The sequence below is a fragment of the Tardiphaga sp. P4_G1 genome (assembly GCF_056401215.1).
The window spans coordinates 1-113,109 of record NZ_JBFUJU010000010.1; the positions used below are offsets into that span (position 1 = coordinate 1).

Sequence of the window (113,109 nt, forward strand, 5' to 3'; positions counted from 1 at the left end):
TCACAACGTATTGACGAGGTCCCACCATACTAAATCGACCAAACCGAAGTTCAGCCAATCTGCTGTCCGCGCTTCACAGCGCTAACAACGATGGTGTTAACCTTTGTTCAAAACGTGTACCGCCGAAGTCTTTCGTCCGGCCCCGCCTCAGGAAGCCGAAGCTTCCATCGAACGAGACCCGCAAGGACTCCGCCGTCCACGTTTCTCTTTCTTCAATTTAACTTGTCAAACAGCCCGACGCAGATGCGTCAATCTCCCCAGGAGGGAGAAAATCTTGTCACTCAACCACCCGACAACAGATCAGCAGCCGACACCTATCGGCTACTGAAGCACTCTTCGCGGTGATGAGCTTCCGAGACACGAACAACCGCCCGGGCTGGTAGGCCCCGGCGCCGCTGCGCTCAGTGGCCGGGTTATAGGCCCCCTCACCCGAAACTGTCAACGCCATTCGTCAGAAAATCGTCACGTGCTGTGGAGGAGGCCTCAGGGCCCAAAAAGCGTAGGTTTTACAGGGGTGACGCCGTACAAGAGCCACATTCCTCCGACGTTCTGAGCATGCCTTGTGCAAAGATTCTGCGTCGCCCCTGAAACTTTTTAGGGGTGGTCGAACCGGATCTGGGCCCAACGGTCTCTCGAAAGAACGAGCTGCGTCATCGCAGTGCGCTTTTGGGCCAAAGAGAACACAGCGAAAGAGTTTGCAGCATTGACGTTCGTCCATTCGGCCAGCATTTTGGCGCCCACTGTTCGACCGTCGATGCGATGTGCTTGGGGAAGACTCTTCGCATGATGCTGGGAATTCGGGGGATGTCGGCTTGAATCACGGACTGTCACGCGGTGGCGCCTATAATCGTGAGACCGGGATGATTGATCTCGGCCACGAGCCGCCGCTATCCGTTGATGGCTCCGAAGCCGCAGTCATCGATCGTCGCCGCGTCTCGGTACAGTGGTTCAGTGGTACTATCCTCACAGGTCTCTGCGGCGCGGCTCTGATCGGCGGCGCCGTTTTTGCGTCGCTTGACGGCGAGATGACCTTTGCCAAGGTACCGGAGCGTGTCGAAGGCGCGCTACGCGGCGCCTTCAGTGCCACCGACAAACAAGCAAGCCTGCATAAGAGTGACCGCCTGCCGCCGCCGAGCGACTCTTCCGCCGCGCGCCAGGTACTCAAAGTCTCCACCGTCACCCGCGTCGGCAATCGCGACGTCATGCGCGTGCGGCCCTTCATCCGGATTTCGGGCAATCTGGCGATGGCGACCAGCGATCTCAGCGCCAAGATCCCGCCCTTCAATGCACAGCGCCTACTGACCGATGTCGGCAGCCCCGCTCCGAACAGCGACGACGCCGCGGTCAATCCGAATGCCGTCGAGCCCGATGCCGAGGTCTCCTTCGTCACCCGCGATCTCGGTCAGGTACTGCCGAAAGCCAAGATCGGCGCCAGCGTTGCTATTGATGAAGTCTTGATGCGCGTGCGCGACGCCTCCAACTGGCGCGGCAATACTGGCGTTCGCTACACGACGGTCGCCAGCGCCACCGGCGATATCGGCGGACAGCCCGACATGAAGATGGCCTATGCCGCCGAAGGCACCACAGCCGATCCTTATGCGGGCTTCGAAACCCGTATCGTGCCGGAAAACGTCACGCTGCTGGCCAAGACCAAGGATCAGGCGACCGGCGGCAACCCGAATGGCGAGCGTATCCATATCGTCAAGAAGGGCGACACCATCCTGACCATCCTGCGCGACCAAGGCGCTATGCCCGAGGAAGCCAAGGCCATTGCCACTACGCTGGGTGCCCGTGGCCGCGACGGCGGACTGAAGGAAGGTCAGAAAGTTCGCATCCTGATGTCGCCGGCCGGACCGGGCCAGCGTTTGCAGCCGTATCGCGTGATCGTCGCCAACGACTCCACCATCGAAGCTGTCGCCGCCCTCTCCGATCTCGGCAAATACGTCGCCGTCGATGTCTCCAGCATGAACACCGTCGCCGAAGCGCCAAGCGCATCGGACGATGACGAGGAGGATGACGGCACCGGCGTGCGGCTCTATCAGAGCATTTACGAGACGGCACTGCGCAACAAGGTCCCGGCCACCGTCATCGAGGACATGATCCGGATCTACTCCTACGACGTGGATTTCCAGCGCAAAGTACAGCCCGGCGACTCGTTCGACGTGTTCTTTGCCGGCGAAGACGAAGGCGCCACCATCACCGAAAAGACCGAAGTGTTGTTTGCTTCGCTTACGGTGGGCGGGGAAACCAAAAAATACTATCGCTTCCTGACCACCGACGACTCGGTCGTCGACTACTATGACGAAACCGGCAAAAGCGCGAAGAAGTTCCTGGTCCGCAAACCCGTCAATAACGCCATCATGCGTTCGGGCTTCGGCGGACGCCGCCACCCGATCCTCGGCTACACCAAGATGCATACCGGCGTGGACTGGTCGACGCCCTACGGCACTCCGATTTTCGCATCCGGCAACGGCGTGATCGAAAAAGCAGCCTGGGAAGGCGGCTACGGCAAATATATCCGCATCAAGCACAACAACGGCTACGAGACCGCCTACGGCCATATGTCGGCCTTTGCCAAGGGCATGGAGCCCGGCAAGCGCGTGCGGCAGGGTCAGGTCATCGGCTTCGTCGGCTCCACCGGCATGTCCACCGGCGCCCATGTTCACTACGAAATTCTGGTCAACGGCCGCTTCGTCGATCCGATGCGCGTGAAACTGCCGCGTGGCCGCTCGCTAGAAGGTCCGATGATGGCCGGCTTCGAGAAGGAACGTGACCGGATCGACGGTCAGATGACCATGCGTGGCCCGGGCGCCCGCGTGTCCGACGCAGGCGTGACCGGCGCGGTGCCACCGGCACGGCCGACGACGAGCCGCTAAATTCGTATTTTTCGTCTTGTTCTGCGCGTCAGACCAACGCCGCGTGGGCTAGGGGACGCTCGGGACAGTGGCAAAAGGGCCGCCGAGGTCCGACGATCAATCCGCAGCGAGCTCTGCGGATCCGATCAGGTGAACGCCAGGCGCGCCGATCACGGCCGCCTCGATCAATGCGTCGGCGATCTTGTCGGCGGGGCTGATCCGATAACTGCGCGGCAGAACCGGACCCAGCACACCGAGCACCGCCGCCGCGACGTGCTCGCCCAGCCGGAATTCGTCGCGATCACCGCCGATAAGGCCCGGCCGCACAATCGTCAAAGACTGAAAGCCGATCGCCTTCAGCGCTTCCTCCACTTCGCCTTTGGTACGCGGATAAAGCAGCTTTGAGCGCGCATTGGCACCCACCGACGAATTGAGTGCGAAACGGCTAGCGCCGTGCTTGCGCGCCAGTCGCGCGACTGCGAGCGGGTAATCATGATCCACAACGCGAAACGCTTGATCCGAGCCCGCCTTGGCGCGCGTTGTGCCGAGTGCACAGATCACACCATCGACATCCCACCAGTCGGCCTCGGCTGGTAACCGGCCGAAATCGACCAGCGGGTTGTCGAGCTTCGCATGTGCCTCGAGCGGCCGACGCGTCGGCGCAACGATGCGCGTGATCCGACTGTCGGCGAGCGCTTTGGCGATGACATGGTGGCCGACAAGGCCGGTGGCGCCGACCACGAGGATGCGGGTCATGATCTTCTCCGACGTGGAAACGGCCTGAACCGCGAGATTCAGGCCGTTTCGTTGCGTTTAAACCCGTGCCGTCAGTTCAGCTGCCGCTTCGGCACCGGCGCCTCGAACTCGGCGATCTCCGCGGTCCGGGCCGGCTTGCCGTTGAAGGTCAGGACGTTGCCGGCGGCGCTTATGTCGACATGGTCACCGTCCTTGACGTCGCCGGCGAGGATCATCTCGGCCAGCGGATCCTGCACGTTGCGCTGGATCACACGCTTGAGGGGACGGGCGCCGTAGGCGGGATCCCAGCCCTTGTCGGCGAGCCAGTCACGGGCTTCGTCCTCCAGCACCAGCGTGATCTTGCGATCTTCCAGCAGCTTGGTGAGCCGCGCGAACTGGATCTCGACGATCCGGCCCATTTCGCTCTTCTGCAAGCGGTGGAACAGGATGATCTCATCGACGCGATTCAGGAATTCCGGCCGGAAATGGGCGCGGACATTGCCCATCACCAGGTCGCGTACCGCGGACGTATCCTCGCCCTCGGGCTGATTGACCAGGAATTCGGAGCCGAGATTCGACGTCATAATGATCAGCGTATTGCGGAAATCGACAGTGCGGCCCTGACCATCGGTCAGGCGGCCATCGTCGAGCACCTGAAGCAGCACGTTGAACACATCCGGATGCGCCTTCTCGACTTCGTCGAACAGCACGACCTGATAGGGCCGCCGCCGCACAGCTTCGGTCAGCGCGCCGCCCTCATCATAGCCGACATAACCCGGCGGCGCGCCGATCAGACGCGAGACCGAGTGCTTCTCCATATATTCGGACATGTCGAGACGCACCATCGCGGTGTCATCGTCAAACAGATACGACGCCAACGCCTTGGTCAGCTCGGTCTTGCCGACGCCGGTGGGGCCGAGGAACATGAACGAGCCGATCGGCCGATTGGGATCCTGCAGACCGGCACGCGAACGACGGACGGCAGTTGCCACCGCACGCACGGCTTCGGCCTGGCCGACGACGCGCTCGCCGAGGCTCAGCTCCATCCGCAGCAGCTTGTCCTTCTCGCCTTCGAGCATCTTGTCGACCGGCACGCCGGTCCAGCGCGAGACCACCTGCGCGATGTGATTGGCGGTGACCGCCTCTTCCATCATCTCGGAATTCTCGTTGGCTTCGATATCGGCCAGCCGCTTTTCAAGGTCGGGAATCCGGCCATAGGCCAGCTCACCGGCGCGTTGATATTCGCCGCGGCGCTGTGCTTCGGCCAGTTCGAGGCGCAAGCCGTCGAGCTCGCTCTTGAGCTTCTGCGCATTCGACAACTTGTTCTTCTCGGCCGACCAGCGCTGGGTGAGCGCTGCCGATTTCTCTTCGAGCTCGGCGAGTTCCTTCTTGAGTGTTTCGAGCCTGCTCTTCGAGCCTGCATCGGTTTCCTTGCCAAGCGCCTCCTGCTCGATCTTGAGCCGGATGATCTCGCGGTCCATCGAATCGAGTTCTTCGGGCTTGGAGTCGACCTGCATCTTCAACCGTGCCGAAGCCTCGTCCATCAGGTCGATGGCTTTATCCGGCAGGAAGCGATCGGTGATGTAGCGGTTCGACAGCGTCACGGCGGCGACCAGCGCGGAGTCCGTGATGCGGACGCCGTGATGCTGTTCGTATTTGTCCTTGAGGCCGCGCAGGATCGAGACGGTGTCTTCCACAGTCGGCTCAGCCACGAAGATCGGCTGGAAACGCCGCGCCAGCGCCGCGTCCTTCTCCACATGCTTGCGATATTCGTCGAGCGTGGTGGCGCCGATGCAATGCAATTCGCCGCGGGCGAGCGCAGGCTTCAGCAGGTTGGACGCATCCATTGCGCCATCGCCCTTGCCGGCGCCGATGAGCTGATGCATCTCGTCGATGAACAGGATGATGCCGCCTTCTGCCGAGGTGACCTCGCCCAGCACGGCCTTCAGCCGCTCCTCGAACTCGCCGCGATATTTGGCACCGGCGATGAGTGCACCGAGATCGAGCGACAGCAGGCTCTTGTCCTTCAGGCTCTCCGGCACGTCGCCATTGAGAATGCGCAGCGCGAGACCTTCGACGATGGCGGTCTTGCCGACGCCGGGTTCGCCGATCAGCACGGGATTGTTCTTGGTTCGCCGCGACAATACCTGAATCGTGCGGCGGATTTCCTCGTCGCGGCCGATCACCGGGTCGAGTTTGCCATCGCGCGCGGCCTGGGTCAGGTCACGGGCATATTTCTTCAACGCGTCATAGGCGTTTTCGGCCGTGGCGGAATCCGCCGTGCGGCCCTTGCGCAGCGCATTGATCGCCGCGTTGAGATTTTGCGGCGTGACGCCGCCCTTGTTCAGCAGACTGCCGGCTTCGGAGTCCTTGTCGAGCGCCAGCGCAAGCAGCAGCCGCTCCACGGTGACGAAACTGTCGCCAGCCTTTTCGGCGGCCTTTTCGGCGGCATCGAAAGCGCGCGCGGTCGCCGGCGCCAGATAGACCTGCCCGGCCCCTGCGCCCGAGACCTTGGGCATCTTGCCCAGCTCGGTTTCCGTCGCCTTCAGGATGGCGCGGGAGTTGCCGCCGGCACGATCGATCAGGCCGCCGGCCAGACCTTCGCTGTCGTCCAGCAGAACTTTCAGAATGTGCAGCGGCGAGAATTGCTGATGGCCCTCGCGCACGGCCAGTGACTGCGCCGACTGGATGAAGCCGCGCACCCGTTCGGTGTATTTCTCAATATTCATCGTGTGTTGTCCCTCGGCCTGCCCTGTCCGCCTCGAAAGCACGGATGGGGCATCTTCATTGGGTATCCGCAGGCCGCATTGATGGTGGTCAACCGGCTGCGGTCGTCGCTGGCGTCAAAACCAGCTTGATGCAAATGTGGGCAGCCAGTTCCCGAAACGGAAGGGGTCCGCATAAAATTCCAATCGGCCAGGCGATGGCGCCGCGGGCCCAAATCTCTTAAGACCGGAACCATGCCAGAACAGTCTTACGCCAGCGTTGCCAGCATCTACCGCTATCCCGTGAAGGGCCTGACGCCCGAGCCTCTGGAAGAAGTCACGCTGAAGCCCGGCCAGACCCTGCCGGCCGACCGGCGCTATGCCATCGAGAACGGCCCGATCGGGTTCGACCCGGCAGCACCGCAATATTTTCCCAAGACCCAGTTTCTGATGCTGATGCGCAACGAGCGCCTGGCGGCGCTCCGCAGCCACTACGACGACGCCAGCCATACACTGACGATCCGGCAGGATAATGTGGAGGCAGCGCGAGCCGATCTGCAGACGGCCGAAGGACGTGCGGAAATCGAAGCGTTCTTTGCTGCAAATTTTGCCGATGAACTGCGCGGACCACCCAGGGTGCTGTTCGCGGACGGCCATAGCTTTTCGGACGTGCCGCGCAAGGTGGTGTCGATCATCAACCTCGCCAGCGTCAAAGATCTCGAAAAGGCCGTCGGGCAGCCGGTGCATCCGCTACGCTTTCGCGGCAACCTGCATGTAGCGGGCTGGCCGGCCTGGCATGAATTCGAGTTGATCGACCGGACGCTCGCCATCGGCAGCACCCGGCTCAAGGTGGTGAAGCGCATCGTCCGCTGTGCAGCGACCAATGTCGATCCGGATACGGCCGCGCGGGATCTGACGATTCCGAAAACGCTGCTGCAGACCTACGGTCACGCCGATTGCGGAATTTACGCTGAGGTCATCACCGGCGGCATGATCACCGCCGGCGATAAGATAGTCGTCGAAGAATAGACGAACTCAGCTCGTCGGCATCACGTAGGCGTAAACCCGGCCACGCGAATACACCGATTCGGCGACGCGGTTGCCGTGATTGCCGGAGACGATGATCGGATTGCCCTTGGCATCGACGCCCGAGACGACGCCGACATGACCGCCGCGACGCCCGCGCGACATCACGGCGATGGCGCCGACCTGCGGACCTGAGATGCGCTGGCCATAGCTCGAGAACGAGCGCGCCATATCCGAACCCGTGCCCTGATGGCCGGTGCGCTTCAATACGAGGTTCATGAACGCTGCGCACCACAAACGACCGCGCGCCGTCGGATTGCCGCGGCCGATGAAGCTGCGCGCTGCATCGACGATGCCCGAACCGCCGAAGCCGCCGGAAGGCTGGTTCATGCTTGCATTGGCGTTATTGAAATTTGTGGAGTCGCCGAACGAAGGCGCCTGCTGTTCGACTCGGGCACTGCGCCGTGCATACCGCGCGCGATGCCGGACGTGATGACGCGTGCTGTGTGTGTACTTGCCGACGTGGTGCGAATGACGCGAAGCGCCGTGATGAGGACGTGCCGACGCGGGAGAGACTGACGCGAGAACTGCCGCCGAACACACCGCAAGAGCCGAGATGCGAAGTGCACGGCGATACGCAAAGAACTGAACCATACCGAATTTTTCCTCTTAACACCCCCGAACCCCATCGGCCCAAATACGCGGGCCAACAATCGGGACGGGCGTGGTAACGAAGTTGGTATGGCGATAACAAGACCTAGAACGGTTCAAGTGACGATTTTTTAACGGCGACATCGGAGTGAATCGCTTCAACTTCAACGGACGCCATACGTATAGACATAGCAGCCACCCATTCGACAGAATGCGCGCTTATATTACCTATTCGAATTAGCTTTTACGCACATCTTTGGCGTGTATCGCAGGCCGACACACGGCGTGAAAAGCCGCATAGAATGCGGTACTTCTGTTTCCATCAGGCAGAAATCTACACGCGATCAGGGTTGCGCCGATTTACTCGCGCGGCTCAGCAGGAAAACGCCCTGCTCCCCGAACATGTTCCAGAACCACCACGGCGCATTGAGGCGCAGCGGACGGCCATAGAGATCGAGCGCAACGGCGCGCTCCATCTTCACGTTGATCTCGTCGCACAGCTGCACGAAGTCCTTGATGGTGCAGAAGTGAATATTCGGCGTGTCGTACCACGTCGCCGGCAGATTCTCCGTACGCGGCATGCGGCCACCGACAAGCAACTGCACACGCATCTTCCAGAAGCCGAAATTCGGAAACGACACGATCGCGCTGCGACCTATGCGCAGCAGATTTTCCAGCACCACCCGCGKCTGCCGCGTCGCCTGCAGCGTCTGTGACAGGATCACGTAGTCGAACGCATCGTCGGGATAGTTGATCAAGTCCGTATCGGCGTCGCCCTGCACCACGGCAAGACCCTTGCCGACGCAGCGGTTGACGCCTTCGCGCGACAATTCGATGCCACGGCCATCAATGCCGCGGCTTTCCAGCAATTGTAGCAGATCGCCATCGCCGCAGCCCACGTCGAGCACCTTCGAGCCCGGCCTGATCATCTCCGCGACCAGGAGGTGATCGCCACGATAATCCTGCGTGCCGCGCGGCGCCGGCGTCGCCACCGCAGAATTCAGCGGCAAGGCTTGTTGTGGAAACGCCATCTCTATGTCCCCGTAACAGGCAGGCCGCGCACGGAGGCTGCGGAGTTCAGAAATGCACCGGCGATATCGAGGAACTCGGGCACGTCGAGCAGGAAGGCATCATGACCCTTGTCGGTTTCGATCTCCGCAAAGGACACGCGGACGCCGCCGGCATTCAGCGCGTGCACGACGTCGCGCGATTCTGCCGTCGGGAACAGCCAGTCTGATGTGAACGACATCAGACAGAAACGCGTCTGCGTATCGCGAAACGCTTCCGCAAGCTTGCCGTTGTGGTCGGCTGCGATATCGAAATAGTCCATCGCACGCGTCAGATAGAGATAGGAGTTGGCATCGAAGCGCTCGACGAAGGACGAGCCCTGATAGCGCAGATAGCTCTCGACCTGAAAATCCGCATCGAAGGAGAATGTCGGCAACTCCCTGTCCTGCATGCGGCGGCCGAACTTGCGGTGCAGAGCGGCATCCGACAGATAGGTGATATGCGCGGCCATCCGCGCGACGCCGAGGCCGCGATGCGGATGTGTGCCTTCCTCGAAATAACGCCCGCCGCGCCAATCGGGATCGGCCATCACGGCCTGACGGCCCAACTCGTGGAAGGCGATGTTCTGCGCCGAATGCCGCGTGCTGCAGGCAACCGCCAGCGCGGAGAACACGCGCTCCGGATAGGCCGCGGTCCATTGCAGCGTCTGCATACCGCCCATGGAGCCGCCGACGACGCAAAACAACTGACCGATACCGAGACTGTCGATCAGCATCGCCTGCGCACGCACCATGTCGGGAATGGTGATGACCGGAAAATCCAGTCCCCAGATCTTGCCAGTGGCGGGATTGGTCGAGGCCGGACCGGTCGAGCCCATGCAGCCGCCGAGCACGTTCGAACAGATGATGAAGTAGCGTTCGGTATCGAGTGCCTTGCCGGGGCCGACCAGCGTCTGCCACCAGCCGGGCTTGCCGGTGATCGGATTGATATTGGCGACGTGCTGGTCGCCGGTCAAAGCGTGGCAGACCAGGATGGCATTGGATTTGTCGGCGTTGAGCGTTCCGTAGGTCTGATAGGCAATCTGGAACGGGGTGAGGTCGACGCCGCAATCAAGCCGCAGCGGCTGATCCATGCCAAAACCCGCGACCAGCGAGGTCGGATGATCGGCTTCATGTCCACGCTCATCGGGGCGGACAACCGGACTCTTCACCAGTTCGACATTTACCATCTTGATACCGGCCTCCTCAGGAGGTTCTCAAACCAAAACCGGAATCAGGCCATAAAAAACCCGGCCTGAACAAATAGCTCGGCCGGGATCAAACTGTCCCCGGCCTGTTTAGCGAGTTGTTTAACGTGGCTGCAAGCCGGCCGGCTCAAATGACCACGGAAGAGACCAGAAACTAGTCCCACACCCGCCTGCCGTCAATATGGGCATACCCCGGTCAAATTGCCCAACTGCCCTGCGGCCAAATCTTCCATGTTTTCTTTGCTTTCCGGCACCGTCTTACCTAATCAATGGCCGTGCCCGCCGGCTCCCCGGAGCCGGCCCGGCAAGCTCGACGGGACCTATCACGCCTCCCGTCCCGAAGGTTTTGAACATGTCGAAATTACCGCCCGCCCCGCCCTCGCTGGATGAACTGCGCAAAGAGATCGACAGCATCGACGCGCAGGTTCACGCCCTGTTGATGCAGCGCGGCGACATCATCGACCGGCTGATTTCGGTGAAGCAGACCCAGGAGGTCGGCTCCGCCTTCCGGCCGGCGCGCGAGGCCGACATGATGCGCCGTCTGGTGCAGCGCCATCGCGGCATCCTGCCGATCGACACCGTCGAGAGCATCTGGCGGGTAATCATCTCGACTTTCACTTACGTTCAGGCGCCGTTCTCGGTGCATGCGGATCTGTCGCTCGGCGAGAGCGCGATGCGGGATTCCGCACGCTTTCATTTCGGCTTCACGGTGCCTTACGTCGCGCATTTCAGCGCCGCCGCAGCGGTCGAGGCCGTGGCCAAGTCCAAGGGCGATCTCGCGCTGGTCTCGGCGACGTCCAGCCGCACGCCGTGGTGGATCCCGCTGGAAGCCCTGGGCGCGCCGAAGATCATCGCACGCCTGCCGTTCATTGAACGCGCCGACCATCCGGCCGCATTGCCGGTGTTCGTGGTGTCACGCGTTGCCGACAGCGCTATGGTGACCGAGGTCGAGATGTGGAGCGTGCGGGTGTCCGGCTGGAATGCCGAGACCGCGCGCGCGCTATCGCCGCTGGCCGAAATCGTCGCCGTGCCGGATACCGCCTTTGACGGCGCGGCGCTGCTGATCTCGATCACGAGAGCCTCGAGCCTCGACAAGATCAAGTCGGCGCTGATCGAAGCCGGCGCCTCGGTGCGTTCCACGGCTCTCGTCGGCAGCCACGCAACCCGCTATACCGTGGCCGCCAACGACGCACCGCGTTCGTAAGCCAATCTGACGTTCTGGAGTTGAAGATGTCCCGTCCCGTGCCGAAGCCCGGCATTCTCGATATCGCGCCCTACACCCCTGGCAAGAGCCCGGTGGTGGAGCCCGGCCGCAAGACCTACAAGCTGTCGGCCAACGAGACCCCGTTCGGTCCGTCGGCGCGCGCCAAGGACGCCTTCGCCACCGCTGTCGCGCATCTCGAGGATTATCCGGAAGGCACCTCGAAGGTGCTGCGCGAGGCGCTCGGCCGCCGCTTCGGCCTCGATCCTGCGCAGATCATCTGTGGCGCCGGCTCCGACGAAATTCTGAACCTGATTGCGCATGTCTATCTCGGCCCCGGCGACGAGGCGATTTCAACCGCACACGGCTTCCTGGTCTACCCGATCGCTACCCAGGCGAACGGCGCCACCAATGTGGTCGCTCCGGAAACCAACTTCACCTGCAATGTCGATGCGATCCTGAACTGCGTGACCCCGCGCACCAAGCTGGTGTGGCTGGCCAATCCGAACAATCCGACCGGCACCTATCTGCCGTCCTCCGAGATCAAGCGCCTGCGCGYCGGCCTGCCGGAGCACGTGCTGCTGGTGCTCGACGCCGCATACTGGGACTACGTGACCAAGGGCGACTACGACAACGGCCTGGAGCTGGCGAAGACCACCGAGAATACCGTCGCCACCTACACCTTCTCGAAGGTGCACGGCCTGGCCGCCCTGCGGATCGGCTGGATGTTCGGCCCGGCGCACATCGTCGATGCGATGAACCGGATTCGTGGGCCGTTCAACGTCTCGGCGCCGGCGATGATGGCAGCAGTGGGGGCGATCGAGGACACCGGCCATGTCGAGATGTCGCGCACATACACCGCCAAGTGGATCGGCATCCTGACCGAGGAAATCACCAAGCTCGGCATCGAGGTGACGCCGAGCGTGGCCAATTTCCTGCTGATGCATTTTCCGGCGACCGGCAAGACCGCAGCGGATGCCGATGCGTTCCTGACCAGGCGCGGGCTGGTGCTGCGCGCCGTGACCAATTACGGCCTGCCGAACTCGCTGCGCATGACCATCGGCACCGAGGAAGCCAACAGGCTGGTGATCGAGACGCTGCGTGAATTCATGGCATCGAATTCGGGGCAATGACGTGAGCGCCACGCCGCCCTTCAAACGTATCGCGCTGATCGGCCTCGGCCTGATCGGCTCGTCGCTAGCGCGCGGCATTCAGCAGCTCGGCCTTGCCGGTGAACTGGTTGCCACCGACAATTCGGCGGTGGTGCGTGCACGCGCCGTGGAAATCAAGCTCGCCGACCGCATCGCCGACGATAATGCCAGCGCGGTCAAGGATGCCGATCTGGTCATCGCCTGCGTACCCGTCGGTGTGGCGGGCGACGTGGCGAAAAGCATCGCGGCGCATCTTTCGCCCGGCGCGATCGTGTCCGACGTCGGTTCGGTGAAAGCCTCCGTACTGCACGCGATGTCGGAATATCTGCCGGACAATATCCACTTCATTCCCGCGCATCCGGTCGCCGGCACGGAAAACTCCGGTCCGGATTCCGGCTTCGCAGAATTGTTCAGCAATCGCTGGTGCATTCTGACGCCGCCCGAGGGCGCGGATCCCACGGCCGTCGAGAAGCTCACCGGCTTCTGGGCTGCGCTCGGCGCCAATGTCGAGATCATGCAGGCCGCGCATCACGATCTGGTGCTCGCGGTCACCAGCCATCTGCCGCATCTGATCGCTTATACAATCGTAGGCACGGCCGACGAGCTCGAAGACGTCACGAGGTCGGAAGTGCTGAAGTTCTCCGCGGGCGGTTTCCGCGATTTCACCCGTATCGCAGCATCAGACCCGACCATGTGGCGCGACGTGTTCCTCGCCAACAAGGACGCGGTGCTGGAAATGCTCGGCACCTTCCAGGAAGACCTGTCGAAGCTGACACGTGCGATCCGCCGCGACGATGGCGATGCGCTGTTCGAGCACTTCACCCGCACCCGCGCGATCCGCCGCGGCATCGTGAGTATCGGTCAGGATGAAGCGGCACCGGACTTCGGGCGCAAGCATCAGGCGCTGACGAAGAAGGATTGATCGCAGGACCAACAGCCGTCATTGCGAGCGAAGCGAAGCAATCCAGCCTTACTTGCTTTGCAGCTTCTGGATTGCCGCGTCGCTTCGCTCCTCGCAATGACGTGGAGAGGCCGGCGAACCTCACGCCCTAAAACAACGGCGGGATCTGCGCCACGCGCAGCGGCCCGAGGAACACCGCGCCATCGACAAATTTCAGCGGGAACGACCGCGCCGCTTTGCCTTCCAAGACAGCCGCGGTCCCGATCGAATTGACGCCCGCAGCAAGGCCGCTGCCGGCATTCTTGCGCACGACATTGCCGAGACCGGGGATCGCGCGATCCAGCGCACCGAGGATGTTGTTGACGTCCTGCGATTTCACGCCGGGCGCAATGCGATCCAGCGCCTCCTGAGGCACGCCCATCTCCAGCAACTTGTCGATCCCGAGGGCGGCGATAGCCTTGTCCAGCCCCGCCACGGTCATCTGCAATTCGCCGTCGAGATTGCCCGCGGCGGTCAGACCGAGCGAGCCCGTTGCCAGCGAGATGATCTCGCCCTGCTGGACGCGCGACTGCACGATCTCGACGCGTCCACCTGCAGCCTGAAGCTCGCGGAAACGCTGCGGCCAGGGCTTGGGCGAGACATCCTTGAGTCCGCTGAGCAATGCGCGGATATCGGCATCGAACGGCGCCGCGAGGATCGGATGAACATCGGCAATGCTGCCGCTCCTGATCTGCAGGGCCGTCTCGATCACCGGCTTGTCCGGCGTCGAATTCGCTGCCGTGCGGCCATGCAATTCGACCTGTTTGGCACGTGCGGTCGGCGCCTGCACCGAGCCGGCGAAGCGGTCGAGCGACACATCGTCGAACACGATGTCGGCGCTGTCAGGCGTACCGGGCAGACCGGTGATGCTGCTGCGCGCCGAGCCCCAATTCATTACCATCGCCGGCTGACCGCGATCGGACAGGACGGCCGGCGCGGTGAATTCGGCGACCAGGAGCCGCGGCGTATAGATCTGCGCAACCACGACGATCTCGCCGAGCTTCGCGGTGATCGGCACCTGCGTCGCATTCTGGGTGGCCGTTTGCGAGGTCAGCGAAACGCTGACACCGCTGCAGCGGACTTCGAGCCGGAACGGGAAGCCGGAGACCGAACGGTTGGCGCACTCATAGACGCGCCCAGCCGCGGCCTCTCGGGCGCGCCAGATATCGACGTTTTCGTCGACCTTGGACGCGGCATAGAACCAGAAGCCGCTCCACGCCGCCGCAAGGACGACGATGATGACGGGCAGGATGAAAATCGGCCAGAGGCGGCGCTGGGTGGGCTGTGCATATTCGGACATGGCGGGACGTAGATCGCATGATTTTGTCAAATCGGCGATCCCTTTCATGGGGTTATCCTGTCGTCGCAGGGCCACATTGCAGGAAATCAAGATCGCCCGGGCCCAAGGTTTCTGCTAGGTCGGCATCATGACCGCGAAAATCACCGCCCAGCCCGATTCCGACAGCGATCTCTGGGTGTTCGGCTATGGCTCGCTGATGTGGCGGCCGGGCTTCGAGTTCATCGAACAGGTCCCGGCCAGGCTGATCGGCGAACATCGGGCGCTCTGCGTCTATTCCTTTGACCATCGCGGCACGCCGGAAAAGCCCGGCCTCGTGCTCGGCCTGGATCGCGGCGGCGCCTGCCGTGGCATTGCCTTTCGCGTGGCGGCCAAGCTGCGCCATGACACCATCGCCTATCTCAGGGAGCGCGAGCAGACCACCCATGTCTATCGCGAGGTGATGCGCTCCGTCTGGCTCGATGACGTCGAGCGTACCCGCGTCAGCGCGCTGGCCTATGTGGTCGACCGCGGCCATGTGCAGTACGCGGGGCGACTAAGCCTCAGCGAACAATTGCACTTCGTGCGACAGGGCCACGGGCGTTCCGGACTCAACCGCGATTACGTGCTCTCGACCGTGAAGGCCATTGAGGCCGAAGGTTTTCGCGACGCGCAGCTCCATCAGCTCGCGGCGATGCTGCACGAGTGACCAAGCGCTAGCTCTCTTTCACCGCCACATTCGGCACGCGCCCGAAGATCGTCGCCTGCTCCGTGCGCGCCTCCGCAACGATACGATCGGTGGCGGCTTCAATCGACGTGCTGATCGCCGCGATGAATTCCTTGCGTGGCAGGCCGGGCGGCAGAGGATCGAGAAACTCCACCACCAGCGTTCCGGGATAGCGCAGGAAGGTGCGGCGCGGCCAGAACAGGCCGGAATTCAGCGCCACCGGCAGACACGGCGCGCCGGATTTGGCGTAGATCTGCGCGACACCGGGTTTGTAATCCGGTGGTGCCTCGACAGGCCGACGCGTGCCTTCGGGAAAGATAATGAGCTGACGGCCGAGCTGGATTTCTTCGGTGGCGCGCTTGGCCATATCGATGAGCGAACGCGCACCGCCATCGCGATCGACGCCGATCATCTTCGACTTCTTCAGGTACCAGCCAAAGAACGGAATCTGCCCGAGCTCGCGCTTGTAGATGAACAGCGGCCGGTCAAAGAACGGCATCAGCGCGAAGGTCTCCCACATCGATTGATGTTTCGAGGCGACCACTAGCGGCCCCCCCGGAATTTTCTCGAGACCGCGATAATCGACCCTGGTGTTGCAGACGATACGCATGAGCCAGATGCTGCTGGTCGCCCACGCTTTCGCGATCGCCATGAAGGCGCGGGGCGGCATCACGAAGGTTGGAATCGCCACCAGGATCCAGAACACCAGCAGCACATAGAACAGCACGTTGTAGATCAATGAACGCACGAATATCGAAGTCATGGTGTTCCGATCAGCTCAATTGCAGTTCAATTCGCAGACGCCGTGGCCGGCCGGCGCTGCGGCGCGTCGCTCTGCTGGTCGCTGCCGGAATCCGGCATCAGATCAATGCCGATATTCGCCAGCCGCACCCGCGCTTCGGCCGCGAGATATTTGACATATTCCGATAGCAGCAACCGCAGCGTCGGGCCACTGGTCCACCACGGCTCGTCACGCCATTTGTCGCCAATCACCGAGAACGGGATCAGCTCGATATCCGGCATCTCATGTGACATTTCGACGATCGCGCGCGGCATGTGATAATTCGAGGTCACCACGATCAGCGACTTGAAGCCGCGCTCATGGACCCAGCGTTTGGTCTCCACCGCGTTGCTGCGGGTGTTGACGGCGGAGCGATCGAGATCGACGCAACAATCCAGCAGTCGCTGGCTGTCCGGCAGCGTGCGCGAGATATTGGCGGCACCGTTGGTGGGATGCACGCCGGAGATCAGCAACCGTTTGCCGAAACCATTGGCGAGCAGTTCGAGCGCATCCGCAACGCGCGACGAACCGCCGGTCAGGACCACGATGCCGTCGGCATTCGCCGACGGCTTCAGCTCGCCGCTGCGCAGTTGCGCGAGGAACGCGACAAAGCCGATGGCGCCGACCATGAAGGACAGTGCAAATGCGACCACAAGTGCCGCACGGATGACGCGCCGCCGCGGTGGCGCGGCAACGGGCATCTCCGTGGTGTTCTGGTCGTCGAGCAAGATCATCGGTCTGGCGTTTGGTCCTTTGGCAGCAATCTTAGGTATTTTTCGGCGCCTTGGCGATGCCATCGCCTGTGCCTGACGCGTTACTCGATGTCGTTCAGCGTCGAGAACAATGTGCGGCGCGATGCCCAGGCGGTAATTCCTGCTATCAACAGCGCCTGCCCTGCCACCGCGAGATAGCCTGACGACCGCAGCGAGAACGTCCCCAGCAACGCGGCGAACTGATCGCCCACCGGCGTGCCGGAAAACCAGCTCGCGATCGACTCCGAAAACCCGAACATCAGCATCGCGGCACCGCCGCCAATGATACCGCCCTGCAGGCCAAGCCGCAGGAAGTGGCGGAAGAAGCGATTGGCGATGTAGCGGTCGCCCGCGCCGACGAAATGCAGCACCTCGACGATCGGCCGGTTCGCCGCCATCGCGCCGCGCGTCGCAAAGGATACAGAGATAATGGTGGCGATAATAACGAGCGCAAGGATGCCGAGCCCGGCCAGCACCGTTGCCGATGTCATCGAGCGCATCCGCTCCACCCAGGCGCGATGATCGTCAACGCTGGCCGAGGGCACGGCCTGCGTCACCCGTTTGCGCAAGCCGATAATGTCCAGCACCGTCCCCGGCGCGACACGTGCAATGATAACGCGCGGCACCGGCAGCTCGTCGAGCGACAGTCCCGTGCCGAGCCACGGCTCCAGCAACTGCGCCGATTGCTCCCGGCTATAGGGCTGCACCTCGACAATCCCCGGCTGGCCGCGAATGGCGTCGGTCACCGCCTGCGTATCGCGGTCGAGATCGCGGCCGCCCTGCGGCTTCACCTGGATGGTGATTTCGCTGGCGACTTCCGATTGCCACTCCGACGCCGAGGCGCTGATCAGTAGCACTGCGCCTGTGGTGATGGAGGCGAGGAAGGTCATGATGGCGACGACGGCGACCAGCGCGCGGCCGGCGATCGAGCCGCGCGGCACGATCGGGGATGCGTTGCGCGCCTTCGCCGGGACCTGCGGGCGATCGGTGCCGAGGTCCATCAGCGGGCCGTGTTCTTCGCCGATTCTACTCATAGATATGCAGCCGACCTTGATGCAGCACCATGCGCCGCGCGTCGTATTGATCCATCAATGTAATATCGTGGGTCGCGATAATCACCGCGGTACCCGACTTGTTGAGCTCGATGAACAGCCGCAGCAGACGCCGGCCCAGCGTCGGATCGACGTTGCCCGTCGGCTCGTCCGCCAGCAGCAGCATGGGCCGCGCGATCACCGCGCGCGCAATGGCGGCGCGCTGCTTCTCGCCGCCCGACAGGATCGGCGGCAGTGCATCCATGCGATCGCCGAGGCCGACCCATTTCAGGAGATCGATGACCTCGCGCCGATAGCTGGACTCCTCACGCCCCATCACCCGGAACGGCAATGCGACGTTCTCATAGGTCGTCATATGGTCGAGCAGACGAAAATCCTGCAGCACGATACCGATGCGCTTGCGCAAGTCGGCGATCTCGTCCTTGCCGAGCAGCGAGATGTCCTGGCCGAACAGATTGACCAACCCGCGGGTCGGCCGCAGCGACAGGAACAGGAGACGCAGCAGCGAGGTCTTGCCGGCGCCGGAGGGACCGGTCAGGAACTGGAACGAATGCGCAGGGATCTGGAAATTGAGGTCGCGCAGAATCTCCGGGCCAAGCCCGTAGCGCAAACCAACATTTTCGAACCGGACCACATTCAGCTCCGTTCGATGGGTTCAAAAAGCCTCAAAAAGACGGTCAATTGCTTGTGCGGCCGTTATGGTTTCCGATTCGTTAACGGTCGTCTTGTAGCCTGCCGGCCATGTCATCGGCTATCGGCTCCATGCATATCGTTTGCCCCAATTGCACGACGTCCTACGCCGTGAACCCGGCCACGTTCGGCGATGCCGGACGGACGGTGCGCTGCGCCCGCTGCAAGGAAGTCTGGCTGGCGCGGCCGGAGGACCTCTCCCGCGCCGAAGCCCGTGTTCCCGCCATGGCGGCGAAGGCCAGCGAGCCCGATCCGAACGAGGACATGAGCGCCTGGGGCGTGACCGAGGACGACGACGCCTCGGCGCCGAACGTTCCGGTGGTCGAAAGCCCCTCGATTTCAGCCGACTGGCCGGTCGATGCCAATGATCGTACCGAAGAGGCCGACTGGGCCACGCTGGCGCAGCACGACGCGGTGGCCGCGATGCGGGCCACCCCGCCGTCGCGCTTCGCAGCGCTCCGCCGTTTCGTGCCGTCGCTGCCGCGGTTGTTCGTCATGCCACGTCACAGCCTGCCGATCGCTACCGCCGCCATGGCGTCGCTATTGCTCGCACTGGTGATCTGGCGCGTCGACCTGGTCAAGCTGATGCCGCAGACCGCGACTTTCTATCAGGCGGTCGGCCTCGACGTGAATATACGGGGGCTTGCCTTCAAGGACGTCAAGGTCACCACCGAGACCGTCGATGGCAAGTCGGTCTTGCTCATCGAAGGCCTGATCGTGTCCGAAACCCGCACGCCCACAGCATTGCCGCGCCTGCGTTTCGTGGTGCGCGACGAGAAGGGGACTGAAATATATGGCTGGAACGCCGTGCTCGAACAGCCCGGCCTCAATCCCGGCGACAAGACATGGTTTCGATCGCGGCTGGCCTCGCCGCCGGCCGAGGGCCGCAGTATCGATGTGCGCTTCTTCACCAAGCGCGACGTCGCCGGCGCGTAAGTCTGAGGAGTTGTCGTGGCGCGTATCCTGATTGCAGATGACGAAGAATCGATGCGGCTGCTGGTCGGCCGCGCCATCGCCATGGATGGCCATGAGATCGTCACGGCCGAAGACGGCGCCGAGGCGCTGGAGATTCTCACCGAGCAAAGCGGCGCTTTCGACCTGCTGCTGACCGACATCAAGATGCCTGTCATGGACGGCATCGCGCTGGCGCTGGCCGTCGCGCGCGATTTTCCCGAACTGACAATCCTGCTGATGACCGGTTACGCCGACCAGCGCGAACGCGCGACGGGACTGAATGCAATCGTGCATGATGTGGTGACGAAGCCGTTTTCGGTGGCGGATATCCGCACTGCGGTGGCGGATGCGCTGGCGGTAAAGAACAAGGGATAGAGGGCTCTTTCTCATCCCTCCCCCAAGCGGCGAAGCCGCGCAGCGGGGAGGGTGGCTGGCCGAAGGCCAGACGGGTGGGGTCGTGCCACAAACGCCGCTCTCACTTGCTGAAGCACCCCACCCCGGCCTATCGGCCAACCCTCCCCGCTGCGCTTCGCTTGGGGGAGGGAAACCACTGGCACCGGCGCTTCCTAACTCCGCCCTCAATAATCCTTCAGCAGCCGCTCGATATAATCCAGCTCGAGCTGCGGCCGCGTCGTGTCGCCGAGGCGACGACGCAACTCTTCCAGGATTCTCCGCACGCGCTGCACATCGATCTCGCCGGGAATCTTCACCGTGAGGTCGTCGCCAAGTTCGCGGCCACGCAGCGGACGCCCGAGCGGATCGCTTTGCCGGCCACCGCTCTGCTGGCGGCCGGGATTGTTGCCGGGGCCGTCGTTCTGGCCTTCGCCCTCGCCCTGCTGCATGGCCTGCGCGAGCTTCTGGGCGCCCTTGCGGAGCGCATCGAGCGCCTTGCCCTGCGAACCCACCGCGCCATCGGCATTGCCCTCACCGAGTTGGCCGCCGGCATCGCCCATGGCGCTGTCGGCATCGCCGAGACCATCACCGTCGCCGTCGCCATCAGCGTCCGCCTGGTCGTCGCCGCCTTGACCTTGGCCCTGCCCTTGCTGACCCTGCTGGCCTTTTTGCCCCTGCTGTCCTTTTTGGCCCTTCTGACCCTGGCCCATGCCCTGCTTGGCGAGCTGGTCCTGCAGCTGCTTGAGGCGATCGCGCAGGTTCTGCTGATCCTGCTGCAGATCGCCCATACCCTGCTCGCCCTGCTTGCCGCGGCGGCGCTCGTTGCGCTGGTCCTGGCCCTGCTTGAAGGTCTTGTCGCGAAGCTGCTGCTGCTTGCGGATCATGTCCCCAAGCTCGTTCATCGCCTGATCCATCTCGCTGTCACCGGACTGGCCGGGCTGCGCCATCTGCAGGTTTTCCAGCATCTGCTGCATCTGTTCGAGCAACTGCTTGGCGGCGTCCTTGTCGCCGGAGCGCGACAGCCGCTCCATGCGCTCGATCATATTGTTGAGGTCCTGCTGCCGCATCACCTTGGTGTTCTTGTCGAGCGGACGCGCCAGTTGCTGCGGGTTCTGCTTCATCTGCTCGGCGAGCTGCTTCAGGAAATTGTCCAGCGCCGCACGCAGGTTCTCGGTGAGCTTCTTGATCTCCTCGTCACTGGCGCCGCGCTCCAGTGCCTGCTTCAGCGCGTCCTGTGCCGCCTTCAGCGCCTTGTCGACATCGGTGATGTCGCCGTCCTCGATGGTGACGGCGAGCGCCCACAGGCTGGCGACGACTTCTTTCAGGGCTGCGTCGGTGCGGGCGCGTTCGATCTGGGTGGCAACACTGCGCAGCCCGAGATACTGACCGGCTTCCGGCGTGAAAGCTTCCGGCGCGATCATCAGGGCCTGCAGCGCGAAGGAGACCTGGCCGCGCTGATTGGCGTCGAGTGCCAGGATACGGCGCTGTTCGATCAGCGCGCGCGGCAACGGCTTGGTGAACAGCCGCTCCGGCAGCCGCATGTTGAACGGCTCGCTCTTGCCCTCGTTGCCCGACTCGTCCTTGGCCGTCAGCGTCAGCGTGACATCGGCGCCGGCATAGGGATCCTCGCTGAGATCCTTAACGGTCTGGCCGACACCGTTGCGTGTGCGCGCATTTGGCAGCACCAGCGCAAATGACGGCGCATCGAACAGCGGCCGCGGCTTGGCGGCTTCCTTGATGCCATCCTTGGTCTCGGCGGGACGCGCCGCGAATAGCGCATGGGCTTCGGTAACGCCGTAGTCGTCCTCGAGCTTGTAGGACATCTGCAGCGAACCGCGCGCCTGACGCTCCGGGTCCTTCGCGAGCGCGATGGTCGGCGGACGATCACCCGTTGCCGTGAACTTCCACTGCGGCTGGCCGGACGGCGCACGGACATGTGCTGTCCCGTCAGACGTGATGGTGAAATGCTTTTCGTTGGTGCCCTTCGGGGCTTCCGCCGTCGGCGCCACGTCAGCGACACCGCCGGTGAGAACGACATCAAGCGCACCACCGCTAGAGCGCACGATCAGCGTCGAGCCCGACGGCACCGGCAATGCAGCGGCATCGGCCGTGGACGCGTCCTTGTTGGCGGCGGACAGGATGATCGGCGGCTTGCCGGTGTAAGGCGGCGGCGTGATCCAGGCGTCGACGCGCACATTCGCCGGCGCCAGCACGCCGTTCCAGTCGAACGCCGCCATGATCCGCGCGCCGCGCTCACCGCTGGCGGCAAACCAGGTGGCGAACAACAGCACGATCACGATGGCGCGCAGCGCCCAGGGGTCATGGATCGCGAGGCGCGGCGACGGCAGGCCAGCGCGGATTTTCTTGAGCGAGGCCAGCGTACGCTCGCGCTGAACCAGCCACAGCGCCCGGGCCATCGGGTCCTGCGACGACAGCGTGTCGGTCAGCGCCGTTGCGGGACGATGCGCAATGCCGGTGCCGCGATCGAGGCGCGACAAGCCCTCTTCACGGGATGGCCAGCGAAACTTCAGGAGAGGAACCAGCGTCGCCAGCGCGGTAATGACGAACAACGCAAGACCGATGGCGCGCGCCGTGAAGGGAAGCGTCAGCCACAGACCAGCCCAGGACGCCACCAGAAACAAACCGACGACGCTGAGCAGCCGGGCCAGATGCGGCCATCCCCGCTCCCAGGCAATCGCCACCCGGGCCCGCTGCAGCGCCTGCGCGAGCTGAAGCTGTGCCGCCGCCTGACGATCGGCATGTACGTCGCGTTGGGGGTCTGGTCGGTCGGGGGGCGCAGCGCTCAACGACGATCTCCGATGTTACCGCACGACACACTAGCACGGCGGCGGCAATGAGGCATGGCACGGGGGCCATCCGTACACATGCAAAGCCTGAGCCTAAGTCGATTCGGAGCGATTGGGGTCACGAAGGCGTGAGGGGTCTTTGTAAGGGAACGCCGGCCGTGCGCACCCTCGCCCCGCTCTTGCGGGGAGAGGGTGGGGTGAGGGGCTCTTCGAGATTCGCCTACCTGCGCTTGAGCTTGATAGAGAGGCCTGTGCCCCGCCCCTCACCCGCCGCGAAGGCGCGGCGACCTCTCCCCGCGCAGAGCGGGGAGAGGTAAAATCACCGCCTCACAGCCAGGGCGCGGCCTTGTCCATGGCGATCAACTGCTCGACTTCGATCCGCGGGCGGACCACCGCATACTGATCGTCCTTCACCAGCACTTCCGGGACCAGCGCGCGGGTGTTGTAGGTTCCCGCCTGCACGGCGCCATAGGCACCGGCGGTCATGATCGCGAGCAAATCGCCGGACTTCAGCTCCGGCAGCTTGCGGTCCAGCGCCAGATAATCACCGGTTTCACAGACCGGGCCAACCACATCGACAGCCGTCAGCTTCGCGCCGGGCGCGGGCGCCGCCACCGGCAGGATCTCGTGATAGGCCTCGTACAAAGTCGGCCGGATCAGATCGTTCATGGCAGCGTCGATGATGACGAAGGTCTTGCCGTCGCCATGCTTCACATGGATGACGCGCGCGACGAGAATGCCGGCATTGCCAACAATCATGCGGCCGGGCTCGAACATCAGCGTGCAGCCGAGATTGTGCGTCACGCGCTTGACCATGGCCGCATAGGCCATCGGCTCCGGCGGCGCGGCGCGGTCCTCGTAATAGGGAATGCCGAGACCGCCGCCGAAATCGACATGCGAAATCGTGTGACCGTCGTTGCGCAGCACGGTGACGAAATCGGCCAGGATGCGAAATGCCTGCTCCATCGGGGCGAGATCGGTGATCTGGCTGCCGATATGCATGTCGACGCCGGTGACCTCAATCCCCGGCAGCTTCGCAGCGCGGGCATAGACCTCGCGTGCCTTGCTGATGGGGATGCCGAACTTGTTTTCGGACTTGCCGGTGGAGATCTTGGCATGCGTGCCGGAATCCACGTCCGGATTCACGCGGATCGAAATCCGTGCCGTACGGCCGGTCTCGCTGGCGATCTCCGACAGCAATGCGAGTTCAGGCTCCGACTCGATATTGAGGCAGAGAATGTCTTCGTCGAGCGCCAGCCGCAGTTCATCCGCCGTCTTGCCGACGCCGGAAAACACGATCTTCTTCGGCGGAATGCCGGCGGCGAGCGCGCGCTTCAATTCGCCGCCCGAGACAACATCGGCGCCGGCGCCGAGCTTCGCCAGCGTACGCAGCACCGACTGGTTGGAATTCGCCTTCATGGCGTAACAGACGAGGGCCTTGGTATCGGCAAAGGCCTCGGTAAAGACGCGGTAGTGCCGCTCCAGCGTCGCGGTCGAATAGCAATAGAATGGCGTGCCGACGGCATCCGCCATTTCGGCAATATCAACGCCTTCGGCGTGCAGCACGCCGTTGCGATAGTCGAAATGGCGCATGGCGAGTTAGTCCAGGATCGGATCGAGCAGGAACGGCTTCTTGCGACCACGGGTCGCCGCCGGCGGGCCCTCATCAACACCGTTCGAGGGCGCGAACACGTCCCTGCCCTTGTTGGCAGCCGACTGTGCATCGGGATCCGATGCCGGAGCGCCGGTGCCCATCGGCTGCGCGGACGCCTGTGGCGGCAGATCGAGGCCGCCTTTACGGCCGCAGCCAGCCAGCGCCAAAGCAGAAACGGTCAGAACGAGAATGGCCCATCGCGCGGACGCAGGGCGGGTCGGACGAGTCACAGCTAAATCCCCAAATGCGGGCGCACCATACAAAGATTGCCGCGCTCTGGCGAGACCCCGAAATCCATTGAATTTTCGCACGCCAAGCCCGATCAGCCCAATTTCCGCTCTTTTTCCAGTCGCTTGAGCCAGGCCTTCGCCTGCGACGTCACATTCTTCGGCGCCGTGCCGCCATAGCTGACCCGGCTCTTCACCGACGATTCCACCGACAGCACCTTCATCACTTCTGCCGTGATCTTCGGTTCCACCGCCTGCATTTCCTTCAGGTCGAGCTCGTGCAACGCCACGCCCTTCTTGGTGGCGACGCCGACGATCCGGCCGGTGACGTGATGCGCCTCGCGGAACGGCATTTTCAGCGTCCGTACCAGCCAGTCCGCCAGATCGGTGGCGGTGGCATAGCCCTCGCCGGCAGCAAGCTTCATGCGCTCCTCATTGGGCACGAGATCGCGGACCATGCCGGCAATCGCGCGGATCGCCAGCGATAGCGCCGAATAGGCTTCCATCGCGCCCGCTTTGTCCTCCTGCATGTCCTTCTGATAGGCCAGCGGCAGGCCCTTCATGACAATCAACAATCCGGTGAGCGAGCCGATCACGCGGCCGGTCTTGGCGCGGACCAGTTCGGCCGCATCCGGATTGCGCTTCTGCGGCATGATCGAGGAGCCGGTGGTGAACTTGTCCGAAAGCCTGACGAGACCGACCAGCGGCGAGGTCCAGATCACGATCTCCTCGGCGAAGCGCGACAGATGCACGGCGGCGATGGAGGCCGCCGACAGTGTCTCCAGCACAAAGTCGCGATCCGACACCGCATCGAGCGAATTCGCCATCGGGCGATCGAAGCCCAGCGCCTTGGCTGTGGCATGGCGATCGATCGGGAATGAGGTACCGGCCAGCGCAGCGGCGCCGAGCGGGCTTTCATTGAGGCGCTTGCGCGCATCGGCGAAGCGGCCGCGATCGCGCGACACCATTTCCACATAGGCCAGCAGATGATGACCGAAGGTCACCGGCTGCGCGGTCTGCAGATGGGTGAAGCCAGGCATGACCGTGCCGGCATGCTCCAGCGCGCGATCGACCAGTGCCCCTTGCAGTGACGCGAAGGCCGCGTCGATCTCGTCGATCGTATCGCGCACGAACAAGCGGAAATCGGTCGCCACCTGATCATTGCGCGAACGCGCGGTATGCAGGCGGCCGGAGGCCGGACCGATCAGCTCGCCGAGCCGGCTCTCCACATTCATGTGAATGTCTTCGAGCGCACGCTTGAATGTGAACGCCCCCTTGGTGATCTCTGACAGGATCGTGTCTAGACCGCCTGCGATATTTTTCGCATCTTTCGCGGTGATAATCCCTTGCTTGGCAAGCATCGCAGCATGGGCCTTGGACGCGGTAATGTCCTGGGCATAGAGGTGGCGATCGACGTCGATGGAGACATTGATTTCCTCCATGATGGCGTCGGGGCTTTCATCGAACAGCCCGCCCCACATCTTGTTGCTCACATTGGAGCCCTTACCGTCATTGCTGGACTTGCCGTTGCCCTTGCGCGAAGCCATGAATTGTCACTCATCTTTAACCGCAGCCGACGGATCGTCCGTCGCCAACCGTTGCATAGCCCTAACTGAGACCGAATGACAAACCCTATGCCCGACCAGCCTGCCCCCCGTCCGGCCAAACGCCGCCTGATCGTGCTTGGCGCGGTGCTCGTGGGCGCCGTGATCGGCTTTGCCGCGGTATCCAATATGGATCGGCTGCGGCAACAGGCTGCGCCGGGCGATCCAACCTGTGCACCGGCCATAGCGCTGTCGAAGAAGATCGAGCCGCTGGCGCGCGGCGAAGTCGCCGGCCTGACCATGGCCAGGACGCCGCTGAAACTGCCGGACCTCGCTTTCAGGGATGCCGATGGCCAGGAGAAGAAGCTGTCCGACTGGCGCGGCCGGACGGTGCTGGTGAACCTGTGGGCCACCTGGTGCGTGCCCTGCCGCAAGGAAATGCCGGCGCTGAACAACCTCGAGACCAAGCTCGGCGGCCCGGATTTCCAGGTCGTGGCAATCAATATCGACACCCGCGACGCCGAGAAGCCGAAGGCTTTCCTGAAAGACGGCGGCCTCAACCGGCTGGATTATTTCACCGACACCTCAGCCAAGGTGTTCCAGGACCTCAAGGGCATCGGCCGTGCACTGGGTATGCCGACCTCGGTGCTGATCGACGGCAAGGGCTGCGAGATCGCGACCATCGCCGGCCCCGCCGAATGGGACAGCGAAGATGCCATCAAGCTGCTGAAAGCGGCGGTGAAGCCCGCCGCGGCCAGTTTCTGAAGACCACGGCACTGCGACATACGGCCGCCCGCGCGGATCGCAAAATTCTCCAGAATGCTGTCGGATGAACGCAATTGCGTTCGTCTTGAAAACAACCGGGCCACGCGCGCCCGGCGCCGACACATGACAGCAGGGAGAAACGACCAATGGCCTATATCGACGGATTCCTCGTTCCGGTGCCGAAGAAGAAGCTGAAAGCCTATGCCGCCATCGCGCGCAAGGCCGGCAAAATCTGGCGCGAATACGGCGCACTCGACTATCAGGAATGTGTCGCCGATGACGTCAGCGTCGGCAAATGGACATCGTTCCCGCGCAGCGTGAAACTGAAACCCGACGAGACCGTTGTGTTTTCCTATATCATCTACAAGACGCGCAAAGAGCGCGACCGCATCAACGCCAAAGTGATGAAGGATCCGCGCCTCGCCAAGATGATGGATCCGAAGGCGATGCCGTTCGATGCCAAGCGCATGATCTATGGTGGCTTCAAGACGCTGGTTTCAGTCTGACGCAACAACGGAGGACGCCATGACGCCGCACGGTCATTTCAACTGGAATGAATTCGTGACGCGCGATCCCGAGCGCGCGAAAGCCTTCTATCAGGAGACCATCGGCTGGACCTATCAGGCCAAGAAGCTGGCGGGCGGCGGCATCTACTGGATCGCAATGATGGACAATGTGCCGGTCGGCGGCATCTTCCACGCGGAAGGCCCGGGCTACGAGAATGTACCCGATGGCTGGATGCCGTATCTCGCGGTCGACGATGTCGATGCGCGTGTGAAGAAAGCCGTCGCGACCGGCGCGACGCTGATGCGGCCGGTATTCGACATTCCCGATGTCGGCCGGCTCGCAATCCTGCTGCAGCCCGGCGGTGCCGGGATCGGCTGGATCACACCGGTCGCGTAAGAGAAGCCGGGAGGCAGCAGGCTGCTGCCTCCCTTCGCGCTTCAGGCCGGCACTTCGCCGCCGCTGCGCGACAGCAACACGAGCAGCGCGCCCGCCAGTGTCGCCGCTGCGAGATAACCAACGGCACCGAACGGGCCAAAACCGTCGACAAGAATGCCGCCAACGACGGCGCCAACCGTGATCGCGACCTGGAATGCCGAGACGAGCAGGCCGCCCGCAGATTCGGCTTCGTCAGATGCGACCCGCACCATCCATGTCTGGAAGCCAACCGGCAGCACACCGAACGCAAAACCCCAGAGGCCAACTGCGATGCCCGCGACAAGGCCCGAAGCGCCAAAGACAAACAGCACCAGCGCGAGCACGGCGATCGCCGCAGATCCCGTGACGATCGCAAGTTTCGCACTACGGGCGACAAGCACCCCGCCCGCGAAATTGCCGAAGAAACCGCCAACGCCATAAGCCAGCAGGACGAGCGAGATCGCAGTGACCGGAAGCTGCGGCACTTGTTCGAGGAAATGCCGGACGTAAGTGAAGCCGGCGAAGTGGCCCGAGATACTGACGGCGATTGCGATCATCACAAGCCGGACACTGGGCCGACGCATCAGCACGAACAGCGTGCGCACATCCGGTGATGTGAGCGGCGGCAAGCGCGGCAGCGTCAGCACCTGAAAGACGAGCACGACGGCGCCGACAGCGGCCGCCAGCAAGAACACGTTCCGCCAGCCCCACAGATCTCCAAGATATGCACCGATGGGCGCAGCGCTGACGGTGGCGATCGAAACGCCACTGAAAATCAGCGAGATCGCGCGCGGCAGCGCCTCCGCCGGAACAAGCCGCATCGCGGTGGCCGTTGCCATTGCCCAAAAGCCGCTGAGACTGATGCCGAGCAGCACGCGGGCAAGCAACAGGATCGGCAGGTTGCTTGCGGTAGCTGACAGCAGATTGGACACGATCAGCAGCACTGTGAGCGACCACAGGACGACGCGACGATCCATGGCGCGTGTCACAATGGCTGTCGCAAGTCCGGCGATGATCCCGACAAGGGAGGTCGCCGTCACCACCTGCCCGGCAGCGCCAACCGAGACCCCGAGATCCGTGGCGATCGGCGTGAGCAGGCTCGCGGGCAGGAATTCAGCCGTGACCTGGCTGAACGCGCCAAGCATCAAGGAGACAACAGCCGCCCAGGCTGCGTTCGTCCGCTCATTGGTTATTGGAGAAACATCGGCATCAAGTGCGGCAGTGGCGGAATCAGTCATGGCAGTCTCCAGCAGGGACCCCGGAGATGGAGGTGACCTCCTGGAGTTTCCATGCTAGAAAACCCGCAATGCTTGATCATTCGTCCACAACTGTCGCCACTCACCCCCTGACCGAAATGCTCCGGGGCTTGAAGATTGAGGGCGTCGATTACGTCCGCTGCCGCATGACCGAGCCATGGGGGCTGGTATTCCCGGCACGGCCGAAGGCACAATTCCACTTCGTCGCCGAACGCGGCTGCTGGCTGCGAACTCTGGATAACGCGTGGGTCCGCCTTGAACCAGGTGATGCGGTCTTGCTGCCGCGCGGCGCGGAACATGCGCTGGCGAGCTCGCCCGATGCCTTCCCGGCACCGGTCGAGAATTGCCAGTTCGAACCGGTTTGCTGCGGCATCCTCGACACCTGCAGCGGCGGCAACAGCAATGGCGAAGAGACCGTGCTGTTCGGTGCCGGCATGACCTTCAACCTCGACAGCCAGCATCCGTTACTTCTGATGATGCCTGAGCTGATGCAGATGCACGAACTTGCCACCGACGAGCCCGCCATCCCGCATCTGCTTGAGGCCATGACGTCCGAACTGGCGCTGGATCGCGTCGGTGCCGGCGGCATGCTGACGCGGCTGGCCGACGTTGTCGCCGCTGCACTGATCCGCAACTGGGTGGAGAAGGGCTGCGGCTCTGCCGGCTGGGTCGCGGCAGCGCGCGATCCCGGTATCGGCCGGGTTCTCGCTGCGATCCATCGCGACCCGACCAGGGATTGGACCGTCGAGGCGCTGGCCAACGTCATGCATGCGTCACGCTCGGCATTTGCGTTGCGCTTCGCCAATGTCGTCGGCCAGACACCGGCCCGTTACGTCGCGCAATTGCGGATGCAGGAAGCAAAGCAGTGGCTCACTCGCGACCGCTTGAAGATCGCGGTCGTCGCACGTCGGCTTGGCTATGAATCGGAAGCCGCGTTCAGCCGCGCCTTCAAGCGCATCATTGGCGCGCCACCGAGCCATTTTCGCGCGACACTGACTGCTGCTTCCAAAGAGCAGTAGCCAGGTTCGACAGCGCCTTAGGCGGCGATATCGACGTTGCCGCCGACGCCCGCGCCGAGATTGGCCTGCGAGGCCTGCTGCGCGCCACCGAGCAGCGTGAGCACAGTGTTCTTTTCCATGTCGGCATTCGACTTCATGATCGAGGTCGAAATCTGCTGCTGCGTTCCCGCTGCCTTCATGGCAAGCGCGCTGGCAACCAAAGCCATATCCATCAGAAACACTCCGTAACGTCGTACCGCCGGTATAGCGATGCGGGGTTAACGAATGTTGACCTCGTGCAACAATCAGCCAGCATTCGCCCGAAATGCTGCGCCCAGTGTGCGCAGCGCGCCGCGCGCCCTCGCATCGGTGAGGCTGGAATGCAGCATCGTCTCGGCATCCTGCAATTTCGGCAGACCGAGGCGCGGACCGAGATCGATGCTGCCAGCGGGAGCAACACGGCGGACCAGCGCACCAACGGCGAGACCGGCGGAGATCGCCGCGCCGATGGTCGCAACACCGCCGCCAACGAAGGCTTCAGTCCACGGAATGCCAGCCCCATCGAGCGCCGCAATCGCCGCCGAACGGACCGTACATGGCGCGGACTGCGCCGCGAGTCGCAGCGGCTCACCGGGCGCGTGCCGAAAATCCAGTGTGCCCATCCAGCCAAATGGTTCTTCCATCAAGACCTCGCCGTCACCACGTCGCCTGTCGACCCGCAACACGATCGCCGCGTCGAGATCGCCAGCGTCATAGGCTGACAGCAGGACCCGCGATGACTCGATCCGCAATTCGATCACCAGGGACGGATCGGTCGCGCTCATACGTTTCAACACGTCGGCAAGATCGGCGCCGACGAGATGATGGCTGATCCCCACCACGAGACGCCGCCGCTCCGCAGCGAATGAGCCCATCGCCGACTGATGCGCCGCGACGAGATTTCGCGCGGAGGCCAGAAAAGCCGCTCCCTCCGACGACAGGCGCACCAGCCGCGGCGTTCGCTCCAGCAGGCGCTTGCCCAGCCCGCTTTCCAGCCGCTTGATCTTCAGGCTGATCGCCGACTGCGTGCTTCCCATCGCCTCGGCGGCGCGGGTGAAGCTGGTGAGATCGGCCACCAGCACGAAGGCCTGCACGGCCTCGATATCGAGCGCTTTCATCGGCCAATCATTTCAATCTGACATCATTGAAATATTATTTCATACGATTTTCCAATGATCAATATGGGATTAGGTTTGTTGGATCGGATTTGAACGACAGGAGACCACCATGCCGCTGGTTCGCATTTCACTGAAGAAGGGCAAGCCCGCCGCCTATCGGGAGGCGATCGCCGAAGGCGTCTATCAGGCGCTGCGCGAGACCTTCAACGTCCCGGAGGGCGACCGTTTCGTCACCATCTCGGAGCACGAGGATGGCACTTTCATCTATGATCCGAATTATCTCGGCATTCGCCGGACCGATGACCTCGTCATCATCCAGCTCACGGTCAGCAACACCCGCCCGCGTGAGCAGAAGCAGGCGCTCTACAAACGGATCGTCGAGAAGCTGACTGACAGACCGGGCCTGCGGCCCGAAGACGTCTTCATCAACCTCGTCGAGGTGCTGCCGGAGAACTGGTCGTTCGGCCATGGCGTGGCGCAGTACGTGACATGATTACGCAGCGCGAGACATTGATGGCGCATCTGTGCGGAGTCGGGATGGGCATGGCGATGATCGTCGGGATGGTGCCGGCGACGGTGAGCCTGATGCGGATGTTGATTTAACTAGGCCGCGAGGCCAACCACACACACCGTCGTCCTCGCGGGCAGCGCGAAGCAAGCTTCGCTGGATGACCCGCGGATCCATCCTTCTTCCTTGCATGCGTAAAGGTGGATTGCCGGGTCAAGCCCGGCAATGACAGCGTTCTATCTTAAAAAAGACGAGCGCTTCGCCTTAGCGCGTCGGGATCGGCTTCTCGCCGCGATAGTCGTAGAAACCGCGCTGGGTCTTGCGACCGAGCCAGCCGGCTTCGACATATTTCACCAGCAGCGGGCACGGTCGATACTTGGAGTCGGCAAGGCCTTCATGCAGCACCTGCATGATCGACAGACACGTATCGAGGCCAATGAAATCGGCGAGTTCGAGCGGCCCCATCGGGTGATGCGCACCGAGCTTCATCGCCGCATCGATGGCTTCGACATTGCCGACGCCTTCATACAGCGTGTAGATCGCCTCGTTGATCATCGGCAAAAGAATACGATTGACGATGAAGGCCGGGAAATCTTCCGAGACGGCGATCTGCTTGCCGAGCCTCGTGACGAAGTCCTTGGACGCATCGAAGGTCGCGTCATCGGTGGCAATGCCGCGGATCAGTTCGACCAGCTCCATCAACGGCACCGGATTCATGAAGTGAATGCCGATGAATTTTTCGGGACGGTCGGTCGACGCGGCGAGGCGCGTGATCGAGATCGACGATGTGTTGGAGGCGATGATTGCCTCCGGCTTCAACACGGCGCAGAGATCGTGGAAGATCTTGCGCTTGATCTCTTCCTTCTCGACGGCGGATTCGATCACGAGATCGCAATCGGCAAGGCCGTCCATCGTGTCCGACGAGGTGATGCGATCCAGCGCGGCCTTGCGTGCATCCTCGGTGATGACCTTCTTCGACACCTGACGCGACAGGTTGCCGTTGATCGTCGCCATGGCAGACTTCAGGCGGTCGGCAGAGACATCGTTCAGCACAACTTCGAGGCCGCCCAATGCAGCCACATGCGCAATGCCATTGCCCATCTGGCCCGAGCCGATCACGCCGACTTTCTTGATCATAACCGCCATCTTGCTTGTCATCTCTGGGAACACGCCGCCCGCGCATGCCGCGTTCGGAAAGCTATCTTTACATAAAATATCGGCCGGAGTCAGTCACTCCGGCCGATGTCGTTAATTGAGGCGCAAAGCCCTAATTCAGCAAGGCCTTATTTGCCAAATCCTTGCCTGCCGGGCCTCTACTTGCCGAGTGCTTCGGTCAGCTCCGGCACGGCCTGGTAGAGGTCGGCGACCAGGCCGTAATCGGCGACCTGGAAGATCGGCGCGTCTTCGTCCTTGTTGATCGCGACGATCACCTTGGAGTCCTTCATACCGGCGAGATGCTGGATCGCGCCGGAAATGCCGATGGCGATATACAGCTCCGGAGCCACGACCTTGCCGGTCTGGCCGACCTGCCAGTCGTTCGGGGCATAACCGGCATCCACCGCGGCGCGCGAGGCGCCGACACCGGCGCCGAGCTTGTCGGCAAGCGGCTCGATGTATTTGGTGAAGTTCTCGCGGCTCTGCATGGCGCGGCCACCGGAGACGATGATCTTCGCCGAGGTCAGTTCCGGACGATCGCTCTTGGCCATGTCCTCGCCGACGAAGGTCGACAGACCGGGATTCTCGGCCGTCTTGGCGTCTTCCACCGCCGCGCTGCCGCCTTCACCGGCTGCACCGAAGGTCGAGGTACGCACCGTAATGACCTTCTTGGCGTCCTTGGACTTCACGGTCTGGATCGCGTTACCGGCGTAGATCGGACGCTCATAGGTGTCGGGCGCAATCACCTTGGTGATTTCCGACACCTGCATCACGTCGAGCAGGGCGGCGACGCGCGGCATCACGTTCTTCGAGCGCGTGGTCGCAGCGGCGATCAGCACGTCATAGGCAGGGGCCAGCGACACGATCAGCGCGGCCAGCGGCTCGGCGAGATCATGGGCATAAGAGGCGTCGTCGGCGAGCAGCACCTTGGTGACGCCCTGCAGCTTGGCGGCAGCTTCCGCAGCCGGCTTCGCATTCTGGCCGGCAACGAGGATATGTACCTCGCCGCCGATCTGGGTCGCGGCGGTGAGCGCCTTGTTGGTGGAATCCTTCAGGGTGGCGTTGTCGTGATCGGCAAGCAGCAATGTCGGCATTAGAGCACCCCGGCTTCAGTCTTGAGTTTCGATACCAGTTCGGCGACGTCCTTGACCTTGACGCCGGCCTTGCGGCCGCCCGGTTCGCTGGTCTTGATGATCTCGAGACGCGGAGAAATATCGACGCCGTAACCATCGGCGGTCTTCTCGTCGATCGGCTTCTTCTTCGCCTTCATGATGTTCGGCAGCGATGCGTAACGCGGCTCGTTCAGACGAAGATCGGTGGTAACGATCGCCGGTCCCTTGAGCTTGACGGTCTGCAGACCGCCGTCGACTTCACGGGTCACGGTGACGTCGTCGCCTTCAACAACCAGCTTGTTGGCGAAGGTCGCCTGCGGCCAGCCGAGCAGCGCGGCCAGCATCTGGCCGGTCTGGTTGGCGTCGTCGTCGATCGCCTGCTTGCCGAGGATCACCAGGCCGGGCTTTTCCTCATCGGCGACAGCCCTGAGGATCTTCGCCACGGCGAGCGGCTCGACGGTGCCTTCAACCTTGACGAGGATGCCACGGTCCGCGCCCATCGCGAGGCCGGTGCGGAGGGTTTCGGACGCCTGTGCGGGACCGATCGAGACCACGACCACCTCGGTTGCCTTGCCGGCCTCTTTCAGGCGCAGGGCTTCCTCGACAGCGATTTCGTCGAACGGATTCATCGACATCTTGACGTTGGACAGTTCGACGCCCGATCCGTCGCTCTTGACGCGAACCTTGACGTTGTAATCGACCACCCGTTTGACCGCGACCAGAACCTTCATCGATCCTCTTTCGTGTGAGTTTTATTGTTTCAGAGCTTGCTCGGAAGCTTGGGCGCGGAACCTAAAGCCCCTGCCACACGGGGTCAACGCGCCAGACCCTAAAATCGAGTATCTCTAGGCCAGCCGATTTAGCCGAAATTACCGGTTCTGGCCGGGCACCCAGAGCACATCGCCGGCGCCATTGTCGTTCTGCGAGCGGCTGGCGACGAAGAGGAAGTCCGACAGCCGGTTCATATACTGGATACCAGCGTCCGAGACCGGCTCATCGGGCTGGGCGGCGAGTTCCACTATGATCCGTTCCGCACGACGGCAGATTGTCCGGGCTACATGAAGGTGAGCGGCGGCTGGAGTTCCGCCAGGCAAAACAAACGAGGTCAGATCAGTCAGCGGCGCGTTGAGCATGTCAATATCGTTCTCCAACCGCTCGACCTGACTCGCCAGCAGGCGCAGCCGCTCGGCCTTGCCCTCGCGCTGCGGAACCGCGAGATCGGCCCCGAGATCGAACAGATCGTTCTGGATCAGCCCGAGCATCGCATCTAGGGACCGCGCATGGGCGAGATGCAGTCGCACCACGCCGATCGCGGCATTGGTCTCATCCACGGTTCCATAGGCGCTGACGCGGAGATCGTATTTCGGTCGACGTTCGCCGGTGCCGAGGGCCGTCGTGCCGTCATCGCCGGTGCGGGTGTAGATGCGGTTGAGAACGACCATCGAATTGATCCAGCGCCAGTTAAGGAATTTGCGTCAGCGGCCCATCGCCCAGACGGTGGCCATAGTGAGGATAATGGCGACGAATTGCAGCACCACGCGCCACCGCATCAGCTTCTGCGAGCGATCAGGCGAGCCGCCGCGCATCATGTTGAACAGGCCAAGCAGCAGGACCAGCGCAACGGCGCCGACCGCGATGGGGAGGATAATATTGCTGAGCGTTGACGTCATATCAGCTACATAACACTGCGCCACAGGCTGCGCTATCGCCGACCGTCAAAATGGCACAGCGGTCACGCGCGCGCCGCAATGCAACGATCTGGCTTTTTCGCGTTAGATATCAGAAGCTAACATGAGGGCCGGTGATTTGCCGGGCCGATCCCGGACCAGGTGGCACGTGGGGCAGATACGCACCGTCTACGATGTTGTGATGGACGCCTTCTATACGTTTCTTGCCGATGACGGCTGGGCGATCGCCAGCCATATCGCCCTCTCCACCCTGATGGCGCTGTTTCCGTTCCTGATCGTGCTGGCCTCGCTGGCCGGCTTTTTCGGCTCCAAGAATCTCGCCGATCAGGCCGTCGGCCTGCTGCTGGAGGTCTGGCCCGATCAGGTGGCGGGCGCCCTGTCCTCGCAGATCCACGACGTGCTGACCACTACCCGCGGCGATGCGCTGACCATCGGTCTCGTGCTCGCAGTGTATTTCGCCTCCAACGGCGTCGAGAGCCTGCGCGTCGCGCTGAACCGCGCATACTCGGTGATCGAGCTGCGGCGCTGGTACTGGCTGCGGCTGGAGTCGATCGGCTACACGCTGGTCGCCGCCGTCACCGCGCTGGCCATGGCGTTCCTGATCGTGCTCGGCCCGCTGATGCTGGAAATCGTGAGGCGCTATGTCCCGCTGATGGTGGAGAACAACGAGCGGCTGCTGACGGTGGCGCGTTACGGCATCACCATCGTCGCCATGGTGATCGCATTATTCATCCTGCATGTGTGGCTGCCGGCAGGCCGCCGCACCTTCAGTCAGATCCTGCCGGGCATCATCTTCACGATGCTGGCGTCGCTGGCCTCGGGTATCGGTTTCGGTCTTTATCTGGCGCGCTTCGCCAACAACTACGTGACGATGTATGCCGGCCTGGCGTCGGTGATCATCGCGCTGGTGTTTCTGTACTTTATTGCGGCGATCTTCGTGTTCGGCGGCGAACTCAATGCCGCCATCATCAAGTCGCGGTTGCCCCACGGCGTCTCGCTTCAAGCAGCGCAGTCGCTAGCGCCCGCGGAGACACCGGTTTGATCAGGAACGCGTCGGCGCCCGCCTGACGCGATGCGGCTTCATCTTCACTGCGACCGGACACGCCAATGATCGCGACGTGGCCATGCGGCGCCCTCAGCGCACGAATCTGCCGGATCGCCTCGACGCCATCGATACCCGGCAGCACCATGTCCATGAGCACCGCATCGAACGTGCCCTGCGCAACGCGCTCCGCCGCTGCTTCGCCACGACCGATGAACTCGGCCTGATGGCCGAGTTCGGTGAGAATGGCATTGAGCACGACACGACCGAACGGATTGTCCTCGACGCTCAAGACCCGCAGCGCCTGTCCCGGCGCAACAGAAGCATCATCGTCGCTCGACATGATGGCGATCGGACCATTCGTCTTGTCGAGGCCGACCGTCAGCGTGAACACTGTCCCACCACCGCGGCTCTGCGCCACAGTGATGTCGCCACCCATGGCGCGAGCGAGTTGTTTGACTGACGACAGGCCAAGGCCCGCACCGCCAAAACGCGACGCGATCGAGACATTGGCCTGCGAGAACGGTTTGAACAGCCGCTTGATCTCGGCCAGCGTGAGGCCGATGCCACTATCGGAGACGGTGAAGGATACGCCGACCTTGCCCGCCATGCGCACAGGCGAGACCTTCAGCGCCACATTGCCCTGCTCGGTAAATTTCACCGCATTGTCGATCAGATTTTCCAGCGCCGCGCGCAGCCGCACGGGATCGCCGATCACGAACACCGGCAGTCTGTCGGAGATCACGACCCGCGACAGCAGTCCCTTGGCAGCCGCGCGGCCCGCGAGCGAGTCGCCAATGTTGCGGGCAAGCGCGCGCAGATCGAAAAAATCCTGCCGCAGTTCGAATCTGGATTTGCTGCTGCGCGCGGCATCGACGAACAATGTCGCGAGACCCGCCAGATGTTCGGCGCCAGCCTTGATCGTCTCGACCCAGCGCCGCTCACGCTCGTCGAGATCGGAGGTGGCCAGCAGATCGCTGACCGCAAGAATGCCGGTCAACGGCGTGCGCACCTCATGGGCGAACACCGCCAGCGCGGTTTCCACCATCGTATCGGCACGCGGGGACCTGCGCTTGGCGCGCGGCTTCGATGCACGCTTCTTTGCCGCACGCTTCTTGGCCACGCGTTTTTTCAGCGTTTGCTTGGTGCGCGTCCGCATCTTGCGCGGAGAGCGCGATGTCAGCGCCATATGTTGCCCACCCGTCCCGGCGGCACCATGCCACGGCGAGGCGCGCGGAGTCACGCCGCGGCCCTGGTCCAGCTTGCGAATTTCTTGCGGCGCGCTTGCGGCTAACTTGCGGCAGACGGGTCAGGCAGCCCGACCATGCGGCGGATATCCGCTGGTGTAGTGCCCCCGGCTCGCAACTCACGCAGGCTGGTTGAGCCGGTCGATTTGGACAGTTTGGCGCCGGTGCCATCGCGCACCAGCGGGTGGTGCCGATAGACCGGTTGCGGCAGGCCGAGCAGTTGCTGCAGCAACCGGTGCACACTGGTCGACCAGAACAGATCCTGGCCGCGCACCACATGGGTCACCCCCTGCAGCGCATCATCGAGGACAACCGAGAGATGATAGCTGGTCGGTGTTTCCTTGCGGGCCAGGATCACATCGCCCCAGGCTTCCGGCTGCGCAGCAACGATACCCGTCTCGCCGCCCGGACCCGCCCCCCGCTCGGTCCATGTGAGCGGACCGCTGGCCGCAATGGCTCTGGCCATATCGAGCCGCAGCGCCATCGGGGCATCTGCCTGTTTGAGTTCGGCGACGGCCTGCGGCGACAACGATCTGGCAATGCCTGGATAGAGAGGCGCACCATCGGGATCGCGCGGCCATGAGCCTTTCGCTTCTTCGGCCGCGATCATGCGCGCGATCTCGGTGCGGCTCTCGAAGCTCGGATAGAGCAATCCCATGGCGGCGAGCCGCTCGGTCGCGGCGCGGTAGTCGGCAAAATGCTGCGACTGTCGCCGTACCGGCATCTCCCAGGCGATACCGAGCCAGGCGAGATCCTCGTAGATCGCCGCCTCGAATTCCGGCCGGCAGCGCGTGACATCGATATCCTCGATCCGCAGCAGCAACCGGCCACCGGCCTCGCGCGCCAGATCGAAATTCAGCAGCGCCGAAGCGGCGTGGCCGAGATGCAGATAACCATTGGGGCTGGGCGCGAAGCGAAAAACAGGAGCCATCGCAGGTTTCATTAAATGAGGTCGCGCGCAAAAGCACGCGTCAGCCAGTCCATGAACACGCGCACCCGCGGCGAGAGCTGGCGGTTGCGCGGATAGAGCAACGACACCGGCGACGGCGTCGGCGGATGTTGCGGCAATACCTCCACCAGCGTGCCACCGGCGAGTTCGCTCTTGACCCGATAACGCGGCACCTGCACCAGACCGAATCCGAGTTTCGCCATCGCCGCGTAGTTATCGGCACTGTTCACCGTGATCGCAACCGGCAACGTGACATAACGCAACGCGCCGTCGTCCTGAAATTCAAGCGGCAGCACCGCGCCCGTCGCCGACGAGTGATAGCCGACCATGCGATGACCTTTGAGCGCATCAATGGACAAAGGCACGCCGGTGCGCGCGAGATAGGACGGCGCGGCGCAGGTGACTTCGTCCATCATGGTCAGCCGCCGCGCCACCATATCGCTGTCGCGAAGCTCGCCGACACGTACCACGCAGTCGATGCCTTCACGGATCAGGTCGACCAACCGATCGCCCTCGCTGAGATAGAGCTGGATATCAGGATATTCGGCGAGAAAGTCCGGCAGATGCGGCAGCACGAAATTGCGCGCCAGCGTGCCATTCATATCCACCCGCAACGGCCCTTTCGGCTTGGCGCCGCAGAACGCGCTTTCGGCGTCTTCGAGATCGGCGATCAGCGTCAGGCAGCGCCGGTGATAGGCCTCGCCGTCCAGCGTCGGCCGCACCAGCCGCGTGGTGCGCTCAAGCAGCCGCACGCCGAGCCGCGCCTCGATCTGCTTGACGGCATCGGTCACGGTCGAACGCGGCAGGCCGAGATCCGCCGCCGCCGCCGTAAAGCTGCGCCGCTCCACCACCCGGGTGAACACCCGCATCGTCTCGAAACGGTCCATCTATTTGTTCGTTAAATCCGAATTGTGATGCCAGATAATGCATCATTATCCGGAAAATGGAATGGCCTAGATTTCTCCTATCAGAGCGGCACCGCTGCTCACCACACCGAGGAGAACGAAAATGGCAAACGGAACCAATAAGGTAGCTATTATCACCGGCGCCTCACGCGGCATTGGCGCCGCCATCGCGGAGCGGCTGGGCCGCGACGGCTTCACGGTCATCGTCAATTATTCCGGCAATGCCGCGCCGGCCGAGGCGGTCGCACAAAAGATCGAAGCCGCGGGCGGCCGCGCGCTGACCGCCAAGGCCGATGTCAGCGATCCCGCCGCTGTGCGCGGGATGTTCGATGCAGCGGAGACCGCCTTTGGCGGCATCGACGTGCTGATCAACAATGCCGGCATCATGAAGCTCGCGAAATTCGCCGACGCCGACGATGCGTCGTTCGACCAGCAGATCGCGGTCAATCTGAAAGGCACGTTCAACACCATGCGCGAGGCGGCGAAGCGGCTGCGCGACGGCGGTCGGGTCGTGAACTTCTCGACGGGCGTCGTCGGCACCAAGCTCGAGAGCTACGGCGTCTATGCCGCCACCAAAGCTGCGGTCGAAACCATGACGGGCATCATGGCCAAAGAGATGCGTGGCCGCTCGATTACTGTGAACGCCATCGCACCTGGCCCGACCGCAACCGACCTGTTCCTCAATGGCAAGTCGCCCGAACTGATCGAGCGTTTCGCCAAGGCGACACCAATGGAGCGTCTCGGCACCCCCGAAGACATCGCCAATGCCGTTGCTTTCCTGGTCGGCCCTGAAGGCGGCTGGATCAACGCCCAGGTGCTGCGCGCCAATGGCGGGCTTGTGTGAGATCGGAGCGACTGCCGCGCGTCATTTCTTCTTCCAGGCGCGGTAGTCGCTTTCTACCAGATCCGACATGGTCTTGGCGGCTTTTCCGAGCCATCCCAGAGGGCGCTTCCTGAGATCGGCGCGCAGCGCTTTTGCGCCGATCTTGCCTGCAGCATGAATGGCAGCGAGATCCTGCCCCATCGCGTTCAATAGCTGTGTGGTCAGCTTGGCCAGCTCGGCGCCCGGACTCTTGCCGAGTTCAATCTTGCGGGAATCCGGCGCCAGCCGGCGGATCACGAACTTGCCGTCTGTGGCCAGAAACGGATCCGGCGCGCGATAGCGTCCAAATGCCAGAGCGTGAAGATGCGAGACTCTGGATTTTGACCCATGCGCCCAAAGCCAGGCCGAAGGGACGAGCGCCTTTGCCTCCCTCAGGCAGAAACCACCTTCAGCAGTGGCGACGGCCACGTATCGTGGCCGGCCGAGGCCGCCGGTGCCCGCGACGCGGCTGCCAAATCTCTCGATCGTTGCGCCCTTCAGCGACTTTTTCAGTGCCCGGACGACCTTTGCAGGCGGCTTGGCGGTCGGATACTTCTTCACCTCGTTCCAGAACTTCGCCGGCTTCTTGCGCGCGCGAACGGCATAGGGCCGCATCCAGAATTCGCGTTGATCCAGTAGTGCCGGATGGGGATCGGCCAGACCCTTGCGGTAGCCGGCGAGAATGGCACGCGAGATCGCCGCTCTCCCAAGCCTCATGCCCGGCGCAAGCAGCGCGCTGGTCGCAAGCCGAACGAGATCGAACAGATACGGCATCTTCGCCGCCTCATCGAAATCGTTGATGCCCCATACGAGACGCCCTTCGGCATCGCGCCAGGTGCCGTAATTTTCGAGATGCACGTCTCCAACGCAGAGGACATGCGGCGCGTCACACAAAGCCGGGCAGAGTTCTTCGATCTTCCTTGCCCACCGAAAATACGTGCCGCGCAAAAAGACGAAGGAATCCTCACACATCAGCCTGTGCTTGAGCCTGAGGTCCTTTTCCACGACGTCGCACTGGCCGCGCAGCCAATCCTCATACGCACTGTTATCTTCGCGGAACGACATCTGGGCCTCGCGGTCGCTCAGAGGACAATCAAAAGATGTATTTAATAGAGAATGCACCATAAGACGGTGCAACGAAACCGGCTACGGCAAAATTCGCAGCGCCGAACGCAAAACGCCGGGTATCAGAGACACCCGGCGTTTTGAATTCTCGGTCGAAGATGCGTCTCAGGACTCGGCGCGGCCACCCTGGATCACGACGACGCGACTGCCGATCTTCACGCGGTTATAGAGATCGACGACATCCTGGTTCATCAGTCGGATGCAGCCGCTTGAGACGGCATGGCCGATGGTCTCGGGCTCGGTGGTGCCGTGAATACGGAACATGGTGTCGCGGTCGCCCTGGTAGAGATACATCGCACGCGGCCCGAGCGGATTATCGATGCCGCCCTCCATGCCGCCCGCCATCTTGCGGTAGCGCGCGGGTTCGCGGTTCATCATGTTTTCCGTCGGGCTCCAGTGCGGCCACTCGGCCTTGCGCTTGATCACCGCAGCGCCGGCGAAAGCGAGGCCGGCCTTGCCGACGCCGATGCCATAGCGCATCGCCTTGCCGTCGCCTTCGACGAGATAGAGATGCCGTGCGGCCGTATCGACCACGATGGTGCCTGCGGGCTCCTTGGTGCGGTAGGCGACGCGCTGACGCAGCATCGCCGAATCGATTCCGGAGACGTCGATGGCCGGGAGCGTGTGCCCGCCGTCATTCAACTCGGCATAGCTGGCGGACGGACCGCCAAAGCCGGTGGACGACATCATCCCCCCGCTGCTTGCACATCCTGCCAACACAGCGGGCAATATCAAAAGCGCCAGAAGGCGCAGCCCGCGTGATCCACCAAAACCTGTCATTCCCAACCCTTGCTGCAACGCGTCCAACCCGGACGACCCGCACCTCATACAGGGCTGAGCGATCAAATCAGGCTCAACAGCGTGTCATTTGGCTCATGGAACAGCTCTGGACTGCACTTTGCGCGCCGCTGTGGTGATCGCGCCACAGCCGCGCTGGCTCACGAATAACCTCAGGTTGATCGATCGCCCTTGAGGGTCGGCGAGCGCGCAGCACGGGCTTTCCCACGAAACCGCAGCAGCGATGGCCGCCCATGCGGGCCGAAGCGCTCCACCATGGGTCTCCCCGGCCTTGTTGAGACCGGCGACATTGAGGACCACGCCATGACGACAAGATCCAGCACGATGTCGTCCCGCAACTATCAATGCGCGGACGACCGCTACAAATGCCACGCGCATGACGGGATCGATATCATGCCCATTGGAAGGACGACGTGTTCGATGAAGTCCACGCGCCTTATAATGCGAAGCACTTGCAGCTGGATTTCACGGCTTGCATCGTTGTGATCGGCATATTAGAGCACACAGCCGCGTGAGACTTCGCGTTACCCCAACGAGATTTTCAGATGACAAGCGTTCGCAGTCTTGCGCAAGGCAGCATTGCCGTTGGCCTGCTGGTCCTCGGTATGAAATACGCCGCCTATCATCTGACCGGCAGCGTCGCACTGCTGTCCGATGCGATTGAAAGTATCGTCAATGTCGTGACGGCGATCGTCGTCTTGCTCGCAACCACGCTGAGCGCGAAACCGGCAGACGACGATCATCCCTACGGGCATCATAAGGCTGAATATTTCTCGGCCGTGCTCGAAGGCGTGCTGATCGTGCTCGCCGCGATCCTGATCCTGCGCGAAGCCTATCAAAGCTATCTGGTGCCGCGCCTTGTCGAAGCACCCTGGGTTGGGCTGCTACTCAACGCAGCGGCGAGCGTCATCAATGCAGGTTGGGCATGGGTACTGATCCGGCAAGGTCGCATCCATCGCTCGCCGGCTCTCGCAGCGGACGGCCGCCATTTATTGTCCGACGTGTATTCTTCAATCGGTGTTCTCGGCGGCGTCGGAGTAGCGGCACTGTCGGGCATCGCCATTCTCGATCCGATCCTTGCGGCGCTCGTCGCGCTCAACATCCTGTGGGCCGGTTGGGGCCTGATGAAGGAGTCGCTCAGCGGATTGATGGATGAGGCCATCCCGCCAGCCATGCTCGCGAGCATCAAGCAGACCATATCGGCCCATGCCGACGGCGCCATCGAGGCGCACGACCTGCGCACCCGCCGCGCCGGCAGCATGACCTTTATCGATTTCCATCTGGTGGTGGCAGGATCGACCACCGTGAGCGCCGCGCACGACATTTGCGACAAGCTCGAGACCGCGATCCGCCAGGAGATCGGCGAGGCTCTGATCACCATCCATGTCGAACCCGACGACAAGGCCAAGCATTCCGGCATCGTCGTTCTCTAGATTTCGGGTAACTTCGCTCCACGAACGGCTTTGACAGGTTCCGCCCCCGTGTTAATCGGGAGGGGAGGATCGCTCCCGTGACACATGTTTCGCGCAAACGCTGGTTTGGGGCCGTGGCATCTTTGGCCGCTGCCTATGCGCTTGTGCTCAATGTCGTACTGTCCAGCCTGCTACTGGCGGCGATCTCGCCGACCGCGCAGGCCGCAGGCTTCGAGCTCTGCCTCACCCATCCCGACCTTGCCGCCTCCCCTGACGACACCGGCAAGACGTCAGGCGCTCCTGCGGTGCATTGCCCGATCTGCGTCGGCACCCATGCGCCGGGTGCCCCGCCGGCCTCCGCGACTTTCCTCGTCTCGCGCATCGCCATCGCGATCGCTCCCGTTGCCTCCCTCGACGATCGCATCGTTGCGACCGCAGCAACCTCCGACCACCGGGCCCGCGCGCCACCGCGCCTGAGCTGACGTTCCACGCCGTCAGACGCCGCGCATCAGCGCGCGCGTTGCTCAGTTCAATCCCGGTGGAGTTTTCCCCATGCTATCCGTTTCCATGCGGCTGCGCAGCGTCCTGCTCGCATCCGCGGCCGCGCTCGTTCCAGGTGCGGTGTCGGCCCAATCGGCCTCCTCGACATCGCTTCCAGCGGTCACCGTCGATGCGCCCGCACAGCAGCGCGCCACTGCCGCGCGCAAGCCACGCAACGCCGCGCCAAGCGCCCGCACGGCCCGCAGCACCCCTGCGGCCACACCAGCTCGCGTCGACGCCCAGGCGCCGAGCGTGCCGGGCGCGCTCACGGTGCTCACTGCGCAGCAGGCACTCCGCGAGATCCAGCAGACGCCCGGCGGCGTCGCGCTGGTGACGGCGGATGCGTGGCGAACATCGACGCCGTCGAACACTATCAAGGACATCCTCGATTATGTGCCGGGCGTGTTCGCGCAGCCGAAATGGGGCGACGACACCCGCCTGTCGATCCGCGGATCGAGCCTGTCGCGCAACTTCCACCTACGCGGCGTGCAGCTCTATATGGACGGCATCCCGATCAACACCGCCGACGGCTATGGCGATTTCCAGGAGATCGACCCGACCGCCTATAAATATGTCGAGGTGTTCAAGGGCGGCAACGCATTGCGCTTTGGTGCCAATTCGCTCGGCGGCGCGATCAATTTCGTGACACCCACTGGCCGCGATCCTTTTCCGAACGGCGCGTCGGTCGACATGGGTGCTTTCGGCTTCCGCCGCCTGCAAGCCAACACCGGCGGTGCCAATGGTCCGTGGGACGGTTTCATCACGGCCTCGACGCAGTCCGCCGATGGCTTCCGCGATCACAGCAATGGCGAGGCAACACGCGTCAGCGGCAATGTCGGCTACCAGTTCTCGCCGGACTTCGAGACCCGCTTCTATCTCAATGCCAACAGCGTGCGGCAGCGCATTCCCGGCTCGGTCAGCAAAGACAGCGCGCTGAATTCGCCAACCACCGCGGCGGCCAGCAACCTCACCGGTGATCAACAGCGCAATATCGACACGGTGCGCCTCGCCAACAAAACCACCATCCGGCTCGACAATACTACGATCGACTTCGGCGTCTTCGCCGTCGACAGGCACCTGATGCATCCGATCTTCCAGTATCTGGACTACAGCTATCAGGACTATGGCGGCTTCGCGAAAGTGACCGACGACCGCAATATCGGCGGCTATCGCAACGTGTTTGTCGCCGGCGTCAATGTGATCAACGGCAGGATCGACAACAACCAGTATGTCAATGTCGCGGGCCAGAAGGGCGCGCTGGCGTCGTCCTCGATCGACCGCTCGAAGAACACGTCGGTCTATGTCGAAAACTCACTTTACGTTCTGCCGACAGTCGCGGTGATTGGCGGCACGCAATTCCTCTATGCCACGCGCAACCGTCAGGACCGTTTCCTGAACGATGGCGACCAATCGGGCGCCACCGAATTCAACCTGTGGAGTCCGAAAGGCGGCGTGCTCTGGAATATCGATCCGACCTGGCAGGCCTACGCGAATATCTCGCGCAGTGCCGAAGTCCCGAGCTTCGGCGAGAGTTCGAACGGCCCGGGCATCCCGACGATTCCCTTCACCAGCATCCGGCCACAGCGTGCGACCACCTATGAAATCGGTACCCGCGGACGACGTCCCGACCTGACATGGGAGCTGACGGGTTACCGCGCTAACATCACCGACGAATTGCAATGCATTTACAGCGCCTTCGGCAACTGCAACGTCACCAATGCGGATCGCACCATCCATCAGGGCATCGAGGCCGGCCTTGGCATCGCCGTGTTCAAGGGCATGTTCGATGCCTCGCCGCAGCCCGACAAGCTCTGGCTGAACATGGCCTATACGTTCAACGACTTCCGCTTCGACAATGACGCGACTTTCGGCAACAACCTGCTGCCGGGCGCGCCGCGGCACTATCTGCGCGCGGAATTGCTCTACAAGCACGCCAACGGCTTCTATCTCGGCCCCAATGTCGAATGGGTGCCGGAAGCTTACTATGTCGACAGCGCCAATACGCTGAAGACCGAACCCTATGCGCTGCTCGGCCTGAAAGCCGGCGTCGACAATGGCGGCACATATTCAGGCTATATCGAAGCACGCAACGTGCTCGATACCCGTTACATCGCCTCCGCCAGCATTCTCAATCAGGCCACGGCGACATCGCCGCTGTTCGAACCCGGCACCGGCCGCGCCATCTATGCCGGCGTCAAGGCGAGGTGGTGAAGATGACGAATTCCGCTATGCTTCAATCCACGAAAGGACGTTCCATGACCAACCGCTCCATGCTGTTGCTTCTCACTGCGCTGGGCGCAGTGGCATCGCCTGCTTATGCCCATGTCTTCGTGCAGAGCGGCCCGGCCACGGTCGGCGGCTCCTATCGCGCGGTGCTCGCCGTGCCGCATGGCTGTGGCGCCTCGCCGACGACGAAAATCACCGTGCAGATTCCGGAAGGGATGATCGCAGTGAAGCCGATGCCGAAGCCGGGCTGGACCATCGCCGTGAAGAAAGGCGCCTATGCGCAGTCCTACGATTTCATGCACGGCATGAAGGCATCGGAAGGCGTCAAGGAAATCACCTGGACCGGCAAGCTCGACAACGACTTCTATGACGAGTTCGTATTCTCGGCCTATCTGCCTGCCGCATTGAAGGCCGATGCACCGCTGTATCTGCCGACATTGCAGAGCTGCGAGCAGGGTTCGGAAGACTGGGCGCAAATCCCGGCTGCGGGGCAGGATCTGCACAGCCTGAAATCGCCGGCGCCGATCGTGCGCCTTGCCGCGGCATCACCACATGATGCAATGGCGCAGATGGCCGGCATGGTCCATGCGGGCGACCTGATGATCATGACACCCTGGACGCGTGCCACACCGCCCGCGGCCAAGGTGGCCGGTGGCTATCTCACCATCACCAACAACGGCAAGACCGGCGACAAACTCCTGGGGGGCACATTCACCGGCGGCAGCCGCATCGAAGTGCATGAGATGAGCGTGACCGATGGCGTGATGAAGATGCGCCCGCTCAATGAGGGACTCGAGATCAAGCCCGGCGCCACCGTGAAGCTCGAGCCCGGCGGCTATCACCTGATGCTGATGGATCTCGCCAAGCCGCTGGCCAAGGGCGACAAGGTGAGGGCGCAGCTACAGTTCGAGAAGGCCGGCAAGGTGGACATCGAACTCGACGTCAACGCCGTCGGCGCCTCGGCACCGGCCGGCGGCGGACACGCGCACTGATCGCGTCGAGACGGCGCACCGCACATGTTGCGGTGCGCCTGATGTCTAGGACGAGGCCGCGATTGCGTCGCGTGTATCGTGGCGTTAGTGCAGCCGGGGAGCTTTCAGCATCTTGGAGCGGTCCGTGGATACCAATTCGACATCGAATGTATCGCCACCGCGATAGAGCGTCAGCGGCACGTCGACACCGGCCGGACCGAGAGCCCAGAGTGCGCGATAGAATTCGACGGAATCGGATACCTCCTCACCGTTGACGGCAAGAATCACGTCGCCGGTCTTGAGCTCGGCCCGGGCCGCGGGGCCCTTCCTGGCGATCCCGACCACGACGACCTTGTCCTCGACCTCGGCGGCATACAGCCCGAGCCACGGCCGCGGCGGCTTGTTGGCACGACCATAGGTCTTGAGATCGTCGAGGACCGGCTTCAGCAAGTCGATCGGCACGACCATGTTGAGATGCTCGTTCTTGCCACCGTGCTCGCGCTCAATCTGCAGCGAGCCGATGCCGATCAACTCGCCCTTGGCGTTGATCAGGGCGGCACCGCCCCAGTTCGGATGCGCCGGATGGGTGAAAATCGCGTCGTCGAGCAGGTATTCCCAATAGCCGGCGAATTCCTGTGTCGCGGCGATCTTCCCGGCCACGGACCGCGTGCGTCCGCCGACGCCGCCGACCACCACGCGATCGCCGATCTTCGCGCTCGCCGACTCTCCGAGCGGCAGCGGCGCGATGTCGATCTCGCCGAGCGCCTGCACGAGTCCGAAACCGCTTTCCTGATCGACGCCCAGCGCCGTGCCCTGCACCACGCGGCCGTCGCCGAGATGCACCCAGATCGTTTCCGCCTCGGTGATAAGATAGCCGATGGTCAGAATGAGACCGTCACCGATCAGCACGCCATTGCCAGCGCGCTCGGTGCCGAGCGTATCCGCCGTGAAAGCATCTTCCGGGATGATGCAATGCAGCCCAACCACCGCCTCCAGCGCCTGTTCGAGGTCGAATCCGTAATCCTCAGCACGCGGCTGCACACCCGGGGGCACTTTCCACTCGGTCAGTGAAGGCATGCAAAATCTCCTTTGTCCGGGATGGGTAGCCCCCGCCATATAAGAACCGATCGCGGACGTGGAAGTCCAGCCTGTGAACTTAGCGGCCCTGCGGCGTTTGGTTACGCACCGGGACGTTGTGCGAGCCACGCCAGCAGCACCGCATTGACCTCGCGCGGATAGCAGTGGCTGAGATCGTCGATCTCGCGATAGGTGACATCGGCGCCGGCGATCGTGAGCGCCTGCTGTGCCTCGCGCGCGGTCTGCACCGGAAACATCCAGTCGAGACGGCCATGGACGAGATGGATCGGCAGGCCGCGCAGGCGATCTGCATCGGCAAACTGCGCCATCAGCGGATGGAAGGTCGAGGCCACCGGTGCCAGATGGGTGAAGGGCGACTCGGCGCGAAGGCCGCTGACATAGCAGAAGGTGCCGCCATCGCTCATGCCGGTCAGCAGGAGCTGCGCGGGATCGATATGCCAGCGCGACTGCACCAGATCGAGAATGCGCGCAAGATTCGGCGTATCGGCATCGTCGCCCATGAGCGCCCAGGTGCTGCCGATTGCCGTCGGCGCGATGAGGATCGCGCCAGAGCTGCGCGCATCGGCGAGCCAGCTCCACAAGAAAGCCCGGCCGTTGCCGCTCCCGCCATGCAGCGCCATCACCAGCGGCCAGGCACGATCCGGCGTGTAGGTTTCCGGCACATACATCGAGAAACCGCCGCGACGTCCGGGCTCACCATCATGAATGACGCCGGTGTTTTCTGCCGAAGGCAATGCCAGTCGTTCAAGCAGTGCCGTGTTCTCGCGCATGTCAGGCGGAAGAAAGAACGTACTCACCGGCGGCAGCCGCGCCACCGTGGCATAGAGCGATTCCTGCGCGCGCGTGGCGTGGCGCAATGCACGAAACACCATCGGCAGATCGCCGCCGGGCTGCTGGGCGGCGCGCAGGCCGGTAAAGGCTGTCAGCGCCGCGTCGCTCGCCGCATCGAGATGTGCCCGCAGATCGCTAAAATCATCCGGCCATGCGTTGAGCTCTGCGCGCACCGCCTTGAGCGCCTGATCGGGCTCGCCCACCGCTTCCATAACGGCACCGAAAGTCGGCGGATGCAGATTGCGCGCAACGAATTGCAGCGCCTCGAGCGACTGCAGCAGGGGCGGCAGCAGAACAACGATATCGTCGACGACTATGTCGCTCATCGGAAGCTCCGGGCAAATCGTTGGGCTCCGTCAACCCAGGACCGAGCGAGAAGCCAGAGACCATACTGATACGACGGCAAAGCGGCCATCTCCGCGCCCGGCGAAAGATCTGTCAGCCCCAGTTACCGATCATCCAAGTCACTCACATTCGGCAAGATCGCTGCGACGCAACATTGAAATACCATGGACTTCTCGATTTTGTATACATATACAAAATTCATGAGCATCAGCCCGATCGCCGCCAGGCCCTATCTGAGAGACGAAGTCTATACGGCCCTGAAAGTTCGACTGGGGGTGCGTGCGGCCGGCCTCACGGCCCCCTTGCGGCTTCGAGAAGAGGAGCTTGCGGCAGAGCTCGGGGTCAGCCGGACTCCCGTACGCGAGGCCATGCGCAGGCTCGAGCAGGAAGGGCTGATCACGTTTCGCCCGCGCCGCGGCGCACGGCTGATGCCGACATCGCTGCCGGAATATCTCGAATGGCTGTCGATCCGAGAAATGCTGGAAGGTCTGGCAGCACGCGAAGTGGCCCTCAACGGTGCGAATGATGTCGCGCCCCGCCTGCGGGCCGTGTTCGCCGATTTCGATGAGGCCGGAGCACTGGCACGCCCCACCGAATATGCCGCTGCCAACACCGCCTTTCATGCGCTGATGATCAAAGAGAGCGGCAACGCCCTGCTCGGCAAAACATGGGACTCATTCGGCCATCTGAAAATGGCGGGACTGCGCTTTATCGAGCGTCTCAATCGCGGCTCGCAATCGTTTCATGAGCACCACGACATCATCGACGCGATCGCGCAGCGCGATCCCGACCGCGCGGAAACACTCGCGCGACGACATGTCCGTTTGCTGCGCGACCAGGCAGCGGCGTCATTGAAAGAATTCGACCTCCACGAACAGAATGAGACCACAGCATGATCTTCCTCACTTTTGCAGCCGCAGACGGATCGCATCTCGGCCTCTTGATCGATGACAATGTTCTCGATCTGACGAAGGCGTGGCCGGATGCAGGCCAGGCCTCCGCGCCGCGCCATGTCGGCGATCTCGCCGAAGCCGGCGAAGCGGGGCTCGCCATCGTGCGTGATCTCGCATCCACCGCGAACGCCGCGAACCTTGTTGCGCTGGCCTCGCTGACGCTGATGGCACCGATCCCACGGCCGAAGAAGAACGTTTTCTGCGTCGGCCGCAATTACAAGGACCATATCGACGAAGGCATGCGCGCGCAGGGCAAGGCGCCCGCCCCGCTGCCAAGCGTGCCGGAATTCTTCACCAAACCGCCGACCGCCGTGATCGCTTCAGGTGAGACGATTCCGCAGCACGCCAATGTCACCGAACAGCTCGATTACGAAGTCGAGCTCGCCGTCATCATCGGCAAGCCGGGCAGCAATATTTCCGCGCAGAACGCCTTCGATCATGTGTTCGGCTATTCGATCATCAACGATATCACCGGCCGCGACATGCAACGCCGTTACGGCCAGTGGTTCAAAGGCAAAGGCCTCGATCGCTCCTGCCCATTCGGGCCGGTTGTGGTCCATGCGTCCGCGCTGCCGAATGTTGCCGACATCAGGATCTTCAGCACCGTCAATGGCGAGGTACGCCAGGACAGCCGCACCAGCCGCATGATCTTCGATATCCCGGCCATCATCGAACATCTGACGCGCGGTCTCACGCTGGAGCCCGGAGACGTGATCGCCACCGGAACTCCGTCCGGGGTCGGCTATGCGATGACGCCGCCGCGCTTCCTGCTCAAGGGGGATCGCGTCACAGCCGAGATCGAAGGCATCGGCATCCTGTCCAACAGCATCGTGGCCTGACACGGCAACGCACGCGCCAAAAACAAGGACAACAACATGAGTGATTCCCGGACATTTCGCGTACAGCGCGCGACGTCAGACTTTCGCTGGCCGAATGGCGCACGCATCGGCATCGTCTTCAACCTGGCCTATGAAGCCTGGTCGCCCGGCAAGGCACCGGGCATCGGGCCGATGGGTAACGTGTTGCAGCCCGGCTTTTTCGATACCAACGCACATTCGTGGGCAAGCTACGGCGCCGTGCGCGGCATCCAGCGCCTCACGCGCATCGCTGCCGCGAACGATGTGAAGACCAGCATCATGGTCAACGGCGTGCTGGCCGAAACCCACCCGACCGTGCTGAAGGAGCTTCATGCCGCTGGTCACGAGATCGTGGCGCATTCCTATGGCATGGATGTCATCCCGGTCTATTTCGACGAGGCCGGTGAGCGCGCCAATATCCGCCGCACCGGTGACCTCATCGCCGCCGTCACCGGCGAACGTCCGAAAGGATGGATCAGCCCACGTGGCACCGGAAGCCTGATTTCGCCAAAGCTGCTCGCTGAGGAAGGCTATGTCTGGTTCGGCGACTGCAATGACGACGACCTGCCCTCGATCATCATGCAGAAAGATGCGCCGGAACAACGCATCGTCGGCATTCCGCTGACGATGGACGTGAACGATCTGCCGCACAGCATCCGCTACGGCAATGCGCCGGCAACGCTGATCGACCAGTTCCGCGCCATCCTCGACAATGCAAGCCAGGCCGACGCGGCACCGTTCATGCTCGATGTCACCGCGCACACCCATGTGTTCGGTCGGCCGGCGGGCGCGTGGGTTTACGACGCCATGATCAAGCTTGCGCGCAAGCGCGACGATGTCTGGATCGGCACGCGTATGGAGATTGCCGAATACGCGCTGGCGCAGGGCCGGTGGTTCAAGGACGAGGTGTTCTGAACCACACCCGTTGAGGAGGCGCAAAAGCCTCCCGAAAAACATCGAGGAGGAATATCATGACGCACGTCTTCAAGCGCGCATCCAGCGCGGTCGTCATCACCGCAGCGCTGCTGACGGCGATCGGTCCCGCCGTCGCCCAGCAGCCCTACCCGGCGCAGCCGGTGCGCCTGCTCGTCGCTTTCGCGCCGGGCGGCCCAGCCGATATCATCGCGCGCATTGTCGGACAGAAACTGAACGACCTGTGGCGCGAACCCGTCGTAATCGAGAATCGCGGTGGTGCCGGTGGCAATATCGCGGCTGCCGCGACTGCAAGGGCCGAAGCCAACGGCTATACCGTGCTGGTGACGACAAGCGCATTCGCCGTCAATCCGAGCCTGTCGCCAAAGGCCGGCTATTCGCCGGACGAATTCAAGACCGTGGTGGTCGCGGCGACCACGCCCAATCTGATCGTCGGCGCGCCTAGTCTCACAGCATCGACCCTGCGCGAGGTGATCGCCTCTGCCGCCAAGGAAAACTTCACCTATGGCACTGCCGGTGTCGGCACCACGCCGCATCTGTCGGCCGAAAAAATATTCAAGCTCAACGCCAAGGCTAACATCGTGCATGCGCCATTCACGGGTGCAGGTCCCGCGCTAAATGCCGTGATGGGCGGTCACACGCCTCTGGCCAGTGTCGCCTTGCCCGCGGCGATGGAGCTGGTGAAGGGCAAACAGGTCAAGGCGCTGGCCGTGACAAGCCGCGAGCGCATGCCATCGCTTCCGGATGTCCCGACCGCGCGCGAACTCGGACTGAGTGACGACGAGGATGCAACCTGGGTGGCATTCCTGGTGCCGGCCAGGACGCCGCAGGCCGTCATCGACAAGCTCAACGCCGACGTGAACAAGACGCTTGCAGATGCAAGTGTTCGCGAACAATTCGACCGCATCGGCTTCGCGGCCGTTGGCGGCTCGGTGACCGACTCCCAGAACTATGTGCGCGGAGAGATCACCAAATGGGGCGATATCATCCGCAAGCTCGAGCTGAAGCAGGAATAGCGAGCTAGGCGTAGCGCCCGACGCCCCTACGGATCCAGTTCCGTATCCCAGTAGAGATAGTCCAGCCAGCTGCCGTGCAGATAATTCGGCGGAAACAGCCGACCGTTGCGATGCAGCTGGTGCACCGTCGGCGCGAACGCCGTCTGGCGCGGGAACATGCGCGCCTGCTGCGTGGTCATGTTGCCCTTGCGCAAATTGCAAGGCGAACAGGCCGCAACAACGTTCTCCCAGGTGGTCTGGCCACCCTTGGAGCGTGGGATGATATGATCGAAGGTCAGATCGTCATGCGAGCCGCAATACTGGCAGGAGAAGCGATCGCGCAGGAAAACGTTGAACCGGGTGAAGGCGGGATGCGTGGTCGGCTTCACGAACGACTTCAGCGACACCACGCTGGGCAGCTGAAATTCGAACGAAGGACTCCGCACCGCGTGATCGTAGTGCTCTACGATATTCACACGGTCGAGAAACACTGCCTTGATCGCGTCTTGCCACGACCACAGCGACAGTGGGTAGTAACTCAGCGGCCGGAAGTCCGCATTGAGGACCAGAACCGGCCAACCGCCTTGCGAGACATGTGCGTTCAAGTAACGCTCCTGACCCCCACATATGGCTGCGAAGCAACCTGTCTCCACATACTACAGGCAGCGTGACAGGGTTGTGAAGGGCATAGGGCAGACCTTATCCCCTCACAAAAGCGCCGCGTTGGGTCGCTTTTCTGGGAACTGCGGGTGGTCTGTCGCAGCGCCTGCCGCTAAACCCCGTGGCGCGCGCCCGGTTCGCGGCCGCAAATACCGGACGCTGCCCGATGGTCCCATCCTCCCGCTATCTCGAGGCCCCGCAACGGCTGCGCGCCTTTGTCCGTGCGCATGAAACCAGCCTTGCGATTCTGGCAGCGCTGATCGGCGTGATCGGGGGTCTCGTAGTGGCCGCTATGAGCGCTGCGGTCAGCGTTCTTCACGCGGTGTTGTTCAATCTGGAATGGGGCCAGCGGCTGTCCAGCCAGTTCTGGATCGATCCGGTGCGCGCGATTCTGGTTCCCACCTTCGGCGGCCTGTTGCTGGGCGTCGCCTTCCTGTGGCTTTCGCGCTGGCGGCCGGCCCGCGAGGTCGACCCCATCGAGGCCAACGCGCTCCATGGGGGGCGGATGTCGTTCCGCGGCAGCACCATCGTCGCGCTGCAAACCGTGTGGTCGAGCGGCGTCGGCGCCTCGGTCGGCCTCGAGGCCGGCTACACCCAGCTCGCCAGCGGGCTCGGTGCCTCCATCGGGCGCGCCTTCCACCTGCGTCGCGGCGACCAGCGCGTGATGGTCGGCTGCGGTGCGGCGGCCGCGATCGCCGGCGCATTCGGCGCGCCGCTGGCCGGCGCGTTCTATGCCTTCGAACTGGTGATCGGCGGCTACACATCGGCGAGCCTGATGCCGGTCGGCGTTGCCGCGGTGACCGGCTACTTCGTAGCCCATGCCTTCGATCCACTGTCGCTTGGCGTCGTTGCCGGCCGGTTCGGCGACGTGCTCGGTCATGATCTCGCGGTGGCGGCCTTGCTCGGCGTGTTCGCCGCGACCTTCGGCATCGGCATCATGCGCGTCGTCGCCTGGACCGAAGCGCTGCTCACCAAAATCAAATTGTGGCCGCCGCTGCGTCCGGCGCTGGGCGGGCTGCTGGTCGGATTGATGGCGCTGCTGACGCCGCAGGTCATGGCATCCGGACACGGCGCGCTGCATTTCGGCGGCATGACGGCCTATCCGGTTGCATTGGTGGCCTTCGTGATGGCGCTGAAAACGCTCGCCTCAATCGTCTCGCTCGGCACCGGTTTTCGTGGCGGTCTGTTTTTCGCCACGCTGTTTCTCGGCGCGCTCGGCGGCCATCTGTTCGCGGTCGGCTTCAATGCGATCGGCGCCGGCTTCACCATCGATCCCGCCGTCTACACCATCATCGGCATGAGCGCGCTGTCGGCCTCGGTGATCGGCGGGCCGCTCACCATGTCGTTCATCGCGCTCGAATCCACCGGCAATCTCTGGCTCACCACCGCGGTGCTGGTCGCCGTCATCATCTCCACCCAAATGACGCGCGAGCTGTTCGGCTACTCCTTCGCCACATGGCGCCTGCACCTGCGCGGCGAGACCATCCGCAGCGCCGCGGACGTCGGCTGGATCCGCGATCTCACCGTCAGGCGGCTGCTGCGCCCGGACGTCCCGACCGTCGACTCCACCATGCCGCTCGACGAATTCCGCGAGAAATTCCCGCTCGGCTCGAAGACCCAGGTCGTCGCCGTCGATCCCGAAGGCCGCTATGTCGGCCTCGCCATCGTCGCTGAAGCGCATTCGCCTGACGTGACGGCGTTCCGCCTCGACAGCCTGCTGCATTGTCGCGACGTCGTCCTGCATCCGGACATGAACATCCGCGACGCCATGGTGGTATTCGAGGGCGCCGAAGCGGAATCGCTGGCGGTGGTCGAGGCCGAAAGCCACCGCGTGCTCGGCACGCTCTCGGAAGCCCACGCGACGCGGCGCTACGCCGAAGAGTCCGAGCAGCGCCGCCGCGAAGCCCTCGGCGAGATGTGATGGTCCGCCATTAGCCGTCCGCGAGCGACAGCATATGCCCCTGATCGGGCGGCACCCGGCCGGCCAGTGTAGCGCGATAGATATTCTCGACGGCGACAGGGCCACGGCTCTCGGCAATCTCCAGCGACTGTTCCAGCAGCGGCAGGAATCCCGACCACGCCGCGTTGAACCGGGTATCGATGCCGCCCGGTCCCCATTCTTTGGCGCGTTTGCGGATTTGGTCCGGCGCGAAGAACCATGCGGGCTTCGCGCCGGGAAGCTCCTCATCCACCGCAGCATCCTGATGGGTGAGCCCGACGCGCCCGCTATAGACGAGTTTGTCCTTGAGGTGCCGATGCAGCCGGCCGCGCAGGTCGGCATTCCCGGCCATATCGACGAAGGCCACCGGCTGATCGGCGGGCAGCGTATCGATATGATCGTAGAGCACGACATCGTCGTAGCAGCCAAGCGACCGCACGAAATCGGCGTTGCCCGTTGATGTGAGTCCGATCACACGAACCGGCTTGCGCTTGCTGTGCAGCAGATGCGCGAGACCAAAGGCTGTCTTGCTGGAGGCACTGGAGAGAATGACAGTGCGTGCACCGAAGAATTCCTCCTCGGCGAGAAAATCATCGACCAGGAACGAGAGCATGAAGAGCGGCCGCAGCAGCGCTTGATAGTCGCCGTTGCGTCCAGCAAAGGCCGGATCACCCGTCACCCGCGCATAGGCATTGTAGACCGGCGCGACGCCCTGCCGATGCGCCGCGCCGTCGCGCAGGCCGCGCTTGCTGACATCCGCGGCCTCGATCACCAGATGCGAGGCCATCGGGAAATAGCCGAACAGCCGCTCGCCTTCGGCGATTTGCGGATGCATCGACGCGATCACCTTGCCGAAACCCCAGACCGGAATATTGCCGAAGCCGTCAGGCGCCTTGAACAACTGCCAGTATTTCATCCGGTCACCCAGCATCGCATAAGTGACGTTGTTCGCGGTGAAAGCGAAGYGTTCGACCTCGACCAGAAGGCAGTCGTCGGATAGTTCGTCGAGCCTCGGCAGCGACATCTGTCGAAGCGTCGTACTTTCAAAATCAGTCTTGGAAATATTGAATTGCGTATACGCGTTCATGATCGAACTCCGCAGCGTTTTGCTGCTGCGATCATTCCTGCGCGCGATGTCTGTTTTGCGACAGCGCGGGTGTTTAAAACAACGTCCGTTTCAAACACTGTTCGACTACACCGTGGGAACCGTGCCGCCGTCGATCACGAATTCTGCACCAGTGATTGATGCAGCGCGCGGCGATGCCAGAAATGCCACGAGGTCCCCGACTTCGTGCGGCCTGGCCGGGCGTCCGAGCGGAATACCGCCGAGCGAATCCATCAGCATTCTCTGCGCGCCCTCGTAATCGGTGCTGTTCTCGTCGGCGATCGTCTGCACCAGCCCGACGGCGGCCTCGGTTTCCACCCAGCCCGGCGAGACGCGCACCACGCGGATGCCTTTCGGGCTAACTTCCTTTGATAGCGCCTTGCTGTAGTTTCCGAGTGCCGCTTTCGCTGCCGCGTAGGCCATCGTGGCATCGTGCAACGGCAGCACACGCTGGATCGAAGTGACATGAATGATCACGCCGGATTTCTGCTCCAGCATCGACGGCAACAGAGCGCGATCCAGTCGGACGGCAGCATAGAGATTCAGGTCCATTGCGCGCTGCCAGGCGGCGTCATCGAGCTTTGCGAAACCGCCCGCAGACGCGGACGACCCGCCAACGACGTGGACAATGATATCGATGCCGCCGAGGCGCTTCAGGACCGCGTCGGCGAGCGCCGTGCACCCGTCGGCGGTGGCAACGTCAGCAACGACGAAGCCTGCATGGTCCGGCATGCCGGCCGGCCTGTTGCGCGCTGTCGTGAGCACCACTGCACCCTGTGCCAGCAGACACGCGACGACGGCTGCACCAATACCTTTGGTCCCACCGGTCACGAGCGCCCGCTTGCCAGCGAGTTCGCCGCCCGCCTGATGATTTGTCATCGTCCAGTTCCTCATTTTCACATCCGCACAGCGCGGCGCATTGTCTGCGAGGGAAATGCAGATATGTTTGCCGAATGACAAGAACGCACGAGAAAGTGGGGGGCTTACCTCCAGGTAAGGAACCGTGGACTGCGACGACCGCATCGGACGGGATCGAGCAGTCGCTGAAGATGATCGGCGGACGCTGGAAGCTGGAAATCCTGTTTCGTCTGTTCGGCGGCCGAATTTTGCGCTTCTCTGAACTCGAACGCGCAATCCCTGCGGCCTCGCAGAAGATGCTCGCACAGCAATTGCGGCAGCTCGAGGCCGACGGCATGTTCGACGCGTCGTGCATGCGCAGGTGCCTCCGAAGGTTGAATATGCGCTAACGGATTGGGGCGAGTCTCTTTGCCCTTCGCTCGACGCACTGCTCACATGGTTCGCATGGAAGCCAGCGTCCGACGCCGCAGTATCTGCCATGGGGACATCCACCTCGCCTCCTGCCGAGGAATAGCCTGGCCCGCGCAGTCGATGCTGCGGCCCGCGACGTGTTCACTTCGCCGGTTTGCCGATCACGCCTTCGCGCTTCTTGATGGCGTGATAGTAAGCCCACCACAGATGCGCCGCCGCACCGCGCAGCGGACGCCATGGTTCGGCCAGCGGCGCCATCTGTTTCACGGTCGGACGCTCCTTGAGACCGAGCCCGACCTTGATGGATTCCTGAATGGCGACATCGCCCGCCGGCCATGCGTCGCCATGGCCGAGACAAAACAGCAGATAGACGTCGGCCGTCCACGGACCGATGCCGTGCAACGCGACCAGCGTGTTATGCGCAGCGTCGGCGTCTTCCTCGGCGAGCACATCGAGATTCAACCGCTCCTCGACGAGCTCGCGCGCCAGCGCCTTCAACGTCTTGATCTTCGCCGCCGACAGGCCAAGCCGGCCCAGGCGATCGGTACGCGCCTTGCGGATGGCGTGATGATCGAATGGCGAGAAGGCGCCCGAGACGCGGCCCCAGATCGCTGAAGCCGACGCCACCGAGACCTGCTGCCCGCAGACTATCTGCGCAAGCCCTTCGAAGCCCGGCGCACGTTGCCGAAGTGCCGGCATCCCGGCCATGGCCAGGATCGGTTTCAGCCGCGGGTCGAGCTTCACCAGCTCCATAACGGCATCGTCGAGCACGGATTGATCGGTAAGATGAACGGTCATGATCCCCAAGGATCACCACGGCGTGACCGCAAGATCAATGCTGCCAATGAATGCGCTGCGGCAATAGCGCACCATGCAACCGGGAACCAAAGCCCCGGACGTCGCGTTGTTTGGGTTCAATGGAGGCTACCGCTATGCGGACGTTTTTTGGAATGATCCTGGGTGCACTGATCCTGGGCATCGGCGTTTACATCTACGATTCGATGTCGACCTCGTCAGTGGCGAACGGCCAGACGGCGCAGGAGCGCCGGACGATCGTCAACTGGGATGTTGCTGCCAATGAGTGGGAAGCACTGAAGACGCGCACCAAGCAGGATTGGGCCAAGCTGACCTCGCAAGTGAAGTCGTAAGCACATCAGCAACGAGAAGACTGGTTAAGCCGATCAAAGATGCCCTCGCCGAAGAGCGGGGGCATTTTCTGTCTGAACGCGCTGAAGCTTACTTCTTCGCAGCCGCGGCTTTACGCGCATCGGCGATCGCGAGAACGAATTGTTCTTTGGTGATCGGCCCGGGAATGCGGAACTTGCCGACGATAAAGGATGGCGTGCCGTTAAAGCCGAAAGCCGTCGCCTGCTCATCGATCTGCTTCAGCTTGGCAACGATCGCATCTTGATTTTTCTGCAGATCGGCGACGGCGCGATCGACATCGATACCGACCTTGGCGAGCCGATCACGCGCGATCGCCTCGGTCAGTTTGGTATCGAGGCTGATCAGGGCGTCCTGCGCCTCGATGAACTTGTTCTGGTATCTTGCCGCCAGCACGAGGCGCGCCGCATAGACCGACACCGGCCCGAGGATCGGCCAATCCTTCGACACCAGGCGAACCTTGCCGTCTTCCTTCACCAGGGCGCGCAGGTCGGGGGCGATCTTGCGGCAATAGGGGCATTGGTAGTCGAAATATTCGACGATGGTGATGTCGCCCTTCGGGTTGCCGGCGGCCGGGATGTCCGGATCGCGGAGTACCGCGGCTTCGTTAAGGACGTCTTCGTCCTTGGCGGCACCAGATGCCGCGAGGACCTTGCCGGACGCGCCGAGCAGCATGGCGCCACCGAAAAGCCCGAGCGCAGCGCGGCGCGTCGTGGCGGTTTTCGAGGTCTCGCGGATTGCGGCAGTCATGATGTTCTCCGAAGACGCATCATGCGCCAGCGCTTAGGTGATGTAGATGTTGCGGGCCAACATATAGAGCGCCACGACGATAATGATAGACGCAAAAACGGTATTCAACGCGCCCCGCCGCAGCGACAGATGCCGCGCCAGGCTGGTTCCCAACAGTCCGCCGAGCAGACCACCCAGAATGAATACCAGCGCGAGCTTCCAGGAGATCAGCCCGGACCAGGCATAGCTCGATGCCGTGGTGAGACCGAATGCGGTGACCGCCACCAGCGATGACGAGATCGCACTCATGATCGACATGCCCGTGGCCGCCATCAGCGCCGRCACGATCAGAAAGCCGCCACCGATTCCGAAGAAGCCAGACAGCGCGCCGGTGACAAGACCCAGCGCAAGCAGCGAAGGCGTGTTCGACATGCTGATCTCGACGCGGTGCTCGCCGACTTGGGCGCGCGTCTTCAGCATCAGCACGGCGATCACCAGCATCAGGACCGCGAACAGGGCCAGCAAATTCTGCCCATCCACCTGCTTGCCGAGAATCGAGCCTCCGAGCGCACCGGCGATTCCTGCAGCAGCAAACACCAGCGCGCAGGACCAGTGCACATTGCCGCCACGCGCATGATTGCCGAGATTGACCGCCGCATTGGCCGCGACCGCAATGGCGCTGGTGCCGATCGCGACATGCGGCTCAGGCACGCCGACGACATAGACCATCAGCGGCACAGCGAGGATCGAGCCGCCGCCACCGACCAGGCCGAGCGAGAAGCCGACCAGTGCGCCCGAAGCCAGGCCGAGCGCCCCCTGCATCACAGTCATCATGAACGGCTGATTCTCATCTTCTCATCTGAGCATGATCTTTCGAAAAAATCAGTGTCCACTTGTTCGGATCATGCGCGCAACGGCGTGACCATAATGACCTTTCCGGCGCGGCTCCATGCAGCCGGCATCACAAATCCGCCTGCCGGGAAAACGCTGTCGTGAGCATCAGCGCACCAGCAGGGTGACGGCAAGCGGAACCAGCAGAGAGGTCACCAGCGCATTCAGGCTCATGGCAATGCCCGCAAAGACGCCGGCCACGGCATCCACCTGAAAGGCCCGTGCGGTGCCGATCCCATGCGACGCCAGCCCGACGGCAAAGCCACGGGCGCGATAGTCCGTGATGCCCATGCGATTCATCATCGGCGTGACGATGATCGCACCCATGATGCCGGTCAGCACCACGGCCACGGCGGTCAGCGATGCGTCGGCGCCAAGCGACTCGCTGATGCCCATGGCGACGCCGGCGGTGACCGATTTCGGCGCCAGCGACAGCACCACGTTGTTCGGCAGGCCGAAGGCCTTTGCCAGCAACACGACCGAGACGATTGCCGTGGCACAGCCGACCACCAGCGCAGCGAGCATCGGCACGATCGCTGCCGCCACGACCTTGCGATTCTCATAGAGTGGCACCGCGAGCGCCACGGTCGCCGGACCGAGCAGGAAGTGCACGAATTGCGCACCGCTGAAATAGGTCGTGTAGGACGTCCCGGTCAGCAGCAGGAACACGGCGATGATCCACATCGAGTGGAATACCGGATTGGCAAACGGATGCCGGCCGGTCGCCAGCGACAGCGCATCCGCCGTCGCATAGACCAGCAGCGTCACGGTCAACCACAGCAGCGGCTGCTGCGAAAGATAGACCCAGAGTGAGAACGGATTGGCGGTCATCACGCGCTTCGCCCGCGTGTCATGACCCGGCTGATGATGAGAAACGTCGCCACCGTCACCAGCAGCGTGATCACGACCGAGACCGCCAGAACGCCGACGATGGCGGTGCCATGCTCGGCCAGCAGATCGAGCTTCTGCACCACGCCGACACCGGCGGGAATGAACATCAACGACAGATGCGCGAGCAGGCCCTTCGCGGCATTCTCCACGCCGCCGCCCTGCAGCGGCCCTTGCGCGAACAGCATGGCGCGGTCACGCAGCAACAGCAGAACGAGCAGCAGCAACATGCCGAGCACCGGGCCGGGCACCGGCCATGCAAAAGCGCGCACGGCGATCTCGCCAGCGAGCTGGCACAGCAGGATCAGGGACAGACTGGCAATCATGGGGACTCCGCGGGTGACGGATCGTTATCGCCCGCGAAGCAAGTGATGTCGATCAACCCCAGCGCGCGGCTGATCCGATCAGGCGGCACCCTTCAGCTTCTTGGTGCATTCACTGTAGTAGCCGCCGCCTTTTTCGATCCACTTCATGCCGCCATTGGCATTGGCGGCCTTGTTGGCATTGTACTGATCCACGCAGGTGTGCATCCGCGCCTTGCCAGCCGTCTCCTTGGCGTATTTCGGATCGACCGCCGACGGGAAGGTGGCAGGGCCTGCCGGAACCGCAGCTGTCGTCGCAGCCGGCTTGGGGGTTGCAGCAGGTTTGGGAGCCGCTGCGGGCTTGGCTTCGGCAGGCTTGGCTTCGGCAGCCTTCGGCGCCGCGGTTGCAGCAGGCGCAGCGGCGGGCGTCGTCGCAGCGGCATCGGTCCCGCATTCGGCTTTGCGGAAGTCATTCCATTTCTGGCCGTTCAGCGTGCCGGCGGTCTTGGCCGCCTGATATTTTGCACTGCATTCAGTCGCGGTGAGTGCATGGGCCGGACTGAAGGCGAGCAGAGCAAAACTGGATACTGCAATCGCGCAGGCGAATTTGACAGGCATTGTCATGGCATTCTCTCCCTTTGCTACACAAAGTAAAAGTAGACGACGGCATCCTATCGCTACCGCTGCATGTGGCAACGACATCGCAGCTGCCCGCGAAAAATTATCGTGATCGCACCGTCAAATATATTTCAACTCATTCACCTGCCGTTCAGCCCGGCGCGCCCACGCTGATTTCCCGTTCAATTCGAGGTGCTGCCATGATCCGATTCGCTTCCAGCCTAGCTACCGCTGCCGTCGCTTCCTTCCTCCTGGTCGGCGCGGCCACCGCTCAGACACCCGCGCCGGCGGCCACCAAGACTGCGCCCGCCAAGGCGGCCCCCGCCGAGAAGACGGCGCCTGCGGACAAGACAGCCGAGAAACCCCGCACCGCAGCGTCACTCGAATGTTCGAAACAGGCCGACGCCAAGGGCCTGCATGGCACCGAGCGCCGCAAATTCCGTTCGGAATGCAAGAAGACCACGAAACCGAACTAAACTCTCGTCATCCGCCTGTCCCTCGCCCGGAAAGCGAGGGACAGGTAGACCACACTGCATTTGTCGACAGGTGCGGACTTTGCCATAAAGCGGGCTCCTTCAGCTTTCCGTGCAAATGGCCATCACTCTTCCCAGCTCCCTGCAGATCCGCACCACCCTTGAGACCCTCGTCATCGGCACGACCGGCGGCGCGCTATTCTATTGGGCGGAATTGCCAGGCGGGCTGATCTCCGGCGCGATGATCGCGGTCGCCGCTTACGGCATCCTCGGTCGCCCGGTCGGCCTGCCGCAGCCGATGGCCCATGTCATCCTGATGACACTCGGCCTGTCGCTCGGCTCGATGGTGTCGCCGGAGATGGTGCACAATCTCAGCGCCTATCCGGTGACCATCGCACTGCTGGCGCTGGCCACGTTCTGCGCCACCTTCGGCAGCAGCATCTATCTGCAGCGCGTCCATGGCTGGGACCGCACCTCCGCGCTGCTGGCCGGCAGCCCCGGCGCGCTGTCGCAGATCATCATGCTGGCCACCGAGCGCAATGCCGACGTGCCGGGCATCGCGGTGGTGCAGATTTTCCGCGTCATCATTCTCACCGCCATGGTCCCGCTGCTGCTCGCCGCCACCGGCCTGATGGGCCACGGCCCGCTGCCATCGCGCGGACCGGAAGCCTCGCCGCTCGCACTGGCCGAACTCGCTGCCGCGGCTGTCGCCGTCGCGCTGTTCATGCGCTGGATCAAATTTCCGGCGAGCTGGATGTTCGGCGCGATGATGGCCTCGTCGGTCCTGCACGGCACCGGCTGGGTCCACGGCACGCTGCCGCAATGGGCCTATATCACGGCTCTCGTCGGCATCGGCAGCCTGATCGGCTCGCGCTTCGGCAAGATCTCGCCGCGCACTATTCTCAGCCACGTCTGGGCGGCGCTCGGCTCATTCGCGGTCGCCATCGCGATCTCGGCCGTGTTCGTGACGATCATCGCGCTGACCACGACTGTGAAACTGAGCGATGTCGTCGTCGCTTTCGCGCCCGGCGCCATGGACGCCATGCTCGCACTGGCGCTGACGCTGCATATCGATCCGGTGTTCGTCGGCGCGCATCATCTGTCGCGCTTCATCTATGTCTCGATCGTCACGCCCGGCATCGTGCATCTGTTCGGCAAGGCGCAGGACGATATCGACGATTGATCTTCAGTCGTCGCAGACACCGATCGAAACAATGGAATAGATCTAACAAATATGAGCGCCTTGCAGTGATTGCAGACATTTGCGTCGCAAGGTCTAGACGTATTCTACCGCGCATCGTAGTGCGCCACGAAACCAATCAAGTTAGACGCTCGATCAAGCTGGCGTGACCAGCATCATCGAGGCGTTGAAATGAAATTGAGAACAAGAAAATCGACGAAGCAGACTGCACTGCTTTGCACCGTCAGTGTGATGGCATTGGCGACGGATCTTCCGCGTGACGCATTCGCGCAGGCCAGCCTACCGCCAGTCACGGTGGATGCTCCGCAGCCGCAACGCGCGCGCAGCACGACAGCAACGAGATCGCAGACATCGGCCCGCGCAACACGGCGCACACGCGCGACGACGCCGCAGATTGCACCCGCGCAATCGGCCAATCAGCGCATCTATAGCGCCGACAACAACAGCTATGTCGCAGGTCAGGCCAGTTCGGCGTCGAAGACGAATACGCCGCTGATCGATACGCCGCGTTCGGTGAGCGTCATCGACCGCAAGGAACTCGATGATCGCGGCGTCACCAGCATCCCGGAGGCGGTTCGTTACACAGCCGGCGTCACCACCGGCGGCTTCGGCTACGATCCGCGTTTCGATCAGATCTATGTCCGCGGCTTCTCGACGACGACGCTCGGCGACTTTCGCGACGGGCTGAAGCAGTTCGCCGCCGGCTTTACCACATTCCGGACCGAACCCTATCAGCTCAACAGCATCGAGGTGATCAAGGGCCCGGCTGCCGTGCTCTATGGGCAGTCCGTCCCCGGCGGCCTCGTCGATCGCCGATCGAAATTCCCGGTCGAGAATCAGGTCAACGAGATTTCACTGCAGGGCGGCACCTATGGCCGCATGCAGACGGCGTTCGACATCGGCGGCGCCAATTCCGACAAGTCGCTGCTGTATCGCCTGGTGGGCCTCGGCCGCGCCGGCGAGACCAATTACGATATCGCCGACGAGCGGCTGATGCTGGCGCCATCGATCACCTGGCGACCGAGCATCGACACCACGCTGACCGCCTATGCCATCTTGCAGAAGGACGAAACCGACGCCAGCGTCGCCATGCTCAATCGCGACGGCCAGCTGGTGAACGTCAACGGCGCGACCATCAAGCTGCGATCGAGCGATCCGAAATACGACTATCTGCGGCAGCAGCAGGCGCAGGTCGGCTACAAGCTCGAGCACCGCTTCGACGACGTCTTCACGTTCCGCCAGCACACGCGGTTCGGCGTGCTGCATGCGGAATCGCGCTATGTCAGCGGCAGCTTCGCGACGCCAACATCGACCGTCTATGACCGCGGTGCCGTAGCCGTCGGCGATGACCAGACGAGCTGGCAAACCGACAATGCGCTGCAGGCCGACTTCGCCACCGGCCCGGTCGTCCACCGCACACTGTTCGGCGTGAATTACGATCACAATACCTGGGACTTCAAGCTCGGCCTGGGCGCGGTGAATCCCGGCTATGCGCTCAACATCTTGAATCCTGTCTACGGCATTGCCGGGTCAACCCCGGGTTATACGTCCGGTTCGCGTTCGACGCAGGAACAGGTCGGCGTCTATCTGCAGGACCAGATGCGACTCGGCAACTGGCACCTGTCGGTCAGCGGCCGTCAGGACTGGACCGATCGCACGCAAATCAATTCCTATACGGGCGCCGTCACAGGCGCGCGCAACGACAACGCGTTCTCCTACAGCGCCGGCCTGCTCTATCACTTCGAGAACGGCATCGCGCCCTATGTGAGCTATGCGACCTCATTCCAGCCGGAGACCTCACTCGGCCTCGACGGCATCGTGCTGGCGCCATCCGAAGGCGAACAGATCGAAGGCGGCGTGAAGTATCAGCCACGGCCCGACGTGCTGCTCACGGCGTCGATCTACGACCTCAAGGAGAAGAACGCCGCCAAGCTCGCCGGCTATGTCAACGGCATCGCCTATTACGCCTCGGTCGGCGAGATCCGCGTGCAGGGCTTCGAATTCGAGGCACGCGCACGACTCACGCCGGAGCTCGAAACGGTGACGGCCTACACCTATTCCGACGCAGAAATCACCAGGAGCTCGATCGCGTCGGAACTCGGCAAGACCCCTGCGGTGACGCCGAAGCACACCGCATCGAGCTGGATGAACTACACCTTCCTGAACGGTTCGCTTGAAGGCCTCGGTCTCGGTGCCGGTGTCCGCTATATCGACGCGACCTGGACGTCGAACGACAACACCTCACGCAACAACGGCTATACGCTGTTCGATCTGGCCGCGCGTTACGATTTCGCCCAGCTTGGACCGAAGTTTGCGGGCTATCAGGCGTCGATCAACGCCAACAACGTCGCCGACGAGCAGGTCGCGGTCTGCAATTCCGGCTACTGCTATTTGAGCCAGGGACGCACGGTGATCGGCACGCTGCGCTATCGCTGGTAGCGGTGCCTCAGCAGGCAGGGCCGGCGGCGGATCAGCGCCGTGCGGTCTTGCCCGCGCCCCACAGTGCGATCGCCACCATCAACAGCGAGATCAGCACATTGTAGCCGGCCAGCGACAGGCCCAGAAAGCGCCACTGCACCTCGTCGCAGCGAATCACCTTCACGGTGTCGAGGCGCTCCAGCAGGCTGCCGGCCTTGCCGAGATCGACCACCGGACCCGAACAGTCCGTCGGACCCTGCCAGAATGTCCATTCGACGCCGGCGTGATAACCGCCGAGCACCGCATTGGCGAGCGCCGCCAGCGCCAGCACAATGAGGCCGGTCGCAACCAAGCCGCGTGGCGCGTCCCTGGCGGCCGCAATCGCCACCAGCACCGCCAGCGGAATCGCGAGATAATAGGCATAGCGCTGTTCGAGGCAGAGCGGGCACGGCCGGATATCCAGCACCAGCTGGAAGAACCAGGCCCCCGCCAGCGTCGCCAGTGCGATCAGGCCCACCGCCAGCGCGGCGACCAGCGCCGGGTTCGACGAAACGGGCGTGGAGGTGTGTGCGGTCTGGGCAGTCACGATGCTCTCCGGAGTGGCTGCTGCGTCCTATCCCGGGGCACACACCCTGTCGAGGCGGCCCCGATCACACTGGAGTGTGCGCGGCGGCCCTATCGGCCAAACCGCAGGTTGACCCGCCGCCCGCGCCCGCTATATTCCGCCCGCTTCGCGCCCCCGGTCTCCGGCCGGCGTCCGAGGGCCCCTGTGGCGGAATTGGTAGACGCGCTCGACTCAAAATCGAGTTCCGCAAGGAGTGCTGGTTCGATTCCGGCCAGGGGCACCAACAGGTCATCAGCAATAATCCGTTGACGACGGGCTATATTTCCGAAAAGCGCGTTACCCGCAAATGACGACTGGAAGATCTGTCCTCACGCCGGCAGAGGTGCGGGCTCCGCTTTCGCGACCGGCATCGGCCTAAATGTCATGGCGATCAGGAAAGCGCCGAGCCCCATGATCCAGGAGCCGATATAGAGCCAAGCGTAGCTGGCGAACGAGTCGTAGATCAAACCTCCGGCGAGAGGTCCAGTCGCCATGCCAAGGCTGCCGGCCATGGCCGTTCCGCCGATCACCGTGCCCATCATCCGCAGCGGAAAGTTTTCGCGTGCGAGAACGGCGTAGAGCGGCATGGTGCCGGCGTAGATGAAGCCAAAGACCGCCGCCACGGTGTAGAACCCGCCGAGCTCACGCACGAAGACAAAACCGAGCGCCCCGAACGCCTGGGCGAGCAAGCCAAGGACCAGTACACGCTTGGCGCCAAAACGGTCGCCGAGCAGGCCGAAGGCGATACGGCCGCCCATCCCTGCCAGACCCTCGACGCTATAAATCGTGACCGCAGCGACAAGCGGTATGCCGCAGCTGATCGCGTAGCTCACAGTATGGATGATCGGCCCAGAATGCGTGGCACAGCAGAAGAAATTCGTCAGCAGCAGGATGATGAACTGTGGCGAGCGTAGCGCCTGCGCGCGCGACATCTCTGCTTGCACCGGCTCGGCGGATGGAGCGGAAGGCGCGCCCTCCAGCGCCGGCGCGCGGCGCACCAGCAGCGAGACTGGAATCATGATCGCGGCCACGACGAGGGCCACGATCTGCATCGAGGTGCGCCAATCGTGGTTCGAAACGAGCCAGGCCGCCAGCGGCGACATGGTCATGGGCGCCATGCCCATCCCCGCCGAAACCAGCGAGACGGCCAGGCTGCGATGCGTATCGAACCAGCCGGTGACCGTCGCCATCATCGGCGCAAAGATCGCAGCGGTGGCGCCGCCGACCATCAGCCCGAAGACAAATTGAAATACGACCAGAGATGTCGCGAGGCTCGCCAGCACCAGGCTTGACGTGAGCACGACCGACCCGGTCAACACCACCGGGAGTGGCCCCAATCGGTCTGACAAGGTACCCCAGATCATGCTGGTGACAGCCATCGCGAGGAAGCCAATTGTCATGGCGCTGGATATACCGGTGACCGACCAGCCGGTATCCCGCGCGATCGGCTGCAGGAACACCGGCAACGAAAACATGCCGCCGATCGCGACGCAGCCCAGAAGGCCGCCCGCGGCGACGATTACCCAGCGATAGTGAGAATCGGTCATTCCTGGTCTCCACTTCAGCGCTCTCTGAGTGGAAGACGCACGAGACGGGTCCGAGCCGACAGGCCGACGGCCGTCGCAGCTCACGTTTTTGCGAGCGCGTACAGTTGTCCGTTGCCGCGATGACAGTGATCTTGCGGGCCAGCGGACCCCTTCGGTTGATCGCTGACGAGAACATCTCTTGTCGATCGGCGGTTTATTAAGTCTAACAGGCCCAGACTGCCCCGAGGCGTCACTGGGGCTTCAAGCGTGCGAGATCGAAATGCCCGGCCTGAGCAGACGAGCCATCCTGAGGGGAGGCGCGGCATCGATGATGCTGCGCTCCGATCCATTGGCTGCCCTGCCGCTTCCCGGCCCGTCCGATACCTTCACCGACAGCGTCGGCGTCAATGTGCATATCAGCAGCGAGCCATATGCGAGTCATTTCGACCGGTTTCACGAGCTGCTCGCGGCATCAGGCATTCGCCATCTGCGCGACGAGTTGCGACCTAGCAACGATCTCGATCGCTGGCGCGCGCTGAACAAGCGCGCGAACGTCCTGTTCAATGTTGTGGTGTCGCCGGCGACCAACACCGTGCCGGAGATGATGAGCTATCTCGCCGCACTGGGCATCGAGCGCGTCTCGGCGATAGAGGGCCAGAACGAGGGCAACAGCGACTGGTTTCTGTCGCTGCCGCTGGCGAAGCCGGACTGGAGCAATGTCGTCGTGAACTATCAGCGCGAGGTGCACGCTGCGCTGCGCGCGCGATATGCGGCGGCGGAGTTGCCGCTGCTGTCGCCCAGCGTCATCAACTGGAAGCCCGCCGACGTGGCGCTGCTGCGCCCGGCCGCGCAGTTCAGCGATGCCGTCGCGATCCATTCCTATGTACAAAAGGCGCAAGAGCCGGAAACAACCAACGACTACGCCGCCGTGTCCTGGTATCTGCACAATATGCGCGACGCGTTCAAACCCGGCGCGCCCGCGCTGGCAACCGAATGCGGCTACTGCAATGTCGTGAAGCCCGGCACGTCCGGCGTTTCGGAGACAGCGGCGGCACTCTATCTGCCGCGGCTACTGCTCAACAACTTCCGCCTCGGCATTCTCCGGACATTTCTCTACGAATTTTTCGATGGCGGTACCGATCCCAACGACGGAGAACATCATTGGGGCCTCGTCCGCAATGACGGCTCGCCGAAGCCTGGCTACCATGCGATCCGGAATCTCTTGTCCACACTGAAAGGCGCACGCCGCGCCAAAAACGATCCGGCGCTACGCGTGGCATCCACGGCACCGGACCTGCGGCACATCGCGTTTCAGGATGCGCAGGGACAACCGCTGCTTGCGGTATGGCGCGCGGTGCGCTGCTGGAATGTGGAGAAGGCTGAAGACATCCCGGTGCCCACGGAGCCGATCGACATCGCCGTCGATGGCCCTGCTGCTTCGCTCTCCTTCAACCGTCCGAATGACGACTCCGAGTGGCGCCACGCACCGGTGACCGACGGGCACGCGACGATCCCGCTGGACGGGCGCGTGGCGATCGTCCGGCGTTCCAGCTGATCTGGTATGACCTGCTGTGGCTTGAACCGCCCCGCCGCGCTTTGTATCCTGAAACTGCGTACGAACTGACGGTGAGCAGCAAAGTCTTTCAGACAAGGTCTTTTAGACTCTGCGGTCCGGCCAAGCATGCGACAGCTTCGCCTTCTGCTCCAAAATATAACGGATTCTCCCCCATATGGACTATGCGCCTTCCGCTCCGGCTCTTGCGGCCGAGACGCACGCTTTTCAGGTTCTGCTCGAAGACGGCGCCACAGCCAGCATACGCGTTTATGGAACGGGTCCACGGATCATCTGCAGCCATGGCAATGGCCTCGCCATCGATGCTTTTCAAAGCTTCTGGCGCCTCTTCACGGATGACTATGAGACCGTGGTGTTCGACTTCCGTCATCACGGCCGGAGCAGTCCGTATCGCCAGCCCATCCCGCATGTCTGGCCGCAGCTCATCCGCGACTATGAGGCGATCATGCAAGGGATCACGCGCGAACTCGGCCCGGCGCCGAGCCTCGGCGCATTTCATTCGATGAGCGCACTGACGACCCTGCTGCATGCCGCCGAATACGAGACGCCGTGGATCGGCTTCGTCGGCTTCGAGCCGCCGGCGACGCCGCCAGCGAGTTATCCCGAGTTCCAGAGTTTCCGCACGGAAAATGACAGACTCGCCGGACGCGCTGCGCAGCGTCGCACCACCTTTCCGAATGTGCAGGAGCTATTCGAGTCCTATCGCCGCAGCTCGGCATTTGCCGGCGTCGACGATGCCGGACTGCAGGCACTCGCCGCATCCACGCTGCGCTGGAACGACGACAAGCAGCTCTATGAACTCGCCTGCGCCAGGGAATTCGAGGCCAGCATCTTCACCATGCAGGATCTCCCGGGCGCCTGGGAGCGGATGTGCAGCGTCAGGCTGCCGGTGCAGCTCGTCGCCGGTGAACCAAAGACGAGAACTAGCCCGTTCGTCGACATGGAGCGTGCCTTCGCGCGCGATGGCGGCTTTACCTTCACCACCGTGCCTGACGCCTCGCATTTCATGCAGATGGAAAAGCCGGCCGAATGCGCCGCAATCGTCCGCGCCTTCCACGCCGGCCTGACCTGACCGCTCGGGAGTAACGCCGGGCTGCCATGCCGGCCGCGCAACCGGCTGGCAATCCGCCCCAGCCATGCCCACATGGCAAGGGCAATGGGAGCCCCGTCATGACCGCACTTTCGATCCTCGACCTCGTCCGCGTTACCCAGGACACCGATGCGCGCGGCGCGCTCGATAATTCCCGGGATCTCGCCGGCCATGCGGAGAAATGGGGCTATCAGCGCTTCTGGGTTGCCGAACATCACAACATGATTGGCATCGCCAGCGCCGCAACCTCGGTGGTGATCGGCCATATCGCGGCGGGGACCAAGACCATTCGCGTCGGTGCCGGCGGGATCATGCTGCCGAACCATGCCCCCATCGTCATCGCCGAACAGTTCGGCACACTGGCGCGGCTGTTTCCCGGCCGCATCGATCTCGGCCTCGGCCGCGCTCCCGGCACCGACCAGATGACCATGCGGGCGCTGCGCCGCTCGCTGCAGAATTCAGACAATTTCCCGCAGGACATCCAGGAGCTGCAGGCCTATTTCGCTCCGGCCGGCCCGAACCAGCGCCTGCAGGCGGTGCCTGCCGCGGGCACCGACGTGCCGCTATGGATCCTCGGCTCCTCGACCTATGGCGCGCAGCTCGCCGCAGCGCTCGGCCTGCCCTACGCTTTCGCCTCGCATTTTGCGCCCGACCAGTTGCTGCAGGCCCTGCAGATCTATCACCAGCACTTCGAACCATCCGAACAGTCGACGAAGCCGCATGCGATGGTCGGCGTCAACATCATCGCCGCCGACACCGATGCCGAGGCCAAGCGGTTGTGGACCACGCAGCAGATGTCGTTCACCAACATGTTCCGCGGCACCCGCGGGCTAAGCGCGCCGCCGATCGACGATATCGAGACCTACTGGGCGCCAGCCGAGAAGATGCAGGCCATGGGCATGCTGCGGCGCTCTATCATCGGCTCGAAGGAGACGGTTCGCGCTGGCATCGCCGCGCTGGTCGAGGAGACCGGCGCGGATGAGTTGATGATCGTCTCGGACGTCTACGACCACGCCACGCGGCTCAAGTCCTATGAGATGATCGCCGAGGCGGCTGCGGGTCTCACCAAGACACCGGCTGAAGCGACCGGCTGAAACGTTTCAGAAATTGATGGTGGTGCGGACGCCGAACACCGCGGCGTCCTTGATGCGCTTTGTCTGCGTGGCATCGTTGGGATCGACGGCGCCGCCGGCGGGATGCATCACATATTGAAACACCGGCTGCACCGCGACACCCGGCGCGACCGCAGCGAGATAGGTTACTTCCAGCACGGCTTCGAAATCGCGGATGGGCGATTGAATTCCGGTGAAAAGCTGCACATCACGATCAAGCCCGCGTGCGCCATCCGAAATGCGCGCATAGGTCATGGCGATTCCGAACCTGTCATCCGGCCGCTCGGCGGAGAAGCCTGATACCTGGATGCCGCCATCGAGATAGAAGCTGATCAGATTGCGATCCGACGGGCTGATCGACGTGCGTGCAAAGAAGCCGATGCCCTTGTCCGGGCCGAGAGCGCTGAAGGCGAGTCGCTGCTCATAGACCGCAAAAATTCCGCGATTGCCGCGTCGCATCAGCGGCTCGCCGGTGCCGGCCGGATCGGCCTGCGACAGGCCCTGTGCAGTCCAGCGCTCGTCATCGAATTCAGCGAGATGCACCCAGCCGCCGCCGGTGATTGACCCCGGCAGCTCAGACGGCCCGAGCTTGTAGCTGTATTTCAGCTGCCCGATGATCCACGGCGGATCGTTGACGCGAAATGCGAGACCATGCGCGTTGGCAATTTGCGGATCATTCGGGCCGGGCGCAGCCGCACTACCATTGAACACCGCCAGATAGGCCGTGAACGCATCCGACAGACTGGCCTTGAAACGAACGCCCGGCACGGCGAGTGGCGGCGAGGGTCCGCCCGCCGGCAGGATCACGCCGGTAATGCCGGGCCAGCCCAGCGCCGAATTGACGAAGATATCGTCATACTTGCTGTCGATGAATTCGATATCGGATGGCTGCTGACCGACCTTCACCAGCAGTCTGCCGCCGAACAGCGCCTGTTCGATCCAGAATTCATAGAGCCGCGTCGCCGGCAGCGCTTCGATGCCGCTCACCAGCATCAGATTGCCGATATAGTCGCGCGACAGGCCAGGTCCGTGGATCTGATAGACATTGGCGTGAAAGGTCGCGCCGCTCCAGCCCACCGCCTTGTCGAGATCGACATCCACGCCAAAATCGAACCGTCCCTCATAGACCGCGCCGCGCCGGATGCCGCCGGACGCATTGCCGAGCGCCTCGCCGATGTAAGTGGCTGACAGCGCCACACCCCATTCGGCGAGCCGGTCATTGATCGGCTTCAGGCCATTATCGCGCCAATCGCCGGCATGCGCCGATGACAGCGAGATCGTGCCACAGGCGACAAGGCCGGCGACCGCCGTCATCGCACGGACCATCCAGCACGAAAACACACCAACCATGATAGCTACCTGATGATCTTGAGGCGCTTCATCACGGCATAGGCCGATGCTGACGAAATCAATATCAGTGCGCCCGCCCAGAGAAATCCGGTTTCGACATCGGTCAGCGGCAGTCCCTTGGTGTTCATACCGAAGATGCCGGTGACGAGCGTCGGCGGCAGCAGAAGCGCGGTAAGCACTGAAAGAACGCGAAGGCTTTCATTGCCGCGTTCCTCGATCTGTAGATGCAGCTCTTCTTGCAACAGCCGGCTGCGTTCGCGCATCTCGACGACGTTGTGATCCAGCCCGTCGAGCCGCTGCGCCAGCTTGCCGGCACGCAGTTGCAGAGACGCTTTCAACTCACGCTGACCTTTGGCCTCAAGCCGCTGAAACACGATCCGCAGCCCGGACAGCTGCCGATGCAGCCGCACGCAGGTCCGGCGCAGACGACCGAGTTTCTGCAGCATGTCGCGCGAATCGCCGGAGACCACCTGCTCCTCGATCGCGTCGAGCGATATCGCCAGACTGTCGGCGACGCCGTCCATGGTGTCGGCAACATTCTCCACGATCGTCTCAAGCAGCGCGGCCATGCTGTCGACCCGCTGGCCCTGCTCAAGCGAACGGCGCGTCGCATCAACGGCGCACAGCGCATGATGCCGACCACTGATCAACAAGCGTTCGGTCATCACGAAGCGCAGATAGCCGGTGTCTTCGGTCGCCTCGTCGATATCGCGCAACAGGTCCGAGATCACGCCATAGATACTGTCATCGGTGGCATGGAGCTGCTGATAGGTGTCCTTGGACAGCAGCAAGGCACGGGCCTGCTCCGGCGCATGCAATGGGATCTGCGCCAGCCATTGCAGCGCGCGCGCGTCAGTCAGGTTGAAATGCAGCCAGAGCAGCCCGCCGTGGACGAGATCGATGCCGGCATCGACCGGCAATGGCTCCGGCTTGCCGTCGGAATGGATGCGGAAGGCCCAGACCAGACCCGGAATCGGATCGGACACGCCTGGTATGGACGTCACCTCTGCAGATGTGACCGGCACTTCAAGCTGCATCGGACACCCACCGTTTTTCACGCCACGCAATACGCATGCGCCACCAAAAAAATAAAATATCTGCCTGCGGCTCTCCGACTGTGTCAGTCCGCCGCAGGCACTTAATGACACCCTTGTTACAGGGATATGTCAGCCGAGATGAGATGATGATCCGATTAGAAAAATTCGGATCATCATCTCATCTCTTCTTTTGAGCATGATCTTTCGGAAAACCGGTTTCCACTTTTCCGGATCATGCTCTATTCAGCGGCTTCGGCGAGTGTATCGCTCTGCTTGTTGTAGTCATGGACGACACGGCCATAGGGCAAAGTCAGGTCGGCCAGGAAATGATGCGCACCGATCACGCGGCGCACCGGAAAGTCGGCGACCGGCGCGTTGACATGCGGGATCAGATGCAGACGGCCGGGGCCGAACCATGAGCCCTTCACGGTGATATCAGTCAGGTTGATCGCCACCAGCTGACAGACTTCCGCGCTGCCATCGACGCCGGGGATCAGCTTCAGATTGATCTGGGTCTTGGACAGCGTGGCGAGCGTCGCTTCGCCATTGCCGGCCATGGCGCCGTGCTTGTAGGCCATCGTGCCCATGGCCACCTGCTGCCCGGCATATTCCAGCGTGCCGGTCAGCGTATCCTTGACCACTTCGAGCTTCGGATGCGCGTATTTCTTCGGAAAGCCCCAGATCTCGCGGCCGGCGGCGATCGGCGGATCATCGTCCAGATACATCTGCGAGACGAAGTTGACGTCCTCGCCCTTGAAGCGTGCGGGGATCACCAGACCAGTTTCGGTATAGCTGCCGAAGCCGGATGAGTCCGGCATCTTGATCCATTCATAGTGGACGATCGGCTGCTCGATCGGCTCGAGTGGCTCGGGCAGACCCATCCGGATCAGGTCCGGATCGGTCTCATAGGTGATGACGAGGAATTCGCGATTGATGAAGCGATAGGGACCGGCGGGATAGCTCGGGCCGGCCATCGGCATCGACGGCAAACGGAGGATGTCTTCCTGGCGCATCGAAAACTCCTTGGGTGTGAAGTCGCTGGTTTAAACTCAGTGCGCGGTCCACCCGCCATCGACCGGCAGCGTGATGCCGGTGATCGAACGGGCATGGTCGGTGCAGAGGAAATTGACGACCGAGGACAGTTCTTCGACGGTCACAAAACGCTTGGTCGGCTGGGCCGCCAGCAGCACGTCCGAGATCACCTGCTGCTCCGTAATGCCGCGCGCCTTGGCCTGCTCAGGAATCTGCTTCTCGACCAGCGGTGTCATCACATAGCCCGGGCATACTGCATTCACGGTGATGCCGTGTTCGGCGACTTCCAGCGCCGCCGTCTTGGTCAGGCCGGCGATGCCGTGCTTGGCCGCCACATAGGCCGACTTGAACGGCGAGGCGACCAGCGCATGGGCCGAGGCAATGTTGACGATACGGCCCCAGGATTTCGCCTTCATGTGGGGAATGGCGAGACGCGTGGTGTGAAACGCACTCGACAGGTTGATCGCCACGATCGCGTCCCACTTCTCCACCGGGAATTCCTCGAGCGGCGCGACATATTGAATGCCGGCATTGTTGACCAGGATATCGACGCCGCCGAATTCCTGTTCCGCCTGCGCCATCATCGCCGCGATGTCATTGCCGTCGGCCATGTTGGCGCCGCTATAGAGCACCCGGACCTGATGGCTGTCGGCGATCTCGCTGCGGATCGCCTCGATCTCATTGGCGTCGCCGAAGCCGTTGAGCACGATATTGACGCCGCTGGCCGCGAGGCCGCGCGCGATGCCAAGGCCGATGCCGCTGGTGGAGCCGGTGATGATGGCGGACTTTCCAGACAGCATGGGCGCAACCCTTCGTAAGCAAACGTTAATATCTGCTTCTTTGCTAGCGATCCTGTTTGACGGCGGTATGAGGAATTTCCTTCAGCCGCGTGACGCGCTTCATGGACTGAAGCGCAATGATCGAATTTGCTATTTGTCACAACGCCGTCACTGCTCATCTGAATTCTGCCGCCAACATCATGTGATCGTTGAGGAGAACACCCAGATGGACGCGCGGACACCCGATTCAGACATGACGACCGAGACCGGCTGGCGCCCCGACCGCTGCGATCGTGTAGCACTGGTGCTGCAGGGCGGCGGCGCCCTCGGCGCCTATCAGGCCGGGGTGTATCAGGCGCTACATGAGCAAGGCATGGAGCCGGACTGGGTGTGCGGCGTATCGATCGGCGCGATCAATTCGGCGATCATCGCCGGCAATCCACCGGAAGACCGGCTGGAGAAGCTGCAGATCTTCTGGGACCGCATCACCGCCCGCAAGGTCTGGCACTACACACCGGACGGCGACGTCTATCGCAAGGCCCGCAATCTTGCGAGCTCGTTCATGACCACGACTCTCGGCCAGCCCGGCTTCTTCAAGCCGCACGAGGTCAATCCGTGGTTCAGCCCGGCCGGTGCGAAGACGGCGACAAGCTATTACGACACCTCGCCGCTGCGCGACACCCTGCTCGAACTGGTCGACTTCGATCTCATCAACTCGCGCAAGACCCACTTCGCCGTCGGCGCGGTCAACGTCATCACCGGCAACTTCCTGTATTTCGACAACAAGAAGGAAGTGATTGCGCCCGAACACGTGATGGCATCAGGCGCACTACCACCAGCTTTGCCGATGGTGAAGATCGGCACCGATCATTTCTGGGATGGCGGCATCGTCTCCAACACGCCGCTGCAGCACCTGCTCGACCAGGAAGACAGGATGAACTCGCTGGTGTTCCAGGTCGACCTGTTCAGCGCCCGTGGCGTGCTGCCCCGGGATATCCAGGAGGTCCTGGCCCGGCACAAGGACATCGTCTATTCGTCCCGCACCCGCCACAACACAGACATCTACCGGCGCATGAACAATCTGAAGTCGGAGCTCTACAAGGTCTTGCAGCGCATTCCCGACGACCAGCTCAGCGACGAGGAACGCGCACGGCGTGACAGCCTGTCGGATCTGCCGGAGATCACCATCCTGCAGATGATCTATCAGCAGAAGGCCTATGAGGGTGATTCCAAGGACCACGAGTTCTCGGCCACGTCGATGCGCGAGCACTGGCAGAGCGGCCTCGACGATACCCGTCGCACCCTGAAGCGCCGCGACTGGCTGGCGCTGCCGGAGCAAGGCAAGGGCATCGTGGTGCACGACGTGCATCGCGAGAGCAGTTCGTAGACGGCAATACCCTCCCGTCATTCCGGGATTCGCCGTAGCCGGCTTTAGCCGGCGGAGGAGAAGACCCGGAATCCCGAAGTGTTCATCCCATGTCGGGATTCCGGGTTCGCGTCCGGCAAGTGCCGGCCGCGCCCCGGAATGACGATACTGGTCGAAATCAAAAAGCCCGCGCAGATGATGCGCGGGCCTTTTCTTTTCGCGATGTGAAAAGGACGAGGCCGCTACGTTTCCACAGCGGCCTCGTCTGTTCTCAGAACAACTGGCTGAACAGCACGTAGAGCGAGGCCGAGAGCATGATGGCGCAGGGCAGCGTCAGCACCCACGCCATCAGCAGGTTGCGGATGGTGGCCATCTGCAGGCCCGAACCGTTCGCCGCCATGGTGCCCGCAACGCCGGACGACAGCACGTGAGTGGTCGAGACCGGCAGACCGAACACGTCGGCCGCGCCGATGGTGGCCGCAGCCACGAGTTCGGCCGAAGCACCCTGCGCATAGGTCAGATGCGTCTTGCCGATCTTCTCGCCGACGGTGACGACGATGCGCTTCCAGCCCACCATGGTGCCGAGGCCAAGCGCGATGGCCACGGCGATCTTCACCCAATCCGGGATGAACTTGGTGGCGGCATCGAGCGATCCCTTATAGGCGTTCAGGGTCGCGACATCTTCCTTGTTGAGGTCGTTTTCCTTGTCCTTCATCAGGAAGCGGATGGCTTCCGATGCGAGATACATGTCGTTACGGGTGTTGCCGACGGATTCGGCAGGTACCTTGTCGAGTGTGCCGTAGCTGCGGACCTGATCGCCGACCTGCTGCACGAGAACGGCGAGCGACGGATAGGTGCCTTCGCTGATCTTGCGCTGCGAGACATAGGTGGTCACCGCCGGACGGGGATCGCCGATGATGCTATGGCCGGCACCCTTGGCTGCGATCACCTTGGCGGCCGCGATGGAGTTGACCTGGAACTGGGCGACGCGGGATTCTGGCAATGCGCGGTTGAGCGCATAGGCGGTCGGCACGGTGCCGATCAGCACCAGCATGATCAGGCCCATGCCCTTCTGACCGTCATTCGAACCATGTGCAAAGGATACACCGGTGCAGGTCGCGATCAGGATGCCGCGGATCCACAACGGCGGCGCCTTGTTGCCGTCCGGTGCTGCGTACAAAGCCGGGTTACGCACGACGAACTTCAGCACCAGCAGCAGGATGGCGGCGCAGGCGAAGCCGAACAGCGGCGACAGCAGCAGCGCGTAGCCGATTTCGGTGGCCTTGCCCCAATCCACACCCGAGGTGCCGTCGCGGCCGCGCATCAGCGCATTGGCGATACCGACGCCGATGATCGAACCGATCAGCGTGTGCGAGCTGGAGGCCGGCAGGCCGAGATACCAGGTGCCGAGATTCCAGATGATGGCCGCGATCAGCAGCGCGAACACCATGGCGAAGCCGGCGCCGCTGGAGACCTGCAGGATCAATTCCACCGGCAGCAGGGAAACGATGCCGAAAGCCACCGCGCCCGTGGAGAACAGCACGCCGAGGAAGTTGAAGAAGCCCGACCACATCACAGCAAATTCCGCCGGCAGCGAGTGGGTGTAGATGACGGTGGCCACCGCATTGGCGGTGTCATGGAAGCCGTTGACGAATTCGAAGCCGAGCGCGATCAGCAGCGCCACGAACAGCAGGAGGTAAGGCAGGTAGCTGGTAACGCGGGTGCCGGTGGCATTGACGTCCACATAGATGCTGTAGGCGACGAACAGGAGGCCGGCGGCCAGGATCCCGAAAAACAGGATCATCGTCAGCGGGTTAAAACCCTTGTCGAGATTGGGCCGCGACGCCGGCTCAACAGCCGCGCCTCCGGAAATGGATTGATTGGCAGTGAAATCGGTCATGAAACGCCCCCGTTACAGGTTAAGAGGCGTTAATCTCTGCACCACGGATGCGAAGCCCGGATGACAGGCGCGACAATTTGTCTGTTACGGGTTGTGACAGTCCCGCGTCACCGATGCGGCCAGTATATGACAGGGGTCAGATCGCCGAGGCGACCTTTTCGAGCCCGATCATGCGCGCCAGTGCACGGACTTCGCGCTTCTGATCCTCACGCAACTGGAACAGCAACGGCATCGCAGCGGACTTGAGCTGCTGTACCTCGTCGCTATCGGGATCGATCGGCGGCGCGCCGGCCGACGAACTGGTCTGTTTGGTCTCGTGGATCCTGCGCGCCACGTTGCGCAGCGCCGCTTCGACGCCGGGCCAGTAGGATTCCTGCGACGCCGTCAGATTGAGCCGGCTCTTGATCGCCGAAATCTGCGCATCGCTGAGCAGCGTATAGGTCTTCTGCACCGGCTTGGCAGCGGCCTTGGGCTTGGCGGTCGGCTGCGGCACCACGATCGGGGCAAGCACCGTCGAACCGGGCACTTCGATCGGACTGTCGGATGCAAAGGCTTGGCGCAACGGACTGCCGTCAACGCTCGGGACCTGCTGCGGATCGAGCGACGCCATCATGGCGCCGGCCAATGGCAACTTGTCTTTCTTGCCTTGCGTATTGGAAACCGGTCCGCGCGACACCGCGACCGAATTTTGCGCGGCACTGTCGTCATATGACAGCGACAGCGATGGGATGCTATCGCGACCGAGGATGCTCGCAACAGCCACGCCGGTCAGCAACAGACAGCCCAGCACAAGAAGGGTCAGCGCACGCGTCAAGCCAGTCTCCGAAATTCAGGACCACCAGAGGTACCTGTCCTCACAAATGGAGATTAATTATGGCCTAACCATACCAGAACGGTGCGATAATACTCACAGAGGTTCAGGCGGCGTTGGCGAGAACATAGGCTTCCTGGATATCGCTCACGATATCGGAAGCTTCCCACAGCGCATCCGGGGCGACCGACTGCATGCTGATGGTCCAGTTCGCGCCCTTTCCGGCGCGGGGCGTGCTGACGATGTCGAACTGCACCTCGCGGCACAGCGGATGACGGCCGAAAGCTGCGGCCACGCGTGCCTTGATCTCCTCGATCGTGGCCGGCGTCTTCGCGAAATAGGCTTCGATATCCATGATGGCCCCTGAATCGGTTGATTCCCGATCGGGGCATTGTTGGTTCCACAGGATTTAATGAATGGTTAATTTTGCTGCACCGCTGGCAGATTGATACCACCCCGGCCGGAGTGGGCTCAGCCCAGCAGTTGATCGAGCCGATCCCGGAGCTGATCCTGATGATAAGGCTTGGCAAGCCGCGGCAGATCGAGCTGAGCGCCTTCGGGCAAATCCGCATAGCCGGTGGCGAGCAGGACCGGCAGCGACGGCCGCATTTCGCGGGAATAAGCCGCAAGCTCGATGCCCGTCATGCCGGGCATCATGTGATCGGTCATCATCAGATCGAGCGGCTCGTCGCTTTTCAGAATCTCCAGCGCATGCCGCCCCGAAGTCGCGGGGATCACGCGATGGCCGAGATCCTCCAGCATCTCCGTCGTCGACATCGCGATGAGGGGATCGTCATCGACAAACAGGATCACGGCAGAGCGCGCGGCATGGCGCATGACGTGGGCCGTATCGGCGGCCTCCGGCTTCCTGTCGGTGACCGGCAGCACGAGGGTCGCCGTCGTTCCCTTGCCGACGACGCTCGAGAGATCGAGCGTGCCGCCGAGCTGTACGGCCAGACCGTGCACCATGGACAAACCGAGACCAGTCCCCTTGCCGAGCGGCTTGGTCGAGAAGAACGGTTCGATCGCCTTCTTCAACGTCTCCGGCGACATGCCGGCGCCATTGTCGATGATCGACACCTTGAGATAGTCGCCGGGCTTCAGAATCGGGTCGCCCTTGCCGACCTTATGCTTCTTCACCTTGATATCGATGGAGCCGCCGTCCTGCATGGCGTCGCGCGCATTGATCGCGAGATTGAGGATGGCGAGTTCGAGCTGATTGGGATCGATCTGTGCCCGCGGCAGATTGTCGGGAATATCGAGACGCAGCGCCACGCGCGGCCCGAGCGAGCGCTCGAGCAGATCGCTCATGCCGCGGACCAGCGCGCCGAGATCGACGGCCACGGCTTTCAGATCCTGCTGCCGCGCGAAGGCCAGCAGCCGCTGCGTCAGCGAGGCGCCGCGCTCGGCGCCCTGCATGGCGCCATCGACCAGTCGTTTCAGGCGCGGATCATCCGGCATGCGCTTGCGCAGCAGATCGAGATTACCCATCACCGCCATCAGCAGATTGTTGAAGTCATGCGCGACGCCGCCGGTGAGCTGGCCGATGGTCTCCATCTTCTGCGCCTGGCGCAGTTGGTCCTGCGCCTTCTCGCGCGCCGCAACTTCCTTCATCAGGTCGTTGCTGCGTTCCTCGACACGCTGTTCGAGTGTCGCCGTGAGTTCGGCAAGCGCGGACCGCTCCGCCGTCAACTGCTCCAGCAAGTTGTCGCGATCGATATCGGCAGACTTTCGCGCCGTGATATCGACGGAGACGCCGACCAGCGTTTTCGGCTTGCCGTCAGGCCCTCGGACCATGCGCGCACGCGTCTCGACCCAATGCACCGAGCCGTCCGGCCAGATATTGCGGTATTCGACATTGTAGTCCGCGCCGGCCATCAGCGTCGCATCGAGCGCCTGCTGGCGTTGCTCGCGATCATCGGGATGAACCGCGGCCTGCAACTCGCTAAACGTGAATGATTGATCCGGCCGGCGGCCGAAGCATGCCTTGGTCGTATCCGAGACCTCCAGCCGAAGTTCGGGCAGATGCAGTTCGAGCGTCCCGAGCCGTCCCGCATCGAGCGCCGTCTGCAGCAGCCCCTGACTGTCGCCGAGGTCTTCGAGAATGGCACGCGTCTGATATTGACGCCGGCGTGCGCGGACGGCCGAACCGACGATCGAAATCAGGGTTGTCGGGTGAAACGGGCGCTCGATGAACGTCACATTGCCGAGCAACTGTCCGAGCCGCGCGGCATCCGGGTTGCGCTCCGGTCCGCCGCCCTGACGTGTCAGCAGGATGATCGGGAAATCGGACCACGACGGCTGATCATGCAGCCAGCTGCCGAGGCCGCGCAGATCAACGGTCTTGATCGCCTCGTCAGCAATGACAGCCACGCCGGCGCCGCCCTTGATCTCGTCGAGCAGCGTCGGAAAATCCGCGCAGGGTTGCGCGTAAAAACCGGCCTCGCGGATTAATGCCGCAGCCACTGCAGAATCGCGCCCTGTGGGAGCAAGGATGACAGCGCGCTCGGAGGAACGCCCCGGTTTCACGCCGAGGATCCCTCAAGCAGAGAACTTTGACCGTTGTAAATGGGTACGCCACGCAACACGCCCTGGAATTCGCTCAGCGGCGCGCCGATCGTGAGGCCTCGCCCGTCGATCCGGTACTCGCGAATGGTCGACTCATGCGCTCCGGTTCGCTTCTTGATCACGGACATCGCACGGCGAACGCTGCCGCTTGCTTCAAAGTAACGGAGCAGGATCACGGTATCGGCGAGATAGGTGACGTCCACCGGCGCCTTCATATCGCCAACGAGGCCGTGCTGCGCCACCGTCATGAAGGTCGCTGCGCCCCTGCGGTTGAGATATTGCAGCAGCTCATGCATGTGCAGGATCAGCGAGTTCTCTTCCGGCATCGAGGCCTGATAGCCATTGAGACTGTCGATCACGACGGTCTTGATGTTGTGCTCGTCAATCTGACGACGGACGCGATGCGCAAATTCACCCGGCGACAATTCGGCGGCATCTACCTGTTCGACAAACAGATGCCCACTATCCTGCATGGCAGGCAGATCGATTCCGATCCCCTTCATGCGATCGAACAGCAGTCCGAGCTCCTCGTCGAAGATAAACATTGCGGCCTTCTCGCCGCGCTTCACCGCTGCGACCACATTGACGATCGCAGTGAGTGATTTGCCGGTGCCTGCGGGCCCGAGAATCAATGTGCTCGAGCCTGTTTCGATGCCGCCGCCCAGCAATTGGTCGAGTTGCGCAATGCCGCTCGACTTGGTCTTGCGATCCATGCTGTTGCGGAATTCGGATGCGACCAGCCGAGGAAAAACGTTAAGCCCGCCCGTGGTGATGGTGGCATCGTGGTAGCCGCCGCGAAACTTGACGCCGCGATACTTGATCACCCGCGCACGCCGACGCTCTGCGCCGTAGGAGGGTGCCAGCTCTTCGAGCCGCAGCACGCCATGTGCGACGCTATGCACTGTCTTGTCGGCTACTTCCGCCGTGAGGTCGTCGAGCAGCATCACCGTCGTGCCGAATTTTGCGAAGTAATGTTTGATGGCCAATATCTGGCGGCGATAACGCAGCGAGCTCTGCGCCAGCAATCGGATTTCCGACAGGCTGTCCAAGACGACCCTGCTCGGCTGGGTGCGTTCCACGGCCTCGAATATCTGCTTGGTGGTTTCGCCGAGTTCGAGGTCGGACGAATAGAGCAGGCTCTGTTGCTGGTCCTCGTCAAGCAGGCTTTCCGGCGGCAGGAGCTCGAAAACTTCAATGCTCTTGTCGAGGGTCCAGCCATGGGACGCTGCGCCATCGCGCAACTCACTATCCGTCTCGGATAGCGTGATGTAGAGACCCTTCTCGCCGATCCGCGCGCCCTCCAACAAGAACTGCAACGCGACCGTGGTCTTGCCTGTCCCCGGCGCACCTTCGACAAGAAAAATGTGACCTCGGGAGAATCCGCCAGAGAGGATATTATCCAATCCCCAGATGCCGGTCCTGGCTTTGTCGTCCTGCACGTGCGTCGAACTCATACTGCCCCCTGACGCGCGATAACCGGGGCAATATCAATCGGTTCCCTGTCCAGGACAAAAATTCTAAGAAGCGCGGCGGTCGTCAACGTTTCTCAATGACCAGGCTCTGCACGGCCCGGCCGAAATAACCATTGATATCGGCGAGCTTCGACGCAGCAAGACCGGCGCCATCCGGCCCGATCCAGCTCTCCCCGTCCAGCAGGACCCAGTCGCCCACCGGCGGACGCGACAGGCTCACGGTGAGGTCGGCATTCAGGAAGGTCCAGTCGTCGAAACTCAGCACCGGTGACGAGCCGTTGCTGAAGTCGGCCGCAATGACGGCACGCATCACCTGCGAGAGGCCGGCGCCTTCGACGATCGGCCGGTTGGCCCGGTACCAGATCGCGCCCGGCCCGAGCGACAGGAAGCCGCCGCGCACCGCGCGAATGGTCATGCCGGTGACGAAGGGACTGCTGGCGTAACGTGGCTCCAGCAATCCACCCTGATCCGGCGGCGGCACCGTGACCGGCGGATCGGCGATCTCCGACGGAAGCGCCTGCGCCTCCGCCCTGATCTTCAGCACTGTCGCACGCACCACGACTGTACCGTTCGCCATCAGTCTGACGCCAACGAGCTGAATCTTGCGGCCTTCGCGCAGCACCTCGGTCTCGAAAGTGAGCGGCGCTACCGGCACCGGCCGCAACAAGTCGATGGTGACACGCGTCACATGCATCGGACTTGCGGTCGGCATCTGTTCGGCCAACCACGTCACCAGAGCCGACGGCGCCGAGCCGTGCTGCATGGTCTCGTTCCACGGACCCGCAGCATGCGGGCTGGTGACGACATGGTTGCCGTCCACGCGATAGATGGCGTCCATCAGATCGGCCTTCTCAATGCAGGATCAGAGCGGCGGATCGATCGCTTCGTCATATTCCTTCTTGAAACGCGCAACGAGTTCGGCCACCGGCACGACCTTCGACACGCTGCCGATGCCCTGGCCGCTGCCCCAGATTTCCTTCCAGGCCTTTGGCTTGGCACGCTCGCCACTGGCGTCGGTGCCAAAATTCATCTTGGTCGGATCGGACTCCGGCAGATTGTCCGGGTCCATGCCGGCGGCGACGATGGACGGCTTCAGATAGTTGCCGTGAACGCCGGTAAAGAGATTCGAATAGACGATGTCTTCCGAGCCGGAAGCCGCGATCATATCCTTGTAGCCCGGCACCGCATTGGCTTCGGTGGTGGCGATGAAGGCCGAACCGATATAGGCGAAGTCGGCACCGAGGATACGCGCGGCGCGAATGGCGCGACCATTGGCGATGGCGCCCGACAGTGCGATCGGACCATCGAACCACTGCCGGGTCTCGGCGACGAACGCGAGCGGCGAAATCTCGCCAGCATGACCGCCGGCGCCTGCCGCAACGAGGATCAGGCCGTCAGCCCCCTTCTCGATCGCCTTGTGCGCGAAACGCTGATTGATGACGTCGTGAAACACGATGCCGCCCCAGGCATGGGCCGCCTGATTGAGTTCTTCACGCGCGCCAAGCGAGGTGATCATCATCGGCACCTTATGCTTTTCGCAAAGCGCCATGTCCTGCTCGAGCCGGTTGTTGGACTTGTGCACGATCTGGTTGACCGCGAAGGGTGCGGAGAGCCGATCCGGATGCGCCTTGTCATGCGCGGCGAGTTCTTCCTTGATCCGGTGCAGCCATTCGTCGAGCAGCGCCGCCGGACGCGCATTCAGCGCGGGAAACGCGCCGACGATACCGGCTTTGCACTGCGCGATGACGAGATCCGGCACCGAAATGATGAACAGCGGCGAACCGATCACGGGCAGCGACAGGCGGTTCTTGAACAAAGCCGGCATCGACATGGGAAATTCCTCGACTTCTTTTCTTGATTTGTGCGCGATCCTGCGCGCCTGCCCCCGGTCGATCCGGGTGCGGGCGGACGATGCCAGAAGCGTGGGGCGGATGGCAATTGCGCTGCGGGAGAAAAAAGCCGGGCTGAACGGCGTTGGTCCGGTACGCGGAATAATGGGACACCACATTATCCAGGTGGCGCCCCATTATCAGGATGACTGATCGATTATCGGCAAGCGCCCGATCAAGCCGGATCTGACATCGTCACACGGTTCTTGACGCTGGGACGCTCGTTCATCCTTGCGTACCAGGCGTGGAGAGCCTCGTACTCCGCAGGCACCTCAAGCTTCACGAGACCGGCGAAGATCAAACCGCCAATTACCGTGATATCGGCCATCGAGAAAAAATTGCCGGCGATGAATGGCTGCTTTTTCAACACCCCGTCAAAGTACGCCATTCCCCTGAGCGCCTTGTCGCGCTGGCGGAAACCCCACTCGGCATTTTGATAGATCTCGACGTGGGGTCCGAGCCCCGGTGTTGCGTGATGGAAATAGACACTGATGGCGTCGAGCAGCTCCAGCTCGGCACGCTTGCTCATCATGTGGATCAAGCCCGTGTCGCGCGGCGTGCCGCCGGTGAGCGTGGGGGAGCCGTCAAGTCCGTCGAGATATTCGGTAATGGCGGTGCACTCGGCAATGAAAGTGCCGTCGTCGAGTTCGAGCACCGGCAGCGTGCCTGAGTAGTTCTTGGCGAGGAATTCGGGCTTCTTGTGCTCGCCTTTCGTGAGATCGCCCGACACGAAATTGATGCGCGATCGAAGCTTCTTCTCGGCCACCGCGATCCGGACGCGTGCCGGGTAAGGCCCTGTGCTCCAGTCGTGAATCGTCATCATCGGGAGCTTTGTCGCGTCGCCATTGGAGATCTGAGTATTCATTAGCTTATCCTACCTATCAGTTGGTAGGGTGATTTACGGCTTTGATTTACAGGCGTCAACGCCTATCTATCACTTGGTAGGCCGCAAACACGGGGTTGTGAGACCGGGATATGAGTTCGAATTCCAGAGAAGCCATCCTGGCGGCCGCGAAACTGACCGCGCAGGCCCATGGCTATAGCGGCCTGAATTTCCGTGATCTTGCGGCAGAGGTGGGCATCAAGGCCGCGAGCATCTACCACCACTTCCCGAGCAAGGCCGATCTCGGCGCCGCGGTTGCCAGGCGCTATTGGGAGGACTCGGCCGCCTATCTGGAGGCACTGCTGGCCGAGTCCAAGGATCCGGCCGCCTGCCTCCGCCAATATCCCGGCACGTTCCGCAAGGCGCTGGAGAGCGGCAACCGCATGTGCCTGTGCAGCTTCATGGCCGCCGAATATGACGACCTGCCGGAGCCGGTGAAGAAAGAGATCCGGACCTTCACCGATATCAATGTGGCATGGCTGAGCAAGGTTCTCGCCGCTGTAACCGCGCTGAGCCCTGAGAAGAGCGAACCGCGTGCGCGCGCCATCTTCGCCGCCATCACCGGCGCTCAGCTGATGGCAAGAAGCCGCGCGGATGTCTCACTCTATGACGCGCTCATCGAGAGCTATCGCACAGCGGGTCTGTTGCCGGCATAGACCTACTGGCAGAGCGCCTGAGTGACGTAATTTTCCGTCTTGCAGTCACCCGGCTCCGGCGCGCGGCCGGGGATCATGGCCCTGGGCGAGCAGCTTTGCGCGGCGTCGGTGTCGAGGCTCTTGCCGTCCTTGAAGCCCTTGCTCTGACAGAGCTTGTCGGAGGCCGCCTTGCAATCGGGTGCGCCATTGGCAGCGACCGGACAAGCCACCCTTCCCTTCACTACCGTGTTGAGCTTGGTCAGGCTGTCGGTGCCGAGCGACGGCATCGCGGGCAGTGACGGCAGCAGCGAGGTGGAATTCTTGAACAGCTTGCCAATCTCGTTGAACAGGCCGGGATTCTCGGGCGCCGGCGGTGGTGACGGGGGCGGCGCCTGTTCAGCTATAGGAGCCGGCGCGAAAGCCGCGGCAGGCGGGGGTGCGGCCGAGGGAGCCGGGACAACCTGAATCGTGATCGACTTCTGCGGTGCCGGTTGCTGCTGCATCGCCTGCGACCAGGCGCACATCGTAGCTGCGCCCACGGTCAGCACCGCGATCACAGCGACGACGCAGTTGCGGGTTACCGGAGCCAACAGACGGGTCAAATCGAACATGATGCGAAATGTATCCCGGCACCTGCGCCGGGGGAAGCATCCTGATCTAGAACAGCCGGAATGCGATGATGAAGCCGAGCACCAGAACACCGACGCCCAGCGCAACCCACAGACCCAGACGCTTCTCGATGGTCTCGCGAATCCCCACGCCGTACCGGTTGAGCAGGATGGCGACGACATAGAAGCGCACGCCACGGGCAACCACCGACAGCGCGATGAACATCCAGATATTATAGTTCGCGAAACCTGACGTGATGGTGACAAGCTTGTAGGGGATCGGCGTCAGCCCCTTCAGCAGGATGATCCATGCGCCATATTCGGCATAGCCGGCGCGGAATGCCTCGACCTTGTCGCCATAGCCATAGAAATGAATGACCCATTGGCCGACGGAGTCATACAGCACCGCGCCGATGAGATATCCCACCACACCGCCAAGCACTGAGGTAATGGTGCAAATGCCCGCATAGAGCCAGGCCTTCTGTGGCCGGGCCAGCGCCATCGGAATCAGCATCACATCCGGCGGCACCGGAAAGAACGAACTTTCCGCGAAGGACACGATGCCCAAAATCCAGAGGGCATAGGGCTTGTGGGCGGCGTCGATACACCAGTCATACATTCGTCTGAGCATGGTTCGCGATGAACCATCCTGACGCCGATTTGTCTATGGCTGGGCTGACACGCGCGAGACGAAAAGCTTAACTCAACTTGCGAAGGCGACGACCTTCGAGCGCGACAATTGGCCGCCGCGCGGCGCTTTGCTCGATGGATTTGGGCCGTTTCGGCGGTTTCGGGAGCTTTTCGGCGATACCGAGCATGTCTTCACGCCGGCTCATCTCGGCCCAGACCTGCTCAGGACGCACACCCGCGGCCGCCCACAATACAGTCAAATTGTAGAGAAGATCGGCGCTTTCACGGATCACGGCGTCCGGTTTGCGGTTGATCGCATCGATGACGACCTCGATGGCTTCTTCGGCGAGCTTCTTCGCCATCTTTTCCGGCCCCTGCTGATAAAGCCGGGCCGTTCGCGAGACCGAGGGATCGAGATCCTTGGCCGCGATCACCGCCTGATAAAGCCGGTCGAGCGAATCACTCATGCAACTACACTATCCCAAAGCCGTGGCCAGCGCGTTAACGCCTGGCCTTCAAGTGTCTGCAACGACGTCAAAACGCCGGCCGCAAGCGCGACCGGCGTTTGATAGTTAAGTGACAGTTGCATGACGGAATAAGTTGTGACCGATCGCGAACTACCAGGTCATACGACGCGAATTATCATAACCATGACCACCGCCGTAGCCGCGATACGGTACGCCACCGTAATAGGCAGGACCGCCATCATAATAGGCTGGGCCACCGCCGTAGTAGCCGTAGCCCGGGCCATTATCGTAGTAATAGTCACGACGGCTCTGCGTTGCAGCGATTGCGCCAATGGTACCGACGATGGCGCCAAAGGCCGCAAGGCCGGCAGCATTGCCGCCACCGCGATAGTGACGACGGCGCGCGCTGCTGAAATCGGTCGCATCGCTGGTGCCGTGAGTTGCAACAGCCTGGCTCGTGCTCTTGGCGACAGGCGCCGCAAATGCTCCGGTCGGCGCAATTGCCGAGATCGTCATGGCCGCAACACTCGCCACGATGGCGGCGCGGCCAGTCTTATTAAGCAATCCATTTCGTACGAACATCTCAATGTCCTCCGTGGTCGTCTGGCCCTGTGGGCCTCTGTATAGCCAACCACTTCGGCCACTATGGGTTCCCCAACCCCAACGGCAGCTGAACGATCGGTGTCCAAATCGGGGCAGTCATCTCCCGTTCAGCCTTTTACGGTTAGAAACGACGCGCAAGATGTCGCACCATACCGCCATCAATCAGACATGCCCGGCGGGGTAACTGCCGGTCCGTCAGTCGTTAAGTATCTTGATGCCCAGAAACGCGACCAACATTTCCCGGCGGCATGTCCTCCTCTCGCTGAGTGCGTTGGGCTCCGTCGCTTTTTGCGCATCATCGGGACAGGCCGCCGCCGACGACAAGGCATCTGACGACAAAACGCCGACCAATATCCAGTTTGCGCTCGATCGCGCAGTCGATGCGATTGCCGCACCTTTCGTGCTGGCCGATGCCCGCGGCCTGTACCGGGCCGAGAACCTGAATGTAACCACCACCGTCGCCGCAGGATCGAAGGAGGCCATCGCGCGGATCGCTTCCGGCGCCTGCGACATGGCGCTGGCCGATCTCAATGCGTTGATCCGCTATCGCGGCGATTCCGATGCCGCGACAGTGAAAGCCGTCTTCGTGCTGCTCAATGTAGCCCCCTACGCCATCGTCGCCCGCAAGAGCCGCGGCGTGATCTCGCTCGGTAGCCTTGAAGGAAAAGTGCTTGGGGTCGCTGATCGCGATCTCGCGATCCGGCTATGGCCGGCACTGGCCAAGCGCAACAACATCAAGCTTGCAGCCGTGAAGCTGGAGAGGATCAGCGCCGCGGTGCGCGAACCGATGCTCTCGGCCGGTCAGGTCGATGCGGTCACCGGCTTCTCCTATCTCTCGGCGGTCAACCTGCGCGACCGCGGCGTCCCCGCCGATGACCTGGCGGTGTTTCGTTTCGCCGAGTTCGGCTCCGCCGCCTATGGCCTCGCGCTGATCGTCAATCCGAAATTCGCCGCCGCCAGACCTGAGGCCGTGAAAGCATTCATTCGTGCCGTCACCGCCGGGACGCAGTTGGCGATCCAGGACCCGGCCAAGGCGATCACCGACGTCATGACCCAGATGGAGAATGGTTCGCGCGAGCTCGAACTGACGCGGCTCCACATTGCCATTACCGACAATATCCTGACCGACGACGTCCGCCGCGACGGGCTGGGTGGCATCGACGCCGCACGCTTTGAGGCGTCGCTCAACGAGATCGCCGAAGATTTTACCTTCAAGAAGCGGCCCTCAGCCGCGGACATCTTCGACGACAGCTTCCTGCCGGGCTCGGTCGGCCGCAAGATGAACTGAAGAAGTTCAACTGAACAACTTTTCCCGAAGCTGTATTCGGCTGCCATCCCCGCCTAGACTGTGTGCAATCGGTTATCCCGTTCGCGCTGCGCTGAGTGACCTCCCATGATCCGTCTTTACACCCGTGTGCTGGAGCTGCTCGGCAAGGAGAGGCGCCTTGGCTGGATCCTGGCGGGCGCCAACCTGCTGCTCGCCGGCGCGCAATTCGCCGAACCGGTGCTGTTCGGCCGGATCATCGATGTGCTCTCCGGCAATCTCTCGACGGCCGCGATGCAGACGGACAGCGCATCGCCCTGGCCACTGCTGGCGGCCTGGGTTGCGTTCGGCCTGTTCACCATCGTCTGCGGCGCCGTGGTGGCGCTTCATGCGGATCGCCTCGCGCATCGCCAGCGCCAGGCGGTGCTGACCGATTATTTCGAACACATCATGCAACTGCCGCTGACCTTCCACACCGGCACGCATTCAGGACGCCTGATGAAAGTGATGCTGGCCGGCACCGATGCCCTGTGGCGTGTCTGGCTCGGCTTCTTCCGCGAACATTTCGCCTCCATCGTCTCGTTGTTCGTGCTGCTGCCGCTGTCGATCTATCTCAACTGGCGGCTGGCGATCCTGCTCGTGATCCTGTGCGTCGTGTTCACGGTGCTGACCACCATGGTCGTGCGCAAGACATCGGGCATGCAGAGCGACGTCGAGGAGCATTACGGCGACCTTTCCGCGCGCGCCTCCGACGCGCTGGGCAATGTCGCGCTGGTGCAGAGCTTCACGCGCATCGATGCCGAAGTACAGGGCCTGCGCGGCGTCTCCAGCCAGTTGCTCGAAAAGCAGATGCCGGTGCTGTCGTGGTGGGCACTGGTCTCGGTGATGACGCGCGCCTCCACCACCATCACCGTGCTCGCGATCTTCACCGTCGGCATCGCGCTGCATCAGCAGGGTCTCACCACCGTGGGCGAGATCGTGATGTTCGTCAGTTTTGCGACGATGCTGATCCAGAAGCTCGAACAGGTGGTCTCCTTCATCAACACCATCTTCATGGAAGCGCCGCGGCTGCGCGATTTCATGAATGTGCTCGATGCCGTGCCTGCCGTGCGCGACCGTATCGACGCCATGGATCCCGGCCGGCTGCAGGGCATGGTCGAATTCAACGACGTGTCGTTCTCCTATGACGGCAAGCGGCCGGCTATCGCAGATCTGTCCTTCACAGCCCTGCCCGGCCAGACCATCGCGCTCGTCGGCGCCACCGGCGCGGGCAAATCCACCGCTATCGCCCTGCTGCACCGGGCCTTCGACCCGCAATCCGGCATCATCTCGATCGATGGTATGGATGTCCGTGCACTCACGCTGTCGGGCCTGCGCCGAAACATCGGCGTCGTGTTCCAGGAGGCGCTGCTGTTCAATCGCTCCATCGCCGACAACCTGCGCGTCGGCAAGCCGGATGCGACGGACGAAGAGTTGCGCATTGCCGCTGCCCGCGCCCAGGCGCTCGATTTCATCGAACGCAGCGATAACGGTTTCAACACCAATGCCGGCGAACGTGGCCGCATGCTGTCCGGCGGCGAGCGGCAGCGGCTGTCGATCGCCCGTGCACTGCTGAAGGATCCGCCGATCCTGATCCTCGACGAGGCCACCAGCGCGCTCGATGCCGTGACCGAGGCCAAGCTCAACGTCGCTCTCGATGAAGTGATGAAGGGCCGCACCACCTTCGTGATCGCGCACAGGCTGTCCACCATCCGCAACGCCACGCGCATCCTCGTATTTGAGAACGGCCGCGTGATCGAAGCGGGAACTTTCGATGAACTCGTGATGCAGGGCGGCTATTTCGCCAGTCTGGCCGCCGCCCAGTTCATGGTTCAGGAGGACGCACGCGCCAGCATGGCTCTGCCCGATACTGCCCAACCCCTTTGATGTCTCTAGAGAACCGGTCGAAATTTGGCCCCTTTCATCACCGATTTAACCGGCTCGCCACTGTTCTGATGCTCTCGGCCGGTATAGGTTTGCAGCCGTCACCGCGTGACGGCAGACTGACATGAGAGCCCCGAACCTCAAATCCAAGAATTGCTGCGCGCGGTGCTGGAGCACTGCAGGCGGGCCGCAAAGGACCGGAATCGGATAGTGCAGTTTCACTTCGCATCGCGCCGCCTGCTATCACTCAACTGGTTCATTCTCGCCGCGGCACTTGCGCTCGGCGTGACCGCGCCGCGCACGGCCAGTGCTGAAGCGCTTCTGCTCGTCGAAGCCGATACCGGCAAGGTCCTGCAGGCCGAGAACGCGACCTATCCGTGGCATCCCGCCTCCGTCACCAAGCTGATGACGACCTATGTCACGTTGCAGGCGGTGAAGCAGGGACGCATCAACCTCGACACGGTGGTCACAGTGTCGCCGATCGCCTCCGCACAGTCGCCATCGAAGATGGGCTTCAAGGCCGGCACGCAGGTCACCATCGATAACGCGCTGAAGATGATGATGGTGAAGTCCGCCAACGACATGGCCGTCGTGCTTGCCGAAGGCGTCGGCGGCTCCGTCGACGGATTTTCCGCGATGATGAATGCCACGGCGCAGAAGCTCGGCATGACGCAAACCCACTATGTCAATCCGAACGGCCTGCCCGCGGACGAACAGGTGACCTCGGCGCGCGACCTCGCGATCCTTGCGCGTGCGATCATTCGCGACCTGCCGGAATACGAATATTTCGTCCATATTCCCGCGATCAAATTCGGCCGCCGCATCACGCCGAACTTCAACAAGCTGATCGGCCGCTATCCCGGCGCCGACGGCATGAAGACCGGTTTCATCTGCGCCTCCGGCTACAATCTTGTCGCCACCGCCACCCGTGGCAACAAGCGGCTGATCGCGGTGGTGCTCGGCGCCTCGTCCGGCCAGGCGCGCGCCGTCAAGGCCGCGCAGCTGCTGGAACGCGGCTTCAACACCGGCACAGGCGGCCTGACCTGGCTGCAGCCGGCGCTCGGCACTGTGGATGCCCTCGCACCGATCGACGCCGCACCGCCCAACCTGCGCGACGAGATGTGCGGACCGAAACGTAAGCGCCCGGCCAGCGACGCCGATGATGAAGTCGTCGCCAGCAACGAAGCCAGCAGCCAGGCCATGTCGTTCTTCACCGCCGGTCTGCAGCCGCCAACGCTGCGCCCGGTCGACATGATCGCCGCAGCCGCCGCACCGGTCGAGCCGGTGATCGTTTATATTGGGCCGAAGAAGACCGGTGCCGACCTGATCGCCGCCAATGCGGTGGAAGAAGCCCGGCAGACGCCGAAGCCCAAGGCCAAGAAGGGCACCAAGACCGCCGCCAAGAAGCCTGATGCGGCAGCCGACACCAAGGACGCCAAACCCGCAGCATCGGCCGAGGCAAAAACGGCCGCGAAACCTGCGGCCAAACCGGCTGCAAAACAGGCAGCGGTGAAACCGGATGCAGCCGCGCCGAAACCGGCCGCTGCAGCTAAGCCAACCGCCGCCAAGCCCGCGGCTGCCAAGCCTGCCACGGCAGCCACCGCCGCTCCGGCCACAACGCCGGCCAAGCCGAAGGCAGCGGCCAAACCCGCACCGAAGGCTACCACCGGCGAAGCCAAGCCGGCTGCGGCAGCTCCGCGCACTTAGACCTTCGTCGACAAGGCTCAACTATCATCGTTAACGCGGCCGGTTTCCGGCTGCGTCATGTTGCGCCGCGCCTTGCTATCAAGGGCAGCTTTGCTCAATACTTCGACGAAATAATCAAATCGAGGGGGAAGTGTCATGGAGCGTATCTGGCTCAAACAATATCCGGCAGGCGTGCCGGCCGATATCGACGTCAGCCTGTATCCGTCGCTGGTCGATCTGCTCGAAGAGAGCTTTGCCAAATTCCGCGATCGCAAAGCCTTCATCTGCATGGACAAGTCGATCACCTATCGTGAGCTCGACGAAATGTCCCTGGCGCTCGGCGCCTATCTGCAGAGCAAGGGCCTCGCCAAGGGCGCCCGTGTCGCGCTGATGATGCCGAACGTGCTGCAATATCCGATCGCCACCTCCGCGGTGCTGCGCGCCGGCTATGCTGTGGTCAACGTCAACCCGCTCTACACCCCGCGCGAGCTCGAGCATCAGCTCAAGGATTCCGGTGCCGAAGCCATCATCGTGCTGGAGAACTTCGCCTCCACGGTGCAGCAGGTGATCGCCAAGACCAATGTGAAGCACGTCATCCTTGGCAGCATGGGCGACATGCTCGGCTTCAAGGGCGTGATCGTCAATCTCGTGGTCCGCCGGGTAAAGAAGATGGTGCCGGCTTACGAATTGCCGGGCGCTGTCTGGTTCAACGATGCAGTCTCTGCCGGCCGCAGCATGAAGATGAAGAAGCCGGTGCTCGGGCCCGACGACGTCGCCTTCCTGCAATATACGGGCGGCACCACCGGCGTTTCCAAGGGCGCGACGCTGCGCCATCGCAACATCCTGGCCAATGTGCTGCAGAATGATGCCTGGCTGCAGCCGGCGCTGCGCAAGCCGCCGCATGTGGACCAGCTGTTCATCGTCTGTGCGCTGCCGCTCTATCATATCTTCGCGCTGACGGCCTGCTTCCTGCTGGCCGTGCGCGCCGGCGGGGTCAACCTCCTGATCCCGAACCCGCGCGATATGCCGGGCTTCGTGAAGGAGCTGATGAAGTATCAGGTCAACAGCTTCCCGGCCGTCAACACGCTCTATAACGGATTGCTGAATACGCCCGGTTTCGACCAGGTGGATTTCTCCAAGCTGAAGATTTCCAACGGCGGCGGCATGGCGGTGCAGAAGGCGGTGGCCGAGCGCTGGCTGAAGACGACCGGCTGCTTCGTCGCCGAAGGCTACGGCCTGTCGGAAACCTCGCCGACGCTGACCTGCAACCCGGCCGATGTCGATCAGTTCAACGGCTCGATCGGCGTGCCGGTGCCATCGACCTGGATCTCGATCCGCGACGACGACGGCAACGAAGTCCCGCTCGGCGAGCCCGGCGAGATTTGCGCCAAGGGTCCGCAGATCATGTCGGGCTACTGGAACCGGCCGGATGAGACCGCCAAGGTGATGACCGCGGACGGCTTCTTCCGCACCGGCGATATCGGCATCATGAGCCCCGATGGCTTCACCAAGATCGTTGATCGCAAGAAGGACATGGTGCTGGTCTCGGGCTTCAACGTCTATCCGAACGAGGTCGAGGACGTCATCGCCAGCCATCCTGGCGTGCTGGAATGCGCCGTGATCGGCGTGCCCGATCCGAAGACCACCGAGGCGGTGAAGGCCTTCGTCGTCAAGAAGGACCCGAACGTCACCGCCGAGGACATCATCAAGTTCTGCGGCACCCAGCTCACCAACTACAAGGTGCCGAAACAGATCGAATTCCGCACCGCCCTGCCGAAGACCAATGTCGGCAAGATCCTGCGCCGCGAACTCCGCGACGAGAAGAAGCAGGCCTCAGCGGCCTGACACACTGCTATAGGGTGGGCCCGCTTTCGCACGGCCCACCCTATGGATTTCAGCATGACTGCAACGACTCCCGCCGACATCATCGCCTTCTGGACAGACGCCGGCTGGGACCGCTGGTACGCCAAGAACGACGATTTCGATGCCGAGATCACCCGCCGCTTTCGCGCGCTGTGGGATGAGGCCGTCGCAGGCAACCTTGCGTCATGGGAGGCCAGTGACGAGGGCACGCTCGCCCTGATCCTCGTGCTCGACCAGTTTCCTCGCAACATGTTCCGCAACGATGCGCGGGCCTTTTCCAGCGATCGCCTCGCTTGCGACCTCACGATCAAAGCCGTCGCGCGCGGCGTCGATCAGCGCGTCGACCAGCAGATGCAGCAGTTCGTCTATATGCCGCTGATGCATTCAGAAGACCTCGCCGATCAGGAGCGCTGCTGCGCGCTGTTTCGCGCCACCGGCGAGACCGACAATCTGAAATTCGCCGACGAGCACGCCGACATCATCCGGCGCTTCGGCCGTTTCCCCCACCGTAACCGGGTGCTGGGGCGCAGCACCACGGCGGAGGAACAGGCGTTTCTGGATGCCGGCGGCTTCGGCGGGTAGAATTGGCCTCCGACCCTCTTCGTCATTGCGAGGAGCGAAGCGACGCGGCAATCCAGTCTTCCCTTGTTGCTTTCTGGATTGCTTCGCTACGCTCGCAATGACGAAGATGAGAAGCCCTGCCTTGCCTTTGAGCGCCCCTCAATATTGCCCGCGTCATGCAGCCGGTCTAAACACACTCACCCTTACTTTCAGGAGAGATCGACGATGACCATTCAAGTTGGCGACAAGCTGCCCGAGTCCAAGCTCCGTGTCATGACCTCCGAAGGTCCGGCCGTGAAGACCACCGACGACATCTTCAAGGGCAAGAAAGTGGCGCTGTTCGCGGTGCCCGGCGCCTATACCGGCACCTGCCACAAGATGCATCTGCCGAGCATCTTCCTCAACGCCTATGCCATCAAGGACAAGGGCGTCGACACCATCGCGATCATCTCCGTCAACGATGTGTTCGTGATGAACGCCTGGAAGAAAGACACCGATCTGCGCGACGAAGCTGTGTTCCTCGCCGACGGCAATGCCGACTTCACCAAGGCGATCGGTATGGAGCTTGACGCATCCGGCAACGGCCTCGGCATCCGCTCGCATCGCTATTCGATGCTGGTGGAAGACGGCAAGGTGACCAAGCTCAACCTCGAACCGGCACCGGGCAAGGTCGAAGTCTCGGGCGGCGACACCCTGCTCGGCCAGCTGTGAGCTAAAGCCCTCTTACTTCCCCTCTCCCCCAGCGCAGCGAAGCTGCGCTCCGCGGGAGAGGGTGGATCGAACACGCGAAGCGGGTTCGAGACGGGAGAGGGTTTGAGCGCGGGGATGCAGCCCCCTCTCCCGCCTTCGCTTCGCGAAGGCACCCTCCCCCACGAGGGGGGAGGGGGAAAGAGAGCCCGCTACTGCCTGTTCCGATTTTCCGCCAAGCCGTCCCGCGACAGCTGATCGGCACGCTCATTCTCCGCATGGCCGGCATGGCCCTTGACCCAGTGCCAGCGCACGTCGTGGGTCTTCAGCGCAGCATCGAGCCGCTGCCACAGGTCGACATTCTTCACCGGCTTCTTGTCCGACGTCTTCCAGCCGTTTTTCTTCCAGCCGTGAATCCAGCTCATGATGCCGTTGCGCAGATACTGGCTGTCGGTGTGCAGATCCACCGAGCACGGCTTCTTCAGCGCTTCCAGCGCCGAGATCGCCGCCATCAGCTCCATGCGGTTGTTGGTGGTGTGCGCCTCACCGCCCTTCAGCTCCTTCTCGGCATCGCCGAAACGAAGGATCGCGCCCCAGCCGCCGGGGCCGGGATTTCCCGAGCAGGCGCCGTCGGTATAGATCGTCACAGGCGTCGCAGTGGTCACGCGGGCTGCCTCGCCGCTTCGACGCCGTAGTCGGCCATCGACGTCACCGACTGGTGGAAGCGCAGCTTGCGGACATACTCGACCGGATCCTTCGGCTTCACGAAGGCGCCTTCCGGCACATTGAGGAAATCCACGAGACGCGTGAGCAGGAAGCGGATTGACGCGCCGCGCGCCAGCAGCGGAAACGCCGCGCGCTCGGCACTGGTCAACGGACGCACCGCCTCATAGGCATTGAGGAAAGCGCGCGCCTTGGTGGCATTGAACGACAGGTCCGGCTCGAAGCACCAGGCGTTCAGGCAGATCGCCACGTCATAGGCCAGCATGTCATTGCAGGCGAACGGGAAGTCGATCAGGCCGGAGAGCTTGTCGCCAAGAAAGAACACGTTGTCCGGAAACAGATCCGCATGGATCACGCCTTCCGGCAGACCGGTTGGCCAATGCGCGGCAAGATAGTCGAGTTCGGTCTGCAGGAAAGCGCGCAGCCCGGGCTGAACCGTATCGGCGCGCGGTGCCGCGAGTGCGAGCAAACCGCGCCAGCCATCGACCGACAGGTTGTTCTTGCGCACCAACGGGAAATCGCGCCCGGCGACATGCATCCTCGCCAGCGCTTCGCCGACACCGGCGCAATGCATCGCGTTGGGACGACGCGGCCACATGCCTTCGAGGAAGTTGATGATCGCGGCGGGCCGGCCGGCGAGCGATGCATAGACCGCACCGTCGCGATTCTTCTGCGGCTGCGGGCAATTCACGCCACGCGCGCAGAGATGCGCCATCAGACCGAGGAAGTAAGGCAGGTCATCCGCTTCGACGCGCTTCTCATAGAGCGTGAGGATATACGCGCCCTTGGAGGTGTGCATCAGGAAGTTGGAATTCTCGACGCCTTCGGCGATGCCCTTGTAGGAGAGCAATTCGCCGACATCGTAGCTCTTCAGGAAGTCCGCGAGATCATCGGCGGCAACATCGGTATAGACCGCCATCGCGGTTACGCCGCGGCCTCGGGACGCAGCGAACGCGGCAGCGGGAAGAATTCGTTTTCTTCAGCAGCCGACACCGTCTCCACATGCAGCTCATAACGCTGCGCGAAGGCATCCATGATCTCTTCGACGATCACTTCCGGCGCCGAGGCGCCCGCGGTGATGCCGAGGCTGGTGATGCCCTCGAACATGCTCCAGTCGAGATCGCTGGCACGCTGCGCCAACACCGAAACCCTGCAGCCCTCGCGCTCGGCCACTTCGCGCAGACGCTGCGAGTTCGACGAGTTCGGCGCACCGACAACGATCAGCGCATCGACCACCGGCGCCACCTTCTTCACGGCAAGCTGGCGATTGGTGGTGGCGTAGCAGATGTCTTCCTTGTGCGGCCCATTGATCGTGGGGAAGCGGCTCTTCAGCACTTCGACGATCTCGGCGGTGTCGTCGATCGACAGCGTCGTCTGGGTCACGAAAGCGAGATTGTTCGGATCCTTCGGCTGGAAAGTCTGTGCGTCTCCAGCGGTCTCGATGAGCTGCACGGCGCCTGGCGGCAGCTGGCCGACGGTGCCGACAACTTCCGGGTGATGCGAATGCCCGATCAGCAGGATCTCACGGCCGCGCTTGAAGTGGATCGCCGCCTCGCGGTGGACCTTGGTCACCAGGGGGCAGGTCGCGTCCAGCGAGAAGAAATTGCGCTGACGGGCATCCTCGGGAACCGATTTCGGCACGCCGTGGGCGGAAAATACTACCGGCGCGGAGGTATTGTCCGGGATTTCGGCGAGTTCCTCGACGAAAATCGCACCCTTGGTCTTCAGACTGTCCACCACATACTTGTTATGGACGATCTCGTGCCGGACATAGACCGGCGCGCCATGGATGGCGAGTGCGCGTTCGACCGTATCGATCGCCCGGACGACGCCTGCGCAGAAGCCGCGCGGCGAACAAAGAACGATTTTCAGGGACGGTTTGGTCGTCATATCGGGGCGATCCAGGGGCCTGGGCACCAAAATGGCAGGTGCGATGGGTCAGATTGGCAAAATTCAGCCAAAGAGCTTGTCTGAATAAGGACTTGGGGCCGGTTTGCGGCGCTGTCAAGGCCGAACTGCCGGGCATTGCGCGGTTGCCCTCTGACAGATTATATAGAGCCTTAATTCCCGTCATCACCGATGACCAGACGGCTTCGCCTCCGAAAGAGGTGGGCGAAGCGCAAAGGAGATGTGCCATGAGCAATGCCCCGCTGATGCCAAAGGCGACGGCCGTGTGGCTGGTCGACAATACGGCGCTGACCTTCGATCAGGTCGCCGATTTCACCAAGATGCACCCGCTCGAGATCCGCGCCATTGCCGACGGCGACGCCGCCCAGGGCATCAAGGGCATGGACCCGATTTCCAACGGGCAGCTGACCCGCGACGAGATCGAAAAGGGCGAGAAGGACAAGAATTATCGGCTCAAGCTCGAAGAGAGCAAGGTGATCCTGCCGCCGGCCGCCAAGAAGAAGGGCCCGCGCTACACCCCGGTGTCGCGCCGTCATGAGCGCCCGAGCGCGATCCTGTGGCTGGTGCGTAACCATGCCGAGCTGAAAGACAGCCAGATCATGCGGCTGGTCGGCACCACCAAGACCACCATCGCCTCGATCCGCGACCGCACCCACTGGAACGCCTCAACTCTCACCCCGATGGATCCGGTGACCCTCGGCCTGTGCTCGCAGATCGAACTCGATTTCGAAGTGCAGCGCGCAGCCAAGGAAAAGCCGACCGACCAGGCTTACGGCGGCGCGACCCTGCTGCCCGCGTCGGAAACCACCCGCAAGGATGAGCTGGAGACCGCCGAGAGCGGCAGCGGCGACCTCAATGTCGACGCCGTGTTCGCCAAGCTGAAGGGCATCGGCGGCAGCAAGAAGCAGGACGACGACGAATAAGCGCCTGCACTGCGCACAGATGCGCGGTGGCAACGGCAGAAACGAAAACGCGGCGGTTCATCCCGCCGCGTTTTTTTTGTTTCAGGTGATGCGCCGCCCGCTTACGCCAGCGGGCGACGGATGCTGACATTGATTCTGCCGTCATCGTCATATGCCACCAGCTTGCCGATGAAATTCGAGAACGACGTGGCGACTTCGATGAAGCAGCCCTGTCTGTCGATCATGTAAGCGAGGACGTCGTCGGCATTCTCCAGGTTCACTCCTGCATCAGCCAGTTCGCTGATGTCCGGGATCACCTCGTGATCGACGAAGTAGATCTTACCCTTTGCCTTGCCCTTGAATATCTCGACGACCGGATCACCGCCGTGACTTTCCGCCACCGGATAGCAGAACGCACGAAACGCTTGGTCCCAGAGATCGGCTTTGGCCAGGAATACCCCTATGTCGTTATATTCGAAGCCGGTATCGAGGCCGTGCAGATAGCGAATTGAATCGAATGTCTCGACGCCATCAGCCAGCGGGCTGGCTGTGTCGAGATCGAAATAGAAGCCGTTATTCGCTTTCAGAAACGTCGTATAATCGGATGAGAATTCGATACCCTGCTCGGCGGCAAAAGCTGCAATCGCCTTCTCCGTCACCGGCTTGAATGTCATCGCATCGGGATAGTCTTCGAACCTGAACTCGTTCGCCATCATGTACTCCGCTTATGCGTAAAGGATCCCGCCTGAGCGGTGCCTCCCTTGGTGCTGCAGAGGTAAGGCAAGGTTCATGGTCGCGCCCGACGCATAATCTTCACTTTCCAAACGCCATCGAATCCTGCGACATCGCGCATGGACGGCAACGCATGGAGTGGCGACGATGGCATCTCTCTGGCTTGGTCTGATGCGCTTGCTGGCCGGCTTCCGCCGCGGTCTGCGCGATCCGGAATTTCGCGCGATCCTGTTTCTGCTGGCCATCGCCATGACCGGCGGCGCCGTGTTCTTTCACGCCGTGGAAGGCTGGCCGTGGATCGACGCCGCCTATTTCAGCGCGATGGCGCTCACCACCGTCGGCGACGCCACGCTGTCGCCAACCACCGCCATCGCCAAGATCTTCACAATGCTGTTCTCGATCTGCGGCATCGGACTGATGCTGGCATTCCTGTCGCGGCTATCGACGTTCCGAGAGCATGAGGAAGGCCGGGAGTGATATCGTAGCCGTCACGCCTTCTTCAGAAATTCCGTGCGCAGCACCAGGCCTTTCACCTTGTCGGTGCGGCCTTCGATCTCGTCTTCATTATCGGTGAGATGGATGTTCTTGATCACGGTGCCGCGCTTGAGCACGGTGGACGAGCCTTTCAGCTTGAGGTCCTTGATCAGCGTGACGGTATCGCCTTCGGCGAGCAGCGCGCCGTTCGAATCCCTGACCTTGATATCCATGATGTTGTCCTGATGGTGCGGTGGTGTGGAGCGGGGCACCCAACAGGATGGGAGCGCCGAAAGCAACAGTGGCACGGCAAAATCGCAAAAAAGAAGGGCCGACTGACATCGGCCCTTCCGTCACACAGTGAGAGATCGAAAGGATCAGAACTTGTAGGTGATGCCGGTGCCGACCAGCCACGGATCGAGCTTGACCTGGCCGGTGATCGCCGCGCCGCTGGCCAGCGTGCCTTCCCAATCCGGGCGCATCCACATCTTCTTCACGTCGACGTTCCAACCCCAATGCTTGTCGATCATGTAGTCGAAGCCGAACTGCAGCACCGGCGCCGCGGTGTCTTTCAGACGGCTGCTGGTTACGCCCACACCGCTCACACTCTGGCTGAAGAACCAGGTGTAATTCACACCGGCGCCGATATAGGGCTTGAAGGCGCCGAACTGCGTGAAGTGATACTGGAAGGTCAGCGTCGGCGGCAGCAGCCACGCCTTGCCGACATCGAGGCCGGCGATGGCGCCGTCGCCGGTGACGTGGTGCTTGGTGACGCCAAGGATCAGTTCGGCTGCGAGGTTCGGCGTGAAGAAATATGAGATGTCGAGTTCGGGAACAACCTGATCGGAGGTCTTCAGGCTGGAGCCCGGCACCTGGTGAACCGTACCGCCATTCTCCGGAATGACGCCGAGCACACGCAGGCGGATCATCCAGGGATTCCACGCCTCGACCAACGGCGCCTTGGTGTACGGCGTCGCGGCCGGAAGATCGGCGGCCCCTGCCGTTGTCGCCATGCTGGTCATCGCCGTTGCCGCCATCAGCAACGACCCGGTCGTCAGAATTCTCTTCATCGCGAAGTGCCCTGTCTTTCGATTCGTTCGGGGTGAACGATCTCACCCGATCAAATCCGAAAGACGCTCGCTGCGGCGCTCACACGTTGATCTCAATCAAAAGCAAACGACCGCACAGCGTCTCGCTGCGCGGTCGTTGCCTTTGGGAGACACAATTTTGCGGAATATCAATCGCCGGTGTTACGGCCGGTTCGGATTGTTCAGCATGTATTCGCCGAGATTGCGCTGCGCGCGGTCGGCACGATTGATGGCATTGCTGCGCTGAACGTCGCGGTCCTTGCGGCAGGCCGCATATTCCGGCGAACCGACAGCGACACCATTAGCGCGGCAGATCGCGTCATCGTCATCGCCGAGGCTCGACATCGGAATATCGGTGCGGCGCGCGCAGGCGCTGAGCAGCATTGCTGTCAGCGTCAGCGCGATGAGAGAGGTCGAGGTCAGTCGCATGCATGGTTCCGTTACTTGATCTTCTCTGTCATTGCCGGGCTTGACCCGGCAATCCAGCTTTGCCGTTGAAAGGAAGATGGATGCCCGGGTCAAGCCTGGGCATGACGTGAGAGTGTTTAGCGCGAAATGCGGGATTTGTAAGGTCTGCTCAGACCCTGCCCTTCAGCGCCGCGCCGATTTCGTCCAGCGACTTCGGATCCTCGATGGTCGCGGGCATGGTCCAGCTGTCACCGTCCGCGATCTTCTTGATGGTACCGCGCAGGATTTTGCCCGAACGCGTCTTCGGCAGCCGGCCGACGGCGATGGCGAGCTTGAACGCCGCGACCGGCCCAAGTTTCTCGCGCACCAGCGCGACCACTTCCTTCTCGATGTCAGCAACCGGCCGCTCAACGCCGGCCTTCAGCACCAGGAAGCCACAGGGCACCTCGCCCTTGATCGTATCCTTGATCCCCAGCACGGCGCATTCGGCAACATCGGGATGCGATGCCAGAATCTCTTCCATGCCGCCAGTAGAGAGGCGATGGCCGGCGACATTGATGATGTCGTCGGTGCGGCCCATCACATAGACGTAGCCGTCGTCATCAACGTAGCCGGCATCGGAAGTTTTGTAGTAGCCGGGGAATTCGTTGAAATAGGCTTCCTTGCAGCGCTCGTCCTGCTCCCACAATGTCGGCAGACAGGCCGGCGGCATCGGCAGCTTGATGACGATGGAGCCCATGGTGCCCGAGGGCAGCGGCTTCGATGCCTCGTCGACGACCTCGATCTTGTAGCCGGGCATCGGCACCGTCGGCGAGCCGTGCTTCACCGGCAACTGGCCAAGGCCCACCGGATTGCCGGCGATGCACCAGCCGGTCTCGGTCTGCCACCAGTGATCGATCACCGGCACCTTCAGCTGCTTCTCGGCCCAGTCCACCGTCGGCGGATCGGCGCGCTCGCCGGCGAGAAACAGCGTGCGGAAATGCGAGAGATCGTATTTGCGGATGAAACTGCCGTCCGGATCGTCCTTGCGGATGGCGCGGAAGGCGGTCGGCGCCGTGAAGAAAGCAACGGCCCTGTGTTCGGAGATGACGCGCCAGAACGCGCCGGCATCCGGCGTGCCGACCGGCTTGCCTTCATACATGATCGAGGTCGCGCCATGGAACAGCGGCGCATAGACGATGTAGCTATGGCCGACCACCCAGCCGATGTCGGAGCCGCACCACCAGACCTCGCCCGGCTTCACGCCGTAGAGATTCCACATCGACCATGCCAGCGCGACGGCGTGACCGCCATTGTCGCGCACCACACCCTTCGGTTTGCCGGTCGTGCCGGACGTATAGAGGATATAGAGCGGATCCGTCGCCAGCACCGGCACGCAATCCGCGGACTTCTTCGCTGCCATCGCCTTGCTGCGCAATTCGGCCCAGTCATGATCGCGGCCGGCCACCAGGTCGCAGCCATGCTGGGGCCGCTGCAGGATGATGCAGCCATCGGGCTTCGCGCTAGCGAGCGCGATTGCTTCATCCAGCAGCGGCTTGTATTGCACGATGCGGCCGGGCTCGATGCCGCAACTCGCGGAGAGGATCAGCTTCGGCCTCGCATCGTCGATGCGTGTCGCGAGCTCCTTCGCCGCGAAGCCACCGAACACCACCGAATGCACCGCGCCGATGCGCGCGCAAGCCAGCATGGCGACCACAGCCTCAGGCACCATCGGCATATAGAGAATGACGCGATCGACCTTGCCGACGCCAAGGTCCTGCAGGATGGCGCCGAGCACCTGCACCTCATGCAGCAGCTGTGCATAGGTGAATTTCCGGACTTCACCCGTCAGTGGCGAGTCGTGGATCAGCGCGAGCTGATCGGCGCGGCCACCGGCGACATGGCGATCCAGCGCGTTGTAGCAGGTGTTGAGCACGCCGCCGACAAACCAGCGGCCGTAAAGACCCACGAACGGATCGAACACCTTCTTCGCTGGCGCAATCCAGTCGATCGCCTTCGCCGCCTCGCCCCAGAAGCCTTCCGGATCGGACAGCGACTGCGCGTGGACGTCGTGATAGCGGCTGGATGCGTTGGTTGTCATGGCGTCTCTCCCGCCCCGGCTTTACCGCCGGGGTTCATTATTGCGTCATTGTCACGGGATGACAGGCTATTTCAAGGGTGCCTTTGGTTGTGGCTTGACCGACATCTCCACGCCGATCCGCTCGATCTCCTGCGCCAGCGCCTTGTAATTGGCACGCGCCACCTCGAATTGCGGATCGAGCTTGATCGCGGCGCCAAAATCGCGGACTGCGCGCGGCCGATCGCCCTTCTTGCGCCAGAGTTCGCCGCGCGCATTGAACAGAACAGCCTGCGTCGGATCGAGTCGCAGCGCCGCATCGTAATCGGCGATGGCACGATCGGTCTCATCCTTGCGGGTGTAGACGCCGGCGCGCGCAATCAACGCTTTCAGCCGGTCGGGCCGCTCGGTCTTGGCGTTGTCTATCAATGTGCTGCAAACCGCGAGAATCTTCTCGTCATCGCCTGAGGCGACAGCCGCAACGCACAGCGCGGGATCGACGGGCGCAGTGGCTGCCGGCTCGTTGACCGCTGGCCATGCCCTGTCGGGAGCCACGCAACATAATACGAGCAGGACGCCGATGACGCGCGGCACGCTGCCAACATATGAATTGCGAAAAGTCATTGTCTATCGGGTGCTCGCATCGGCGGATGGATGCAATCCGATCGCCGGCTTGCGCGCCGCCACCCGATATTTCTCGAGCTGCTTGCGATGTCGCAACGCGTTATCCAGCGTTGAATCGATCTGAACGGCTGCGTCGAAATCGGCCAGAGCGCGCGCAGGGTCGCCCTTGTCGCGCCAGGCGACGCCGCGATTGTTATAGGCCATCGCCAGCTCCGGCTGAAGCTGCAGCGCCGTCGTGTAGTCGGTGATAGCGCGATCATATGCGCCGCTGAGGCTGAAGGAGTTTCCGCGATTCACGAAGTAGCTGGCCTTCGGCTCCAGCCGGATCGCCGCGTCGAAATCCGCAATCGCGCGGCCATAGGCATTGTTGCGCGCATAGGACTGACCGCGCGCATCGTAATGTTCCGCGGTCGGCTCCAGGCGAATGATGTCGCTCTGGTCGTCGATGACCAGATCGAAGCGTTTGACCTTGGCATAGGCGGCGGCGCGATCGATGAGACCTTGCACCCGCGTCGGATCGAGGCGAACCGCCTCGTTATAATCGCGAACCGCCAGCCGGTTCTCGTGCATCGATGCGAAGGTCGCGGCGCGGCTCGCAAATAATTGGGCCTCGTTCGGCCGCAGCCTGATCGCGCGGTCGAAATCGTCGAGCGCACGGTCGAACTTCTTGCCGGCCGCAAGCGCCTTGCCGCGGGCTTCGAGCGCTGCAGCCGAGAGGGGATCGAGCTGAACCGCCAGATCGCCATCCGTAATGGCGAGGTCGACCTGTTCCAGCCTGAGTTGCAGCCCGGCACGCACGATCAAGGCATGAACGCGGTCCGGCAGTGCCGCCGTCGAGCCGATGACCAGGCCGCAGATGCCGAGCATTTGCTCGGGCGGCAAGGCGTCATCATTCGCGCAGGTGGCAGCGGCCTCAGCCGCGCCCTGCGCCCGGACGGCCGCATGGGGCAACGATGCTGCCGCGAGAGCGGCGCACAGAACCAACGTCCGAAACGAATGACCCATGAAAGCCCCAGCAAGCCAGCCGGACCACTCTACCTGATCAGGCCCCGCTCCCGATAGTAGCGCAACGCGCCGGGATGCAGCGGCACGGGACTTTTGCTCACGGCGCTGGCCAACCTGATCTCGTGGCCGGCGCGGTGCGCGATGGCGAGCTCGTCGAGGCCGCCGAACAGGCGCTTCGTCATCTGATAGACGAGTTCATCCGGCACGGCATTGCTCGTCACCAGATAGTTCATCACCGATGCCGTCGGCACGGATTTGTCCTGACTGACATAGGTCCGGGCTGGAATCCGGTCCGGCTTGAACGGCACGCCGATCTTTCTGACCAACGCGGGCGGCACCGGCACGACGACGATATCCGCGGCTTCGCTGAGTTCCTTGATCGATGTCACGCCGAGACCCGCAGACTGCAGCGTCGCATCGAGCTTTTTCTCGATCATCATCGTGGTGGATTCGGCAAAGGAGACATACCTGATCTCGCCGAGATTCTCGTAGCGCAGCCCCGCAGCGCCGAGAATGGCGCGCGCATTCAGCTCGGTGCCCGATCTCCGCTCGCCGACCGACAGGCTCCGGCCCTTGAGATCGCTCAGCGTCCTGATGCCGCTCTCTTTGGTGGCAACAATCTGGATGTAATTCGGATAGAGCGCGCCGATCACCCGCAATCGGTCCTGCTTGCCGTCGAAGCCCGCCGTGGCGTTGCCGGCCCAGGCGTCCTTCAGCGCATCGCCAAGCGCAAAGGCGACCTGCCCGGTGCCTTGCTGCAGCCGCGAGAGGTTCTCAACCGAACCATCGGTTGTCTGCACCTGAACTTTCGCGCCGGGAATATCCGCATAGATCATCGCGATCGAGACGCCGAGCGGAAAATAGATCCCGGATGTATTGCCGGTCAGCAGCGTGATCGACGGCTCGGCGCGTGCCGCTGCGCTGCACATGACGACCACACCCGTCATGGCGGCTATCAGACGCTTCCTCATACTCATTTTATTCCTGTCATTCAGGCCGCGAAAGTGAACCGCAGCCCTCATGCGGTCAACGGCGTCGCAATAGCGAACGCCGTTGCCGCGACGAAAGTTTCACCCGTAAGCCCTTGCGCCAGCCGGGTAAAACGGCATGAATGCGCCGCACTCAGAATAATAAGGCCGGCAAAGCCGGCTGCGGGAAATATCCCGGGGGATGAAACATGGCTGACCAGAAATCAAACGCGAGCGATGACACCGTTGCCGTCTCCGACGAGGCATTGGCGAAGGCTGAAGCCTTCATCGAAGCCGATGAAGGCGCAACAAATCGCCTGCTGGGCTGGGCCGGAACGATCTCCACCGGCATCGCCGTCGTCATGAGCCTGTTTCATCTCTATGCCGCCTACGCGATCGTGCCGACGCAGGAGCTGCGTTACGTCCACGTCGCCTTCACGCTGATCCTGAGCTTCCTGCTATTCCCCGTCGCTGCGCGCTTCCGCAATCGCGTGCGCTGGTGGGATATCGTGCCGGGCATCGTCGCCATCGGCACCATTGCCTATGCGCTGTGGGGCGGCGACGATTTCACCGACCGCGCCACACTGCCGGATCATATGGACGTTATCGTCGGCATCGTCTTCATCGTGCTGCTGCTGGAAGCGACGCGCCGTACCACGGGCCTGATCATGCCGGTCGTGTCCGTGTTCTTCATCGCCTATGCGATGCTCGGCCCGCATCTGCCGGCGCCATGGACCCATCGCGGCTATGATCTGCCGCGTCTCGTCGGCCATCTCTTCATCACGCTGGAGGGCATCTTCGGCGTCGCAGTCGACGTGTCGGCCACGCTGATCATCCTGTTCACGATCTATGGCGCGTTCCTGTCGATGTCCGGCGCCGGCAAATTCTTCATCGATTTCTCGCTATCCTTGATGGGAAACAAGTCGAACGCCGCTGGCCGCACCGTGGTGCTGTCCTCGTTCCTGCTTGGCGGCCCCTCGGGCTCGGGCGTCGCCACCACGGTGATGATCGGCACCGTGGCCGCCCCGATGCTAGCCAAGGCCGGTTTCGAGAAGAACGCTGCCGGCGGCCTACTGGCTGCAGGCGGTCTCGGCGCGATCCTGTCGCCGCCGGTGCTCGGCGCTGCCGCGTTCCTGATCGCGGAATTCCTCAAGATCAGCTATCTCGACGTGATCTGGATGGCGACCATCCCGACCTGTCTCTACTACCTGTCGCTGCTGATCATGGTGGAGATCGACGCCAAGCGGTTCGGCGCCCACAATGTCAATGTCAGGCCTGAACTCAGCCTCGGCGTGATGATGAAGCGTTACGGGTTCCACTTCATTTCTCTGCTCGCCGTCGTCGTCTTCATGATCATCGGCTACTCGCCGTCACTGTCGGTGTTCTACGCCACGCTCGTCACCTTCGTGCTCAGTTTCCTGCGCAAGGACACTGCGCTGGTGCCGAAGAAGCTGGTGAAGGCACTGGCCGACGGCTCGATCGGCGCGCTCAATGCCGCCACCACCTGCGCCTGCGCCGGCATCGTGGTCGGCGTCGTCACGCTCACCGGCCTCGGCCTCAAGTTTTCGTCGATCGTGATTTCCTATGCGGGCGGCAGCCTGCTGCTGACGGCGATCTATACAGCGCTGATCGTCTGGATCATCGGCCTCGCGGTGCCGGTGACCGCCTCCTACATCATCTGCGCGGTGATCGCGGCACCGGCGCTGATCAAGCTCGGCGTGCCCGATTACGCTGCACACATGTTCATCTTCTATTACGCTGTGCTCTCGGAAGTCTCCCCGCCGACCGCGCTGTCGCCCTTTGCGGCGGCGGCGATTACCGGCGGCGATCCCTACAAGACCACGCTGCAATCGTGGAAATACACGCTGCCGGCCTTCCTGGTGCCATTCGTCTTCGTCTGCGACCCGCAGGGCGTCGGCCTGCTGCTGAACATTCCGAAGGGCGGCTCGTGGGTGGACATCGTCGAGATCACCTTCAAGACCACGCTGGGACTGCTGGCACTCGCCGCCGTCGCGCAGAACTGGGCACTGCGACAAAATACACCGATCGAGCGCGGCCTGCTTCTGCTATCGGGATTGCTGCTGGTGTTCCCGAGCCTGATCGAGGCGATCATCGAATCGATCATCGGTCGCGACATCAGCTACACATTCGTGCCTGGCCTCATCATCGGCCTCGGCGTGCTGCTCTGGCAGGCAAGAACGAGGACGCAACCGGCGCCGGCATGACCAACGACAGAAACGAATAACGTCAAGTTATCGCATGACAGCGGACGCCGCAGATAAGCGGCGCCGCCGACTTCAGGGAGTGACGCAATGAGATGGACAGCTTTCAGACACAGGGCGTTCAGCCTTGCACTGCTCGGCATCGCCTGCGCGGCGACCGGCGCTTCTGCGGAAGACAAGACCATCGCCATTGCGACCGGCGGGACAGGCGGCATCTTCTATCCGCTCGGCGGCGGTCTCGCGAACCTGTTGTCGAAGAAACTGCCGCATACCCAGGCCACCGGCGAAGTCACCGGCGGCAGCGTCGACAACATCAAGCTCCTGGAGACCGGCCAGGCCGATCTCGGTTTCATGACCGGCGACGTCGCGTCCGATGCCGTGAAGGGGGAGAACAAATTC

Annotated in this window: 111 protein-coding genes, 1 tRNA gene, 1 pseudogene and 1 riboswitch (1 of these 114 only partly in view); of the genes and pseudogenes, 46 read left to right on the forward strand and 67 right to left on the reverse strand. The window is 62.7% G+C overall.

Features of this window, described 5'->3' with window-relative positions:
• Positions 1 to 812: 812 nt before the first annotated feature.
• Positions 813 to 2,876, forward strand: a complete 2,064-nt coding sequence (locus tag AC1DUY_RS22650) for a M23 family metallopeptidase (protein ID WP_439065106.1) — start codon at positions 813 to 815, stop codon at positions 2,874 to 2,876.
• A gap of 96 nt (positions 2,877 to 2,972) precedes the next feature.
• Here AC1DUY_RS22650 and AC1DUY_RS22655 read toward each other — a convergent pair whose 3' ends face one another.
• Positions 2,973 to 3,611, reverse strand: coding sequence for an NAD(P)H-binding protein (locus AC1DUY_RS22655; RefSeq protein ID WP_478117279.1), 639 nt, complete (start codon positions 3,609 to 3,611; stop codon positions 2,973 to 2,975).
• A gap of 71 nt (positions 3,612 to 3,682) precedes the next feature.
• Positions 3,683 to 6,319, reverse strand: coding sequence for an ATP-dependent chaperone ClpB (gene clpB, locus AC1DUY_RS22660; RefSeq protein WP_231079076.1), 2,637 nt, complete (start codon positions 6,317 to 6,319; stop codon positions 3,683 to 3,685).
• Between the two features lie 231 nt (positions 6,320 to 6,550).
• Here clpB and AC1DUY_RS22665 point away from each other — a divergent pair, with 231 nt between their 5' ends.
• The gene (locus AC1DUY_RS22665; protein ID WP_478117281.1) at positions 6,551 to 7,324 is read left to right on the forward strand and encodes an MOSC domain-containing protein; all 774 of its coding nucleotides are present in this window, start codon (positions 6,551 to 6,553) and stop codon (positions 7,322 to 7,324) included.
• Positions 7,325 to 7,330: 6 nt separating this feature from the next.
• Here the strand turns inward: AC1DUY_RS22665 and AC1DUY_RS22670 are convergent, their stop codons facing one another.
• The 3 genes from AC1DUY_RS22670 to metX form a co-directional block, all read right to left on the reverse strand.
• Complete coding sequence (locus tag AC1DUY_RS22670; RefSeq protein ID WP_068729161.1) at positions 7,331 to 7,975, reverse strand: TIGR02594 family protein; 645 nt, start codon at positions 7,973 to 7,975, stop codon at positions 7,331 to 7,333.
• Positions 7,976 to 8,316: 341 nt separating this feature from the next.
• Complete coding sequence (gene metW, locus AC1DUY_RS22675; RefSeq protein WP_478117283.1) at positions 8,317 to 9,003, reverse strand: methionine biosynthesis protein MetW; 687 nt, start codon at positions 9,001 to 9,003, stop codon at positions 8,317 to 8,319.
• Between the two features lie 2 nt (positions 9,004 to 9,005).
• Complete coding sequence (gene metX / locus AC1DUY_RS22680; RefSeq protein ID WP_175365980.1) at positions 9,006 to 10,208, reverse strand: homoserine O-acetyltransferase MetX; 1,203 nt, start codon at positions 10,206 to 10,208, stop codon at positions 9,006 to 9,008.
• An 87-nt stretch (positions 10,209 to 10,295) separates the two neighbouring features.
• Positions 10,296 to 10,375, reverse strand: a riboswitch (SAM riboswitch).
• Between the two features lie 203 nt (positions 10,376 to 10,578).
• Between metX and AC1DUY_RS22685 the strand changes: the two genes are divergently transcribed.
• The 3 genes from AC1DUY_RS22685 to AC1DUY_RS22695 are packed head-to-tail and all read left to right on the forward strand — an operon-like array spanning position 10,579 to position 13,500.
• The gene (locus tag AC1DUY_RS22685) at positions 10,579 to 11,430 is read left to right on the forward strand and encodes a chorismate mutase (protein WP_478117286.1); all 852 of its coding nucleotides are present in this window, start codon (positions 10,579 to 10,581) and stop codon (positions 11,428 to 11,430) included.
• A gap of 26 nt (positions 11,431 to 11,456) precedes the next feature.
• A complete protein-coding gene (gene hisC, locus AC1DUY_RS22690) occupies positions 11,457 to 12,560 on the forward strand; it encodes a histidinol-phosphate transaminase (protein WP_478117288.1) in 1,104 nt (367 codons plus the stop codon).
• Between the two features lies 1 nt (position 12,561).
• The gene (locus AC1DUY_RS22695) at positions 12,562 to 13,500 is read left to right on the forward strand and encodes a prephenate/arogenate dehydrogenase family protein (RefSeq protein WP_478117290.1); all 939 of its coding nucleotides are present in this window, start codon (positions 12,562 to 12,564) and stop codon (positions 13,498 to 13,500) included.
• A gap of 127 nt (positions 13,501 to 13,627) precedes the next feature.
• Here the strand turns inward: AC1DUY_RS22695 and AC1DUY_RS22700 are convergent, their stop codons facing one another.
• Complete coding sequence (locus AC1DUY_RS22700; RefSeq protein ID WP_478117634.1) at positions 13,628 to 14,818, reverse strand: DUF2125 domain-containing protein; 1,191 nt, start codon at positions 14,816 to 14,818, stop codon at positions 13,628 to 13,630.
• Between the two features lie 127 nt (positions 14,819 to 14,945).
• Here AC1DUY_RS22700 and AC1DUY_RS22705 point away from each other — a divergent pair, with 127 nt between their 5' ends.
• Positions 14,946 to 15,503: a gamma-glutamylcyclotransferase gene (locus AC1DUY_RS22705; RefSeq protein WP_120287237.1), complete on the forward strand. Its 558-nt coding sequence runs from the start codon at positions 14,946 to 14,948 to the stop codon at positions 15,501 to 15,503.
• Positions 15,504 to 15,510: 7 nt separating this feature from the next.
• On the opposite strand, the gene AC1DUY_RS22710 is transcribed toward AC1DUY_RS22705, so the two are convergent.
• From AC1DUY_RS22710 to ftsE, 4 genes are all read right to left on the reverse strand, one after another.
• A complete protein-coding gene (locus AC1DUY_RS22710) occupies positions 15,511 to 16,284 on the reverse strand; it encodes a lysophospholipid acyltransferase family protein (protein WP_478117292.1) in 774 nt (257 codons plus the stop codon).
• 26 nt (positions 16,285 to 16,310) lie between these two features.
• Complete coding sequence (locus AC1DUY_RS22715) at positions 16,311 to 17,036, reverse strand: YdcF family protein (RefSeq protein ID WP_175365984.1); 726 nt, start codon at positions 17,034 to 17,036, stop codon at positions 16,311 to 16,313.
• A gap of 80 nt (positions 17,037 to 17,116) precedes the next feature.
• A complete protein-coding gene (locus tag AC1DUY_RS22720) occupies positions 17,117 to 18,088 on the reverse strand; it encodes a cell division protein FtsX (protein ID WP_120287240.1) in 972 nt (323 codons plus the stop codon).
• A complete protein-coding gene (gene ftsE, locus AC1DUY_RS22725) occupies positions 18,081 to 18,740 on the reverse strand; it encodes a cell division ATP-binding protein FtsE (protein ID WP_068729180.1) in 660 nt (219 codons plus the stop codon). The genes AC1DUY_RS22720 and ftsE overlap by 8 nt, the downstream gene beginning before the upstream one ends.
• 128 nt (positions 18,741 to 18,868) lie before the next feature.
• Between ftsE and AC1DUY_RS22730 the strand changes: the two genes are divergently transcribed.
• Both AC1DUY_RS22730 and AC1DUY_RS22735 read left to right on the forward strand, forming a co-directional pair.
• Positions 18,869 to 19,732, forward strand: a complete 864-nt coding sequence (locus AC1DUY_RS22730; protein ID WP_478117298.1) for an MJ0042-type zinc finger domain-containing protein — start codon at positions 18,869 to 18,871, stop codon at positions 19,730 to 19,732.
• Between the two features lie 15 nt (positions 19,733 to 19,747).
• Positions 19,748 to 20,125, forward strand: a complete 378-nt coding sequence (locus AC1DUY_RS22735; protein ID WP_478117300.1) for a response regulator — start codon at positions 19,748 to 19,750, stop codon at positions 20,123 to 20,125.
• Between the two features lie 203 nt (positions 20,126 to 20,328).
• Here the strand turns inward: AC1DUY_RS22735 and AC1DUY_RS22740 are convergent, their stop codons facing one another.
• From AC1DUY_RS22740 to argH, 4 genes are all read right to left on the reverse strand, one after another.
• Complete coding sequence (locus AC1DUY_RS22740; RefSeq protein WP_478117302.1) at positions 20,329 to 22,950, reverse strand: TIGR02302 family protein; 2,622 nt, start codon at positions 22,948 to 22,950, stop codon at positions 20,329 to 20,331.
• 327 nt (positions 22,951 to 23,277) lie between these two features.
• Positions 23,278 to 24,543 carry a diaminopimelate decarboxylase gene (lysA, locus tag AC1DUY_RS22745; protein ID WP_478117304.1) on the reverse strand — a complete coding sequence of 422 codons (1,266 nt, stop codon included), beginning with the start codon at positions 24,541 to 24,543 and terminating at the stop codon, positions 23,278 to 23,280.
• Positions 24,544 to 24,549: 6 nt separating this feature from the next.
• Entirely contained in the window at positions 24,550 to 24,834 is a 285-nt protein-coding gene (lptM, locus tag AC1DUY_RS22750; protein ID WP_478117306.1) for an LPS translocon maturation chaperone LptM, read from the reverse strand.
• 92 nt (positions 24,835 to 24,926) lie between these two features.
• Entirely contained in the window at positions 24,927 to 26,324 is a 1,398-nt protein-coding gene (gene argH, locus AC1DUY_RS22755) for an argininosuccinate lyase (RefSeq protein WP_478117636.1), read from the reverse strand.
• Between the two features lie 141 nt (positions 26,325 to 26,465).
• Between argH and tlpA the strand changes: the two genes are divergently transcribed.
• From tlpA to AC1DUY_RS22770, 3 genes are all read left to right on the forward strand, one after another.
• Complete coding sequence (tlpA, locus tag AC1DUY_RS22760) at positions 26,466 to 27,140, forward strand: thiol:disulfide interchange protein TlpA (RefSeq protein WP_246297386.1); 675 nt, start codon at positions 26,466 to 26,468, stop codon at positions 27,138 to 27,140.
• Positions 27,141 to 27,286: 146 nt separating this feature from the next.
• Positions 27,287 to 27,646, forward strand: a complete 360-nt coding sequence (locus AC1DUY_RS22765) for a DUF1428 domain-containing protein (RefSeq protein ID WP_478117309.1) — start codon at positions 27,287 to 27,289, stop codon at positions 27,644 to 27,646.
• 19 nt (positions 27,647 to 27,665) lie between these two features.
• Positions 27,666 to 28,043: a VOC family protein gene (locus AC1DUY_RS22770; protein ID WP_478117311.1), complete on the forward strand. Its 378-nt coding sequence runs from the start codon at positions 27,666 to 27,668 to the stop codon at positions 28,041 to 28,043.
• A gap of 41 nt (positions 28,044 to 28,084) precedes the next feature.
• Here AC1DUY_RS22770 and AC1DUY_RS22775 read toward each other — a convergent pair whose 3' ends face one another.
• Positions 28,085 to 29,299 carry an MFS transporter gene (locus AC1DUY_RS22775; protein ID WP_089267618.1) on the reverse strand — a complete coding sequence of 405 codons (1,215 nt, stop codon included), beginning with the start codon at positions 29,297 to 29,299 and terminating at the stop codon, positions 28,085 to 28,087.
• Positions 29,300 to 29,367: 68 nt separating this feature from the next.
• On the opposite strand from AC1DUY_RS22775, the gene AC1DUY_RS22780 reads away from it, so the two are divergent.
• A complete protein-coding gene (locus AC1DUY_RS22780) occupies positions 29,368 to 30,336 on the forward strand; it encodes an AraC family transcriptional regulator (RefSeq protein WP_478117313.1) in 969 nt (322 codons plus the stop codon).
• A gap of 17 nt (positions 30,337 to 30,353) precedes the next feature.
• Here AC1DUY_RS22780 and AC1DUY_RS22785 read toward each other — a convergent pair whose 3' ends face one another.
• Both AC1DUY_RS22785 and AC1DUY_RS22790 read right to left on the reverse strand, forming a co-directional pair.
• On the reverse strand, positions 30,354 to 30,548 hold the full coding sequence (locus AC1DUY_RS22785; protein ID WP_093757402.1) for a putative motility protein: 195 nt from the start codon (positions 30,546 to 30,548) through the stop codon (positions 30,354 to 30,356).
• Positions 30,549 to 30,620: 72 nt separating this feature from the next.
• On the reverse strand, positions 30,621 to 31,472 hold the full coding sequence (locus tag AC1DUY_RS22790) for a LysR family transcriptional regulator (RefSeq protein ID WP_478117315.1): 852 nt from the start codon (positions 31,470 to 31,472) through the stop codon (positions 30,621 to 30,623).
• A 109-nt stretch (positions 31,473 to 31,581) separates the two neighbouring features.
• On the opposite strand from AC1DUY_RS22790, the gene AC1DUY_RS22795 reads away from it, so the two are divergent.
• Positions 31,582 to 31,965 carry a tautomerase family protein gene (locus tag AC1DUY_RS22795; protein ID WP_439059914.1) on the forward strand — a complete coding sequence of 128 codons (384 nt, stop codon included), beginning with the start codon at positions 31,582 to 31,584 and terminating at the stop codon, positions 31,963 to 31,965.
• A 279-nt stretch (positions 31,966 to 32,244) separates the two neighbouring features.
• Here AC1DUY_RS22795 and AC1DUY_RS22800 read toward each other — a convergent pair whose 3' ends face one another.
• From AC1DUY_RS22800 to AC1DUY_RS22820, 5 genes are all read right to left on the reverse strand, one after another.
• Positions 32,245 to 33,126 (reverse strand): 3-hydroxybutyryl-CoA dehydrogenase, encoded by an 882-nt coding sequence (locus tag AC1DUY_RS22800; RefSeq protein ID WP_089267834.1) that lies wholly within the window; start codon positions 33,124 to 33,126, stop codon positions 32,245 to 32,247.
• Positions 33,127 to 33,293: 167 nt separating this feature from the next.
• Positions 33,294 to 34,229: an electron transfer flavoprotein subunit alpha/FixB family protein gene (locus tag AC1DUY_RS22805; protein ID WP_478117318.1), complete on the reverse strand. Its 936-nt coding sequence runs from the start codon at positions 34,227 to 34,229 to the stop codon at positions 33,294 to 33,296.
• Complete coding sequence (locus AC1DUY_RS22810) at positions 34,229 to 34,978, reverse strand: electron transfer flavoprotein subunit beta/FixA family protein (protein WP_478117320.1); 750 nt, start codon at positions 34,976 to 34,978, stop codon at positions 34,229 to 34,231. Before AC1DUY_RS22810 ends, AC1DUY_RS22805 begins: the two co-directional genes overlap by 1 nt.
• A 138-nt stretch (positions 34,979 to 35,116) precedes the next feature.
• Positions 35,117 to 35,689 carry a cob(I)yrinic acid a,c-diamide adenosyltransferase gene (locus tag AC1DUY_RS22815; RefSeq protein WP_478117322.1) on the reverse strand — a complete coding sequence of 191 codons (573 nt, stop codon included), beginning with the start codon at positions 35,687 to 35,689 and terminating at the stop codon, positions 35,117 to 35,119.
• Positions 35,690 to 35,722: 33 nt separating this feature from the next.
• A complete protein-coding gene (locus tag AC1DUY_RS22820) occupies positions 35,723 to 35,917 on the reverse strand; it encodes a twin transmembrane helix small protein (protein WP_068730376.1) in 195 nt (64 codons plus the stop codon).
• 199 nt (positions 35,918 to 36,116) lie between these two features.
• Here AC1DUY_RS22820 and AC1DUY_RS22825 point away from each other — a divergent pair, with 199 nt between their 5' ends.
• A complete protein-coding gene (locus AC1DUY_RS22825; protein WP_210269064.1) occupies positions 36,117 to 36,977 on the forward strand; it encodes a YihY/virulence factor BrkB family protein in 861 nt (286 codons plus the stop codon).
• Here AC1DUY_RS22825 and AC1DUY_RS22830 read toward each other — a convergent pair.
• The 3 genes from AC1DUY_RS22830 to AC1DUY_RS22840 all read right to left on the reverse strand — a co-directional run bounded on the left by AC1DUY_RS22830 (position 36,904) and on the right by AC1DUY_RS22840 (position 40,060).
• Complete coding sequence (locus tag AC1DUY_RS22830) at positions 36,904 to 38,166, reverse strand: ATP-binding protein (protein ID WP_478117324.1); 1,263 nt, start codon at positions 38,164 to 38,166, stop codon at positions 36,904 to 36,906. The genes AC1DUY_RS22825 and AC1DUY_RS22830 overlap by 74 nt on opposite strands.
• A 101-nt stretch (positions 38,167 to 38,267) precedes the next feature.
• Positions 38,268 to 39,155, reverse strand: a complete 888-nt coding sequence (gluQRS, locus tag AC1DUY_RS22835; protein ID WP_478117326.1) for a tRNA glutamyl-Q(34) synthetase GluQRS — start codon at positions 39,153 to 39,155, stop codon at positions 38,268 to 38,270.
• A gap of 11 nt (positions 39,156 to 39,166) precedes the next feature.
• Complete coding sequence (locus AC1DUY_RS22840) at positions 39,167 to 40,060, reverse strand: LysR family transcriptional regulator (protein ID WP_093757408.1); 894 nt, start codon at positions 40,058 to 40,060, stop codon at positions 39,167 to 39,169.
• 121 nt (positions 40,061 to 40,181) lie between these two features.
• Between AC1DUY_RS22840 and AC1DUY_RS22845 the strand changes: the two genes are divergently transcribed.
• On the forward strand, positions 40,182 to 40,922 hold the full coding sequence (locus AC1DUY_RS22845) for an SDR family oxidoreductase (protein WP_478117328.1): 741 nt from the start codon (positions 40,182 to 40,184) through the stop codon (positions 40,920 to 40,922).
• 21 nt (positions 40,923 to 40,943) lie between these two features.
• Here the strand turns inward: AC1DUY_RS22845 and AC1DUY_RS22850 are convergent, their stop codons facing one another.
• Positions 40,944 to 42,005: a DUF2252 family protein gene (locus AC1DUY_RS22850; RefSeq protein ID WP_478117330.1), complete on the reverse strand. Its 1,062-nt coding sequence runs from the start codon at positions 42,003 to 42,005 to the stop codon at positions 40,944 to 40,946.
• Positions 42,006 to 42,170: 165 nt separating this feature from the next.
• A complete protein-coding gene (locus tag AC1DUY_RS22855; RefSeq protein WP_231079050.1) occupies positions 42,171 to 42,755 on the reverse strand; it encodes a L,D-transpeptidase in 585 nt (194 codons plus the stop codon).
• A 653-nt stretch (positions 42,756 to 43,408) separates the two neighbouring features.
• Here AC1DUY_RS22855 and AC1DUY_RS22860 point away from each other — a divergent pair.
• The 4 genes from AC1DUY_RS22860 to AC1DUY_RS22875 all read left to right on the forward strand — a co-directional run bounded on the left by AC1DUY_RS22860 (position 43,409) and on the right by AC1DUY_RS22875 (position 48,033).
• Positions 43,409 to 44,296: a cation diffusion facilitator family transporter gene (locus AC1DUY_RS22860; RefSeq protein WP_175366000.1), complete on the forward strand. Its 888-nt coding sequence runs from the start codon at positions 43,409 to 43,411 to the stop codon at positions 44,294 to 44,296.
• 77 nt (positions 44,297 to 44,373) lie between these two features.
• Positions 44,374 to 44,757 (forward strand): DUF2946 family protein, encoded by a 384-nt coding sequence (locus AC1DUY_RS22865; RefSeq protein WP_478117333.1) that lies wholly within the window; start codon positions 44,374 to 44,376, stop codon positions 44,755 to 44,757.
• A gap of 70 nt (positions 44,758 to 44,827) precedes the next feature.
• On the forward strand, positions 44,828 to 47,026 hold the full coding sequence (locus AC1DUY_RS22870) for a TonB-dependent receptor family protein (protein WP_478117335.1): 2,199 nt from the start codon (positions 44,828 to 44,830) through the stop codon (positions 47,024 to 47,026).
• Positions 47,027 to 47,070: 44 nt separating this feature from the next.
• Entirely contained in the window at positions 47,071 to 48,033 is a 963-nt protein-coding gene (locus AC1DUY_RS22875; RefSeq protein WP_478117337.1) for a DUF1775 domain-containing protein, read from the forward strand.
• 84 nt (positions 48,034 to 48,117) lie between these two features.
• Here the strand turns inward: AC1DUY_RS22875 and AC1DUY_RS22880 are convergent, their stop codons facing one another.
• Complete coding sequence (locus tag AC1DUY_RS22880) at positions 48,118 to 49,089, reverse strand: S1C family serine protease (protein ID WP_120287257.1); 972 nt, start codon at positions 49,087 to 49,089, stop codon at positions 48,118 to 48,120.
• Positions 49,090 to 49,190: 101 nt separating this feature from the next.
• Positions 49,191 to 50,267, reverse strand: coding sequence for a carboxylesterase family protein (locus tag AC1DUY_RS22885; protein ID WP_478117339.1), 1,077 nt, complete (start codon positions 50,265 to 50,267; stop codon positions 49,191 to 49,193).
• 183 nt (positions 50,268 to 50,450) lie between these two features.
• On the opposite strand from AC1DUY_RS22885, the gene AC1DUY_RS22890 reads away from it, so the two are divergent.
• Genes AC1DUY_RS22890 through AC1DUY_RS22905 form a run of 4 tightly spaced genes read left to right on the forward strand, consistent with a single transcriptional unit; the run spans position 50,451 to position 54,045 of the window.
• Positions 50,451 to 51,182: a GntR family transcriptional regulator gene (locus tag AC1DUY_RS22890; RefSeq protein WP_478117341.1), complete on the forward strand. Its 732-nt coding sequence runs from the start codon at positions 50,451 to 50,453 to the stop codon at positions 51,180 to 51,182.
• Entirely contained in the window at positions 51,179 to 52,078 is a 900-nt protein-coding gene (locus AC1DUY_RS22895; protein ID WP_478117343.1) for a fumarylacetoacetate hydrolase family protein, read from the forward strand. Before AC1DUY_RS22890 ends, AC1DUY_RS22895 begins: the two co-directional genes overlap by 4 nt.
• 36 nt (positions 52,079 to 52,114) lie before the next feature.
• Positions 52,115 to 53,011, forward strand: a complete 897-nt coding sequence (locus AC1DUY_RS22900; protein ID WP_441230791.1) for a polysaccharide deacetylase family protein — start codon at positions 52,115 to 52,117, stop codon at positions 53,009 to 53,011.
• A gap of 56 nt (positions 53,012 to 53,067) precedes the next feature.
• Positions 53,068 to 54,045 (forward strand): Bug family tripartite tricarboxylate transporter substrate binding protein, encoded by a 978-nt coding sequence (locus tag AC1DUY_RS22905; RefSeq protein ID WP_478117345.1) that lies wholly within the window; start codon positions 53,068 to 53,070, stop codon positions 54,043 to 54,045.
• A gap of 26 nt (positions 54,046 to 54,071) precedes the next feature.
• On the opposite strand, the gene AC1DUY_RS22910 is transcribed toward AC1DUY_RS22905, so the two are convergent.
• Positions 54,072 to 54,629, reverse strand: a complete 558-nt coding sequence (locus AC1DUY_RS22910; RefSeq protein WP_089267641.1) for an HNH endonuclease — start codon at positions 54,627 to 54,629, stop codon at positions 54,072 to 54,074.
• A 221-nt stretch (positions 54,630 to 54,850) separates the two neighbouring features.
• Here AC1DUY_RS22910 and AC1DUY_RS22915 point away from each other — a divergent pair, with 221 nt between their 5' ends.
• A complete protein-coding gene (locus tag AC1DUY_RS22915) occupies positions 54,851 to 56,605 on the forward strand; it encodes a chloride channel protein (protein WP_478117348.1) in 1,755 nt (584 codons plus the stop codon).
• Between the two features lie 10 nt (positions 56,606 to 56,615).
• On the opposite strand, the gene AC1DUY_RS22920 is transcribed toward AC1DUY_RS22915, so the two are convergent.
• Complete coding sequence (locus AC1DUY_RS22920) at positions 56,616 to 57,710, reverse strand: DUF2855 family protein (RefSeq protein WP_478117350.1); 1,095 nt, start codon at positions 57,708 to 57,710, stop codon at positions 56,616 to 56,618.
• A gap of 105 nt (positions 57,711 to 57,815) precedes the next feature.
• A complete protein-coding gene (locus AC1DUY_RS22925) occupies positions 57,816 to 58,607 on the reverse strand; it encodes an SDR family oxidoreductase (protein ID WP_093758148.1) in 792 nt (263 codons plus the stop codon).
• A 74-nt stretch (positions 58,608 to 58,681) separates the two neighbouring features.
• Between AC1DUY_RS22925 and AC1DUY_RS22930 the strand changes: the two are divergent.
• Positions 58,682 to 59,100, forward strand: a pseudogene (locus tag AC1DUY_RS22930) (winged helix-turn-helix transcriptional regulator).
• A gap of 38 nt (positions 59,101 to 59,138) precedes the next feature.
• On the opposite strand, the gene AC1DUY_RS22935 reads toward AC1DUY_RS22930, so the two are convergent.
• Complete coding sequence (locus AC1DUY_RS22935; RefSeq protein WP_231079030.1) at positions 59,139 to 59,795, reverse strand: DNA-3-methyladenine glycosylase family protein; 657 nt, start codon at positions 59,793 to 59,795, stop codon at positions 59,139 to 59,141.
• A 134-nt stretch (positions 59,796 to 59,929) separates the two neighbouring features.
• On the opposite strand from AC1DUY_RS22935, the gene AC1DUY_RS22940 reads away from it, so the two are divergent.
• Positions 59,930 to 60,145, forward strand: a complete 216-nt coding sequence (locus AC1DUY_RS22940; RefSeq protein ID WP_068730379.1) for a hypothetical protein — start codon at positions 59,930 to 59,932, stop codon at positions 60,143 to 60,145.
• A gap of 88 nt (positions 60,146 to 60,233) precedes the next feature.
• On the opposite strand, the gene AC1DUY_RS22945 is transcribed toward AC1DUY_RS22940, so the two are convergent.
• From AC1DUY_RS22945 to AC1DUY_RS22965, 5 genes are all read right to left on the reverse strand, one after another.
• Complete coding sequence (locus tag AC1DUY_RS22945) at positions 60,234 to 60,911, reverse strand: DsbA family protein (protein ID WP_478117352.1); 678 nt, start codon at positions 60,909 to 60,911, stop codon at positions 60,234 to 60,236.
• A 33-nt stretch (positions 60,912 to 60,944) separates the two neighbouring features.
• Positions 60,945 to 61,724 carry a sulfite exporter TauE/SafE family protein gene (locus AC1DUY_RS22950; protein WP_478117354.1) on the reverse strand — a complete coding sequence of 260 codons (780 nt, stop codon included), beginning with the start codon at positions 61,722 to 61,724 and terminating at the stop codon, positions 60,945 to 60,947.
• A gap of 165 nt (positions 61,725 to 61,889) precedes the next feature.
• A complete protein-coding gene (locus tag AC1DUY_RS22955) occupies positions 61,890 to 62,612 on the reverse strand; it encodes an LrgB family protein (RefSeq protein ID WP_093757426.1) in 723 nt (240 codons plus the stop codon).
• Entirely contained in the window at positions 62,612 to 62,995 is a 384-nt protein-coding gene (locus AC1DUY_RS22960) for a CidA/LrgA family protein (RefSeq protein ID WP_231079028.1), read from the reverse strand. Before AC1DUY_RS22960 ends, AC1DUY_RS22955 begins: the two co-directional genes overlap by 1 nt.
• A 78-nt stretch (positions 62,996 to 63,073) precedes the next feature.
• Complete coding sequence (locus AC1DUY_RS22965) at positions 63,074 to 63,595, reverse strand: hypothetical protein (protein WP_478117356.1); 522 nt, start codon at positions 63,593 to 63,595, stop codon at positions 63,074 to 63,076.
• A 194-nt stretch (positions 63,596 to 63,789) separates the two neighbouring features.
• Between AC1DUY_RS22965 and AC1DUY_RS22970 the strand changes: the two genes are divergently transcribed.
• From AC1DUY_RS22970 to AC1DUY_RS22980, 3 genes are all read left to right on the forward strand, one after another.
• Positions 63,790 to 64,065 carry a PsiF family protein gene (locus AC1DUY_RS22970; RefSeq protein ID WP_441278578.1) on the forward strand — a complete coding sequence of 92 codons (276 nt, stop codon included), beginning with the start codon at positions 63,790 to 63,792 and terminating at the stop codon, positions 64,063 to 64,065.
• A gap of 115 nt (positions 64,066 to 64,180) precedes the next feature.
• On the forward strand, positions 64,181 to 65,245 hold the full coding sequence (locus AC1DUY_RS22975) for an AbrB family transcriptional regulator (protein ID WP_478117359.1): 1,065 nt from the start codon (positions 64,181 to 64,183) through the stop codon (positions 65,243 to 65,245).
• A 189-nt stretch (positions 65,246 to 65,434) separates the two neighbouring features.
• Positions 65,435 to 67,702 (forward strand): TonB-dependent siderophore receptor, encoded by a 2,268-nt coding sequence (locus AC1DUY_RS22980; protein WP_478117361.1) that lies wholly within the window; start codon positions 65,435 to 65,437, stop codon positions 67,700 to 67,702.
• A 31-nt stretch (positions 67,703 to 67,733) separates the two neighbouring features.
• Here the strand turns inward: AC1DUY_RS22980 and AC1DUY_RS22985 are convergent, their stop codons facing one another.
• On the reverse strand, positions 67,734 to 68,267 hold the full coding sequence (locus tag AC1DUY_RS22985) for a disulfide bond formation protein B (RefSeq protein WP_478117363.1): 534 nt from the start codon (positions 68,265 to 68,267) through the stop codon (positions 67,734 to 67,736).
• A gap of 177 nt (positions 68,268 to 68,444) precedes the next feature.
• Here AC1DUY_RS22985 and AC1DUY_RS22990 point away from each other — a divergent pair.
• Positions 68,445 to 68,529, forward strand: a tRNA-Leu gene (locus AC1DUY_RS22990).
• An 85-nt stretch (positions 68,530 to 68,614) separates the two neighbouring features.
• On the opposite strand, the gene AC1DUY_RS22995 is transcribed toward AC1DUY_RS22990, so the two are convergent.
• Positions 68,615 to 69,832, reverse strand: coding sequence for an MFS transporter (locus AC1DUY_RS22995; protein ID WP_478117365.1), 1,218 nt, complete (start codon positions 69,830 to 69,832; stop codon positions 68,615 to 68,617).
• Between the two features lie 307 nt (positions 69,833 to 70,139).
• Between AC1DUY_RS22995 and AC1DUY_RS23000 the strand changes: the two genes are divergently transcribed.
• From AC1DUY_RS23000 to AC1DUY_RS23010, 3 genes are all read left to right on the forward strand, one after another.
• The gene (locus AC1DUY_RS23000) at positions 70,140 to 71,366 is read left to right on the forward strand and encodes a hypothetical protein (RefSeq protein ID WP_478117367.1); all 1,227 of its coding nucleotides are present in this window, start codon (positions 70,140 to 70,142) and stop codon (positions 71,364 to 71,366) included.
• 175 nt (positions 71,367 to 71,541) lie between these two features.
• Positions 71,542 to 72,456, forward strand: a complete 915-nt coding sequence (locus tag AC1DUY_RS23005; RefSeq protein ID WP_478117369.1) for an alpha/beta fold hydrolase — start codon at positions 71,542 to 71,544, stop codon at positions 72,454 to 72,456.
• A gap of 98 nt (positions 72,457 to 72,554) precedes the next feature.
• Entirely contained in the window at positions 72,555 to 73,568 is a 1,014-nt protein-coding gene (locus AC1DUY_RS23010) for an LLM class flavin-dependent oxidoreductase (protein WP_093757434.1), read from the forward strand.
• A 6-nt stretch (positions 73,569 to 73,574) separates the two neighbouring features.
• Here the strand turns inward: AC1DUY_RS23010 and AC1DUY_RS23015 are convergent, their stop codons facing one another.
• The 4 genes from AC1DUY_RS23015 to AC1DUY_RS23030 all read right to left on the reverse strand — a co-directional run bounded on the left by AC1DUY_RS23015 (position 73,575) and on the right by AC1DUY_RS23030 (position 77,805).
• Positions 73,575 to 74,936 carry a carbohydrate porin gene (locus AC1DUY_RS23015; protein WP_439078496.1) on the reverse strand — a complete coding sequence of 454 codons (1,362 nt, stop codon included), beginning with the start codon at positions 74,934 to 74,936 and terminating at the stop codon, positions 73,575 to 73,577.
• 5 nt (positions 74,937 to 74,941) lie between these two features.
• A complete protein-coding gene (locus AC1DUY_RS23020; RefSeq protein WP_478117373.1) occupies positions 74,942 to 75,973 on the reverse strand; it encodes a transporter in 1,032 nt (343 codons plus the stop codon).
• A 239-nt stretch (positions 75,974 to 76,212) separates the two neighbouring features.
• Positions 76,213 to 76,986 (reverse strand): acetoacetate decarboxylase, encoded by a 774-nt coding sequence (locus AC1DUY_RS23025; RefSeq protein WP_115032796.1) that lies wholly within the window; start codon positions 76,984 to 76,986, stop codon positions 76,213 to 76,215.
• A 36-nt stretch (positions 76,987 to 77,022) separates the two neighbouring features.
• Positions 77,023 to 77,805: a 3-hydroxybutyrate dehydrogenase gene (locus AC1DUY_RS23030; protein WP_093757438.1), complete on the reverse strand. Its 783-nt coding sequence runs from the start codon at positions 77,803 to 77,805 to the stop codon at positions 77,023 to 77,025.
• 205 nt (positions 77,806 to 78,010) lie between these two features.
• Here AC1DUY_RS23030 and AC1DUY_RS23035 point away from each other — a divergent pair, with 205 nt between their 5' ends.
• Complete coding sequence (locus AC1DUY_RS23035) at positions 78,011 to 79,171, forward strand: patatin-like phospholipase family protein (protein ID WP_478117376.1); 1,161 nt, start codon at positions 78,011 to 78,013, stop codon at positions 79,169 to 79,171.
• Positions 79,172 to 79,421: 250 nt separating this feature from the next.
• Here AC1DUY_RS23035 and AC1DUY_RS23040 read toward each other — a convergent pair whose 3' ends face one another.
• From AC1DUY_RS23040 to AC1DUY_RS23070, 7 genes are all read right to left on the reverse strand, one after another.
• Positions 79,422 to 81,050 carry an inorganic phosphate transporter gene (locus AC1DUY_RS23040; protein WP_093757439.1) on the reverse strand — a complete coding sequence of 543 codons (1,629 nt, stop codon included), beginning with the start codon at positions 81,048 to 81,050 and terminating at the stop codon, positions 79,422 to 79,424.
• Between the two features lie 136 nt (positions 81,051 to 81,186).
• Positions 81,187 to 81,864 (reverse strand): hypothetical protein, encoded by a 678-nt coding sequence (locus AC1DUY_RS23045; protein WP_478117378.1) that lies wholly within the window; start codon positions 81,862 to 81,864, stop codon positions 81,187 to 81,189.
• 103 nt (positions 81,865 to 81,967) lie between these two features.
• Positions 81,968 to 82,216: a hypothetical protein gene (locus AC1DUY_RS23050; RefSeq protein WP_068729285.1), complete on the reverse strand. Its 249-nt coding sequence runs from the start codon at positions 82,214 to 82,216 to the stop codon at positions 81,968 to 81,970.
• 116 nt (positions 82,217 to 82,332) lie between these two features.
• A complete protein-coding gene (locus AC1DUY_RS23055; protein WP_478117380.1) occupies positions 82,333 to 84,327 on the reverse strand; it encodes an ATP-binding protein in 1,995 nt (664 codons plus the stop codon).
• Between the two features lie 59 nt (positions 84,328 to 84,386).
• On the reverse strand, positions 84,387 to 85,883 hold the full coding sequence (locus tag AC1DUY_RS23060) for an ATPase domain-containing protein (RefSeq protein ID WP_478117382.1): 1,497 nt from the start codon (positions 85,881 to 85,883) through the stop codon (positions 84,387 to 84,389).
• Positions 85,884 to 85,965: 82 nt separating this feature from the next.
• Positions 85,966 to 86,739: a thioesterase family protein gene (locus AC1DUY_RS23065; protein WP_478117384.1), complete on the reverse strand. Its 774-nt coding sequence runs from the start codon at positions 86,737 to 86,739 to the stop codon at positions 85,966 to 85,968.
• Positions 86,740 to 86,763: 24 nt separating this feature from the next.
• The gene (locus AC1DUY_RS23070) at positions 86,764 to 87,732 is read right to left on the reverse strand and encodes an NAD(P)H-dependent flavin oxidoreductase (RefSeq protein WP_068729293.1); all 969 of its coding nucleotides are present in this window, start codon (positions 87,730 to 87,732) and stop codon (positions 86,764 to 86,766) included.
• Between AC1DUY_RS23070 and AC1DUY_RS23075 the strand changes: the two genes are divergently transcribed.
• On the forward strand, positions 87,710 to 87,943 hold the full coding sequence (locus AC1DUY_RS23075) for a hypothetical protein (protein WP_478117386.1): 234 nt from the start codon (positions 87,710 to 87,712) through the stop codon (positions 87,941 to 87,943). The genes AC1DUY_RS23070 and AC1DUY_RS23075 overlap by 23 nt on opposite strands.
• Positions 87,944 to 87,965: 22 nt before the next feature.
• Here the strand turns inward: AC1DUY_RS23075 and AC1DUY_RS23080 are convergent, their stop codons facing one another.
• A complete protein-coding gene (locus AC1DUY_RS23080) occupies positions 87,966 to 88,610 on the reverse strand; it encodes a glutathione S-transferase (RefSeq protein WP_478117638.1) in 645 nt (214 codons plus the stop codon).
• A 155-nt stretch (positions 88,611 to 88,765) separates the two neighbouring features.
• On the opposite strand from AC1DUY_RS23080, the gene AC1DUY_RS23085 reads away from it, so the two are divergent.
• Positions 88,766 to 89,329, forward strand: coding sequence for a TetR/AcrR family transcriptional regulator (locus AC1DUY_RS23085; protein WP_478117388.1), 564 nt, complete (start codon positions 88,766 to 88,768; stop codon positions 89,327 to 89,329).
• Positions 89,330 to 89,331: 2 nt separating this feature from the next.
• Here the strand turns inward: AC1DUY_RS23085 and AC1DUY_RS23090 are convergent, their stop codons facing one another.
• The 4 genes from AC1DUY_RS23090 to AC1DUY_RS23105 all read right to left on the reverse strand — a co-directional run bounded on the left by AC1DUY_RS23090 (position 89,332) and on the right by AC1DUY_RS23105 (position 91,595).
• A complete protein-coding gene (locus AC1DUY_RS23090; protein ID WP_478117390.1) occupies positions 89,332 to 89,919 on the reverse strand; it encodes a hypothetical protein in 588 nt (195 codons plus the stop codon).
• 46 nt (positions 89,920 to 89,965) lie between these two features.
• The gene (locus AC1DUY_RS23095) at positions 89,966 to 90,547 is read right to left on the reverse strand and encodes a YqaA family protein (RefSeq protein WP_478117392.1); all 582 of its coding nucleotides are present in this window, start codon (positions 90,545 to 90,547) and stop codon (positions 89,966 to 89,968) included.
• Between the two features lie 67 nt (positions 90,548 to 90,614).
• On the reverse strand, positions 90,615 to 91,013 hold the full coding sequence (gene hisE, locus AC1DUY_RS23100; protein ID WP_089267666.1) for a phosphoribosyl-ATP diphosphatase: 399 nt from the start codon (positions 91,011 to 91,013) through the stop codon (positions 90,615 to 90,617).
• A 150-nt stretch (positions 91,014 to 91,163) separates the two neighbouring features.
• Entirely contained in the window at positions 91,164 to 91,595 is a 432-nt protein-coding gene (locus AC1DUY_RS23105; RefSeq protein WP_478117394.1) for a hypothetical protein, read from the reverse strand.
• Positions 91,596 to 91,830: 235 nt separating this feature from the next.
• Between AC1DUY_RS23105 and AC1DUY_RS23110 the strand changes: the two genes are divergently transcribed.
• The 6 genes from AC1DUY_RS23110 to AC1DUY_RS23135 all read left to right on the forward strand — a co-directional run bounded on the left by AC1DUY_RS23110 (position 91,831) and on the right by AC1DUY_RS23135 (position 99,624).
• Complete coding sequence (locus AC1DUY_RS23110) at positions 91,831 to 92,904, forward strand: ABC transporter substrate-binding protein (protein ID WP_478117396.1); 1,074 nt, start codon at positions 91,831 to 91,833, stop codon at positions 92,902 to 92,904.
• A 105-nt stretch (positions 92,905 to 93,009) separates the two neighbouring features.
• A complete protein-coding gene (locus tag AC1DUY_RS23115; RefSeq protein ID WP_478117398.1) occupies positions 93,010 to 94,806 on the forward strand; it encodes a glucan ABC transporter ATP-binding protein/ permease in 1,797 nt (598 codons plus the stop codon).
• Positions 94,807 to 95,013: 207 nt separating this feature from the next.
• Positions 95,014 to 96,510 carry a D-alanyl-D-alanine carboxypeptidase family protein gene (locus AC1DUY_RS23120; protein WP_478117400.1) on the forward strand — a complete coding sequence of 499 codons (1,497 nt, stop codon included), beginning with the start codon at positions 95,014 to 95,016 and terminating at the stop codon, positions 96,508 to 96,510.
• Positions 96,511 to 96,645: 135 nt separating this feature from the next.
• Positions 96,646 to 98,334 carry a long-chain fatty acid--CoA ligase gene (locus AC1DUY_RS23125; protein ID WP_089267671.1) on the forward strand — a complete coding sequence of 563 codons (1,689 nt, stop codon included), beginning with the start codon at positions 96,646 to 96,648 and terminating at the stop codon, positions 98,332 to 98,334.
• A 54-nt stretch (positions 98,335 to 98,388) separates the two neighbouring features.
• Positions 98,389 to 98,934, forward strand: a complete 546-nt coding sequence (locus tag AC1DUY_RS23130) for a DUF924 family protein (RefSeq protein WP_478117402.1) — start codon at positions 98,389 to 98,391, stop codon at positions 98,932 to 98,934.
• A 204-nt stretch (positions 98,935 to 99,138) separates the two neighbouring features.
• A complete protein-coding gene (locus AC1DUY_RS23135) occupies positions 99,139 to 99,624 on the forward strand; it encodes a peroxiredoxin (RefSeq protein ID WP_089267673.1) in 486 nt (161 codons plus the stop codon).
• A gap of 188 nt (positions 99,625 to 99,812) precedes the next feature.
• On the opposite strand, the gene rnhA is transcribed toward AC1DUY_RS23135, so the two are convergent.
• From rnhA to ispH, 3 genes are read right to left on the reverse strand one after another with little or no spacing between them, the layout of a single operon-like run.
• Positions 99,813 to 100,265 carry a ribonuclease HI gene (gene rnhA, locus AC1DUY_RS23140; RefSeq protein WP_120287321.1) on the reverse strand — a complete coding sequence of 151 codons (453 nt, stop codon included), beginning with the start codon at positions 100,263 to 100,265 and terminating at the stop codon, positions 99,813 to 99,815.
• Positions 100,262 to 101,242, reverse strand: a complete 981-nt coding sequence (locus AC1DUY_RS23145; protein ID WP_093757449.1) for a homoserine kinase — start codon at positions 101,240 to 101,242, stop codon at positions 100,262 to 100,264. Before AC1DUY_RS23145 ends, rnhA begins: the two co-directional genes overlap by 4 nt.
• Positions 101,243 to 101,247: 5 nt before the next feature.
• Positions 101,248 to 102,213 (reverse strand): 4-hydroxy-3-methylbut-2-enyl diphosphate reductase, encoded by a 966-nt coding sequence (gene ispH, locus AC1DUY_RS23150; RefSeq protein ID WP_089267676.1) that lies wholly within the window; start codon positions 102,211 to 102,213, stop codon positions 101,248 to 101,250.
• Between the two features lie 245 nt (positions 102,214 to 102,458).
• Between ispH and AC1DUY_RS23155 the strand changes: the two genes are divergently transcribed.
• The gene (locus AC1DUY_RS23155) at positions 102,459 to 103,154 is read left to right on the forward strand and encodes a DUF1013 domain-containing protein (protein WP_089267677.1); all 696 of its coding nucleotides are present in this window, start codon (positions 102,459 to 102,461) and stop codon (positions 103,152 to 103,154) included.
• Positions 103,155 to 103,255: 101 nt separating this feature from the next.
• Here AC1DUY_RS23155 and AC1DUY_RS23160 read toward each other — a convergent pair whose 3' ends face one another.
• Positions 103,256 to 103,846: an SMI1/KNR4 family protein gene (locus tag AC1DUY_RS23160; protein WP_478117406.1), complete on the reverse strand. Its 591-nt coding sequence runs from the start codon at positions 103,844 to 103,846 to the stop codon at positions 103,256 to 103,258.
• Positions 103,847 to 104,012: 166 nt separating this feature from the next.
• Here AC1DUY_RS23160 and AC1DUY_RS23165 point away from each other — a divergent pair, with 166 nt between their 5' ends.
• Positions 104,013 to 104,342, forward strand: coding sequence for a potassium channel family protein (locus AC1DUY_RS23165; RefSeq protein ID WP_093757451.1), 330 nt, complete (start codon positions 104,013 to 104,015; stop codon positions 104,340 to 104,342).
• Between the two features lie 11 nt (positions 104,343 to 104,353).
• Here the strand turns inward: AC1DUY_RS23165 and AC1DUY_RS23170 are convergent, their stop codons facing one another.
• From AC1DUY_RS23170 to AC1DUY_RS23200, 7 genes are all read right to left on the reverse strand, one after another.
• Positions 104,354 to 104,572, reverse strand: coding sequence for an alkylphosphonate utilization protein (locus AC1DUY_RS23170; RefSeq protein WP_011665834.1), 219 nt, complete (start codon positions 104,570 to 104,572; stop codon positions 104,354 to 104,356).
• A gap of 144 nt (positions 104,573 to 104,716) precedes the next feature.
• Positions 104,717 to 105,409: an OmpW/AlkL family protein gene (locus AC1DUY_RS23175; RefSeq protein ID WP_478117408.1), complete on the reverse strand. Its 693-nt coding sequence runs from the start codon at positions 105,407 to 105,409 to the stop codon at positions 104,717 to 104,719.
• 180 nt (positions 105,410 to 105,589) lie between these two features.
• A complete protein-coding gene (locus tag AC1DUY_RS23180) occupies positions 105,590 to 105,856 on the reverse strand; it encodes a hypothetical protein (RefSeq protein ID WP_478117410.1) in 267 nt (88 codons plus the stop codon).
• Positions 105,857 to 106,004: 148 nt separating this feature from the next.
• Complete coding sequence (locus AC1DUY_RS23185; RefSeq protein ID WP_478117412.1) at positions 106,005 to 107,915, reverse strand: propionyl-CoA synthetase; 1,911 nt, start codon at positions 107,913 to 107,915, stop codon at positions 106,005 to 106,007.
• Positions 107,916 to 107,981: 66 nt separating this feature from the next.
• Positions 107,982 to 108,515 carry a tetratricopeptide repeat protein gene (locus AC1DUY_RS23190; RefSeq protein WP_478117414.1) on the reverse strand — a complete coding sequence of 178 codons (534 nt, stop codon included), beginning with the start codon at positions 108,513 to 108,515 and terminating at the stop codon, positions 107,982 to 107,984.
• Between the two features lie 3 nt (positions 108,516 to 108,518).
• A complete protein-coding gene (locus AC1DUY_RS23195; protein WP_478117416.1) occupies positions 108,519 to 109,466 on the reverse strand; it encodes a tetratricopeptide repeat protein in 948 nt (315 codons plus the stop codon).
• Positions 109,467 to 109,549: 83 nt separating this feature from the next.
• Positions 109,550 to 110,491, reverse strand: a complete 942-nt coding sequence (locus AC1DUY_RS23200; RefSeq protein WP_478117418.1) for a TAXI family TRAP transporter solute-binding subunit — start codon at positions 110,489 to 110,491, stop codon at positions 109,550 to 109,552.
• Between the two features lie 206 nt (positions 110,492 to 110,697).
• Here AC1DUY_RS23200 and AC1DUY_RS23205 point away from each other — a divergent pair, with 206 nt between their 5' ends.
• Both AC1DUY_RS23205 and AC1DUY_RS23210 read left to right on the forward strand, forming a co-directional pair.
• Positions 110,698 to 112,713, forward strand: a complete 2,016-nt coding sequence (locus AC1DUY_RS23205) for a TRAP transporter permease (RefSeq protein WP_089267687.1) — start codon at positions 110,698 to 110,700, stop codon at positions 112,711 to 112,713.
• Between the two features lie 87 nt (positions 112,714 to 112,800).
• Positions 112,801 to 113,109: the 5' end (the start) of a TAXI family TRAP transporter solute-binding subunit gene (locus tag AC1DUY_RS23210; protein ID WP_309942516.1), read on the forward strand. 663 nt of this gene lie beyond the right edge of the window; the window shows 309 of its 972 coding nt (coding positions 1–309); it begins with the start codon at positions 112,801 to 112,803; the stop codon falls past the right edge of the window.

Coding starts and splice junctions, on each gene's coding strand:
- AC1DUY_RS22935 (WP_231079030.1), bottom strand. CDS start 59,795: ATGACCGTTCATCTTACCGATCAATCCGTGCTCGACGATGCCGTTATG.
- AC1DUY_RS22845 (WP_478117328.1), top strand. CDS start 40,182: ATGGCAAACGGAACCAATAAGGTAGCTATTATCACCGGCGCCTCACGC.
- AC1DUY_RS22670 (WP_068729161.1), bottom strand. CDS start 7,975: ATGGTTCAGTTCTTTGCGTATCGCCGTGCACTTCGCATCTCGGCTCTT.
- AC1DUY_RS23205 (WP_089267687.1), top strand. CDS start 110,698: ATGGCTGACCAGAAATCAAACGCGAGCGATGACACCGTTGCCGTCTCC.
- AC1DUY_RS23105 (WP_478117394.1), bottom strand. CDS start 91,595: ATGTTCGTACGAAATGGATTGCTTAATAAGACTGGCCGCGCCGCCATC.
- AC1DUY_RS23115 (WP_478117398.1), top strand. CDS start 93,010: ATGATCCGTCTTTACACCCGTGTGCTGGAGCTGCTCGGCAAGGAGAGG.
- AC1DUY_RS22970 (WP_441278578.1), top strand. CDS start 63,790: ATGATCCGATTCGCTTCCAGCCTAGCTACCGCTGCCGTCGCTTCCTTC.
- AC1DUY_RS23145 (WP_093757449.1), bottom strand. CDS start 101,242: ATGGCGGTCTATACCGATGTTGCCGCCGATGATCTCGCGGACTTCCTG.
- AC1DUY_RS23005 (WP_478117369.1), top strand. CDS start 71,542: ATGGACTATGCGCCTTCCGCTCCGGCTCTTGCGGCCGAGACGCACGCT.
- AC1DUY_RS22785 (WP_093757402.1), bottom strand. CDS start 30,548: ATGGATATGGCTTTGGTTGCCAGCGCGCTTGCCATGAAGGCAGCGGGA.
- AC1DUY_RS22780 (WP_478117313.1), top strand. CDS start 29,368: ATGCTTGATCATTCGTCCACAACTGTCGCCACTCACCCCCTGACCGAA.
- lysA (WP_478117304.1), bottom strand. CDS start 24,543: ATGCGCCATTTCGACTATCGCAACGGCGTGCTGCACGCCGAAGGCGTT.
- AC1DUY_RS22700 (WP_478117634.1), bottom strand. CDS start 14,818: ATGTCCGAATATGCACAGCCCACCCAGCGCCGCCTCTGGCCGATTTTC.
- AC1DUY_RS23025 (WP_115032796.1), bottom strand. CDS start 76,986: ATGCGCCAGGAAGACATCCTCCGTTTGCCGTCGATGCCGATGGCCGGC.
- AC1DUY_RS23165 (WP_093757451.1), top strand. CDS start 104,013: ATGGCATCTCTCTGGCTTGGTCTGATGCGCTTGCTGGCCGGCTTCCGC.
- AC1DUY_RS22895 (WP_478117343.1), top strand. CDS start 51,179: ATGATCTTCCTCACTTTTGCAGCCGCAGACGGATCGCATCTCGGCCTC.
- AC1DUY_RS23060 (WP_478117382.1), bottom strand. CDS start 85,883: ATGAGTTCGACGCACGTGCAGGACGACAAAGCCAGGACCGGCATCTGG.
- AC1DUY_RS22995 (WP_478117365.1), bottom strand. CDS start 69,832: ATGACCGATTCTCACTATCGCTGGGTAATCGTCGCCGCGGGCGGCCTT.
- AC1DUY_RS22805 (WP_478117318.1), bottom strand. CDS start 34,229: ATGCCGACATTGCTGCTTGCCGATCACGACAACGCCACCCTGAAGGAT.
- AC1DUY_RS22875 (WP_478117337.1), top strand. CDS start 47,071: ATGACCAACCGCTCCATGCTGTTGCTTCTCACTGCGCTGGGCGCAGTG.
- AC1DUY_RS23015 (WP_439078496.1), bottom strand. CDS start 74,936: ATGGTTGGTGTGTTTTCGTGCTGGATGGTCCGTGCGATGACGGCGGTC.
- AC1DUY_RS22890 (WP_478117341.1), top strand. CDS start 50,451: ATGGACTTCTCGATTTTGTATACATATACAAAATTCATGAGCATCAGC.
- AC1DUY_RS23170 (WP_011665834.1), bottom strand. CDS start 104,572: ATGGATATCAAGGTCAGGGATTCGAACGGCGCGCTGCTCGCCGAAGGC.
- AC1DUY_RS23030 (WP_093757438.1), bottom strand. CDS start 77,805: ATGCTGTCTGGAAAGTCCGCCATCATCACCGGCTCCACCAGCGGCATC.
- AC1DUY_RS22825 (WP_210269064.1), top strand. CDS start 36,117: ATGGACGCCTTCTATACGTTTCTTGCCGATGACGGCTGGGCGATCGCC.
- ispH (WP_089267676.1), bottom strand. CDS start 102,213: ATGACGACCAAACCGTCCCTGAAAATCGTTCTTTGTTCGCCGCGCGGC.
- AC1DUY_RS23070 (WP_068729293.1), bottom strand. CDS start 87,732: ATGTCGATGCCGGCTTTGTTCAAGAACCGCCTGTCGCTGCCCGTGATC.
- AC1DUY_RS22965 (WP_478117356.1), bottom strand. CDS start 63,595: ATGACAATGCCTGTCAAATTCGCCTGCGCGATTGCAGTATCCAGTTTT.
- AC1DUY_RS23010 (WP_093757434.1), top strand. CDS start 72,555: ATGACCGCACTTTCGATCCTCGACCTCGTCCGCGTTACCCAGGACACC.
- AC1DUY_RS22980 (WP_478117361.1), top strand. CDS start 65,435: ATGAAATTGAGAACAAGAAAATCGACGAAGCAGACTGCACTGCTTTGC.
- AC1DUY_RS22775 (WP_089267618.1), bottom strand. CDS start 29,299: ATGACTGATTCCGCCACTGCCGCACTTGATGCCGATGTTTCTCCAATA.
- AC1DUY_RS22685 (WP_478117286.1), top strand. CDS start 10,579: ATGTCGAAATTACCGCCCGCCCCGCCCTCGCTGGATGAACTGCGCAAA.
- AC1DUY_RS22855 (WP_231079050.1), bottom strand. CDS start 42,755: ATGATGTCGTCCACCGGCTTTGGCGGTCCGTCCGCCAGCTATGCCGAG.
- AC1DUY_RS22915 (WP_478117348.1), top strand. CDS start 54,851: ATGGTCCCATCCTCCCGCTATCTCGAGGCCCCGCAACGGCTGCGCGCC.
- AC1DUY_RS22720 (WP_120287240.1), bottom strand. CDS start 18,088: ATGAGTAGAATCGGCGAAGAACACGGCCCGCTGATGGACCTCGGCACC.
- clpB (WP_231079076.1), bottom strand. CDS start 6,319: ATGAATATTGAGAAATACACCGAACGGGTGCGCGGCTTCATCCAGTCG.
- AC1DUY_RS22705 (WP_120287237.1), top strand. CDS start 14,946: ATGACCGCGAAAATCACCGCCCAGCCCGATTCCGACAGCGATCTCTGG.
- AC1DUY_RS22800 (WP_089267834.1), bottom strand. CDS start 33,126: ATGGCGGTTATGATCAAGAAAGTCGGCGTGATCGGCTCGGGCCAGATG.
- AC1DUY_RS22655 (WP_478117279.1), bottom strand. CDS start 3,611: ATGACCCGCATCCTCGTGGTCGGCGCCACCGGCCTTGTCGGCCACCAT.
- AC1DUY_RS23130 (WP_478117402.1), top strand. CDS start 98,389: ATGACTGCAACGACTCCCGCCGACATCATCGCCTTCTGGACAGACGCC.
- AC1DUY_RS23095 (WP_478117392.1), bottom strand. CDS start 90,547: ATGCTCAGACGAATGTATGACTGGTGTATCGACGCCGCCCACAAGCCC.
- AC1DUY_RS22665 (WP_478117281.1), top strand. CDS start 6,551: ATGCCAGAACAGTCTTACGCCAGCGTTGCCAGCATCTACCGCTATCCC.
- AC1DUY_RS22925 (WP_093758148.1), bottom strand. CDS start 58,607: ATGACAAATCATCAGGCGGGCGGCGAACTCGCTGGCAAGCGGGCGCTC.
- AC1DUY_RS23080 (WP_478117638.1), bottom strand. CDS start 88,610: ATGACGATTCACGACTGGAGCACAGGGCCTTACCCGGCACGCGTCCGG.
- AC1DUY_RS22795 (WP_439059914.1), top strand. CDS start 31,582: ATGCCGCTGGTTCGCATTTCACTGAAGAAGGGCAAGCCCGCCGCCTAT.
- AC1DUY_RS22820 (WP_068730376.1), bottom strand. CDS start 35,917: ATGACGTCAACGCTCAGCAATATTATCCTCCCCATCGCGGTCGGCGCC.
- AC1DUY_RS22810 (WP_478117320.1), bottom strand. CDS start 34,978: ATGAAGGTTCTGGTCGCGGTCAAACGGGTGGTCGATTACAACGTCAAG.
- AC1DUY_RS22885 (WP_478117339.1), bottom strand. CDS start 50,267: ATGAGCGACATAGTCGTCGACGATATCGTTGTTCTGCTGCCGCCCCTG.
- hisE (WP_089267666.1), bottom strand. CDS start 91,013: ATGAGTGATTCGCTCGACCGGCTTTATCAGGCGGTGATCGCGGCCAAG.
- AC1DUY_RS22940 (WP_068730379.1), top strand. CDS start 59,930: ATGCGGACGTTTTTTGGAATGATCCTGGGTGCACTGATCCTGGGCATC.
- AC1DUY_RS22715 (WP_175365984.1), bottom strand. CDS start 17,036: ATGATCTTGCTCGACGACCAGAACACCACGGAGATGCCCGTTGCCGCG.
- AC1DUY_RS23190 (WP_478117414.1), bottom strand. CDS start 108,515: ATGACTTTTCGCAATTCATATGTTGGCAGCGTGCCGCGCGTCATCGGC.
- AC1DUY_RS23155 (WP_089267677.1), top strand. CDS start 102,459: ATGAGCAATGCCCCGCTGATGCCAAAGGCGACGGCCGTGTGGCTGGTC.
- AC1DUY_RS23020 (WP_478117373.1), bottom strand. CDS start 75,973: ATGCAGCTTGAAGTGCCGGTCACATCTGCAGAGGTGACGTCCATACCA.
- AC1DUY_RS23125 (WP_089267671.1), top strand. CDS start 96,646: ATGGAGCGTATCTGGCTCAAACAATATCCGGCAGGCGTGCCGGCCGAT.
- AC1DUY_RS22840 (WP_093757408.1), bottom strand. CDS start 40,060: ATGGACCGTTTCGAGACGATGCGGGTGTTCACCCGGGTGGTGGAGCGG.
- AC1DUY_RS23040 (WP_093757439.1), bottom strand. CDS start 81,050: ATGACCGATTTCACTGCCAATCAATCCATTTCCGGAGGCGCGGCTGTT.
- tlpA (WP_246297386.1), top strand. CDS start 26,466: ATGCCCGACCAGCCTGCCCCCCGTCCGGCCAAACGCCGCCTGATCGTG.
- AC1DUY_RS22945 (WP_478117352.1), bottom strand. CDS start 60,911: ATGACTGCCGCAATCCGCGAGACCTCGAAAACCGCCACGACGCGCCGC.
- AC1DUY_RS23050 (WP_068729285.1), bottom strand. CDS start 82,216: ATGGATATCGAAGCCTATTTCGCGAAGACGCCGGCCACGATCGAGGAG.
- AC1DUY_RS23110 (WP_478117396.1), top strand. CDS start 91,831: ATGCCCAGAAACGCGACCAACATTTCCCGGCGGCATGTCCTCCTCTCG.
- AC1DUY_RS23200 (WP_478117418.1), bottom strand. CDS start 110,491: ATGAGGAAGCGTCTGATAGCCGCCATGACGGGTGTGGTCGTCATGTGC.
- AC1DUY_RS22830 (WP_478117324.1), bottom strand. CDS start 38,166: ATGGCGCTGACATCGCGCTCTCCGCGCAAGATGCGGACGCGCACCAAG.
- AC1DUY_RS23185 (WP_478117412.1), bottom strand. CDS start 107,915: ATGACAACCAACGCATCCAGCCGCTATCACGACGTCCACGCGCAGTCG.
- AC1DUY_RS22765 (WP_478117309.1), top strand. CDS start 27,287: ATGGCCTATATCGACGGATTCCTCGTTCCGGTGCCGAAGAAGAAGCTG.
- AC1DUY_RS22900 (WP_441230791.1), top strand. CDS start 52,115: ATGAGTGATTCCCGGACATTTCGCGTACAGCGCGCGACGTCAGACTTT.
- AC1DUY_RS23065 (WP_478117384.1), bottom strand. CDS start 86,739: ATGGACGCCATCTATCGCGTGGACGGCAACCATGTCGTCACCAGCCCG.
- gluQRS (WP_478117326.1), bottom strand. CDS start 39,155: ATGGCTCCTGTTTTTCGCTTCGCGCCCAGCCCCAATGGTTATCTGCAT.
- AC1DUY_RS23000 (WP_478117367.1), top strand. CDS start 70,140: ATGATGCTGCGCTCCGATCCATTGGCTGCCCTGCCGCTTCCCGGCCCG.
- AC1DUY_RS22905 (WP_478117345.1), top strand. CDS start 53,068: ATGACGCACGTCTTCAAGCGCGCATCCAGCGCGGTCGTCATCACCGCA.
- AC1DUY_RS22960 (WP_231079028.1), bottom strand. CDS start 62,995: ATGATTGCCAGTCTGTCCCTGATCCTGCTGTGCCAGCTCGCTGGCGAG.
- AC1DUY_RS22870 (WP_478117335.1), top strand. CDS start 44,828: ATGCTATCCGTTTCCATGCGGCTGCGCAGCGTCCTGCTCGCATCCGCG.
- AC1DUY_RS22815 (WP_478117322.1), bottom strand. CDS start 35,689: ATGGTCGTTCTCAACCGCATCTACACCCGCACCGGCGATGACGGCACG.
- AC1DUY_RS23160 (WP_478117406.1), bottom strand. CDS start 103,846: ATGGCGAACGAGTTCAGGTTCGAAGACTATCCCGATGCGATGACATTC.
- AC1DUY_RS23090 (WP_478117390.1), bottom strand. CDS start 89,919: ATGTTCGATTTGACCCGTCTGTTGGCTCCGGTAACCCGCAACTGCGTC.
- AC1DUY_RS22880 (WP_120287257.1), bottom strand. CDS start 49,089: ATGCCTTCACTGACCGAGTGGAAAGTGCCCCCGGGTGTGCAGCCGCGT.
- AC1DUY_RS22975 (WP_478117359.1), top strand. CDS start 64,181: ATGGCCATCACTCTTCCCAGCTCCCTGCAGATCCGCACCACCCTTGAG.
- AC1DUY_RS22850 (WP_478117330.1), bottom strand. CDS start 42,005: ATGTCGTTCCGCGAAGATAACAGTGCGTATGAGGATTGGCTGCGCGGC.
- AC1DUY_RS22770 (WP_478117311.1), top strand. CDS start 27,666: ATGACGCCGCACGGTCATTTCAACTGGAATGAATTCGTGACGCGCGAT.
- AC1DUY_RS22730 (WP_478117298.1), top strand. CDS start 18,869: ATGCATATCGTTTGCCCCAATTGCACGACGTCCTACGCCGTGAACCCG.
- AC1DUY_RS22860 (WP_175366000.1), top strand. CDS start 43,409: ATGACAAGCGTTCGCAGTCTTGCGCAAGGCAGCATTGCCGTTGGCCTG.
- AC1DUY_RS22710 (WP_478117292.1), bottom strand. CDS start 16,284: ATGACTTCGATATTCGTGCGTTCATTGATCTACAACGTGCTGTTCTAT.
- AC1DUY_RS23085 (WP_478117388.1), top strand. CDS start 88,766: ATGAGTTCGAATTCCAGAGAAGCCATCCTGGCGGCCGCGAAACTGACC.
- AC1DUY_RS23135 (WP_089267673.1), top strand. CDS start 99,139: ATGACCATTCAAGTTGGCGACAAGCTGCCCGAGTCCAAGCTCCGTGTC.
- AC1DUY_RS22955 (WP_093757426.1), bottom strand. CDS start 62,612: ATGACCGCCAATCCGTTCTCACTCTGGGTCTATCTTTCGCAGCAGCCG.
- AC1DUY_RS22790 (WP_478117315.1), bottom strand. CDS start 31,472: ATGAAAGCGCTCGATATCGAGGCCGTGCAGGCCTTCGTGCTGGTGGCC.
- AC1DUY_RS23180 (WP_478117410.1), bottom strand. CDS start 105,856: ATGCGACTGACCTCGACCTCTCTCATCGCGCTGACGCTGACAGCAATG.
- metX (WP_175365980.1), bottom strand. CDS start 10,208: ATGGTAAATGTCGAACTGGTGAAGAGTCCGGTTGTCCGCCCCGATGAG.
- AC1DUY_RS23035 (WP_478117376.1), top strand. CDS start 78,011: ATGGACGCGCGGACACCCGATTCAGACATGACGACCGAGACCGGCTGG.
- AC1DUY_RS23175 (WP_478117408.1), bottom strand. CDS start 105,409: ATGAAGAGAATTCTGACGACCGGGTCGTTGCTGATGGCGGCAACGGCG.